Genomic DNA, 113,291 nt, shown 5'->3' with positions numbered 1-113,291 from the left:
CGCACTGGCCGCGGAGGAGCCGCTGGAGATCCGGCTCGGCGGCGAGCCGCTGACCGTCACCATGCGCACCCCCGGCGACGACTTCGACCTGGTGGCCGGCTTCCTGGTCGGCGAGGGCGTCGTGCACGAGGCGGGCCAGCTCGCCGCGCTGCGCTACTGCGCCGGGACGGACGCCGAGGGCCTCAACACCTACAACGTGGTCGACGCGACGGTCCGCGGCGACGCCGCCCCGCTCTCCGGGCACCGCAACCTGCTCACCACCAGCGCCTGCGGCCTGTGCGGCCGCGACACCGTGGAGGCGGTCCGCACCCACAGCCGGTACCCGGTCGCCGGGGACGGCCTCCGGGTCTCCCCCGCCCTGCTGTACGCCCTGCCGGACCGGCTCCGGGCCGCGCAGCGCGCCTTCGACTCCACCGGCGGGCTGCACGCCGCCGGCCTGTTCGACGCGCGGGGCGAGCTGCTCTGCGTCCGGGAGGACGTGGGCCGGCACAACGCCGTCGACAAGGTGGTGGGCTGGGCCCTGCGCGAGGGCCGGCTGCCGCTGACCGGGCACCTGCTGCTGGTGAGCGGGCGGGCGTCGTTCGAGCTGACGCAGAAGGCGGCGCTGGCGGGCGTGCCGCTGCTGGCCGCCGTGTCGGCGCCGTCCTCGCTCGCCGTCGAGCTCGCCGAGGAGCTGGGCCTGACCCTGGTGGGCTTCCTGCGCGGCGAGAGCGCCAACGTGTACGCGGGCGCCGGCCGGGTGACGGTGGCGGGCTGAGCCGCCGCCGCCCGGCCGGGCGCGGCGGGTCAGTGCCGGTTGCGCTTGCGCATCGCGACCACGACGGCGATCACGACGGCGACCAGGATGCCCAGCACGACGATGCCGACGACCACGCCCACGAGGGTGCCGAAGAAGCCCGACTTCTTCTTCTTGCTCTTCGACTTCGACTTGGACTTCGACTTGGCGACGTAGGTGCTCTTGCCCGCCGACCTGGACCGGTTCGCAGAGCCCGCCCGGGCGAGCGTCTCGGTGCGGGCGCCCGCCTGCGCCGCTGCCGCGGGCGCCTTCCCGACGGCCGCCGCACGCGGGGCGGCCACCGCCTCGCCGCCCGCCAGTGCGGTCCCGCCGACCGCCAGTGCCAGTGCGAGAAGTGCTCCCGCCAGCCGTGTACGCATGGTCCCTCCCAGGGCCCCCGTTGCCGATGCCGTGCCACTGTCGCATGCCCCCTCCGGTGCAGCACAGTCCCGCCGGAGGGCCTGTGGCCCAGCTGTGACGTCCCCGGGACGCGGCGCGGTCAGTCCGGCGGCGGGGAGGAGGGACCGGACAGCGCGACGGCCACCAGCGCCCGCAGGGCGGGGGCGACCTGACCGAGCGGCAGGGTGGAGTCGTCCGCGAAGAGTTCGACCAGCCAGCCGCCCGCCGCGTTGGGGCCGCCGGCGGCGACCATCGCCCGGTACCCGCTGACCACCATGACCGCCTCCTCCGCCGGGTCGTTGCCGGTCGCGCCCGCCCGCAGCGAGAAGCCGCCGCCGCGGGAGGCCCGCCGGGTCTGCGGGTAGTGGCGCAGGTCGAAGACGGCGTCGGGGGCCTCGATCTGGGCGCGCTGGGTGGCCGCCCCGGAGCTGCTCGGGCCGCTCGTCATGCGGTAGACGGCGTGCTGGGCGGTGCGCATGAGGTGCGAGCCGGGCTGCACGTACGAGACCCACCAGGCGACGGCGTCGAGGAGCCGGGCGGAGGACTCGGCGACGGTGACCATCCGGGCGAGCGTGTCGGCGGGGTGGCTGGTGCGCAGGGTGTCGTTCTGGTCGAGGGCGGCGAGCACGGTGGCGAGCAGCTGGCCCGGGTCGGCGCTGCGGGCCGCTCCGCGGAACCGCCGGCGGTCGCCGTTGCCGCGCTGGCCGGGGCCGCCGCGGCGCCCGTCGGCCCGGTGGTGGGGGTCGGCGGCGTCGGCGAGCAGCACGGTCGGGTCCGGGGCGTAGCCGGGCCCGTGGCTGCGGCCGGCCACCACCGGGTGGGCGGCCCGGGAGGCCTTGGCCCGGTACTGGGCGGCGTCGGCCAGCCGGAAGAGCCGGTCGGCGGTGGAGACCGGGCCGATGGAGTCGCCGGTGGAGGCGACGCCGCAGGCGACGCCCTCCCCCTCGGTGAGCTGCAGGGCCCGGGTGCAGAGCTCCTCGGCGACGGCGACGACCTCGTCGGCCTTCTGGCCCTCGACGAGCAGGCAGAACTCGTCGCCGCCGAGGCGGGCGGCGAGGCTGCCGGGGAGCTTGGCGGCGCAGAGCGAGAGCTGGTGGGCGAAGCGTTCGAGCAGCCGGTCGCCCATCTCGTGACCGAGCAGGTCGTTGACCCGCTTGAGCCCGTTGACGTCGCAGACGACGAGGCTGACGACGGTGTTGTCGCGGTTGTGCGCCTGCAGGGCGCCCTCCAGCCGGGCGTCGACGGCACGGCGGTTGGCGAGCCCGGTGAGCGGGTCGGTGAAGGCCAGCCGGCGGAGGTCGGCGAGGCGCTCGGTCTGCGAGAGGCCGGCGGAGATCTGGGCGGCGAGCAGGGTGGCGTAGTCGGCGTCCTCGTCGGCGAAGAGCGGCAGGCCGGCGGCGCGTGCGAGGTACAGCTCGCCCCAGGCCTGGCCGTGCAGGACGATCGGGGCGACGAGGCAGCACTCCCGGCCGCGGCGGCGCAGCCCGGCGGCGCGCTGCCGGCAGAAGGCGCCGGTGCCGGGGTGGCCCTGCACGGGCGCGGGGTCGGTGTCCTCGGCGGTCTGCACCCAGGCCCGGGGCAGCCGGCCGGTGGTCCAGTGCTCCTCCAGGTAGGTGACGATCTCGGGGAAGTCGGCCACCGGGTACGACTCGTCCTCGGGGAACTCCTCCTCGCCGGCGGCGAGCTCGCCGTAGTTGGCGAGCACCCGGAGCCGGCCGGACTCGCGGTCCCAGACGGAGACGGCGGCCATGGTGGCGCCGAGTGCGGCGGTGGCGCGGACCGCGGCCGCACGGACGGCCTCCAGCGGGGTCAGCGCACCCGCCATGTCGTGGGCCAGCTCGACGACGGCCTGCAGCCGGGGGTCGAGGGAGGAGGGGGACCGCGCGGGCTGCTCCGTCGTGGTCGCGTCGCCGCTCAACCGGATCGCCTCGTCCCTTGGTCCGTCCGCGCGGGTGCGCTTCCATTCTGGATCACGATTATGGCGCTTCGGTACCGCTATGCCCGATTTGTCATGGCAGGGCTCGCGGACGGCGCGCCCGAACGGACTGCCCGCGTCCGCCGCACCTCCGGACCCCGGGCCCCTGGCCCCTGGCCCGCTCCGCGCCGTACGGGCGCCGCGGGTCACTCGGCGTCGCGGCTCCGGGTCAGCAGCCAGGGCTCGACGAGGCCGAGGCCGCGCACCGGCCGCCGCCACATGGGCTGCAGGTGAAACGGGAAGCCGACCGCGGCCTGGTGCCCGGCCGGGTCCTCCGGGACGTACGGCGGCACCGCGCCGGTCTGCTCCAGCGCGGCCGCGAGTTCGCCGTCGACGAGGACGGCGTCGCGCGGGGCGATCGAGGTGAGGCGGCTGGCCAGGTTGACGGTGGTGCCGAAGACGTCGCCCATCCGCGAGGTGACGGTGCCGAACGCCATGCCGACCCGGAGCGCCGGCATGGTGTCCTCCTTGGCGAGCGTCTCGACGAGCGCCAGGGCGATCTCGGCCGCGACCACGGGGTCCTCGGTGGCGTAGAGGATCTCGTCGCCGAGGGTCTTGATCACGCGGCCGCCCTGGCCGACGATCAGGTCGGAGCAGGTGTTCTCGAAGGTCTCGACGAGCTCGCCGAGCTCCTCCTCCTCCAGGCGGCGGGAGAGCCGGGTGAAGCCGACCAGGTCGGCGAAGCCCACGGCGAGCCGGCCGCTGGTGATCTCGGTGTCCTCCGCGGCGTGCACCACCCGGCCGGTGACGGCGGCGAGTTGACGGCGCCAGACGTACACGAGGAACTGCTCCAGCTCGGGCAGGAGCAGCTCGGTCAGCGGGTAGGCGACCTCGGCGCGGGTGAGGCCCGGCTCGACGGCCTGGGTGAGGTTCTCCAGGAAGGTGTCCATCTGCCAGCCGGCGAGGCGCGCGGTGGTCTGGCCGGTCGAACGGGCCACCTGGATCGCCATCGACTCGCTGAGCAGGCCGGACTCGATCAGGCCGGCGAGGCGGCGCAGCGCGATCACGTCGTTGTCGGTGAGCGCCCGCGACTGCCCGATGTCGGGGAAGCCCATGGCGCGCCAGAAGCGGGTGGCGAGGTCCATCGACACGTCGGCCGCCCGGGCGGCCTGGTACGGGGTGTACCGGCGCGGCGCGTCGAGGATCAGCCGTTCCAGTTCGAGCGCGACGGTGTTGTCGCCCGCGCCGCCGGCGGCCTGGCCCTCGGTGCCACCACCGCCGGTGCCGCTGCCGTTGCCGCTGCCGGATCCCTCGTCTGCCACCGGTCCATCCCCGTGCGGTCGCCGCACTTCCTCTTGTCCTGCCTGTCAAGGGCGGCCGACCACCCTGGGGTAGTGGCGCGCCTCACACCGCTGCCAGGTGGAATGTTCGCACGGAATCCCGCGATCCGGGGCATCCGTCCGGATCAGGCGGGATCCGGGCGCTCCGGCCGGACGTGCACGACGTCGCCCGCGGCCACCGGGTGGCGGGTGCCGTCGGCGGTGCGGACGACCAGCCGGCCGTCGGCGTCCACGGCGACGGCTTCGCCCGCGAGCTCGCGGTCGCCGGGGAGTTGCACCCGCACGGGGCGTCCGAGCGTGGTGCAACGGGCCGTGTAGGCGGGCAGCAGCCCGCTGGCGTGCGGGTCGCCCGCGGCGGCCCGCCACTCGCCGTACAGCTCGGCGAACTCGCGGAGCAGGCCGCGCAGCAGGGTCTGCCGGTCGGTGACGGCGGCGCCGGCCAGGGCGAGCGATCCGGCGGTGGGCACCGGGAGTTCGTCGGCGCGCAGGGTGACGTTGATGCCGAGCCCCGCGACGACGGCGCCGCCGCCGAGCTCGGTGAGGATGCCGCCGATCTTGCGCTCCTCGCCGCCGACGGTGACCTGCAGGTCGTTCGGCCACTTGAGGCCGGTCTCCAGCTCGGTGACCCGCGAGACGGTGGTGGCCGCGGCCACCCCGACCAGGATCGGCAGCCAGCCGTACCGCTGGATCGGCACGTCGGCGGGGCGCAGCAGCACCGAGAGGAAGAGCCCGGAGCGCGGCGGGGCGCTCCAGCGGCGCTCCAGGCGGCCGCGGCCGGCGTTCTGCGACTCGGCGACGAGCACGGCGCCCTCGGGGGCGCCCTGCCGGGCGCGGGCGGCGAGGTCGGTGTTGGTGGAGCCGGTCTCGGTGACGACGTCGAGGGAGGTCCAGAGGCCGCCGGGCACCACGAGGTCGCGGCGGAGCGCGTCGGTGTCCAGCGGGGGGCGTTCGAGGTCCGTCCAGGGCGAGGGGCCGGCGTGGCCGAAGCCGCGGAGTCCGCTGCGACGGGGGCGGGTGGGCTCGGGGTGCTCGGCGTCGGTCACCGGCTCAGCGTACCGACGGGGCCGCGCCGCGCCGGAGCGGGCGACACCGCCCCGGGCCGGAGGGCCCGGAGGTGAACGAGTGACACGCCCCGAGGTGAGGGGCGATGACCAGCCACAGGCCGTCCCATCGTGCCGCAGATGGCAGGGCGACACACTGTGTCGCCCGCCATAACACGATGCGCCGGGCGCTGGCTACGCTACTTCGCGGTAGTCGCAGTGCCGCCCTGCCCTCAGGCCGTCGTCGGCTTCGGAGGCGGCCCATGGACCAGGGAGAGCCACCTCTATGACCGAGGCGCCGTACGACCCCCACACCACCGCCGGCAAACTCGCCGACCTGCGGCGCAGGATCGACGAGGCGGTGCATTCCGGCTCCGCCGCGGCCGTGGAGAAGCAGCATGCCAAGGGCAAGCTGACGGCCCGTGAGCGGGTGGCGGAGCTGCTGGACGAGGACTCGTTCGTGGAGTTCGACGAGTTCGCCCGGCACCGGTCCGTCAACTTCGGGCAGGAGCGCAACCGCCCGTACGGCGACGGCGTGGTGACCGGCTACGGCACCGTCGACGGCCGTCAGGTCGCGGTCTTCGCGCAGGACTTCACCGTCTTCGGCGGCTCGCTCGGCGAGGTGTTCGGCGAGAAGATCGTCAAGGTCATGGACTTCGCGCTGAAGACCGGCTGTCCGGTCGTCGGCATCAACGACTCCGGCGGCGCGCGGATCCAGGAGGGCGTGGTCTCGCTCGGCCTGTACGGCGAGATCTTCCGGCGCAACGTGCACGCCTCCGGTGTGATCCCGCAGATCTCGCTGATCATGGGCCCCTGCGCGGGCGGCGCGGTGTACTCCCCCGCGATCACCGACTTCGTGGTGATGGCCGACCGGACCTCGCACATGTTCATCACCGGCCCGGACGTCATCAAGACGGTCACCGGCGAGGACGTCGGCATGGAGGAGCTGGGCGGCGCCCGCACCCACAACGCCAAGTCGGGCAACGCGCACTACCTGGCCGCGGACGAGAAGGAGGCGGTCGAGTACGTCAAGAGCCTGCTCTCGTACCTGCCCTCCAACAACCTCTCCGATCCGCCGGCCTACCCCGAGCAGGCCGACCTCTCCGTGACGGACGAGGACCTGGAGCTCGACGCGATCGTGCCGGACTCGGCGAACCAGCCGTACGACATGCGCCGGGTGATCGGGCACGTGCTCGACGACGGGGAGTTCCTGGAGACGCAGCCGCTGTTCGCGGGCAACATCATCACCGGCTTCGGCCGGGTCGAGGGCCACCCGGTGGGCGTCGTCGGCAACCAGCCGATGGACCTCGCCGGCTGCCTCGACATCAACGCGAGCGAGAAGGCCGCACGGTTCGTCCGCACCTGCGACAGCTTCAACATCCCGGTGCTGACCTTCGTCGACGTGCCGGGCTTCCTGCCCGGCACCGGCCAGGAGTGGGACGGCATCATCCGCCGCGGCGCGAAGCTGATCTACGCGTACGCCGAGGCCACCGTGCCGCTGATCACCGTGATCACCCGCAAGGCGTTCGGCGGCGCGTACGACGTCATGGGCTCCAAGCACCTGGGCGCCGACCTGAACCTCGCCTGGCCGACCGCGCAGATCGCGGTGATGGGCGCGCAGGGCGCGGCCAACATCGTCTACCGGCGCGAGCTGGCCGAGGCCGCGAAGGCGGGCGGGGACGTCGACGCCCGGCGCGCCGAGCTGGTCGCGGAGTACGAGGACACCCTCCTCAACCCGTACCTGGCCGCGGAGCGCGGCTACGTGGACGCGGTGATCGCCCCCAGCGAGACCCGCGGTCACATCGTGCGCGGGCTGCGGGCGCTGCGCGGCAAGCGCGAGACCCTGCCGCCGAAGAAGCACGGCAACATCCCGCTCTGACCTGACCGCCGCGCGAGAGGATTGAGAGCATGGCCCCGATCCAGGTGCTGCACGGGCAGCCGACCCCCGAGGAGCTGGCCACCGTCCTGGCGGTGGTCCAAGCCCGGGCCGCCGCCGAACGGACCGCCGCCGAGGCGGCCCGCGGGGCGGGCGGCCCGGTGGACCCGTGGCGCGACCACGCCCGGCGGATGCGCGGGGTGCCCGCCCCCGGGCCCGCCGTCTGGCGGACCTCCGGCTGGGCGCGCTGACGCCCGGCCCGTACGGACACGAGGGGCCCCGACCGCAGGCGGTTTGCCGGCGGTCGGGGCCCCTCGCCGTGCCGGGTCAGGCCGTGGCGGGCACCGCGGCGGTGCGGCGGGCGAGCAGGCCGTCGAGGGCGAGGCCGCCGGGGCCGACGGCCGCGATCGCCAGGAACACCCAGCAGAAGAGCACGGACGGCTCGCCGCCGTTCTGGATCGGCCAGAGCGCGTGCTCCTGGTGGACCGAGAAGTAGGCGTAGGCCATGGAGCCGGAGCAGATCAGGGCCGCCGTGCGGGTGCCCAGGCCGAGCAGCACGAGGAGGCCGCCGACGAGCTGGATCACCGCGGCGAACCCGCCGGGCCAGCTCCAGGCGTCGACCGTGCCGCCGCCCTTGGCGCCGCCGAGCACGCCGAAGAGCGAGGCCGCTCCGTGGCAGGCGAAGAGCAGGCCGGCGACGATGCGGAAGGCGCCCACGACGTACGGCCTGGCCGTGTCGACGGGCTCGCGGGGGACTGGGGACGTGCGGGGGACTGCGGACGTGTGGGGGACTGCGGGCATGCGGGGCTCCCTCGGGGCGAAAACCTGATGTGGGGGGTCGGTCCTGCCGGTCCTTCTGTCACCTGCGCGCCGTAGAGGGATTGGCTTTACAGGTCCTTGACAAGGATTCAGTTCCCCGCGGACCCGGCCGCCGAACTCCCCACCCGGCGGTAACTTGAGTACCGGTACTCAGGCGCCCGTCCTCCGCCCCGCACAGGATGAGGAGGTGCTCTGGTCAGACCCCCGCGACGAACCCTCCGCCGAAGCGCGGAGGGTTCAGCGCATGCTGCGCCGCGCAGGCCCGCTGCTGGCCGCCCTCGCCCTCGTCGCCGCCGTCCTGCTGGTGCGCTGAGCGGCCCGTACGCCCCCGGCGGAGGCCCTAGGCTTGCCGCATGACCGATCGCCGCACCCTCGTCCTCGCGTCCGCCTCCCCGGCCCGGCTCGGCCTGCTCCGCCAGGCCGGCCTCGACCCGCAGGTGCGGGTCAGCGGGGTCGACGAGGACGCGATCAGCGCCGCCACCCCCGCCGAGCTCGCGCTCGTGCTCGCCGAGGCCAAGGCCAAGGCGGTCGCCGCCGACCTGGCCGGCGGCGAGCTGGTCGTCGGCTGCGACTCCGTCCTGGAGCTCGACGGCCTGGCGCTCGGCAAGCCCGCCGACGCCGCCGAGGCCCTGGAGCGCTGGCGGTCGATGCGCGGCCGCGAGGGCGTGCTGCGCACCGGCCACTGCGTGATCGACACCGTCACCGGCCGGCAGTCCTCGGCGACCGCCTCCACCACCGTGCGCTTCGGCACCCCGGACGACGCCGAGGTCGCCGCGTACATCGCCTCCGGCGAACCGCTGCACGTCGCCGGGGCGTTCACGCTGGACGGCCGGTCGGCGCCGTTCGTCGAGGGCATCGACGGCGACCCGGGCAACGTCATCGGCCTCTCCCTGCCGCTGCTGCGCCGCCTGCTGGCCGACCTCGGCGTCCGGATCACCGACCTCTGGAGCTGAGCTCAGCCCGTCGCGGGCGCGTACGCCGCCAGGAAGGCCCGGACGTCGGGCAGCGCGCCGTCGTCGAGCAGCGGCACGCCGTGGTGGCCGCCCGGGTAGATCCTGAGCTCCTTGTGGGCGGAGGCCGCCGCCGCGTGCAGGCTGCGGGCGTCGTCGGCGAACGGCGCGTCGAGCTCCTCCGCGGCGATGAGCACCGGCACGGTGAGCCGCTTGACCGCGGTGGCCGCGTTGTTGCCGCCGAACGACTCCGGGGCGCTCAGCGACACCACCGCGGCGACAGGCACCGGCGCGGGCAGCGCGCCCGCCACCAGGGCGCCCGTGCCGCCCTTCGACGCCCCGACCAGCACGACGCCGGTGACGCCCTTGTCCTTCAGCCAGCCGGTGACCGCCGCGAAGCCGTCGGCGACGTCGCCGTTGCCGTTGAACGGCACGACCGCGTACCCCGCACCGGTGAAGCCGTCGAGGTACGGCACCCAGTCGCAGAGCGAGCCGCCGTTCTGGTGGGCGAGCACCAGCGCGACCCTGGCGCCGCCGGTGTCGGAGTCGCGGTAGTAGGCGTCGGTGTCGGCCAGGCCGCCGGGGATGCGGACCGACCCCTTGGCCGCCTGGTCCTCCGTCAGGCAGCCGTACCGCTGTGCGGCCGCCGACGCGGCCGGGGCGGCGGCCGGTCCGCCGGGGCCGTCCGTGCCGCAGCCCGCCGCCGCTGCCAGCAGAACCCCCAGGGCGGCCAGGGCCGCCGTTCTCCGCACCGCTCGCATCATGTGTCTCCCCCGTCGGTCCGCGGCGGGCCGGGCGGACCGCCGCGGACACGCTAGGGGCCGCCCCCGACCGCGTCAATGGTCCAGACCATTAGGCGCCGAACCCCCCGGCAAGCGGACGGCGAACCTCCGGAAAGCCCTGTCGATCCGGACAGAACGCGGCCCGCACAACTGTGGCCCCGGGCCACCCGGCGGCCCGCCGGGCCCCGCTAGGCTGACGCCCGGCCGTCAAGCAGGAAGGAGCGGGGATGTCGGACAGCGTTCTGAACGTGGTGCTCGGACTGGTGGCCAGCGCCATCAGCGCGGGCCTCGGCTGGCTCGCCCAGACCCTCCGCCGCCGGCGGAGGATCGGCCGGGTGCGCGGGTTCTTCGGCATGCCGGCCGGCACCGAGTGCCTGCTGGTCGTCCCCCGCAAGGGCGGGCCGGGCACCACCACCGCCGTGGCGCGCGACGACGCGTACGCGATGATGGAACTCGCCGCCCTGGTGAGGGAGTGCGGGGCCCGGGCCGAGATCGTGGCGCACGACCAGGTGCGCCAGGGGCTCGGCGGCAAGGCGGAGTTCTGCCTCGGCGGGCCGTCCGCCAACCACCGGACGGCCGCCCACCTGGCGTCCTGGCTGCCGGGACTCGCCGTCGCCTCGGGCGACGGCGACCTGACGATCACGGCGGGCGACGAGGTGTTCCCGCTCACCCGGCCGGCACCGGAGGGCGCACCCGCGTACGTCCTGCTGGCCCGGGTGCACGCCGGATCGGGCGACCGCCCGGTCTTCCTGATATCCGGTCAGACCGCCACGTCCAACCACGCGGCCGTCCGCCACCTGGCGGCCAACCACCGCAGCCTGGCCCGGAAGTACGGGACGGACAGCACGTTCGCCGTGATACTCCGGGTGGTCAACCCGGAGGCGTACGGCCCGGACGTGGTCGAGCTGGCGGCGGACGTGACGGCCAGGGCCACCGCGCGCCCGGCACCCGTGGCCGCCTGACACCCCCTCCGCGACCGCCGTGTGGCGAAGGCCACGACTCGGCGCGCGCCGCCGCGGGGCGCCGGGCGTCACGATCGGCCGCCCCGCGTAACGTCCCTACCTGCGGGACCTTCCGCAGCGTGGCCGGGTGATCACCGTACGGGTGACGCTCCGTGTGGGCCAGCTCACCACCAGGGACTACTCGCCGGTAGTGCGTTTGGATCCCTAGACTCAACGAGGTTTCACGAAGGGAGCCACAGTGCGCAAGGTGCTCATCGCCAACCGCGGAGAAATCGCCGTCCGCGTCGCCCGGGCCTGCCGGGACTCCGGTATCGCCAGCGTCGCCGTGTACGCCGAGCCGGACAGGGACGCTCTGCACGTCCGCGCGGCCGACGAGGCCTACGCGCTCGGCGGCGACACTCCCGCGACCAGTTACCTGGACATCGCCAAGGTCCTCAAGGCGGCCGCCGACTCGGGTGCGGACGCCGTCCACCCCGGCTACGGCTTCCTCTCCGAGAACGCCGACTTCGCCGAGGCCGTCATCGGCGCGGGCCTGACCTGGATCGGCCCGCCGCCGCAGGCCATCCGCGACCTCGGCGACAAGGTCACCGCCCGCCACGTCGCGCAGCGCGCCGGCGCGCCGCTCGTCGCCGGCACCCCGGACCCGGTCTCCGGCGCCGACGAGGTCGTCGCGTTCGCCTCCGAGCACGGCCTGCCGGTCGCCATCAAGGCGGCGTTCGGCGGCGGCGGCCGCGGCCTCAAGGTCGCCCGCACGCTGGAGGAGATCCCCGAGCTGTACGAGTCGGCCGTCCGCGAGGCGGTCGCCGCCTTCGGCCGCGGCGAGTGCTTCGTCGAGCAGTACCTCGACAAGCCGCGGCACGTGGAGACCCAGTGCCTGGCCGACAGCCACGGCAACGTCGTCATCGTCTCCACCCGCGACTGCTCGCTGCAGCGGCGCCACCAGAAGCTCGTCGAGGAGGCGCCCGCGCCGTTCCTGACCGACGAGCAGAACGCCGAGCTGTACCGCGCGTCCAAGGCGATCCTCCGCGAGGCGGGCTACGTCGGCGCCGGCACCTGCGAGTTCCTCGTCTCCCAGGACGGTCTGATCTCCTTCCTGGAGGTCAACACCCGCCTGCAGGTCGAGCACCCGGTCTCCGAGGAGGTCGCCGGCCTCGACCTCGTCCGCGAGATGTTCCGCATCGCCGACGGCGAGGCGCTCAGCTACGACGACCCGGAGATCCGCGGCCACTCGATCGAGTTCCGGATCAACGGCGAGGACCCCGGCCGCGGCTTCCTGCCGGCCCCCGGCACCGTGACGCTGTTCGCGCCGCCGTCCGGCCCGGGCGTGCGCCTCGACGCGGGCGTGGAGACCGGCTCGGTCATCGGCCCCGCCTGGGACTCCCTGCTCGCCAAGCTGATCGTCACCGGCGCCACCCGCAAGCAGGCGCTCCAGCGCGCCGCCCGCGCGCTGGAGGAGTTCACGGTCGAGGGCATGGCCACCGCCATCCCGTTCCACCGCGCCGTGGTCACCGACCCGGCGTTCGCACCCGAGGTGCACGGCAGCGACGCGCCGTTCGAGGTCTTCACCCGCTGGATCGAGACCGAGTTCGACAACACCATCCCGGCCTTCACCGGCGCCGGCGGTGAAGGCGACGAGGCCGAGACCCGCGAGACCGTGGTCGTCGAGGTCGGCGGCAAGCGGATCGAGGTCTCGCTGCCCTCCTCGCTCGGCGTCCCCACCGCCCCCGCGGCGACCGGCACGAAGGTCGCCAAGCGCCGGGTCGGCGCCAAGAAGGCCGGTACGGCGGCGAGCGGCGACACCCTCGCCTCCCCGATGCAGGGCACCATCGTCAAGGTCGCCGTGGAGGAGGGCCAGGTCGTCGCCGAGGGCGAGCTGATCGTCGTCCTGGAGGCGATGAAGATGGAGCAGCCGCTCAACGCGCACAAGGCCGGCACCGTCGTCGGCCTCAAGGCCGAGGTCGGCGCCGGCGTCAGCAGCGGTGCCGCACTCTGCGAGATCAAGGACGTCTGACCCGCGTCACGTCCGGACGGCCGGTGGCCAGCGGCCGGGCGATCAGGCCGCCGTGCGCGCCCGGACGGCGCTGGCCGGGCAGCGGGGCGCCGGGCGGCGCGGCACGCCGCAGCCCGGCCGGGCCCCCGCCCGGCGGCGGCTGGTGCGCCGCCGGTCCCGGGTGGGCGGGCCCGCTGTGCACCGGCGGCTCCGCGGGCGTCCCGAGCGGGGCCAGCGAGATCTGCACGCCGCAGTCGGCGAGCGCGTCCAGCTCGCGGGCGGTCGGGTCGTGGGCGGCGGACTGCTCGTCGGTGACCAGCCGGGTGATGGCGTCGGTGGGCACCGTCTGGAACATCGTGTCGGCGCCGAGCTTGGTGTGGTCGGCGAGGACGATCACCTCGGCGGCCGACTGCACCAGGGCCCGGTCCACGCTCGCCGACAGCATGTTGGTGGTCGACAGGCCGCGCTCGGCGGTCAGGCCGCTGCCCGACACGAACGCCTTGGAGACCCGCAGGCCGGCCAGCGACTGCTCGGCGCCGCTGCCCACCAGGGCGTAGTTGGAGCCGCGCAGGGTGCCGCCCGTCATCACCACCTCGACGCGGTTGGCGTGCGCGAGGGCCTGCGCCACCAGCAGGGAGTTGGTGACCACGGTGAGGCCGGGCACCCGGGCGAGCCGGCGGGCCAGCTCCTGCGTGGTGGTGCCGGCGCCCACGACCACGGCGTCGCCCTCCTCGACCAGGCCGGCGGCCAGGTCGGCGATGGCGCTCTTCTCGGCCGCGGCGAGATGGGTCTTCTGGGGGTAGCCGGGCTCCCGGCTGAAGCCTCCGGGAAGCACCGCGCCGCCGTGGCGGCGGTCGAGCAGCCCTTCGGCCTCCAGGGCCCGGACGTCCCGACGGACGGTGACTTCGGAGGTCTGGACGACGCGGGCCAGTTCCCGGAGCGAGACCGCTCCGTTGGCGCGCACCATCTCAAGGATCAACTGGCGACGTTCTGCTGCAAACACGGAACCGACGGTAACCGAATGACCGTCTGCTTTCAGGCGTTTGCACCTGGTAACGGGAAACGCTCACGTCGGAGCGGCGCACGACCGTACAATTCGCGCCGCCGACCGCTTCCCGCGCGCTGGGCCACGCGGGTGGTGCGCCGGGGTGCGGCCGCCACGGCGGCCGCCCCGGCACGCACCGGCAGGTCAGGAGTCCGAGCCCTCGCGCTTGCGGATGTGCAGCTGCCGGGCGGCCTCGGCGGTGGAGCCGGAGAGGGACGGGTAGACGGTGAACGCGCCGGCCACCTGTTCGACCGTCAAGTTGTTGTCCACCGCGAGCGAGATCGAATGGATGAGCTCGCTCGCGCGCGGCGCGACGACGACGCCGCCGACCACGATGCCGGTGCCCGGCCGGCAGAAGAGCTTCACGAAGCCGTCCCGGATGCCCTGCATCTTGGCCCGCGGGTTGCCGCGCAGCGGCAGCTTCACCTCGACGGCGTCCATCTTCCCGCAGGAGACGTCGGCGGCGGTGTAGCCGACCGTGGCGATCTCGGGGTCGGTGAAGACGTTGGAGGCGACGGTCTTGAGGTTGAGCGGCTGCACCGCGTCGCCGAGCACGTGGTACATCGCGATCCGGCCCTGCATGGCGGCGACCGAGGCGAGCATGAAGACGCCGGTGCAGTCTCCGGCGGCGTACACGCCCGGGGCCGAGGTGCGGGAGACCCGGTCGACCTGGATCTGGCCCCAGTCGTTGAGCTTCACCCCGGCCTCCTCCAGGCCCAGGCCCGCAGTGTTCGGGACGGAGCCGACGGCCATGAGGCAGTGCGTGCCCTCGATCACCGTGCCGTCCGCGAGGGTGACCTCGACCTTGTCGCCGATCCGCTTGGCGCTCTCGGCGCGGGAGCGGCCCATGACGTTCATGCCGCGGCGGCGGAAGACGTCCTCCAGCACCTCGGCGGCGTCCGGGTCCTCGCCGGGCAGCACGCGGTCGCGGCTGGAGACCAGGGTGACGTTGGAGCCGAGCGCCTGGTAGGCGCCGGCGAACTCGGCGCCGGTGACGCCGGAGCCGACGACGATCAGCTCGCGGGGCAGCTCGTCCAGGTCGTAGACCTGGGTCCAGCTGAGGATGCGCTCGCCGTCCGGCTGGGCGTCGGGCAGCTCGCGGGGGTGCACGCCGGTGGCGATCAGCACCGCGTCGGCCCGCAGCGCCTCGGTGGTGCCGTCCGCCCGCTCGACCAGCACCTCGCGGGAGCCGTCGGCCGCCTGGCCGCCGGAGCCGAGCCGGCCCAGGCCGCGCAGCACGGTGACGCCGGCGCGCGTGACGGCCTGCGTGATGTCGTGGGACTGCGCGACGGCGAGGCGCTTCACGCGGCGGTTGACCTTGCCGAGGTCGACGCCGACCACCCGGGCCTTCTGCTGCAGCGGCGGGGTGTCGTCGGCCACGATGATGCCGAGCTCCTCGTAGGAGCTGTCGAAGGTGGTCATCACCTCGGCCGTGGCGATCAGGGTCTTGGACGGAACGCAGTCCGTCAGCACCGCCGATCCGCCGAGTCCGTCGCGGTCGACGACGGTCACCTCCGCGCCGAGCTGGGCCGCCACCAGGGCCGCCTCGTATCCGCCGGGTCCGCCACCGATGATCACGATCCGAGTCACGAGCACCATTGTCCCGCATGCCGGAAGCAAATCCACGCCCGGGGGCGTTGCCGGGTGCTCACCGCGCCCCGATGTGACGGTGAGCACTCCCGCGCCCGCCCCGGGCGGCGCACTCCCGTAGGCTGGCGCCCATGTCGCTCTACGCCGCGTACGCCACGAACCTCGACGCCCGGCAGATGACCCGGCGCGCCCCGCACTCCCCGCTGCGCGGCACCGGCTGGCTGGACGGATGGCGGCTCACCTTCGGTGGCGAGCAGCTCGGCTGGGAGGGTTCGCTGGCCACCGTCGTGGAGGACGAGAAGGAACAGGTCTTCGTCTCCCTCTACGACGTCTCGCCGGTCGACGAGGAGGGCCTGGACCGCTGGGAGGGCGTGCAGCTCGGCATCTACCGCAAGATCCGGCTGCGCGCGCACACCCTGGACGGCGACATCCCGGTGTGGACGTACGTGCTCAACGACTACGAGGGCGGTCTGCCCGCGGCGCGCTACCTCGGGCTGATCGGGGACGCGGCGGAGAGCGCCGGCGCGCCGGACGACTACGTGCTCGACCTGCGCCGCCGCCCCTGCTGACGGCCGCGGGGCCGCGGACGGCGCGCGCCCTGGTGCGATCCGCCGGAAGGACGCCCGGTCAGGGGGACGTTTCCGGTCTTTCCGGACGATCCGGGTAACGATCCGGCGCGTCTTCACGGGATGGTCTACGCGCGTAGGCGAATGTTGACTATCCTCGGCCGTGTGAACGCATCTCCTCAGTCGGTCGTCTCCGCCGACCCCTATGCCGCCGCCCGGGCCGCCGCCGAGCGCCTGCGCGAGCTGACCGGTGCCGAGCGCCACGACGTCGCCCTCGTGATGGGCTCCGGCTGGGTGCCCGCCGCCGACGCCATCGGCGACCCCGACGACGACGGCACGGTCGAGTTCCCCGTGACCGAACTCCCCGGGTTCCCCGCGCCCTCGGTCGCCGGACACGCCGGCCGCATCCGCTCCGTGCAGGTCGGCGGGAAGCGCGCCCTGATCTTCCTCGGCCGCAACCACTACTACGAGGGCCACGGCGTGGCCACCGTCGTGCACGGCGTCCGCACCGCCGCCGCCGCCGGCTGCGGCATCGTCGTGCTCACCAACGGCTGCGGCGGCCTGCGCCAGGGCTGGCAGCCCGGCCAGCCCGTGCTGATCAGCGACCACATCAACCTCACCGCCGACTCGCCCATCGTCGGCGCCAACTTCGTCGACCTCACCGACCTCTACTCCAAGCGGCTGCGCACCCTGTGCCGCGAGGTCGACCCGACCCTCGACGAAGCCGTCTACGTGCAGTTCCGCGGCCCGCACTACGAGACCCCGGCCGAGGTCAACATGGCCCGCGTCATCGGCGGCGAACTCGTCGGCATGTCCACCACCCTGGAGGCCATCGCCGCCCGCGAGGCCGGCTCCGAGGTGCTCGGCCTCTCCCTCGTCACCAACCTCGCCGCCGGCATGACCGGCGAACCGCTCAACCACGAAGAGGTCCTGGAGGCCGGCAAGGCCAGCGCCGAGCGCATGGGCTCGCTGCTCGCGAAGGTCCTTGAGCGGATCTGAGCCCGTCCTGACGCAGAATCAGTAGACCGGCGGCGGCCGGCCCGCACCCAGCGGTGCCGCCGCCCGCCGCCGGCCGGCCCACACTTCGTTTGGAGCTCGCAGCATGGCGCAGGCACCCACCACCGACCTCCTCGACCGGGCCCGCACCTGGCTCGCCGAAGACCCGGACCCGCGGACCCGCGACGAGCTCACCGAGCTGCTCGCCGCCGCCGAGGGCACCGACGCCGACACCGGCCAGCGGATCGCCTGGTCACGGCTGGCCGAGCGTTTCTCCGGCCGCCTGCAGTTCGGCACCGCCGGCCTGCGCGGCGAGCTCGGCGCGGGCCCGATGCGGATGAACCGCGCCGTCGTCATCCGCGCCGCCGCCGGCCTCGCCGCCCACCTCCGCCGCCACCCGGAGCTCGGCGACCTCGTCGTCGTCGGCTACGACGCCCGCCACATGTCGTACGACTTCGCGCGCGACACCGCCGCCGTCGTCGTCGGCGCCGGCCTGCGCGCCGCCCTGCTGCCGCGCCCGCTGCCCACCCCGGTGCTCGCCTTCACGGTCCGCCACCTCGGCGCCGCCGCCGGCGTCACCGTCACCGCCAGCCACAACCCGCCGCAGGACAACGGCTACAAGGTCTACCTCGGCGACGGCTCGCAGATCGTGCCGCCCGCCGACGCGGAGATCGCCGCCGAGATCGACGCGATCGGCGCGCTCGCCGACGTGCCGCGCGCCGACGGCGGCTGGGAGGTGCTCGGCGACGACGTCGAGCAGGCCTACCTCGCCCGGGCCGTCACCGTGCTCGACCCGGCCGGCCCCCGCGACCTCGACGTCGTCTACACCCCGCTGCACGGCGTCGGACGCGACACCCTACTGGCCGCCTTCGCCCGGGCCGGTTTCCCCGCCCCGACCGTCGTCGCCGAACAGGCCGAGCCCGACCCGGACTTCCCCACCGTGGCGTTCCCCAACCCGGAGGAGCCGGGCGCGATGGACCTCGCGTACCGCACCGCCGCCGCCGCCCGCCCGGACCTCGTCATCGCCAACGACCCGGACGCCGACCGCTGCGCCGTCGCCGTGCCGGACCCGTCCGACGGCGGCTGGCGGATGCTCCGCGGCGACGAGGTCGGCGCCCTGCTCGGCGCGGCCCTGGTCGCCAAGCGCGCGACCGGCACCTTCGCCACCACCATCGTCTCCTCCACGCTGCTCGGCCGGATCGCCGACGCCGCGGGCCTCGGCCACGCCGAGACCCTCACCGGCTTCAAGTGGATCTCCCGCGCCGAGGGGCTGCGCTACGGCTACGAGGAGGCGCTCGGCTACTGCGTCGACCCGGAGGGCGTCCGCGACAAGGACGGCATCACCGCCGCCCTGCTCGTCGCCGAACTCGCCGCCACCCTCAAGCGCTCCGGCCGCACCCTGGCCGACCTGCTGGACGACCTGGCCGTGGAGCACGGGCTGCACGCCACCGACCAGCTCTCCGTCCGCGTCGACGACCTCGCCCTGATCGCCGACGCCATGCGGCAGCTCCGCGACAAGCCGCCGACCCTGCTCGCCGGCCTCCGGGTGACCCGCGCCGACGACCTGACGGCCGGCTCCGACGACCTGCCCCCCACCGACGGCCTGCGCTACGTGCTGGACGGCGAGGGCGTCCGCTCGGCCCGGGTCGTCGTGCGGCCGTCCGGCACCGAGCCCAAGCTCAAGTGCTACCTGGAGGTCGTCCTGCCGGTCGACGGAGCCACCGGTCTCGCCCCCGCCCGGGAGCGCGCCGCCGCCCTGCTCGCCGGCCTCAAGCACGACCTCGCCGCCGCCGCGGGCATCACCACCGCCTGACACCGCCGCGCCGTACGCCGCAGGGCCCGAGCACCCGGGCCCTGCGGCGTACGGCGGCCGGACGGCCGGTCAGCCCGTGACGATCAGCGCGACGAGCGCGATCAGCCCGAGCACCGTCGGCGCGATCACCCACCAGCACCAGCGGACGACGACCGGGCCCTGCGCCGCGGCGTGCGCGGAGCGGTGGGACGCCATCTCCTGCAGCTCGTCGACCACCTGGTCCGACCACGCCCGGGTCGGATCGCTGTCACCGGGACGGCGCGTCAGCCCCGGGTCGCCGGCGGCCCGCGCACGGTCGGCCCGGCGGCGGGCCGTCTTCCGCTGGCGGATCGACACCGGCACCGCCCACACCTGGTACTTGTGGCCGGCGGCGAACAGCTCGACGGAGTACCCCGACTTCAGCCCCTCGACCCCGGACCACGGCGCGTCGATCGTGCGCAGCGGGTTGCGCACCAGCAGTCGGCGGTCGTTGGCGTACACGGCGGGCCGCAGGGTGTAGGCGATCACCGGGAAGGCGAAGACCGGCGCGGCGGCCAGCGCCACCCACGGCGTGCGGCCGGAGCCGGAGATCACGGCGTCGACGATCAGCCAGCCTGCGACGGCGAGCAGCAGCACGCCGGAGATGATGCCGGGGCCGGAGCGGTAGACGCGGTCGGCGTACTTCGGCTCCTGGGGGGCGGCAGAGCCGGGGTCGGGCGTGCCGTCGGATTCGGTCATGGGGACGATTCTGCCCCATGCCCGCGACGCACCCCGGGGAGCCCGGCCGGTGCCGCCCCCGGCCGTCCCCCGCCGCCGTCAGGCGCTCCGGCGGCGCAGCGTCGCCGCCCCGAGGGCGAGGGCGAGCAGGGCGCAGCCGGCGATGACGGCGAGGTCGCGGACGACCGCACCGCCCACCCCGCCGTGCACCGTCAGCCTGCTCATCGCGTCGACGGCGTACGACAGCGGCATGACGTCGGAGGCCCAGCGCAGCACCTCCGCCATCCGCTCGCGCGGCACGAACAGCCCGCACAGCAGGAACTGCGGGAGCAGCACGGCCGGGAGGAACTGCACGGCCTGGAACTCGGTCGCGGCGAACGCCGAGACCAGCAGCCCCAGGGCCATGCCGAGCAGCCCGTCGCCGACCGCGACGGCGAACAGCAGCCAGGTCGGCCCGGCGACGTCGAGGCCGAGCAGGCCGATGGTCAGCGCGGAGGCCAGCGCCGCCTGCACGAGGGCGACCAGGCCGAAGGCGAGCGCGTAGCCGAGCAGCAGGTCGAGCCGGCCGAGGGGCATGGTGAGCAGGCGCTCCAGCGTGCCGCTGGTGCGCTCGCGGAGCATCGCGACCGAGGTGACGAGGAACATCACGAGCAGCGGGAAGACGCCGAGGAGGGCCGCGCCGATCCGGTCGAAGTCCTCCGGCCGGCCGTCGTACATGTAGCGCAGCAGGGTCAGCAGCACGCAGGGCACGACGAGCAGCATCGCGAGGGTGCGCGGGTCGTGGCGGAGCTGGGCGAGGACCCGCCGGGTGGTGGCGAGGGTGCGGCGGAGGTTCATCGGGGGCTCTCCACGGGTGCGGGGGTGCCGCCGGCGACGAGCGCGAGGAAGGCGCCGTCGATGTCGTCGGCGCCGGTGGCGGCGAGCAGCGCGGCCGGGGTGTCGTGGGCGAGCAGGCGGCCCTCGCGCATGAGGAGGAGGCTGTCGCAGCGGGTGGCCTCGTCCATGACGTGGCTGGAGACGAGCAGGGTGGCGCCGTCGTCGGCGAGCCCGCGGAAGAGTCGCCAGAGGTCCTGGCGGAGCACGGGGTCGAGGCCGACGGTGGGCTCGTCGAGGATCAGCAGTTCGGGGGTGCCGAGCAGGGCGGCGGCGAGCGAGACGCGGGCGCGCTGGCCGCCGGAGAGCCGGCCGGCGGTGTCGTGCTCGTGGCCGGTGAGGCCGACCTGCTCGACGACGCGGGCGGGGTCGGTGCGGGGTGCGCCGAGGACGGCGGCGAAGTAGGCGAGGTTCTCGGCGACGGTGAGGTCGCCGTAGACGGAGGGCGCCTGGGTGACGTACCCGACGCGCTCGCGCAGTTCGGCGGCGCCGGCGGGGCGGCCGAGCACCTCGACGCTGCCGCCGGCGGTGCGCTGCACGCCGACGATCGCGCGGAGCAGCGTGCTCTTGCCGCAGCCGCTGGGGCCGAGGAGCCCGGTGACGGAGCCGCGGGGCACGGTGAGGTCGAGCCCGTGCAGGACGGTGCGGCCGCCGCGGACGACGGTGAGCCCGTCGGTGCGGATGGCGGGGGCCGGCCCCGCCGCAGAATTCATCATGCGATGAGTTTTGCGCGCGGGAACGGCGGCCGTCAAGACCGGGAACACCGTGGACGACCACGCAGGACAACCGCACAGGGCGAGCGCGCAGGGCGACCGCGCAGGACAACCGCCGGGGCGGCCCCGTGAACCCCTCGGACGACAGGACGGAACCCCGGGCGGCACCGCGCCCGGCCCGGCCCCCGGGGCGGCGGTCAGGCCTCGGCGAGGCAGCCCTGCAGGGCCCGGGCCAGCAGCGGCAGGAGCTCGTCCGGGGAGGTCGAGGCCAGCGGCTCGACGGCGAGCACGTACCGGGCCATGGCCAGGCCGATCACCTGCGACATCGCGAGCTCGACCCGGAGCTCCGGCTGCGGCACGTCCAGCCCGGCCGCCACCCCGGAGACCACCTCCGTGACCATGAAGCCGCGCATCAGCCCGGCGACCTCCTCGGAGGCCGCGGCCGTCCGCAGCACCGCGAGCAGGCGGTCCCGCAGGGCCGGCTGCTCCCACAGGTCGAGGACCAGCCGGGCCAGCCGCCCGCCGATCTCCGCACGGTCGCCCTCCAGCACCTGCGGGACGATCAGCCGCGGGTCGACGGGGAACTCCAGCGCCGCCAGGAAGAGCCTGTCCTTGGTGCCGAAGTAGTGGTGCAGCAGCGCCGCGTCGACCCCGGCCGCCCGGGCGATCGCCCGCATGCTCGCCTTCTGGTAGCCCCGCGCGGCGAACTCCGCGCGCGCCGCCTCCAGCACGGTGCGCCGGGTGTCGGCGCCGCCGGGGCGCCGGCCGGTCTTCTTGCGGGGGGCGGGCTGCTCGCCGGCTGCGGAGGTCACCCCGGCATTCTCCCCGGCCGGGGGCGTCCCGTTCGCGCGAGGACGCCCCCGGCCCGTCCGCACACCTCCGGGGCCCGCGCCGGGGACGGCCGGCGGGAGCCCGTCGAGGCCTCCGCGCGCCCACATCTCGGTCCCGTATCGAAACCCGGCCCCCCTAGCGGATCGCTACGCGCGTAGATATGCTGGTCTGGTGACTATGTCCACTCTTGCAGCCAACGCCAACCCCCAGCCTGGCGGCCGGGAGGTGCCATCGGGCGCTGCGGGCAGCGGTCTTGAGGACGTCGCGGCGTCCGAGGCCTCGCTCCGCCGCTTCCTGCACGGCCTGCCCGGCGTCGACCAGGTCGGCCTGGAGGCTCGCGCCGCCACGCTCGGTACCCGCTCGATCAAGACCACGGCGAAGGCGTACGCCATCGACCTGGCGATCTCGATGATCGACCTGACCACGCTGGAAGGCGCGGACACGGTCGGCAAGGTGCGCTCGCTCTGCACCAAGGGCCGCAACCCCGACCCGTCCGACCCGACGGCGCCGCGGGTCGCGGCCATCTGCGTCTACCCGGACATGGTCGCGACCGCGAAGGACGCGCTGCGCGGCACCGACATCCAGGTCGCCTCCGTCGCCACCGCCTTCCCCGCCGGCCGGGTCGCCCTGCCGGTGAAGCTGGCCGACACCGCGGACGCGGTGGCCGCGGGCGCCGACGAGATCGACATGGTCATCGACCGCGGCGCGTTCCTGTCCGGCCGCTACCTGGACGTCTTCCGGGAGATCACCGCGGTGAAGGAGGCCTGCCGCCGCCCCGACGGCACCTCCGCCCACCTCAAGGTGATCTTCGAGACCGGCGAGCTGCAGACGTACGACAACGTGCGCCGCGTCTCCTGGCTGGCGATGCTGGCCGGCGCCGACTTCATCAAGACGTCCACCGGCAAGGTCGCGGTGAACGCCACTCCCCCGGTGACGCTGCTGATGCTGGAGGCCGTCCGCGACTTCCGGGCGCAGACCGGCGTGCAGATCGGCGTGAAGCCGGCCGGTGGCATCAAGACCACCAAGGACGCCATGAAGTACCTGGTGATGGTCAACGAGACCCTGGGCGACGACTGGCTGAGCCCGCACTGGTTCCGCTTCGGCGCCTCCAGCCTGCTCAACGACCTGCTGATGCAGCGCCAGAAGCTGACCACCGGACGCTACTCCGGCCCCGACTACGTGACGGTGGACTGAGACAGATGGCCAAGAACAAGAAGACGGACGAGCCCGTGACCGGGAAGAGCGGCCTGTTCGAGTACGCGCCGGCCCCCGAGTCCCCCGCCGCGGCGGGCGACATCGCCACCTCGTACGGCCACTTCATCGGCGGCGAGTTCGTCGACTCCAGTGGCAGCGAGGCGCTGAAGACCGTCAACCCGGCCACCGAGCAGGTGCTGGCGGAGTTCGCGCAGGGCACCGCCGAGGACGTCGACCGCGCGGTCGCCGCCGCCCGCAGGGCGTTCACCGACTGGTCGGCGCTGCCTGGCAGCGAGCGGGCCAAGTACCTCTTCCGGATCGCCCGGATCGTCCAGGAGCGCTCGCGCGAGCTCGCGGTGCTGGAGTCGATGGACAACGGCAAGCCGATCCGCGAGACCCGCGACTTCGACCTGCCGATGGTCGCCGCGTGGTTCTTCTACTACGCGGGCTGGGCCGACAAGCTCGACCACGCGGGCTTCGGCCCGAACCCGCGCCCGGTCGGCGTGGCCGCGCAGGTCATCCCGTGGAACTTCCCGCTGATGATGCTGGCGTGGAAGATCGCCCCGGCCCTGGCGACCGGCAACACGGTCGTCCTCAAGCCGGCCGAGACGACCCCGCTCACCGCGCTGCGCTTCGCCGAGATCTGCCGCCAGGCGGGCCTGCCGAAGGGCGTCGTCAACATCGTCACCGGCGACGGCCGCACCGGCGCCGCGCTGACCGCCCACCCCGACGTCGACAAGGTCGCCTTCACCGGCTCGACCCCGGTCGGCCGCTCGATCGCCCGCCAGCTCGCCGGCAGCCGCACCCGGGTGTCGCTGGAGCTGGGCGGCAAGGCCGCGAACATCGTCTTCGACGACGCGCCGATCGACCAGGCCGTCGAGGGCATCGTCAACGGCATCTTCTTCAACCAGGGCCACGTGTGCTGCGCGGGCTCCCGGCTGCTCGTCCAGGAGTCGGTGCAGGACGAGTTCCTGGAGGCGCTCAAGCGCCGCATGTCGACGCTGCGCGTCGGCGACCCGCTCGACAAGAACACCGACATCGGCGCGATCAACTCGGCCGCGCAGCTCGCCCGGATCACCGAGCTGACCGACGCGGGCGAGGCAGAGGGCGCCGAGCGCTGGGCGCCGTCCTGCGACCTGCCGGGCGCCGGCTACTGGTTCCGCCCGACGCTGTTCACCGGCGTCAGCCAGGCCCACCGGATCGCCCGCGAGGAGATCTTCGGCCCGGTGCTGTCCGTGCTCACCTTCCGCACCCCCGCGGAGGCGGTGGAGAAGGCCAACAACACCCCGTACGGGCTGTCGGCCGGCATCTGGACGGAGAAGGGCTCGCGGATCCTCTGGACGGCGAGCCGGCTCAAGGCCGGTGTGGTCTGGGCGAACACCTTCAACAAGTTCGACCCCGCGTCGCCGTTCGGCGGCTACAAGGAGTCGGGGTACGGCCGCGAGGGTGGCCGGCACGGTCTGGAGCCCTACCTGAATGTCGAGGCCCGCGATGTCTGATGGCGCACTTCGTCTTGACGTCCTCAAGACCTACAAGCTGTACGTCGGCGGGAAGTTCCCGCGGTCCGAGAGCGGACGGGTGTACGAGGTGACCGACTCCAAGGGCCAGTGGCTCGCCAACGCCCCGCTCGGCACCCGCAAGGACACCCGGGACGCCGTGCTCGCCGCGCGCGCCGCCGTCAAGGGCTGGTCCGGCGCCACCGCGTACAACCGCGGCCAGGTGCTGTACCGGGTCGCCGAGATGCTGCAGGGCCGCCGCGAGCAGTTCACCGCCGAGGTGGCCACCGCCGAGGGCCTGAGCGCCAAGAAGGCCGCCGCCCTGGTGGACGCCGCGATCGACCGCTGGGTCTGGTACGCGGGCTGGACGGACAAGATCGCCCAGATCGCCGGCAACGCCAACCCGGTCGCCGGGCCGTACTTCAACCTCTCCACCCCGGAGCCGTCCGGCGTGGTCGGCGTCGTGGCGCCGCAGGCCGGGTACGGCTTCTCCTTCCTCGGGCTGGTGTCGGTGATCGCCCCGGTGATCGCCTCCGGCAACACCGTCGTGGTGGCCGCCGCCTCCGGCGCACCGCTGCCCGCGCTGTCGCTCGGCGAGGTGCTGGCCACCTCCGACCTGCCCGGCGGCGTGGTCAACGTGATCTCCGGCCGCACCGCGGACATCGCCCCGACGCTCGCCTCGCACCAGGACGTCAACGGCATCGACCTGACCGGCGCCGTCCACCCGGACGGGCCCGGCTCGGCCGCCGCCCTGGAGGCGTCCGCCGCGGACACCCTGAAGCGGGTGCTGCGCCCGGCCGCCGACCCGGCCGCCGCGGACTGGACCGAGGCGCCCGGCACCAAGCGCCTGCGCACGTTCCTGGAGACCAAGACGGTCTGGCACCCGATGGGCATCTGACCAGGCGCCCGGCCGCCGCGTCACGACGCAGGGGAACCCGCACCCTCCCGACCGGGGGTGCGGGTTCCCGTGCGTCGCACCCGGACGCACAGCGGGCGGCGGGCCGGTGTGAGATTGGCCCGGGACGGCCCGACCGGTTTCGGCGAACGACCCTGATGCATCAGACTGGTGTCCCGTGAGTGACTCCACGCTGAACCTCCCGTCGACGCCGCACGCCCGCGTCATCCTGCTGTCGGGCCCGTCCGGGTCGGGGAAGTCCTCGCTCGCCGAGCGGGCCGGTGTGCCGGTGCTCCAGCTCGACGACTTCTACAAGGACGGCGACGACCCCACGCTGCCGGAGCTGCCCGAGGGCGGCACCGACTGGGACTCCCCGCTCTCCTGGCACCGCGACCAGGCCCTCGCGGCGATCCGCGCCCTGGTCGTGACCGGCCGCGCCGAGATCCCGGTCTACTCGATCCCCGCCAACGGCCGCACCGGCACCCGCACCCTGGAGCTCCACGGTGCCGCCGCGTTCGTCGCCGAGGGCATCTTCGCCGCCGAGCTCGCCGGCCCGTGCGCCGACGAGGGCCTGCTCGGCGTGGCGATCTGCCTGCGCAACAAGCCCTCCACCACGGCCTGGCGGCGCTTCCGCCGGGACGTCCGCGAGGGCCGCAAGTCGGTGCCCTACCTGCTGCGCCGCGGCTGGCGGCTGATGCGCACCGAGCGCGGCATCGTGGCCGGCCAGGTCGCCCTCGGCGCGTACGCCTGCGCCGGCCCCGAGGCCGAGCGGAACATCCGCGCACTCGCCGACCGCCGCCCCGCCCCGGCCCCCGCCGCGGCCTGACCCCCCCCCCGGTACCGCACCACGCCGCACCCCGGCTGCACCGCAGTGCAGCACCGCCGTGCAGCACCGCCGTGCAGCACCGCGGGCCGCCGCCGGTCAGTGGCGCACCGTCACCACGATCTTGCCGAGGTGCGCCCCCGACTCCAGGTGGCGGTGGGCCTCGGCGATCTCCGTCAGGTCGAAGGTCCGGTCGATCACCGGGGCGAGCGTGCCGGCCCGCAGGCCGGCGTCGAGGAAGTGCGCCGCCCGGCGTCGGGCGGCCGGATCGCCCACGACCTCCAGGTTGTTGTAGCCGAGGATGCGCAGGCCCCAGTCGAGGGGCAGCGGCGCGGGCCGCGGGTCGAGCCAGCCGTACACCACGAGCAGTCCGCCCGGGGCGACGGCCCTCGCCAGATCGGCCAGTCCGGGCCCCGCCACCGGGTCGAGGACGATGTCGGCGCCGCGTCCGCCGGTGGCCCGGGCGACCTGCCCGGGCAGGTCTCCCTCCTCCGCGAGGAGCACCCGGGCGGCACCGAGGGCCAGCAGCCGGTCGCGCTTGGCGGCCGAGCGGGTCACCGCGATCGGCACCGCCCCGAGGTGCCGGGCGGTCTGGATCGCCGCCACGCCGACCCCGCTGGACGCCGCCGTGACGAGCACGGTGTCCCCGGGCCGCACCCCGCCCTTCTCGACCAGTGCGCCGTACGCGGTCGTGCCGGCCAGCCAGACCGCCGCACCGGTGACCGCGTCGGTGCCGCCGGGCCGGTGCAGCAGCCCGTCCTCGGCGACCAGGATCCGGTCGCCGTACACGCCGTGCGTGCTCAGGTGCCCGACCGCGGCCGTGCAGACCTGGTCGCCCGGGGCGAAGGCGGTCACCCCCTGGCCGACGGCCAGCACCTCGCCCGCCGCCTCGTAGCCCAGCCGCGAGCCGGGCAGGACCGGCGGGTAGAAGTACGTGCCGGAGCGGAGCAGCGCCTCGGCCCGGTTGAGCCCGATCGCATCGACCCTCACCAGCACCTCGCCCTCGCCCGGATCACCGAGGTCCACCTCGGTCAGGCGCAGCACCTCGGGCCCGCCGGTCTCGTCGAACACCACAGCCACGGCCATCCTGCATCTCCTCGCCACAGAAGGTGACGCTCCGTCACCACGGCCCCGGTGGGCCGCTGTTCACGATGCTCGGCGACGGCCGCCCGGCGGGCCATGCCGCAGCGTCCACCGGTCATGTCCGCGCGTCTCGCGGGTACGCTCGGCGGCATGGACGTGCTCGGCGACGTGATCGGTGCGATGCGCGCGGGGCGGCCGCACGCCGCACTCCGGACCCGCCGCGGGCCGTGGGGGCTGCACTTCCCCGCCTCGGCGGGTGTCGGGTTCCATGCCGTGCTGGCCGGCTCCTGCTGGCTGCTGCCGCCCGGGGGCGGGGAGCCCGTGCAGGTCTCCGCGGGCGAACTGGTCCTGCTGCCCCACGGCCGCGCCTACGGTCTGGCCGACCACCCCGCGACGGCGCTGGTGGAATTCGGCAGCCCTGCGGCCGAACGCCGGCAGGAGCGGGAGGGGACCGCGGGCCCGGAGAGCGTGCTGCTGTGCGGCGCCTACCTGCTCGACCGGGAGCGGACGCATCCGCTGCTGGGCCGGCTGCCCGAGGTCGTCCGGCTGGCCGTGGCCGGCACGCCGGCGGGCACCGTGGTGGAGCTGCTGCACGGCGAGCTCGCCGGACCGCTGGCCGGCGGCGGGACGGCGGCCACCGCCCTGCTCGACACGGCGCTGCTGTACGTCCTGCGGGCCTGGTACGGCGGGCAGGACGCCGTCACGGGGCGGGGGTGGGCGGCGGCCCTGACCGATCCGGCGGTCGGTGCGGCGCTGGCCGCCCTGCACGAAGACCCGGCGCGGGCCTGGACGGTGGCGGAGCTCGGTGCGGCGGGCGGCCTCTCCCGGGCCGCGTTCGCCCGGCGGTTCGGCGCCCTGGTGGGCGAGCCGCCGCTGGCGTACCTGACGTGGTGGCGGCTGACCCTGGCCGGCCGGCTGCTGCGCGAGGGCGACGAGCCGCTGCGCGCGGTGGCCCGGCGGACGGGCTACGCCACGGAGTTCGCGCTGGCCAGGGCGTTCAAGCGGGAGTACGGCACCGCCCCGGGCCGCTACCGGACGGAGCGGCGGGCCGCCTCGGCGGCTGCCGCGGCCCGGGCGGACGGCCGCGCCGCGGGCTGAGCGCGGCCCGCCGTCGGACGCGCAGGGGCCCGGTGCCTCTCCCCGGCACCGGGCCCCTGCGTGTCGGGGTCGCGGCGGTTCCCCCGTGGCCGCCCCTCCCCCGAGCCGGCAGGCCACACGTCCGCGAACCCTTCCCGTCCCCCGACGGGAGTCCTGTGGTCAGGCGACGAGCTCGCCGAAGGCGTGCGCGGTGTCGCCGTTGCGGTTGAGCTGCTCGTCGTCGCGCAGCCGGCGCAGTGCGCGCCAGATGCTGCTCTTGACGGTGCCGACGCTGATGCCGAGGATGCCGGCGATCTCCGGGTCGGTCCGGCCCTCGTAGTAGCGGAGCACGAGCATGGTGCGCTGGTTCTCCGGGAGCTTGGCGAGCGCCTGCCAGAGCACGGCGCGCAGCTCGGTGCCGCCCATGGCGTCGGTGTCGCCCGCGTGCTCGGGCAGTTCCTCGGTCGGGTACTCGTTGACCTTGCGGCGCCGCCAGGCGGAGATGTGCAGGTTGGTCATGGTGCGGCGGAGGTAACCGCCGACCGCGGCCTTGTCGGTGATGCGGTCCCAGGCGCGGTAGGTGCTGAAGAGCGCGCTCTGCAGCAGGTCCTCGGCCTCGTAGCGGTCACCGGTGAGGTGGTACGCGGTGGCGTACAGGGAGGCGCGGCGCTCGCGCACGTACGCGGTGAACTCGGCGATCCGGTCCTCCGCCTCGGCCGAGCGCTCCCCCTGCGCGCCTCCCTGCCGACCGTCCTCGGCACCGGCTGCCGCGGGGGTGAGCCGCAGCAGCGTGGTGCCTGCGACCTGTCGGGCGTCCGGCTCCCCCGAGCCGTTGCCGTTCAGGCCGTCCCCCGTCGGGATGTCCCGACCCTGGCCGCCGACCGGGAGAATGCCCCGGAGCGTCATGGTCGAGCCGCTGTCGGCCGGGTTCCCCCCGCGGCCGATCCCGAACAGCTCCCCCCCGTGCCCGCCGCCTGAGCGGTGGGCGCCGGTGCGGTGTGCGCACCCCCGTACGATCACGGCACCGGACGTCTCGTCGGTCCGCACCTCGTACCTGGTCCGCGGGTTCGCGGTCGAACGCGCTGCGCGGACAGCCGCGTTGCGGTTCAGAAGCGTTGCGTTCATCGTGCGCCCCCATGGTCGGTACGTGCGGTTCCGCCACCGTCCCGGCCGGGTTCCGGACCCTGCGCGTTCTCGGTGACAAGGGAAATCCTGCCCGCCCGTCGTCATGGCGGTGTCCGCCGACTGTCACAGGGCTGTCACAGCAGCCGGGGGACGCGCCCGCACCGCTGTCACACCCCGCCGGACGCCCGAAGCGGTCCTTCCGGTTCCCGCGACCGTTCAGCAACCACCCGGGTGGGTGATCCCGGGCCCCGGGTGGGCCAGAATGAGCCCGTGCCTTTCCTGCTTCTGATCGAGGACGACGACGCCATCCGGATTGGCCTCGAACTCGCCCTCACGCGCCAGGGCCACCGCGTGGCCGCCGCTTCCTCGGGCGAGGACGGACTGAAGCTCTTCAAGGAGCAGCGTCCGGACCTCATCGTGCTGGACGTCATGCTGCCCGGGATCGACGGCTTCGAGGTGTGTCGGCGCATCCGCCGCACCGACCAGCTGCCGATCATCCTGCTCACGGCGCGCTCCGACGACATCGACGTGGTGGTGGGCCTGGAGTCCGGGGCCGACGACTACGTGGTCAAGCCGGTGCAGCCGCGCGTCCTCGACGCGCGGATCCGGGCCGTGCTGCGCCGCGGCGAACGCGAGAGCTCCGACTCGTCGACGTACGGCACCCTCGTCATCGACCGTTCGGCGATGACCGTCACCAAGGACGGCGAGGACCTGCAGCTCACGCCGACCGAGCTGCGGCTGCTGCTGGAGCTGAGCCGCCGGCCGGGGCAGGCGCTGTCGCGCCAGCAGCTGCTGCGGCTGGTGTGGGAGCACGACTACCTCGGCGACTCCCGGCTGGTGGACGCCTGTGTGCAGCGGCTACGGGCGAAGGTCGAGGACGTGCCGTCCGCGCCGACGCTGATCCGCACCGTGCGCGGGGTCGGCTACCGGCTCGACCCGCCCCTGTCGTGACCTCCGCTCCTTCGTCGTCTGTGAGACCTGTTGACTGACCCCCAGACCCCGCGGCGCCGGTCCGGGCCGTGGCTGCGGCTGCGTTCGCTGCGGGTGCGCCTGATCGCGGTGTTCGCCGCCGTCGCGCTGATCACCGCCGTGTCGGCGTCCGGCATCGCGTACTGGCTGAACCGCGACGCCGTGCTCAAGCGCGCCCAGGACACCGCCCTGAACGACTTCCGGGTGTCGCTGACGCGGAACGTGTCGGCGCTGCCCTCGCAGCCCGACTGCTCCGAACTCGGCTACCTGGCCCAGCAGGTGGCGTCCTCCGGGCTCAACTACGACGTGGTGGTGACCGATCCGGCGCAGCCGGAGTGCCGGGTCTCGTCCGACCCGTCGCAGTTCACGCTCGCCCTCGTACCCGAGTCGCTGCGCCGCGCCGTCGGCACCCCGCGCGAGGTGGGCCCGGGCAACCCGTACGCGTACCACCTGTACTGGCAGCGGGTGAACCTCGGCAACCGGCCGTTCCTGGTGGGCGGTACGCGGGTGGTGCCGGACGGGCCGACGGCGTACATGTTCAAGTCGCTGGAGGACGAGCGGGCCGACCTCAACACGCTCGGCTGGTCGCTGGCGATCGCCACCCTGCTCGCGCTGATCGGCTCGGCGCTGCTCGCGCAGGCCGCCTCGGCGACGGTGCTGCGGCCCGTCCGGCGGCTCGGCGAGGCCGCCAGGCGGCTCGGCGAAGGACGGCTGGACACCCGCCTGGAGGTCGAGGGCGGCGACGAACTCGCCGACCTCGCAAGGACGTTCAACCGCACCGCGGAGTCGCTGTCCCACCAGGTCGAGGAGTTGAGCGCGCGCGAGGCGCAGAGCCGGCGCTTCGTCGCCGACATGTCGCACGAACTCCGCACCCCGCTCACGGCGATGACCGCGGTCTCGGACATCCTGGAGGACGAGGCCGACTCGCTCGACCCGATGATCGAACCGGCCGTCCGCCTCGTGGTCAGCGAGACCCGGCGCCTCTCCGACCTGGTCGAGAACCTCATGGAGGTGACCCGCTTCGACGCCGGCACCGCGCGGCTCGTCGCCGACGAGGTCGACATCGCCGACCTCATCATGTCGTGCATCGACGGCCGGGCCTGGTACGACGCCGTCGAGGTGGACTCCCCCCGCGGGGTCCGGCTGATGGCCGACCCGCGCCGGCTCGACGTCGTCTTCGCCAACCTCATCGGCAACGCCCTCAAGCACGGCGGATCGCCGGTGCACGTCGTCGTCCGGCCGCACGGCGAGCAGGTCGTCGTCGAGGTCCGCGACAGCGGCCCGGGCATCCCCGAGGAGGTGCTGCCGCACGTCTTCGACCGCTTCTACAAGGCCGACAAGGGCCGGGCCCGCTCCGAGGGCAGCGGCCTCGGCCTGTCCATCGCGATGGCCAACGCACAGATCCACGGCGGCACCATCACCGCCGCCAACGGGGAGCACGGCGCGGTCTTCACCCTGACCCTGCCGCTCACCCCGCCCAGCCAGGAGGACGGCCAGTGACGGCGGCGGAACCGGCGACGGCGGGACGGGCCCGGACGGCCCGGCGGGCGACAGCGGTACGGAGGACGGCAGCCCTGGTGCTGCTGGCGGGCGCGGCGGCCGGCTGCGGCATCCGGCCGACCGCCGTACCCGTCGACGCCGGGGCACCCGCCAGCCGCACCGCCTGCCCGACACCCGTCCAGGTGCCCAAGGCCGCCGCCGCCCTGCCGAGCGCCCCGCCCGCACCCGGGTCGGGCACGGCGACCGGCGCGGCGAAGGCCCCCGGCGGCCCGGCGACGAGCGGAGCGCCGTCCGGCCCGCCCGTCTTCAGCGCCTCGCCCACGCCCACCCCCTCCGCCTCCCACTGCCCCTGAACACGCCGCCGCCCCGCCCGTACCGGAGCGGTGGAACCACCCGCCGCGGAGGGCGCGTCCCTCCCGGTGTGCACCGACATGGCACCCTCACCAGCAGCGGGACCGGAACCGTGACCGACGGCGGTCGTCCCGGCGACGACACGCCGGCCGACCGGTCCTCACCGCCGCCGGACGCCTTCCGCCCCGTGCGGGCGGTCGCACGGCTGCTGCTGGTGGCCTACCCGGTGCTGCTCGCCGTGCTGGTGCTGCGCCCCAGCGGGGCGGGCTGGACGTACCCGGCGAACCTCACCCCGCTCGCCTCGGTCGACCGGGCACTGGCCCTCGGCGGCTCCGCCGGCGCCCGCCAGCTCGCCTCCGGGCTGCTGCCGCTGGCCCCGTTCGGGGTGCTGCTGCCGCTCGCCGTCGGCCGCCTCGGCACCGCCTGGCTGCCGTCGTTCCTGCGCACCGCGGGCGGCACCGCGCTGCTCGCCACCGGACTGGAGATCCTCAAGAGCTGGGCGCCCGGCCACGTGCTGAACGTCGACGACATCATCCTCGGCACCCTCGGTGCGGCCGTCTGCCACCTCGCGGTCGTCCCGGCCGCCCGGTCCCTGCTCCGGCTGCGCGGACGGTCACCGCACGGCACCGCGGCCGACCGCCGGCAGTCGGCCGGGCAGGCCCCCCGGACCGCGCCCCTGGGCCGGTTCGGCCTGCCGGACACCGCACCCCGCCGCTGACCGTCGGCCGGGTCGGGCGCGCCGCCACCGGCGGCACGGCCGCTCCGCCGGCACGGACCGGCACGGACCGGACCGGACCGGCACGCGGCGGGTGCCCGGCGGGCGGCCTCGGCGGCGAGGAGGTCGTGCCACCCCGTGACGGAGGCTCCGCGGTCGAGGACGCCGGCCGGGGACTCGTCGACGGCCGCGCCGGGAGCACAGGACGGGCGTGACCGCGCCCTGCCCGTTCGGCGAACCGGCCGGGCCTCCGGGTCCGCCCCCGAGCCGACCCCGAGACGGTGCCCGGCCCACCCGGTGAGATGTCAGGGCCGTGGATCGGTATCGGGGCTGACGACCGGAGCGGCCCCGCCGAGCACGATGGAGTCATGCCCGCCGGAGAGACCGGCCGGGCCGCCGGACTCCGGGAGTCACGTCATGAGCAAGCTCGCCCGCCCCCGCCACAACCGCGTCATCGCCGGCGTCTGCGCCGGGCTGGGCAAGCGCTTCGGCCTGGCCCCGTGGACGGTGCGGATCATCTTCCTGGTCTCGTGCCTGCTGCCGGGCCCGCAGTTCCTGATCTACCTGGCGCTGTGGCTGCTGCTCCCGCAGGAGCCGTGAGCCACGGCCACGAGCCACTGGCCGTGAGCCACTGACTGTGAGTCACCGCCACGGCCACGAGCCACCTGCCGTGAGCCACGGCGAGGGCCCGCTCCACCGGAATCCTCCCGGGAGCGGGCCCTCGCCGTGGTGCGGCTGCAGCGGGTCAGCCGCCCACGCCGGGCAGGCCGCCGCCGGTGGCGCCGCCGAGGCCGCTGAGGGTGCCGAGGACACCGCCGACCGGGGTCTTCTCCAGGCCCTGGGCGCCGGGCACGGGCGGCAGGGCGCGGTCCTGGGCGACCGGGGCCATCTCGGGGGCCGCCTCCGGCGCGACCTCCGGAGCCGCGGCGGGCGCCTCGGCGACCGGGGCGGCGGCGACGGGCGCGGCGGCGGGCGGCGTCAGCTTGCCGGCGACCTCGGGGTTGAGGGTGCCGACGGTCTGGGTGACCTCGTTGCCGCCGGGCACCTTCTGGACGGCGCCGGGCACCGCACTGGTCAGGCCGGGGTTGGTCAGCGCGCTGGTCGGGAGCCCCAGGCCGCCGGGGGCGGCGGCGGAGGCGGTGCCGGCGGCTGCGGCGGCGATCGCGACGCCGAGAGCGGCGGTGCTTGCGGCCTTCAGAGTTGCCTGCTTCATGCGTTGGTCCTCGTGTCCTCGTCGGTGCCCGTGATCCGGCCGCCTCGCGGCGCCCGGAGTCACACCGGGTCATCAGTGACTGGCACACCGTAGTGAGAACATCGAATGCGGTTCAACGGAGCGTCACTCACAGGACTGAATAGTCGGACGATCGCAGGAGCAGCCGGCGAGCCCGGGCGGGACGGCAGGCACCGGAGGGCCGGGCCCCGGCGACGGCCCCGGCCCGCCCGGTCCAGGTGCCCGGTCCCGGCCCGCCCGGTTCAGGTGCCCGGTCCCGGCCCGCCCGGTTCAGGCGCTCTGCTCAGGCGCCCTGCCCAGGTGCCCTGCTCAGGCGCCGGCGAAGAGCCACTCCGCCTTGAGCTCGGCGTAGCCCGGCTTGATCACGTCGTTGATCATGGCGAGTCGCTCGTCGAAGGGCAGGAAGGCCGACTTCATGGCGTTGACGGTGAACCACTCCATGTCGCCCAGGGTGTAGCCGAAGGCCTCGACCAGGTGCCCGAACTCGCGGCTCATGCTGGTGCCGCTCATCAGCCGGTTGTCGGTGTTGACCGTGACGCGGAACTTCAGCCGGCTGAGCAGCCCGATCGGGTGTTCCCCGTACGAGGCGGCGGCGCCGGTCTGCAGGTTGGAGGTGGGGCACATCTCCAGCGGCACGCGCTTGTCGCGCACGTACGCGGCGAGCCGTCCGAGCCGGACGGAGCCGTCCTCGCCGACCTCGATGTCGTCGACGATGCGCACGCCGTGGCCGAGCCGGTCGGCGCCGCAGCACTGCAGCGCCTCCCAGATGGAGGGCAGGCCGAAGGCCTCGCCGGCGTGGATGGTGAAGTGGTTGTTCTCGCCCTTGAGGTAGTCGAAGGCGGCCTGGTGGCGGGTGGGCGGGTGACCCGCCTCGGCCCCCGCGATGTCGAAGCCGACGACGCCCTGGTCGCGGAAGCGGTTGGCGAGCTCCGCGATCTCCGTCGACCGCGCGGCGTGCCGCATCGCGGTGAGCAGGGTGCCCACCCGGATGCGGTGCCCGGCGGCGCGCGCCTTGGCCTCGCCGAGGCGGAAGCCCTCGTTGACGGCCTCGACGACCTCGTCGAGGGTGAGCCCGGCCTCCAGGTGCTGCTCGGGGGCGTACCGCACCTCGGCGTAGACGACGCCGTCGGCGGCGAGGTCCTCGGCGCAGTCGGCGGCGACCCTGACCAGCGCCTGGCGGGTCTGCATGACGGCGCAGGTGTGCGCGAAGGTCTCCAGGTAGCGGACGAGCGAGCCGGAGTCGGCGGCCTCGCGGAACCACGCGCCGAGCTTGGCCGGGTCGGTGGTGGGCAGGCCCTCGTAGCCGCAGGCGGCGGCGAGTTCGACGACGGTGTCCGGGCGCAGGCCGCCGTCGAGGTGGTCGTGCAGGAGCACCTTGGGCGCGCGGGCGATCTGGTCGGCGGTGGGGATGCGGGGGCCGGTGGTGCCCGCGGTGGCCGGGATCTGCTTCTCCATTGCGGGAGTGTAGCTCCTACGCGCGTAGATTCCTACTCCCTCCGCCCGTGTCGCGCCGTCGGCCGCACCGCCGGGGCAGGCCCTCAGTCGTGCGTCAGCAGACGGCCCCGGCGCGACAGCACGAAGTCGCGGAACGCCGCCGCCGGCGGGGTCAGCGGCCGGCCCGTCACCCACGCCAGCCCGATCGCCCGGCGGGTCCGCGGCGCCGTCACCTCCAGCTCCACCACCCCGGGGCGCGGCACCAGCGCGGGCGGCAGCAGCGCCACCCCCAGCCCGGCCGCGACGAGCCCGCGCAGGGTCTCCGCCTCCTCGCCCTCGAAGGCGATCCGCGGCACGAACCCGGCCTCCGCGCAGAAGCCGTCCGTGATCACCCGCAGCCCGTAGCCCTCCTCCACCGCGACGAACGGTTCCTCGGCGACCTCCGCCAGCCGGATCCGGCGACGGGACGCCAGCCGGTGGTCGGCCGGCACCACCAGGTGCAGCCGCTGCTCGTCGAGCGGGCGCGCCGTCAGGTCCGGTGCGTCCGGCAGCGGCGAGACGAGGCACAGGTCGAGTTCGCCCGCCCGCAGCCGCTCCAGCATCGCCGCCACGTAGTCCTGCACCAGCTGGAACCGCACCCGCGGATGCGACGCGCGGAAGCCCCGCAGCAGCCCCGGCACCGCCTCCGTCCCCATGGTGTGGAGGAACCCGAACGCCACGCGGCCGGCCGCCGGGTCGGCCTCCGCCCGGACCGCCTCCGCGCCGCGCTCCAGCTCGGCCAGCGCCCGTTCCACCGAGGTCAGCAGCAGCCGGCCCGCCCGGGTCAGCCGGACGGCACGGCCCTGACGGGCCAGCAGGTCGACGCCGAGCTCCGCCTCCAGCCGGGCGACCGCCCGCGAGAGGGTGGGCTGCGGCATGCCCAGCAGCTGGGCCGCCTGGGTCACGTGCTCCAGCCGGGCGACCGCCGCGAACTGCGCCAACTGCGGTGCGATCCGCGCCACGGGCGAGTCCGGGCCGAGCTCCGCCGGGCGGAGCGGCGGTGAGCTGCTGTCATGCGCCATGGCATCGATTCTCCACCATTCATGCATTGGACGCATCAACCGGGCGGGGCCTAGCGTCGTCGCATGACGCCTGCCAGTACCGGGGCATCCGCAGCCACGCTGCCGGGTGCCCCCACCTCGCCGCACCCTGCCGCCTCCACCGCCGCACCCGCCGCCACCGCCACCGCCACCGCCACCGGCGTCGCACCCGCCGCCGCGCCGGACACCCGGCACCGGCCCGGCGACCGTGCCTTCCGCCGCGCCAACCTCGCCCTCTTCGCCGCGGGCGTGGCCACCTTCGTCCTGCTGTACTCCACCCAGGGCCTGCTGCCGATCCTCTCCGCCGACCTCGGACTGACCCCGGGCCAGGCCAGCTGGACGGCGTCCGCGGCCACCCTCGGCCTCGCCCTGGCCCTGCTGCCGGCGAGCGCGCTCTCCGACCGGTACGGCCGGACCGCGGTGATGACCTTCTCGACCGTGTCGGCGGCCCTGCTGGCACTCGCCCTGCCGTTCGCCCCCGACCTCACCACCCTCGTGGTGCTCCGGGTGCTGCAGGGCGCCGCGCTCGCCGGGCTGCCCGCCACCGCCATGGCGTACCTCGCCGAGGAGATCCACCCGAAGGCCCTGGCCTCGGCGATGGGCCTCTACGTGGCGGGCAACTCGATCGGCGGGATGAGCGGGCGGCTCGTCTCCGGCTGGGCCGGCGCCGCGTGGGGCTGGCGCTGGGGCCTGGCGGTCTCGGCGGTGCTCGCGATCCTCGCCGCGCTGGCCTTCCGCGCCCTGATCCCCGCGGCCCGGCAGTTCACCCCGTCGCGGATCGACCTGCGCACCCTCGGCCGCACGGTCGGCACCCACCTGCGCAACCCGCTGCTGCTGCGGCTGTACGCGCTCGGGCTGCTCTTCATGGCCGTCTTCGGCGCCGTCTACAACACCGTCGGCTACCGGCTGACCGCAGCACCGTTCGACCTGCCGCAGTCGCTCGCCGCGTCGATCTTCGTCGTCTACCTGGTCGGCACCGTGTCCTCGGCCTCCGCCGGTCTGCTCGCCACCCGGCTCGGCCGCCGCGGCGCGCTGTACGTCGCCATCGGCGTCACCACCGCGGGGCTGCTGCTCTCGCTGGCGGGCTCGCTCGTGGCGGCCCTGCTCGGCCTGGTGCTGATCACCGCGGGCTTCTTCGCCGGCCACGCCACCGCCTCGTCCTCGGTCGGCCGCACCGCCGTGCACGGCCGCGCCCAGGCGTCCGCGCTCTACCTGATCGCCTACTACCTGGGCAACAGCCTCGGCGGCACCCTCGGCGCCGACGCGTACCACGCGGGCGGCTGGTCCGGCGCGGCCGCGGTCGGCCTGGTGGCGATGGTGCTCGCCTCCGGGGTCACGCTCTACGCGACCCGGCGGGCCGTGGTCGAGCGGCGCGCCCTCGCTACGGGCTGAAGCAGCACGCGCCCCGTCCGTCCGCCCCGACGGACGGGGCGCGGGAACGGACGGTCCGGTGCCGACCACCGCGGTTACGCTCCGGCCATGAGCATCGATCCGGCCACGTTCGCCCGATTGCGTGAGATCGCCGACCGGCTCCCGCAGGTACCGGGGATAGGGAAGGTGGAGATCGCCAACGGCGAGATCGTCATGATGATGCCGCCGGTCAGACGTCACGAGCTCGCGGTGCTCCGCATCGCCCGGCAACTCAACTCGCAGCTCCCCGAGACCCATCCCGGTCACGTGGCCCACCCCGGCGCCGACCTGGAGGACGCCGGACTGGGCCGCCTCCGCTGCCCGGACCTCATGGTCTTCGCGGAGTCGGCGCTGGAGCGGGAGGAGCCGTCGCTCCTCCCCCACGAGGTGCTGCTGGTCGTCGAGATCGTCTCGAAGTCCAACCCCGAGAACGACTACGAGGGCAAGGTGCGCGACTACGCCGCGATGGGCATCCCGCTCTACCTGCTCGTCGACCCGCGCAAGGGCACCGGCATCGTCCACGACCTGCCCGGCTACACCTCGCGCACCCCGTTCGCCTTCGGCGACACCGTGACGGTCGGCCCCTGGCGGATCGACACCTCCGGTCTGCTGACGTACGCCTGAGCCCCTGCGGCACGACGGGCGCGCCGCAGGGGCCGCACCGTCAGGCCGGGGTGCAGGTGAGGGCGGGGGTGCCCGGGGTGGACGCGGCGGAGACGAGGTAGCCGAAGGCCGTGGTGGCGCCGGCGGCGAGCGTGCCGTTCCACGCGGCGTTGCGGACGGTCGTCCCGTCGGCGGCGAGGGTGCCGCTCCACAGCTGGGTGATCTTCTCGCCGCCGCCGTAGGCGACGCCGACCGTCCACCCGGCGATCGGCGCCGAGCCGTTGTTGCGGACCGTCACCTCGCCCTGGCCGCCGCCCTGCCAGCTGCCGACGGGCTTGAAGGTGGCGGTGCAGCCGCCCATCGGCACGGTCGGGCTCGGCGTGGGCGAGGACGAAGGCGAGGGCGACGGCGACGGGGAGGTGGACGACGACGGGGACGGCGACGGCGAGGACGTGCCGCCGGCGAGCAGCCCGGCGAGCGCCGGGTACCAGCGGTCGGCCATCTTCACGTCGCCGGACGCGTTGGGGTGCACGCCGTCGTAGGTGTCGGTGGCGGTGCTGAATCCCGTCCACTGGTCGACGAGGACGACGGGCGACCGCGTGGTGCTGTGCTCGGCCGCCCAGCCGGGGATCGCCGCGTCGAGCGCCTCGGCCCGCTGGGCGCACTCGGCGCAGGTGCTGGGGTTCATCGGGATGATCTTGGCGACCAGCAGCTTGGTGTCGGGGTTGGCGGCCCGCATCTGGTCGAGCAGGGTGCTGTAGGCGGCGAGGATGGTCGCCGGGGCGATGTTGCTCCAGACGTCGTTCGTGCCGAAGTGCATGAGGACGATGTCGGGCCGGGCGGCGGCGAGCCAGGCCGGCAGCTGGTTCTGCGCGGCGACGTTGGTGACCAGGAAGCCGCCGTGGCCCTCGTTGTCGCCGTCGTACGACACCGAGCAGCCCTGCGGTCCGAGGGTGCCGACGAAGTCGATGTTCGTGTGGCCCGCGGCCTGGAGCTTGTTCCAGAGCAGGGCGCGCCAGCAGCCGGGCGAGCCGGTGATGGAGTCGCCGAGCGGCATGATCCGGACGGGGGCCGCGGCGGCGGCCGAGGCGGTGCCCGCGGGATGGGCGACGGCGAGGGCGAGGAGCAGGGACCATAAGACAAGGACGGCGCCGAGCACGTTCTTCTTCATCGATGACCTCCAGCAGGGTGGGCCGGTGGGAAGGGGTGCGCGCCGCCACGAATCCGTGGGAGCGCTCCCACTCACGGCTCCACGGCGGCGCGCACGCCTATGAACCCACCCCCGTCCGCGAACCGTCAAGACATGTGCACGACCACGGCCGGTCACGGCCGCGCCCCCGTACACCTGCCGGTGCACGGGGGCGCGGAGCGCGCGGGGTCAGGCGATGCGGTCGAGCACGATCGGGGCCGGCGTGAACGCCGTTCCGGCCGGCGCCACGCCGATGCCGTCCTTCAGCGCCTCGATCGCGTAGTCGAAGCGCTCGGGGGTGTCGGTGTGCAGGGTGAGCAGCGGCTGCCCGGCGGTCACGGTGTCGCCCGGCTTGGCGTGCATCTCGACGCCCGCGCCGGCCTGCACCGGGTCTTCCTTGCGGGCGCGGCCCGCGCCGAGGCGCCAGGCGCAGACGCCGACGGCGTACGCGTCGAGCTCGGTGAGCACGCCGGAGGCGGGCGCGGTGACCACGTGCTGCTCGCGGGCGACCGGCAGCGGGGCGTCCACGTCGCCGCCCTGGGCGCTGATCATGCGGCGCCAGTGGTCCATCGCGGATCCGTCGCGCAGGGCGTCGGCCGGGTCCTTGCCGCGCACGCCGGCCGCGTCGAGCATCTCGCGGGCGAGCGCCAGGGTGAGCTCGACGACGTCCGCCGGGCCGCCGCCGGCGAGCACCTCGACCGACTCCCGGACCTCCAGGGCGTTGCCCGCGGTGAGGCCGAGCGGGGTCGACATGTCGGTGAGCAGGGCCACGGTGTTGACGCCCGCGGCCTTGCCGAGGCCGACCATCGTGCGGGCGAGCTCCTGGGCGTCGGCGAGGTTCTTCATGAACGCGCCGGAGCCGACCTTGACGTCCAGGACGAGCGCGCCGGTGCCCTCGGCGATCTTCTTGGACATGATCGACGAGGCGATCAGCGGGATCGCCTCGACGGTGCCGGTGACGTCGCGCAGGGCGTAGAGCTTCTTGTCCGCGGGGGCGAGGCCGTCGCCCGCCGCGCAGATGACGGCTCCGGCGTCGCGCAGGGTCCGCATCATCTCGTCGTTGGAGAGCAGGGCGCGCCAGCCGGGGATCGACTCCAGCTTGTCGAGGGTGCCGCCGGTGTGGCCGAGGCCGCGGCCGGAGAGCTGCGGGACGGCGGCGCCGCAGGCGGCGACCAGCGGGGCGAGCGGCAGGGTGATCTTGTCGCCGACACCGCCGGTGGAGTGCTTGTCGGAGGTGGGCACGCCCAGGGCGGAGAAGTCCATGCGGACGCCCGAGCGGATCATCGCGTCCGTCCAGCGGCTGATCTCGCGGAGGTTCATGCCGTTCAGCAGGATCGCCATGGCCAGCGCCGACATCTGCTCGTCGGCGACCTCGCCGCGGGTGTAGGCGTCGATCACCCAGTCGATCTGGGAGTCGGTCAGTTCACCGCGGTCGCGCTTGGTCCGGATGACGGAGGGGGCGTCCATGGGATCTCCAAGAGGGTGTGGCAGGTGCGGGAGAGAAGCGAAGAGTGCCGCGGCGGGCCCTGGTCAGGGGCCCTCCGCGACACTCTACGCGCGTAACAAGAAGAGCTGCTAGAGCCGCTCCGGCCCGAAGGCGTCCGGCAGGACCTCGTCCATGGTCTTCACCCCGGACGGCAGGTCCACCAGCAGTCCGGGCCCGCCGTGCTCGTACAGCAGCTGCCGGCAGCGGCCGCACGGCATCAGCAGCTCGCCCGCACCGTCGCAGCAGGTGAAGGCCGTCAGCCGGCCGCCGCCGCCCGCGTGCAGCGCGGAGACCAGGCCGCACTCGGCGCACAGGCCGAGTCCGTACGAGGCGTTCTCCACGTTGCAGCCGGTGACGATCCGGCCGTCGTCGACCAGGGCCGCCGCCCCCACGGGGAACTTGCTGTACGGCGCGTAGGCCTGGGCCATGGCCGTCCGGGCGGCGGCCCGGAGCGCCTCCCAGTCGGGTGCGGGCGCGGTGGTCACTTGCCCTCGCCCTTGCGGTAGATCTGGCCGTCCGCCTTGGGCATCCGCAGCCGTTGCGCGGCGAGCGACAGCACGACGAGCGTGATGACGTACGGCGTCGCGACGATGAGCGGGCGCTCCACCGAGTCGGTGGTGGCGTACCAGAGGCCGAGGCCGCCGCCGACCACCAGGCTGATGACCGCGGTGGTGTACTTCCGGCGGTAGCCGTGCCACATGGCCAGCAGGCCCATGGCGATGGCCATGACGAGCAGCAGCACGTGCACGTTGTCGGCGTCGCGCAGCTGGAGGCTGTCGGTGAAGCCGAACAGGCCGGCGCCGACGGCGAGGCCGCCCGGCATCCAGTTGCCGAAGATCATCGCCGCGAGGCCGATGAAGCCGCGGCCCTGCGTCTGGCCGTCCTTGTAGAAGTGCGCCGCGACCAGCGAGAGGTACGCGCCGGCGAGACCGGCGAACGCGCCCGAGCAGATGACCGCGTAGTACTTGTACTTGTAGACGTTGACGCCCAGCGACTCGGCGGCCGTCGGGTTCTCGCCGCACGACCGCAGCCGCAGGCCGAAGACCGTGCGCCAGAGCAGGAAGTAGCTGGCGACGATCAGCACGGCGGCGATCACGATGACCACGGACAGGTTGGTGACCAGACCGCCGAGGATGCCGGCCACGTCGGACACCAGGAACCAGTGGTGGGTCTCGACGTCCTTGAGGAAGGTCGACAGCCCGGGGATCGTGATGCTCGGCAGCGAGTCGGCCGGGGGCGACTGGTTGGCCCCGGCGCCGTCGGCGACGTAGTCCTTGTAGTAGATCCGGTTGACGTAGGCGCAGATGCCGGGGATCAGCAGGTTGATGCCGACGCCGGAGACGATGTGGTCGACGCCGAAGGTCACGGTCACCAGGGCGTGCAGCAGACCGCCCAGCGCGCCGCCCGCCATGCCGGCCAGCAGGCCGGCCCACGGGTTGACCAGGAAGCCCACCCAGGCACCGCAGAAGGTGCCGGCGACCATCATGCCTTCGAGGCCGATGTTGACCACGCCGGCCCGCTCCGACCACAGACCGCCGAGACCGGCCATCGCGATCGGGACGGCGGAGCCGAGGGCGGCGCTGATCTGGCCCGACGCGGTCAGGCCGTGGTTGCCGGTCGCCGCACCGACGGCGGAGACCAGCACGAGGGCCCCGGCGATCAGCAGCAGCACGACCGGCCAGGTGATACGGGACTTCTTCGCGGGGGCGCCCGGCGTCTTCGGCCGGGCGGCGGTGGCGGTGCTCACGCGGCAACCTCCTTGTTGGCGGCGGCCGCGGCCTGCGCGGCGAGCTCGGCGCCGACCTTCTGCTGCTGGCGCTTCAGGCCGTAGCGGCGCACCAGCTCGTAGGCGACGACGACGCAGATGACGATGGTGCCCTGCATGACCTGGACGATCTCCTGGGGGTAGTCGCCCTGCAGCGGGAGCTGCGTGCCGGCGACGTCCAGGAAGGCGAAGAGCAGCGCCGAGAAGGCGATGCCGATCGGGCTGTTGCGGCCGAGCAGGGCGACGGAGATGCCGATGAAGCCCAGGTTGAGCTGGATGCTCTGACCGAAGTAGAAGGAGCTCTGCAACAGCTCCGGGATGCCGATCAGGCCGGCCAGTGCACCGGAGACCGCCATGCTGGTGATCACCATGCGCCGGACGTTGACGCCGGAGGCCTTGGCCGCGCTCTCGGAGCGGCCGGTGGCCCGCAGGTCGAAGCCGAAGCGGGTGCGGGTCAGGGTGAACTGGAACACCACGCCGATCAGCACCGCGACGAAGATGAAGCCCCAGAGCGTGCCGCCGGCCGTCTCGATCGAGAAGAAGTGGCTGGACTGCGAGATCGGTTCGGTCTGGATCGCGTTGGCGTTGGCGCTCTTCGACGGGGCGAACCGGCCCGGGATGAGGAGCAGGCCGACGACCGCCGTCGCGATGGCGTTCAGCATGATGGTCGAGATGACCTCGCTGACGCCGCGGTAGACCTTCAGCAGGCCGGCGATGCTCGCCCACAGACCGCCGACGACCATGGCGGTCACCAGCAGCAGCGGGATCTGCAGGATCGCCGGGAGGTCGACCTGGCTGCCGACGAACGCGGCGAAGAGCACACCGAGGCGGTACTGCCCCTCGACGCCGATGTTGAAGAGGTTCATCCGGAAGCCGAACGCGGCCGCGCAGCCGGCGATGTAGTACACCGTGGCGCGGTTCAGGGTCAGCACCTGGCCGTCCGAGGCGGTGCCGTACCGGATCATCACGTCCCAGGCGTCGAACGGGTCCTTGCCCGAGATCGCCAGCAGGGTCGAGCAGATCACCACGGACAGCAGTACGGCCAGTACGGGCGCGGCGAGGCCGAGAACGATCTTCTCGCCGTCGAAGCGGTCGGTGAACGAGCGCTTGGCGGGGGTGGGACTGGTCATGGGTTACTCCCCCGCCTGGTCGTCGTCGGCGGTGTCGGTGGGCTCGGCCTGGGCACCGGCGTTCCCGGCGGAGGCGTCCGGGACGTCCTCGGCCTGCCGGCCCTCGGCGGCGAGCGCCCGGTCCCCGGCGACGGCCCCGGGCTCGGACTCGATGTGGCCGCGGGCGGCACCGGTCATCGCGGTGCCGAGGTCCTCGGCGGTGACGGTGGCCGGGTCGGCGTCCGCGACCAGACGGCCGCGGTAGATCACCCGGATGGTGTCGGAGAGGCCGATCAGCTCGTCCAGGTCGGCGGAGATCAGCAGCACGGCGAGGCCCTCGCGCTGGGCGCCGCGGATCTGCTCCCAGATCTGGGCCTGGGCGCCGACGTCCACACCGCGGGTGGGGTGGGCGGCGACCAGGAGCTTGGGCTTGTGGCTCATCTCGCGGCCGATGATCAGCTTCTGCTGGTTGCCGCCGGAGAGGGAGGCCGCGGTGACCTCGATGCCGGGGGTGCGGACGTCGTACTCCTCGACGATCCGCTGGGTGTCCTTGCGGGCGCCCGCGGGGTCGAGCAGCACGCCCTTGGAGTTGGGCGGCTCGGTCACGTGGCCCAGGACGCGGTTCTCCCAGAGCGGCGCCTCCAGCAGCAGGCCGTGCCGGTGCCGGTCCTCGGGGATGTAGCCGATGCCGGCCTCGCGGCGGGCGCGGGTGAGCTGCCGGGTCACGTCGACGCCGTCGAGGCTGACGGCACCCCCGTCGAGCGGCAGCATGCCCATGATGGCCTCGACGAGCTCGGCCTGGCCGTTGCCCTCGACGCCGGCGATGCCGAGGATCTCGCCCTTGCGGATGCGCAGCGAGATGTCGTCGAGGACGACGCGCTCGATGCCCTCGGCGTCGGTCTTGGCGATGCGCAGGCCGTCGACGCGGAGCATCTCGGTGTCGGTGACGGTCGACTCGCGGCTCTCCGGGGAGGGCAGCTCGGCGCCGACCATGAGCTCGGCGAGCTGCCGGGCGGTGACGGTCTTCGGGTCGGCGTCGCCGACCGTGGTGCCGCGGCGGATGACGCTGATCGCGTCGGCGACCGCGAGCACCTCGTGCAGCTTGTGCGAGATGAAGATGACGGTGACGCCCTCCGCCTTCAGCTCCCGGAGGTTGCCGAAGAGCGCGTCCACCTCCTGCGGCACGAGGACGGCGGTGGGCTCGTCGAGGATCAGGGTGGTGGCGCCGCGGTAGAGGACCTTGAGGATCTCGACGCGCTGCCGGTCGGCGACGCCGAGGTCCTCGACCATGGCGTCCGGGCGCACGCCCAGGCCGTACTGGTCGGAGAGCTCCTGGATCTTCGCCTTGGCCTTCGCTCCTATGCCGTGGAGCTTCTCGCCGCCGAGAACGATGTTCTCCCAGACGGTGAGGTAGTCGGCGAGCATGAAGTGCTGGTGCACCATGCCGATGCCGAGGGCGATGGCGTCGGCGGGGGTGTTGAGCTGGACCTGCTTGCCGTTGACGGCGATGGTGCCCTCGTCCGGCTTCTGCATGCCGTAGAGGATCTTCATCAGGGTGGACTTGCCGGCGCCGTTCTCGCCCATGAGGGCGTGCACGGTGCCGCGTCGCACGGTGATGTCGATGTCGTGGTTGGCCACGACGCCGGGGAAGCGCTTGGTGATGCCGCGCAGTTCGACGGCCGGTGTCGCCGTCCCCGCGCTGGGGGTGCCGCCCTCGTCGAGGGCGGGGTCGGAAGCGGTGATGGCGAGCTCCTGTGGTCGTCGTGCGCACCGTTGCGCCGGAGTGCCGGTATCGGGGGTGGAACGGGTGAGGCCCGGCGGGGCGCGTCGTACGCGCCCCGCCGGGCCCTCCGGTGCTGTCGTCGGCCCCGGTGTCACCGCCGGGCAGTGGCGGTGCTCAGGGGCGCCGGATCAGCTCTCCGGGGTGGTGGGGATCTTGGTGGCGCCGGAGGTGATCTGCTGGGTGGCGGCGTCCAGCTTGGGCTGGATGTCCTTCAGGAACCCGCCGGTCTGCGAGAGCGAGACGCCCTCGGACTTGAGGTCGAAGTTCTTGACGCCGGTCAGCGGGTTGCCTTCCTTGTACGCCTTGATGTAGTCGAAGACCGCGACGTTCACGTTCTTGACCATCGAGGTGAGGATGCTCGCCTCGTACTTCTTCAGCGCGGGCTGCTTGGCCTGGTCGGAGTCGACGCCGATGGCCCACTTGCCCTTGCTGCCGGCGATGGCCTCGATGGCGCCGTTGCCGGAGGAGCCGGCCGCGCTGTAGATGACGTCCGCGCCCTTGTCGAGCTGGCCCAGGGCGGCTTCCTTGCCCTTGCCCGGGTCGTTGAAGCCGCTGAAGTCCGGCGGGGTGGTGAGGTACGTGGTCTCGACGACGATGCTCGGGTCGACGGACTTGGCGCCCGCCTTGTAGCCGGCCTCGAACTTCTTGATCAGCTCGGACTGCACGCCGCCGATGAAGCCGATGTGCTTGGCCTTGCTCTTGGAGGCGGCGGCGACACCGGCGAGGTACGAGCCCTCCTGCTCCGAGAAGGTCAGCGAGGTGACGTTCGACGGCTGCGTGTCGGACGCCGAGTCGATGATCGCGAACTTGACGTTCGGGTTGTCCTTGGCGACCTTCTCGACGGCGGCCTGGTAGACGAAGCCGACGGCGATGACCGGGTTGAAGCCGGCGCCGACCAGGGACTTGAGGCGGGCCTCCTTGTCGGCCTCGGCCTCACCGGTCTTGGCCTCGGCCTCGGTGACCTGGACACCCAGCTCGTCCTTGGCCTGGTCGAGGCCACGGGCGGCGGAGTCGTTGAACGACTGGTCGCCACGGCCGCCGATGTCGTAGGCCATGCCGACCTTGACGCCGGAGGCGCCGGAGGCGCCCGAGGCGCCGGGGGTGGGGTTGTCGGTGCTCTTTGCGCCGCAAGCGGCGAGCGAGGCAATGCTCAGGGAACCCGAGAGCACGACCGCGGCGAGCTTCAGTGAACGGCGCAAGGGAGTATCTCCTTCTCACACACCCGTATGGCGTGGTCGAGCGCCACCGTAACGCGCGTAGAACACGGTTGTGTTACGGGCTGCGGGGGCATTCGGGTTGTTACCAAAACGTGGTCATCCGCCCGGTCGGAGCCGGACGGACCGCCACCCTTCGTCCAACACGAAGTCACGGCCGGGGGTATCGGGTGTCCACCCTACGCCCGACCGGCCCCGGGGTACGGAAGCCGCGCCTTCCGGGGTCCGTTCGGACACGCCTGACACCCGCACGGCCCTGCCGTCCGCGGCGGGGCGGGTCAGACCCGGCCGTGTTCCAGGGCCAGCGCGCAGAAAAGCTCCACGCCGACGGCGATCGCCCGCTCGTCCACGTCGAACCGGCCCTGGTGGAGGTCGCGGACCCCCTTCTCGTGCGGCCCGCGGACCCCGAGCCGGGCCAGCGCGCCCGGCGCGTGCTCCAGGTACCAGGAGAAGTCCTCGCCGCCGAGGCTCTGCTCGGTGTCCTCGACCACCGGGCCGCCGCCGTCCGCGAAGCGCGCGGTCATCGCCCGCTCCAGCTGGGCGATCGAGACCTGCTCGTTGACCACCGGCGGCACCCCGCGGTGGTAGTCGAGGGTCCACTTCGCCCGGTGGGTCTCGGCGATCCGGGCGATGAGCTCGTCCAGCACCTCGGGCGCCTCCCGCCAGCCGTCCAGCTCCAGGCAGCGCACGGTGCCCTCCAGCTCGGCGTGCTGCGGGATGGCGTTGGGCGCGGAGCCGGCCGCGATCCGGCCGAAGACCAGGCTCACGCCCCAGCGCGGATCCATCCGGCGGCCGAGCGCGGCGGGCAGGTCGGCCGCCATCCGGGCGACCGCGGTGACGAGGTCGGTGGTCAGGTGCGGACGGGCGGTGTGGCCGCCGGGGCCGTCCAGGGCCAGCAGCAGCCGGTCGCACGCCGAGGTGATCGCGCCGACCTTCAGCCCGACCCGGCCGACCTCGACCTTCGGGTCGCAGTGCACCGCGAAGATCCGGCCGACGCCCTCCATGCCGCCCGCCTTGATCACGTCGAGCGCACCGCCCGGCATGACCTCCTCGGCGGGCTGGAAGATCAGCCGCACCGGCTGCCGCAGCTCTCCCGTCCGGGCGGCCTCCGCCAGCACCAGGGCGGTGCCCAGCACGACCGCGGTGTGCACGTCGTGCCCGCAGGCGTGCGCCCGCCCGGGCAGGGTCGAGCGGTACGGCACGTCGGTCTTCGCGTCGTCGATGGGCAGCGCGTCGATGTCGGCCCGGAAGGCCAGCACCGGCGTGCCCGCGGGGGTGCCCGGCGGCACGATGTCGACGGTCATCCCGGTGCCGCCCGGCAGCACCCGGGGCTGCAGCCCCGCCCCGGTCAGCCGCTCCCCCAGCAGCCGCGTCGTCCGGAACTCCTGCCGGCCCAGTTCGGGGTGCCGGTGGAGGTCACGGCGGAAGGCGATCAGCTCGGCCTCGTGGGCCCGTACGCGGGCGCGGAGGTCCGGGCCGGGGCGGACGGCGGTGGCGAGGGCGGCCCGATCGGCGGGCTGAGGATCGTTCACCTCAACAAGAGTAGGCCGGTGGAGGGGATTTGGCCCGCCTTCCCACGAAGTCGTGGCCCGATCGGTGCATGGCGGCCGTCCGACTGGGTATGACATTCCGATTCAGCCGCCTTCCCCGGTGGTCCCTGCCCAGTGCAACGACTCCTGCCCCCGGCGGACACGGCGGCCCGCTCCCGGCGACGCCGACACGCCGTCAGCGGCGCCCCCTCCCGGCACCCTCTCCCGGCACCTCCTCCCGGCGCGGCGCCGCACCGCCGGACGTGCCCGCGGGCCGCGTACGACCGGTTGAGATGATCGGAGCCGCAGACCGGACTTCTCCCTGGGAGTGGCAATGACCGAGCAGAAGGTGGCCGTCGTCACCGGCGCCAGCAGCGGGATCGGTGCCGCGACGGCACGACGCCTCGCCGCCGACGGATTCGACGTGGTGGTGACCGCACGCCGCACCGACCGGATCGAGGCGCTCGCCAAGGAGATCGGCGGCCGGGCCCACACCCTGGACGTCACCGACCGGGCCGCCGTCGACGCCTTCGCCGCCGGGATCGGCCGGGTCGACGTCCTGGTCAACAACGCCGGCGGGGCGATCGGCGCCGAGAGCGTGGAGCACGGCGACCCGGCCGACTGGCGGGCGATGTACGAGGTGAACGTCATCGGCGTGCTGCACGTGACGCAGGCGCTGCTGCCCGCGCTGCGCGCGACCGGCGACGGCACCGTGCTGGTGCTCTCCTCGACGGCGGCGTTCGCCGCGTACGAGGGCGGCGGCGGCTACGTCGCCGCCAAGCACGCCGCGCACAGCGTCGCGGCGACGCTGCGGCTGGAGCTGTGCGGCGAGCCCGTCCGGGTGATCGAGATCGCGCCCGGCATGGTGCGGTCCGAGGGCTTCGCGGTGACCCGCTTCCGCGGCGACGAGGACAAGGCGGCGGCGGTCTACGCGGGTGTCGCCGAGCCGCTGACCTCTGAGGACATCGCGGACACCGTCTCCTGGGCGGTCACCCGGCCGTCGCACGTCAACATCGACCTGCTCGTCGTCCGGCCGCGCGCCCAGGCCGCGAACCACAAGGTGCACCGCGAGCTCTGACCTGCCCGGTCACAGGGGAGGGAGCTGTCGAAAAGGTGTCAACGTCACAACTTGATAGCTCGTTCGAGTGAATTCCGCGCGCTCCCTCCCCAACTGATGAGTACTCAACTACCTTGATGGCGCTGCACGGGCGACATGTCCGACGCCCGGCTCGTCCCGCTTTGCCCCGGTACGTCGCGCAACCTCCCAGCACCTACCTTTCGTCTCTGGAGCATCCCCCCTTCCTGCCCTCACAAGGAGGATCCGCTGACCAGTGACATCCCATCGCAGCGCCTCGACGCCGCGACGGATCCGTCCCTGCTCGGGCTGCACCGCTTCAACGAGGCCGACACCGGCGCGGCCGAAGAAGCCCTGCTCGCCTGCTGCGGAAGCCATCGGTGGGCCCTGCGCCTCACGGCCCACCGGCCCTACCCCGACATAGAGTCCCTCCTGGCAGCCGCCAGCGAGGCGTCCTACGACCTCCGCCCCGCCGACCTCGCCGAGGCCCTGGCGGACGAGAGCTGGATGCCGCAGCCCCTGCTCGGCATGCGCGCGCCGGGCAGCCAGGCCGCGCACACCGCCCTCAGGGCCGCCCACGCCGCCTACGAGGCCAGGTTCGGCCACGTCTTCGTGGTCTGCCTGGAGGGGGTGGCGCCGGAGGAGATGCTCGACACCGTCCTCAGCTCCATCCGCACCCGGCTCGCCAACGACCGGGACGAGGAACGACTCGTCGCGGCCGACGAGCTCCGCCGGATCGCCCTGGTCCGGCTCTCGCACCTGGTCTCCCGGCACTCCGCGGAGGCCGCCGCCCACTAGGCACCTCCCGCCGGGCAGGATCCGAGCCCGCGCACCCCGACGCCCGCACCCGGCCCGGCCGCCCGGTGCGGGCATCGGCTTTCCCGCACACGCCCGCCTTCGCCCGGCGACCGGCGACCGGCGACCGGCGACCGGGAGCGACATCCGGTGACGCTCCGTGCCGGTTCCCCTCCGGATTAGGCCGTGCGTGCCTGATTGATCACACCTGCGCCCCCCGGAGGCCGGGGGGCACCGGGCGTCGATAGGATGCCAGCGGCCGGTGGACCGTACCCGGCCGGGCTGACCGACACCGAAGCCGGCCGAGCCCCCAATCGCTTCCGGAGGGTTTTCCGTGCCGGCTGGAACGCTGTACCGCGGCCGGGAAGGCATGTGGAGCTGGGTGGCTCACCGAGTCACCGGCGTCCTCATCTTCTTCTTCCTGTTCGCCCACGTCCTCGACACCGCACTCGTGCGCGTGTCCCCGCAGGCGTACGACACCGTCATCGAGACGTACAAGACGCCCCTCGTGAACCTGATGGAGTACGGCCTCACCGCCGCCATCCTGTTCCACGCACTGAACGGCCTGAGGGTCGTCGCCGTCGACTTCTGGTCGAAGGGCGCGAAGTACCAGAAGCAGATGCTCTGGTCCGTCGTCGGCGTCTGGGTCGTCCTGCTGGCAGGCGCCTTCTACCCCATCCTGCAGCACACTCTTCGCACGTGGTTCGGGTGATCCGCAATGGCTTCTGACACCACCGACCGTCTGGTCGTCCCGTCCGTGCACGCCCACACGGGCCAGGGCCTGGGCACCGGCAACCCCGCCGACGCGTTCGTCGTCGAGCCGGCCCGCACCCGCACCAAGCGGTCGCCGCGCCGCACCCGCACCAACTTCGAGATGCTCGCGTGGCTGTTCATGCGTCTCTCGGGCGTGGTGCTGGTCGTCCTGATCCTCGGCCACCTGCTGATCATGCTGGTGCTCGACGGCGGCGTCTCCAAGATCGGCTTCGCCTTCGTGGCCGGCCGCTGGGCCTCGCCGTTCTGGCAGGGCTGGGACCTGCTGATGCTGTGGCTCGCCATGCTCCACGGCTCCAACGGCATGCGAACCGTCATCAACGACTACGCCGAGAAGGACAGTACTCGTCTCTGGCTGAAGACCCTGATGGGCGTCGCCACGGTGTTCACCGTGCTGCTCGGCACCCTGGTGATCTTCACCTTCGACCCGAACATCTAGTCGGTATCGAACTCAAGGACGAGGCGACACATCCCCATGCAGATTCACCAGTACGACACCGTCATCGTCGGCGCCGGCGGCGCAGGCATGCGCGCGGCGATCGAGTCGACGCAGCGCAGCCGCACCGCGGTGCTGACCAAGCTCTACCCCACCCGGTCCCACACCGGCGCGGCCCAGGGCGGCATGTGCGCCGCCCTCGCCAACGTCGAGGAGGACAACTGGGAGTGGCACACCTTCGACACGGTCAAGGGCGGTGACTACCTGGTCGACCAGGACGCCGCCGAGATCATGTGCAAGGAGGCCATCGACGCCGTCCTCGACCTGGAGAAGATGGGTCTCCCCTTCTCCCGGACCGACCAGGGCCGCATCGACCAGCGCCGCTTCGGCGGTCACTCGCGCAACCACGGCGAGGCGCCCGTCCGCCGCTCGTGCTACGCGGCCGACCGCACCGGTCACATGATCCTCCAGACGCTGTTCCAGAACTGCGTCAAGCACGGTGTCGAGTTCTTCAACGAGTACTACGTCCTCGACCTGCTGATGAACGAGGGCAGGACCGCCGGCGTCGTCGCCTACGAGCTCGCCACCGGCGAGATCCACATCTTCCAGGCCAAGGCCGTGGTGTTCGCCTCCGGCGGCACCGGCAAGATGTTCAAGGTCACCTCGAACGCCCACACCCTCACCGGTGACGGCCAGGCCGTGGCGTACCGCCGGGGCCTGCCGCTGGAGGACATGGAGTTCTTCCAGTTCCACCCGACGGGCATCTGGCGCATGGGCATCCTCCTCACCGAGGGCGCCCGCGGCGAGGGCGGCATCCTCCGCAACAAGGACGGCGAGCGCTTCATGGAGCGCTACGCGCCCGTCATGAAGGACCTCGCCTCCCGCGACGTCTGTTCGCGCGCCATCTACAGCGAGATCCGCGAAGGCCGCGGCTGCGGCCCGGACGGCGACCACGTCTACCTGGACCTCACGCACCTCCCGCCGGAGCAGCTCGACGCCAAGCTGCCCGACATCACGGAGTTCGCGCGCACCTACCTCGGCATCGAGCCCTACACGGACCCGATCCCGATCCAGCCCACCGCGCACTACGGCATGGGCGGCATCCCGACCAACGTCGAGGGCGAGGTGCTGAGGAACAACACCGACGTCGTCCCCGGCCTGTACGCCGCCGGCGAGGTCGCCTGCGTCTCCGTGCACGGCGCCAACCGCCTGGGCACCAACTCGCTGCTGGACATCAACGTGTTCGGCCGCCGCGCGGGCCTCGCCGCCGCCGAGTACGCCGCGAACAACGAGTTCGTGCCGCTGCCGGAGAACGCCGAGGCGCTCGTCCAGAACCTGGTCGACGGCCTCCGCGAGTCGACCGGCACCGAGTCCGTCGCGCAGATCCGCAAGGAGCTGCAGGAGTCCATGGACGCCAACGCGTCCGTGTACCGCACCGGCGACACCCTCAAGCAGGCCGTCGCCGACATCGCCCTGCTGCGCGAGCGGTACAAGAGCGTCTCCATCCAGGACAAGGGCTCGCGGTTCAACACCGACCTGCTGGAGGCCGTCGAGCTGGGCAACCTGCTCGACCTGGCCGAGGTGCTGGTCGTCTCCGCGCTCGCCCGCGAGGAGTCGCGCGGCGGCCACTACCGCGAGGACTTCCCGACCCGCGACGACGTGAAGTTCATGCAGCACACCATGGCGTACCAGGAGGTTGCCGCGGACGGCACCACCTCGATCCGCCTCGACTACAAGCCGGTCGTGCAGACCCGCTACCAGCCGATGGAGCGTAAGTACTGATGAGCACTCCGACCGTGGAGAAGCACTCGGCCGCTCTCGACGCGGCAGAAGCGGGCGCCACCGCGCTGATCACCGTCACCCTCCGGATCCGCCGGTTCAACCCGGAGGAGCACCCGGACCCGGTGTGGGTCGACTACCAGCTGGAGATGGATCCGAAGGAGCGCGTCCTCGACGCCCTCAACAAGATCAAGTGGGAGCAGGACGGCACCCTGACCTACCGCCGTTCCTGTGCGCACGGCATCTGCGGCTCCGACGCGATGCGCATCAACGGCCGCAACCGGCTGGCCTGCAAGACCCTGATCAAGGACGTCAACCCCGAGAAGCCGATCACCGTCGAGGCCATCAAGGGCCTCGCGGTCCTCAAGGACCTGATCGTCGACATGGACCCGTTCTTCCAGGCGTACAAGGACGTCATGCCGTTCCTGATCACCAACGGGAACGACCCGACGCGTGAGCGCCTGCAGTCCCAGGAGGACCGCGAGCGGTTCGACGACACCACCAAGTGCATCCTGTGCGCCGCGTGCACGTCGTCCTGCCCGGTGTTCTGGAACGACGGCCAGTACTTCGGCCCGGCCGCGATCGTCAACGCGCACCGCTTCATCTTCGACTCGCGCGACGAGGGTGCGGAGCAGCGGCTGGAGATCCTCAACGACCGTGAGGGCGTGTGGCGCTGCCGCACCACCTTCAACTGCTCGGAGGCCTGCCCGCGCGGCATCGAGGTCACCAAGGCCATCGCCGAGGTGAAGCGCGCGCTGGTCACCCGTCGCTTCTGACGCTTCGGCAGCAACGCCCGAGGGCCCGTCCGGTACCGACCGGACGGGCCCTCGGGCGTTGTGCGGCTCAGGCCTCCGAGGCGGCGCCTGCGGCACCGGAACGGGCCCGCAGGCTGCGGACGCCGACGGCGCCGACCAGCACGCCCAGCAGCAGCGAGGTGACGGCGAGCACCAGGTGCACCCAGAAGAACGCGGTCGGCCGGGAGTGGTCACCGTCGAGGAACGCCTGCCCGCCGGAGTCCTTCCAGAGGTTCTTGACGAAGGTCGTCCAGATGATCAGGGACCACACGCCGAAGGCGGTGAGGAACCAGGAGGTACGGCGGCTGAGCGTCATCGGGCATTCCTTCGCGGACGTCGGGTGCTGCCCGTCCAGTATGCGCGGCCCGGGTGGGCGCACCCGTTCGGGGGGAGTTGGACGGTGGCCGGGCGGCGCGGCCCCGCGCCGCGGGTACGTTCCCCCCATGCTGATGACCCGTCACCTCGCGTCCCGGTGCACCGTCGCGGCCGCCGCCGGCCTGATCGGCCTCGCCCCGGCCGCCGCCGCGGCCCGTTCCCAGTCCGCCGGCGAGGTGGTGGGCGGCGAGCGGCTGGGCCGGTCCGGCGTGCAGGTCGCGCCGCAGTCGGGGGCTCCGGCCCTGCCGGGCGGCCTGTCCGGCCGTTCCTGGGTCGTCGCGGACGGCACCACCGGCGATGTCCTGGCCTCCTACAACGCGCACCTGCAGCTGCCGCCGGCGTCGACCCTGAAGATGCTGTTCGCCGACACGGTGCTGCCCAAGCTCGACCGCGGCACCGTGCACCGGGTCGCCCCCGAGGAGCTCACGGGGCTCGGCGCGGGCAGCAGCCTGGTGGGCATCAAGGAGGACCTCGACTACACGGTGGAGGACCTCTGGCGGGGCGTCTTCCTCAGTTCCGGCAACGACGCGGTGCGGGTGCTCGCCCACATGAACGGCGGGATCGACCGCACGGTCGCGCAGATGCAGGCCCGGGCGGAGTCCCTGCAGGCCCGCGACACGCAGGTGGTCACCCCGGACGGCTACGACCAGGACGGCCAGCTCTCCTCGGCGTACGACCTCACGCTGTTCGCCCGGGCCGGGCTGCGCAACGCGGACTTCCGGGCGTACTGCTCCACCGTCGACGCGCAGTTCCCCGGCGCGGTGGACCGGGACACCGGGCAGCGCGGCAGCTTCGGGATCGCCAACACCGACCGGCTGCTCGGCAAGTACGAGGGCCTCATCGGCGTGAAGAACGGCTACACCACGAACGCCGGCTCGACCTTCACCGGGGCGGCGGAGCGGGACGGCCGGCTGCTGATCGTCACCGTCATGCACCCCGCGACGTACCAGAAGGTGTACGACGAGACGGCGGCCCTGCTGGACTGGGGCTTCGCCGCGGCGGACCGGGTCTCGCCGGTGGGCGAGCTGGCCGAGGACACCTCGGCCGTGGCCGCACCACCGTCGGCGGCGGCGCAGCCCGCCCCGGTGCCGGACACGGCCGGGCCGGCGGCGCCCGGCCCGCAGCACTCCGTCCCGGCGGCCCCGCCGCAGCCCGCTCCGCCCGTGGCGGCCGGACCGGGGCGCGAGCCGGCCGGCCGGCGGGGCGGCGCGGCCGGACTGATCGCCGGCGGACTCTGTGCGGCCGCCGGGGTGATGGCGCTGCTGCGGCTGCGCCGGCGGCGGGCCGCCCGGCCTTCGCTGGGGCCGGCGCTGCGGCGGTGGCCGGGTACTGGAGGGTCGGTGCGTCGGCGCTGAGCACCCGGACGGTCCCGCCGCGGCGGGGCCGTCCGTCGGGGGAGGCCGCCGGAGGGCGCCGTCAGTGGGGCCCGCGGGCCCGGGCGGCGCGGAGCGCGCGGCGGGCGGCGCGGGTGGCGATGGGCGGCAGCACGTCGAGGGCGATGCGGCGGGCCGTGGAGCGGTGCGGCACGGTCCGGCCGGCCGCGGCCGCGCGGGCGGCGGGCTGCGGGCCGTCCCAGGCGAGCCGGTGGCAGGTGTGGCCGGCGATCATCTCGTCGTCCATCCGGAAGCCCTCGCCGCGCCAGTCGCGGGCGAGCAGGTCGGCCTGGACGGCCTCGGCGTCGCCCCAGGTGCCGTAGAACTTCTCCGGGGTGAGGCAGACCGGCTTGAGGCCGAGCACGAAGACCGCCTCCCAGACGGCGGCGGCCACGCCGGGGGTGTGGGCGGCGCGGTAGTCGTCGAGGGCGATCACGCCGTCCTTGGCGAGGACGTCGCGGGCCACGAGGATGTCGCCCGCGACGTGCTCGTAGAGGTGCGAGGCGTCGACGTGGACGAAGCGGCAGGAGCCGGCGGGGATGCGGCCGTCGGCGAGCACCGAGGTGGGTGCCTGGACGACGGTGGGCAGCTCGGGGTGGAACGCGAGGTAGTTGGCCTCGAAGGCGGTCCGGGTGAGGGTCCTGCGGTACGACATCGCCATCTCGGCCGAGTTGTCGTCGTCCGGCGCGTCGGAGTCGAAGAGGTCGCAGACGGTGAACCGCTCGCCGGGCCGCAGGTGGCTGCCGAGCAGGATGGCGCTGCGGCCGAGGTAGGCGCCGAGCTCCAGCAGGTCACCGGTGGTGCCGGCGGCGGTCTGGCGGTCCAGGAGCCAGCTGAAGACGTCCTGGTCAGCCTTCCAGAACCACCCCGGGACGTCGTCCGGCGTACGCGGGACGGGGGTGGCTGCGGCGGTGTCGACGCTGGTCACGAGGCGCTCCTGGGGGGCTGCGGAGAGGGGTTCACGGTGCGGAGCCACCGACGGCGGGGGTGTGCCGTCGCCCCTGCACCGGATGAGATCCGGATGAGAAGTAGGCGTGATCCTAGTCACAACCGATTGTGCCCGACAGAGCGCTGTCGTCACTTCTCGACGGACGCCTCGATCAGCCGCCTGCCCTGCTCACGGGTGCGCTCCCGGGCGGCGGCGGGGTGGTCCAGGGCCGTCCAGGCGGCGCAGTAGAGCAGGAGCCGGGCGACGAAGTCGATCCACAGAAGAAGGGCGACGGGTACGCCGAACGCGCCGTAGAGGCTCCGTCCGGCGACCGAGCCGAGGTACGAGGAGAGCAGCACCTTGAGGATCTCGAAGCCGACCGCGCCGATCAGCGCGCCCTCGGCGACGGCGCGCCGCCGCTGCCCGGTGATCCGCGGGAAGGGCGCCAGCAGGTAGGCGAAGAGGAGGAGGTCGGCGGCGACGGCGATGACGAAGCCGGCCAGCGTCAGCAGGACCCGGCCGGGCGCACCGGTCAGGCCGATCGCGTCGGCGAGCCGGCGGGCCAGGGTGGTGGCGCCCGCGGAGGCGGCGAGCGAGAGGAGGCAGACCACGCCGAGGCCGGCCAGGACGACGCAGTCCCAGGCCTTGCGCAGGACGGCGTTGCCGGGCACCTCGGGCAGCCGCCAGACGGTGCGGACCGCGCCGCGCATCGTCTCGACCCAGCCGAGGCCGGAGATCAGCAGCAGGACGCCGCTGATGACGCCGACGGTGGCGGCGTTGGCGACCAGGGAGTCGAGGTCGAGGGAGTCGGCGAGGCCGGCCGCCTGCTCCTCGATCTTCTTCTGGAGCTCGTCCACGCGGGCGTCGGTGAGTGTCGCGGCGGCGATCGCGAGCGCCACGGTGAGCAGCGGGAACAGCGCCAGGAAACCGAAGAACGTGACCGAGCCGGCCAGCCGGTTCCCCTGGGTGTCGGTGAAGAGCACGTACGCCCGCCAGGCGCGGCTCCGCATCAGGCGGGCCGCGATCGGCCCGATCACCGGGAGCCGGACGAGGAAATCCACGGGCAAGTCCCCCGTATCACCTGGAAGAGCGATGGACCGCTCCTGTATACCGCGGGGTCGGCGTCACGCCAGGGCGCCGCACGGCGCGGCGTCCGGGCGACCCCTGGGCGGCCCAGGGCGGCCGGCGGGACGTCAGGAGGCCGGGTCGGAGACCGTGTTCTCCTGGCGGGCCCGGTCGGGCTGCTGGGGCGGGGTGACGTCGCGGACGGCGGCCGGGGGGCGGACCCGCCGTGCGGCCCGGCCGGCGAGCTGGCGCGTCCGGGCGAGCGCACGGACGCTCTGGTAGGTGAGGTAGCGGCCGTGGCTGAGCAGTTCGGTACGGACGCCCTCGGCGCCGGCGGCCGGGCGGTAGCCGGCGGGGCGGAGCCGGGCGCAGTGCTCGGCGGCGCGGCGGAAGAACTCCCGGCGGTCGCCGGGCGGCACCCGGTCGGGCCGGCTGACGACCGTGTTGAGGTGGTGCACCATGCGGCCGAAGACCACGGGCCGCCAGCGGTCGAGGGCGGGGCGGCGGTCGAGGAAGGCGAAGACCAGGTCGTACTGGTCGAAGATGTCGAAGTGCTTGCGGCTGACGGTCGCGAGTATGTTGCCGCCCTGCTTGCGCTGGCGGTAGTGAAGGCCGACCAGGTCGAGCATGGTGATCCGGCCCGCGGCGAGCAGCGCCGGGAAGGTCCACGGCGTGTCCTCGTAGTACCCGGCGGGGAAGGTGAGGCCCTCGGCGTCGATCCAGTCCCGGCGGTAGGCCTTGTTCCAGACGACCATCAGCAGGTCGAGGAGGTCGGGGCGGTCGTCGAGGTCGAAGACGTCCGGGCCCGGGCGGGCGAAGACCGGGGCGGAGGCGGAGCGCACGACGCGGCCGTCCCAGTAGGTGCGGGCGTAGTCGTAGACGAGGACGTCCGGGTCGGCGCAGGCCGACAGGCGGGCCTCGACGGCCTCCAGCATGCCGGGCGTCAGGGTGTCGTCGCTGTCGAGGAAGATCACGTAGTCGCCGGTGGCGACGGCGAGGCCCGCGTTGCGGGCGCGGCCGAGGCCGACGTTGTCCACGAGGTGCAGCACGCGGACGCGCGGGTCGCGTTCGGCCACCGCGTCGAGGATCGCCGCGCAGCCGTCGGGCGAACGGTCGTCGACGGCGATCAGCTCGAAGTCCGCGCACGACTGTGCGAGCACCGAGTCGAGACACTCGGCCAGGTACTCCTCGACCTGGTACACGGGGACGATCACACTGAAGCGGGGCATTTGCAGCTCATTCTAAGGGGGCGCTCAGCCGACCGTGATCTCCGGACGTCAGGGGACCGGTGACCGGCGCTCGGCCAGCGGCAGACTAGCCGCCGCAGCCGGGAGAGCGCATCCCCCACCGGCCGCGGGCCGGAGCGGACGTGGTCGTACCATGCGGCCGGCACCGGACGGGCGCCCCGTGCCGGAGACCTGCGCGGGCGCGTCCCGCCCGCGCCCCGGGCAGCAGGGCGGGAAGGTGCGCGGCGCCCCGCCTCCCCGGGCCGCCGGACGCGCCTCCCGGCCCGCGGGAACGCCTCCCGCCGGTGCCGTTCCGCGTCGGAGCGGGACCGGGGGCGCGCGGGCGGCGGACGGTAGGATCTCCGTACATCTGTGCCGATTCACCCGCGGCCGGCGCCCCCGATGAAAGGCCCGCAACCCCGATGGCCCCTCGACTGTCCGTCGTCGTCCCGATCTACAACGTCGAGCGCTACCTCGAGGAATGCCTCGACTCCATCGCGGCCCAGACCTTCACGGACCTGGAGTGCGTGATGGTCGACGACGGCTCCAAGGACGGCAGCGCCGCGATCGCCGAGGCGTACGCCGCCAAGGACTCCCGCTTCCGGCTCGTCCGGCAGGAGAACAAGGGCCTCGGCGCGGCCCGCAACACCGGTTACCGCCACATCGCCGACGGCACGGAGTTCCTCGCGTTCGTCGACAGCGACGACACCCTGCCGCCCAGCGCGTACGAGCTGATGATCGGCACCCTCGACGAGACCGGCTCGGACTTCTGCACCGGCAACGTGCAGCGCTTCCGCGCCGTCGGCTACTACCAGTCGGGCGGGCACCGCAAGCCGTTCCGGGAGACCCGGCTGCGGACGCACATCACCGAGATCCCCAGCCTGGTCACCGACCGCACCGCCTGGAACAAGGTCTACCGGCGCAGCTTCTTCGACGGCGCGGGCGTCCTCTACCCCGAGGGCATCCTCTACGAGGACGCCCCCGTCAGCGTGCCGCACCACTACCTCGCCACCAGTGTCGACGTGCTCTCCGAGCCGATCTACCACTGGCGCGAGCGCGAGGTCGGCGAGATGTCGATCACGCAGATGAAGACCAACCCCAAGGGCCTCGTCGACCGGGTCACCTCGATGGAGCTCGTCCGGGCCTGGCTGCTGAAGCAGACCGACCCGAAGTTCAAGCGCTACCTGCGCACCTACGACGAGAACAACCTCGTCGAGGAGATCCCGATGTTCTTCTGGTCCGTCCTCGACGGCGACAAGCCGTACCGGGACGCCTACCAGGAGTGCGTGGGCCGGCTGCTGCGGGCCATCGGGCCGGAGCAGATCCGCAAGCTGCGGGCGCCGCTGCGGCTCAAGTACCACCTGACCCTGCAGGGCCGGATGGACGAGTTCGTCGAGCAGCTGAGCTTCGAGAAGGACAGCAACGGCGCCGCCCCGGCCCGCGGCCTGCTCCGCGCCTACGCCGACTACCCGTTCCTGCGCGGCGGCCGCAGGAGCGTGCCCGCCGACGTGCTGCGCCTCGACAACGCGCTCGTCATGCGCAGCCGCCTCTACGAGTCCGCGTGGGAGGACGGCCGGCTGCGGCTGACCGGGCACGCCTTCCCCGAGCACCTGGGCGTGGAGAACCGCTCCGACATGGTGCGGGTGCTGGTGCTGCGCGAGGCCAAGGGCCGCCGGGTGCTGGCCGTGCCCGCCAAGGCGCAGTTCGCCCCGGAGGCGACCGCCAGCTCCCCGCACGACCTGTACAGCTGCGACTGGGCGGGCTTCTCCGCCGTGATCGACCCGAAGCGGCTCAAGCACCGCGGCAACTGGCGCGAGGGCTCCTGGCGGGTGCTCGTGGCCGGTGTCGGCAAGGGCGGCGTGTACAAGGGCCGGATCTCCGGCGGCTGGAGCGACAGCGCCGAGTACCTGCCCACCCACTGGGTCGAGCAGGACGTCCGCGTCGTGCCGTGGCTCAAGGACAACCACGTCAACCTGCGCGTCGAGAAGGTGCGGGCGAGGGTCTCGGCCGTCACCGCCGAGCGGGGCCGCGTCACCCTCACCGGCCGGGCCGTCTCCGGCCTGGACCTCGCCGGGGCGCAGCTGCGGCTGCTGCACGTCGAGTCCGACCGCGACCTCCTCTTCCCGCTGGAGCTGACCGCGCCCGTCGGCCGTGAGGTGCCGTTCACCGCGACGTTCCCGGTGGCGGACCTGACCGCCGTCCGCGAGGCCTGGGACGCCCTCGACCCGCTCTCCGCCGAGCGCCTGCGCGACCGCTGGGACACCGAGCTGCGGCTCGCCGACGGCACCACCGTGCCCGTCGTCCTCGACGACCGCGAGCACCCCGAGCAGCTCGACCTGCCGATCGAGGCGGACACCCGGGCGCTGTACACGAAGGCCTCCCCCAGCGGGTACCTGCAGTTCAACGACCAGGTGCTGCAGCCCGTGATCGACGAGATCACCGCCGCCTCCGGCACCGAGGGCTTCCTGATCAGCGGCTCCTTCCCGCTCGCCGGCACGCACCGCTACGAGCTGGTGATCCGCCACAACTGGCGCGAGGAGGAGCACCGCTACCCGGTCGAGATCACCGACGGCCGGTTCCGCGCCGCCCTGCCGGCCGTCCCCACCGCCTCCTTCGCCGGCGACGTGCCGCTCGCCAAGGGCACCTGGGAGGTCTACTTCCGCCCGGACGGCGCCGACGCCGACGCGTTCTGGCCGACCGCGCTGCTCGCCACCGCGTGCCACACCGCGCTGCCGCTGGAGGTCGAGGCCCGCGGCAAGCGGATCACCCTGGAGCGCCGCGACTTCGACCGGCTCTCGCTGGAGTCGCACCAGGACCTCCTGCCGGAGGAGCGCAGCGGTTACGGCCAGCGCCGGCTCCGCAAGGGGTTCCCGGACCTCCAGTCCCGGCCGCTGACCGACACCGTGCTGTACATCGGCCCGCTCGGCAGCCGGTACGCGGACTCGGCCCGGGCGATCCACGAGGAGCTCGTGCGCCGCGGGGCTCCGCTGCGTCACCTGTGGACCTCCGAGGACATGCAGGCCGACCTCCCGCAGACCACGGAGCCGGTGCGCCAGTGGAGCCCGGAGTGGTTCGAGGCGCTCGCCACCGCGCGGTACGTGGTGACCGGCACGCACCTGCCGGAGTTCTTCACCCGCCGCGACGGCCAGACCGTGCTGCAGACCTGGCACGGCACGCCGCTGAAGCGGATCGGGCACGACTTCGAGAAGATCTGGTTCACCGACGCGGAGTACCTGAAGCACCTCGACCGGGAGGTGCCGCACTGGAGCCTGCTGGTCTCGCCGAACCGGTACTCCACGACCGCGCTGCGGCGTGCCTTCCGCTACGAGGGCGAGGTCGTCGAGTCCGGCTACCCGCGCAACGACGTGCTCTTCGCGGCCGACCGCGAGAAGACCGCGGAGCGGGTGCGCGAGCGCCTCGGCCTGCCCGAGGGCAAGAAGGTGGTGCTGTACGCGCCGACGTTCCGCGAGGACCGGCGGCGCCCGCAGGGCGGCTACCAGTTCGACCTGCGGCTCGACCTGGCCGCCGCCCGGGAGGCGCTCGGCGACGACCAGGTGCTGCTGGTCCGCACGCACGACATGGTGTGCGGGCAGGTCGCGGACGCCGGCAACGGCTACGTCTGGGACGTCTCCACCTACCCCGACGCGGCGGAGCTGCTGCTGGTCGCCGACGTCCTCGTCACCGACTACTCCTCGGTGATGTTCGACTTCGCGAACACCGGCCGGCCGATCCTCTTCTTCACGTACGACCTGGAGCACTACCGCGACAACCTGCGCGGTTTCAGCTTCGACTTCGAGGCCTCGGCGCCCGGTCCGCTGCTGGCCACCTCGGAGGCCCTGGTCGAGGCCCTCGGGCGGGTCGACCGGGTCACGGCGGAGCACGCCGACGCGTACGCCGCGTTCCGCGAGGTGTACGGCGACCTCGACGACGGCCGGGCCGCGGCGCGCGTCGCCGACGCGCTGCTGGGCTGAGCACGGCCGGCGGCCGGGGGCGGGTGATCCCCCCGGCCGCCGGTTCGGGCTCGACGCATCCGCTCCTCCCTGGGGAAATTCGCAGAAACTGCTGGTTGACCTGCGCGTCGGCAGCGGTGTGAGATGACATCCGCAGGTCCCGTCAGTGCCGTCGCCGCTCCCCCGGCCCTCCCCCAACCGACACGACGCGGGCCGCCGGCCCCACCCGGCCGCCAGTGTCTCGGAGAGCCGTCCCAGATGACCACGACCACCGCCGCGCCCGCCGAAGCCGCCACCGGCCCGGTCCAGGACGCGGAGCCCGACCTCTCCCCCGTCTTCGGCGCCCGCGCGCTCCGCTGGACGGACGCCGGCCTGGAGATCACCGGCTTCGCCCACCCCGGCGACCGGAGCACCGGCAGACTCGCCGCGGGGTTCACCTCGCTCGTCCTGGAGACGGGCGGACGCTCCCGCCCGCTGCGGGTCCGCACCCGGCAGGTGCACCTGCCGGAGGCGACCGACGAGAGCGGGCAGAGCCGCTTCAACCACGACTGGTCGGGCTTCACCGCCGTCGTGGACCCGCGGCGGCTGATGCGGCGCGGCGAGTGGCGCAACAGCACCTGGCGGGTCGGCGCCGTCCTGCGGGCGGGCCTCCGCCGCCACACGGGTCCGCTGGCCCCGCACTGGTGCGGGTCCGGCGAGTACCCGGTGCCGCAGTGGGTCGACCGGGACGTCCGGATCGTGCCCCACTTCACCGACCAGGGGCTGCGCCTGCGGGTCGAGAACGTGCGGGCGCGGATCACCTCCGCCGCCGTCACGGACGCCGTCCTGCGGTTCGGCGGCCGGGCCGCCGCCCTTCCGGCGGACAGCGTGCTGCGGGTCCGCCACCGGGGGTCGGGGGCCGAGCTGGTGCTCGCCACCGCCCTCGCCGACGGCGCGTTCACCGCGGACCTGCCCCTCGCCGGGCTCACCGGGGACGGCCGGGGCACCGAGGAGTCCGAGCACTGGGACACCGAGTTCCTGCTGCCCGACGGCAGCACCGTCCGGGCGGTGCTCGACGACCGGGAGGGTCCGCTCGCCGCGCTGCACGACCTGCCCGGCACCGGCCGTGTCCTGCAGGTCAAGCAGCTCTCCGACGGGTACCTGCAGCTGTGCGTGCAGCAGGGCGGCGTCCTGGTCGGGAGCGTCACCCCGGCCGAGGGCGGTTTCGACCTCGCGGTGCACGCGCTGCTCCCCGGCGACGGCCCGCTCGAACTCGTCCTGCGGCACGGGAACGGCACCGGTGAGGTCCGGCTGCCCGTCCCCCGGGCCGAGCGCGCCACCGTGCACCTGCCGGCCTCCGTCCGCGCGTCCGACGGCGTCCTGCACCCGCTCCGGCAGGGCGTGTGGGACCTGCGGCTGCGGCCCGCCGGCGACCCGCAGGGCGAGCAGTCGCTGATGCTCGCGCCCGCCGCGCTCGCCGGCCTGCCCGTCTCCGTCACGGCCGGCGGCGGCAAGCACGTCCTGCTGCAGCGCCGCTGGCACGACACCCTGGTCCTCGACTCCACCCCGGTGCTCGGCGCGGCCGAGCGCAGCGCGTACGCGCAGGAGCAGCTGCGGACGACCGGCTACCGGTCGGCCCGGGAGCGGCCGCTGCGCGACGCGGTGCTGTACGACGTCTTCGGCGGCCGCGGCTACGCGGACTCGCCGAAGGCCGTGCACGCCGAGCTGCTGCGGCGGGGTGCGCCGGTGGAGCACCTGTGGGTGGTCGACGACGCGCAGGCCGAGGTGCCGGCGGGTGCCATCGCGGTGCGGTCGCACAGCGCCGAGTGGTACGAGGCGCTGGCGACCTGCCGCTACCTGGTGGGCAACACGCACTTCCCGGACTTCCTGGAGCGCCGCGAGGGCCAGGTGGTCGTGCAGACCTGGCACGGCTCGCTGCTGAAGCGGATCGCCCACGACGTCGACAACGCCTGGCTGGCCGACCACGGCTACCTGGAGGCGCTCGCCCGGGAGGTGCCGCAGTGGAGCGTGCTGGTCTCGCCGAGCTCCTTCGCGACACCGGTGCTGCGGCGGGCGTTCCGCTACGAGGGCGAGGTGCTGGAGTCCGGCTACCCGCGCAACGACGTGCTCTCCGGCGGCCCGGGTGCGGACGCCGTCCGCCGGCGGCTCGGGGTGCCGGACGGCAAGCGGATCGTGCTGTACGCGCCGACCTGGCGGGAGGACCAGCAGCGCGCCAACGGCGACGGCTTCGAGCTGGGGCTGCGGCTCGACGTGGCGGCCGCGCGGGCCGCGCTCGGCGACGACCACGTGCTGCTGGTGCGGCCGCACGCGCACGTCCGGGAGCCGCTGCCGGGCGCCGGTGACGGGTTCCTCTTCGACGTCGGCGACTACCCGGACGTCCAGGAGCTGCTGCTGGCCGCGGACGTGCTGGTGACCGACTACTCGTCGATCATGTTCGACTTCGCGATCACCGGCCGGCCGATCCTGTTCTTCACGTACGACCTGGAGCACTACCGGGACACGCTGCGCGGCTTCTACTTCGACTTCGAGGCCGAGGCGCCGGGGCCGCTCGTCCCGACCTCGGAGGAGCTGGTGGCCGCGCTGCGCGACGTGGCCGGGCCGGGCCGGGTCACGGCGGCGTACGCGGAGGCGTACGCGCGGTTCCGGTCGGTCCACTGCCACCTGGACGACGGTGCCGCCGCCGCCCGCGTGGTGGACCGGATGCTCGCGCTCGGCTGAGCCCGCCCCGACACGGCCGGCCGCACGGGCGTCCCCGGGTTCCGGCCCGGGCACGCCCGTGGGGCGGCCCCCGCGGGACACGGACCGTCCCGTACGCCGACCCCACCGCACCCGATCAGGAGTTCGGGTCCACGGGTAGGGTGGGCCCACCTCCGTCCCGGCGAATCTAGGCAGACCGATGACCGCACTTCTCGACGGCTCCAGGGCCGAGGATTGGGACCACGCACGGCACGCACGGCGCGTGCCGGACCGCTGGCGGCTGCCGCTGGCCGTCGGGGTCGGGGTCCAGCTGGTGCTGCTGGTGTGGTGGGCCGCGTTCTCCCCGGGGCTGACCAGTTACGACTCCGCCGTGTACGTCTCCCAGGTGACGAGCGGGATCTGGACCTCGGACCACTCGGTGGCGTACAACGCGCTGGTGTGGCTGGCCGTGCACCTGCCGGGCCGGCTCGCGGTGCTGACGCTGGCCCAGACGGTGCTGGCGTCCTCGGCGCTGGCCTACACCTGCGTCGCGATGCGCGGGCTGGGCGCCCGGGGCCGGTGGACGGCGCCGATCGCGCTGGTCCTGGCCGTGGCACCGCCGACCGGTGCGTTCGTGGTCTACATCTGGAAGGACGTGCCGTTCACGCTGTGCGCCGTCCTGGTGTTCGCGGCGTCGGTGCGGCTGGTCGCCCGCAAGGCGGGCCGGGCGGACTGGTGGATCCTCACGGCGGCGCTGGTGGGCCTCGGCCTGTTCCGCAACAACGGCCTGGGCGTGGCGCTGATCGCCGGCCTGGCGCTGGCCGTCGCGATCCGCGGGCGGCGGGCGCGGCTCACCGTGCTGACGCTGTTCGCCGTCGGCGTGTCGCTGCTGTGCCAGCTGGTGGTCTACCCGGCGGTCGGGATCAAGCAGCCCGCGAAGAGCTCGGTGTACTCGCTGAACTACCACGACGTGGCGGTGGCGTACGCCGCCCAGCCCGCGCTCTTCAGCGCGGCCGACCGGCGGGTGATGGCGCAGGTCACCCCGCTGGAGGACTGGACGCGGGGCGGCAGCAACTGCTTCGTCTCCGACCAGCTGGTGCTGGCCTGGAACTTCGACCGGCCGGCCGCCGAGCGCGTCAACGACCGGCTGATGGCGATCTGGACGAAGGTCGCGAAGCAGCGCCCCGACCTGATCATGAACGCGCGGATCTGCCGCGGCCACATCGCGTGGGCGCCGTTCCCCGGCCCCGCCGAGAAGAACGCGTACACCTGGATCGGCGACCCGGCGCCGGCCCCGAAGGACCTGTACGGCGTCGCCGCGGCCGGCCAGCCGATGGCGTCCAACCCGAACCGCACCGCGGTGTACGCCCACCCGGTCTCGACCAAGCTGCGGCACGTCGCGGTGTTCTGGTACAACGCCGCCAAGGCCAGGCAGCTCGACTGGATCCTCTTCCGCGGCGCGACCTGGTGCTACCTCGGCTACGCGGCGATCGTGCTGTTCGCCCGCGGCCGCCGGCTGCGGTCGGCGTACGCGCTGGCCGGCGTCATGGTCGGCTTCCAGCTGACCGTGCTCGCGGCCAACCCGGCACCGCTGTACCGCTACATGGTGGCGCCGCTCTTCATCGCGCCGTTCTGCCTGGCGCTGATCCCGGCCCGCCGGTCGCGGGCCGGGGACCGTCGCGCCTGACCGGCCCGCCCCGGCGCGGCTACCCGCCGAACGCGTAGCCGCGCCAGGGCCGCCAGACCTCGTCCGGACCGAACCGGGAGAGCCCGAACCCGGGCACGGTGAACTCCGCCGAGAAGCCGCGGGCCTTCTCGTACGCCTCGTCGAGGACCTCCTCGGCGAGGTCGTGCGCGACGGTGACGTGCGGGTGGTACGGGAAGGCGAGCTCACGGGCCAGCGGCCCGGAACGGACCGCGGCCTCCAGCGCACGGCACTCCTGCGCACCGCCCTCCACCCTGACGAACACCACCGGCGAGACCGGCCGGAACGTGCCGCTGCCCCGGAGCAGCATCGGGAACGGCCGGTGCGCGGCCGCGACCTCCACCAGGTGCGCCTCGATCTCCGGCAGCAGCGCCGTCGGCACCCCGGTCGGCGGCAGCAGGGTCACGTGGGTGGGTATGGAACGGGCACGCGGGTCGCCGTGGGCCGCGCGGGCGTCCTGGATCTCCGTGCCGTACGGGTCCGGGACGGATATCGACACGCCGATGGTGACGGTCTCCGGGAGCTCCGTGAGCCCCGGGAGACCGCCGCCGTCGGGAACGGGTCCGGCCGTCTGCCGCATCAGCGCTTGGGCACCAGGAAGCCGATGCGGTCGTAGACCGTGGCGAGCGTCTCGGACGCCACCTCGCGGGCCTTCTCGGCGCCGAGGCCGAGCACCCGGTCGAGCTCCGCCGGGTCGTCCAGGTAACCCTGGGTGCGGGCCTGGAACGGCGTGACCCACTCGGTGAACAGCTCCGCCAGCTCGGTCTTGAGCGCGCCGTACATCCGGCCCTCGAAGTGCTCCACCAGCGCGTCGACCGACTGCCCGCTCAGCGCGGAGTGGATGCGCAGCAGGTTGGAGACGCCGGCCTTCTCCTCCTCGTCGTACGAGACGACGGTGCCGGTGTCGGTGACGGCGCTCTTGAACTTCTTCGCGCTGGCCCTGGGGTCGTCCAGCAGGTTGACCAGGCCCTTGGTGGAGGAGGCCGACTTGCTCATCTTGGCCGACGGGTCCTGGAGGTCCAGGATCTTGGCGGTCTCCTTGAGGATGTACGGCTTCGGCAGGGTGAACGTGGGCGCGTAGCGGCTGTTGAAGCGCTCCGCGAGGTCGCGGGTGAGCTCCAGGTGCTGGCGCTGGTCCTCGCCGACGGGCACGAGGTCGGCCTGGTAGAGGAGGATGTCGGCGATCTGGAGGATCGGGTAGGTGAAGAGGCCGACGGTGGTGCGGTCGCTGCCCTGCTTGGACGACTTGTCCTTGAACTGGGTCATCCGGGAGGCCTCGCCGAAGCCGGTCAGGCAGTTCATCACCCAGCCGAGCTGCGCGTGCTCGGGCACGTGGGACTGGACGAAGAGCGTGCAGCGCTCCGGGTCGAGGCCGGCGCCGAGCAGCTGGGCCGCGGAGACCCGGGTGTTCTGCCGGAGCTGCGCGGGGTCCTGCTCGACGGTGATCGCATGGAGGTCGACCACCATGTAGAAGGCGTCGTTGTCGTCCTGCAGGGCGACCCACTGCTGGACGGCACCGAGGTAGTTGCCGAGGTGGAACGAGCCCGAGGTGGGCTGGATCCCGGAGAGCACCCGGGGACGATCCTTGACCGGACCTGCGACCGCTGCGTTGACCATGCGGGCCATTGTTCCAGTTTCACCGACCACTCAGGAAACATCTTCCGCGTGAGCTTCGGCCGGTGTGACGGCACTCACCCGGATCCGCTCGATCCGGCGCCCGTCGAGCTTCGCCACGGTCAGCAGGACACCGTCGCCGGTGGCCACCTGGTCGCCCGGCTCGGGCAGCCGGCCGAGCTCGCGGACGAGGAAGCCGGCGACCGTCTCGTACGGGCCCTCGGGCAGCACGACGCCGGTCTCGCCGGTGAAGTCGGCGAGGTTGAGCAGGCCGTCGAGCTCCATGCCGCCGCCCGCGAGGCGGCGGGTGGCGGTGGTGTCGAGGGCGTCGTACTCGTCGCGGATCTCGCCGACGACCTCCTCGACGAGGTCCTCCAGGGTGACGATGCCCGCGGTGCCGCCGTACTCGTCGACGACGATGGCCAGGTGGTGGCCCTCGCGCCGCATCTCGCCCATCGCCTCCAGCACCCGTTTGGTGGCGGGCAGCAGCTTGACCGGGCGGGTCAGGTCGCGCACCCGCACGGCCTGCACGCCGCGCGCGCCGTAGAGGTCGCGGACGTGCACGAAGCCGGTCACCGCGTCGTACGAGCCCTCGACGACCGGGTAGCGGGAGTGCGGGGCGGAGTCGGTCTCCGGCCGGACCTCGGAGACGAGGCGCTCGGCGTCGAGGAAGGTCACCTCGGTGCGGGGCTTCATCACCTCGCGCAGCTGGCGCTCGCCCGCCGCGAAGACGTCGTTGATCAGCGCCCGCTCGTCGCTGCCGAGCTCGGTGTTGGCGGCGACCAGTCCGCGCAGCTCCTCGGAGCTCATCGAGCCGCGGCCGGCCGCCGGGTCGCCGCCGAACAGCCGGACCATGAGGTTGGTGGAGTGGCCGAGCAGCCAGATCACCGGCCGCAGCACCACCGACATGACGTCGACCACGGGTGCGGCGAGCACCGCGATGGAGTCGGCGCGCTGCAGGCCGATGCGCTTGGGGGTGAGCTCGCCGAGGACGAGGGAGGCGTAGCTGATGACCAGGGTGAGGCCGACCAGGGCGACGGCGTCGGCGACCCCCGCGGACAGGCCCAGGCCGACGAAGAGCGGTGCGACCTTGCCCGCGAGGGTGTCGGCGCCGAAGGCCGCGGAGAGGAACCCCATGCAGGTCACCCCGACCTGCACGGCCGCCAGGAAGCGGTTCGGGTCGGCGGCGAGGTGCGCGGCGCGGGCCGCCCGCCGGGTGCCGACGGATTCGAGGGCGCGGATCTGGCCCTCGCGGAGCGAGATCAGGGAGATCTCGGCGACGTTGAAGAGTCCGCCCAGCATGATGAAGACGAGGACGAGCGCGGCGTCCCCGAGAGTTTCTGCCACGGCCCGAGTGTAGAAGCCGTGACGACGCGGAACGGCCGGGCGCCCCGGGGGGCGTCCGGCCGTCGTTGCCGCTGCGGCGGCGCGGGTCGTGCGTCGGCTCAGATGAGGCCGAGCTCGGCGACCGCGTCGCGCTCCTCGGCGAGCTCCTGGACGGAGGCGTCGATGCGGGCGCGCGAGAAGTCGGAGAGCTCCAGGCCCTGGACGATCTCGAACGAGCCGTTCGCGGTGGTGACCGGGAACGAGGAGATCAGGCCCTCCGGCACGCCGTACGAGCCGTCGGAGACGATGCCCATGGACGTCCAGTCGCCGGCCGCGGTGCCGTTGACCCAGGTGTACACGTGGTCGATGGCGGCGTTGGCGGCCGACGCGGCGGAGGAGGCGCCGCGGACCTCGATGATCGCCGCACCGCGCTTGGCGACGGTCGGGATGAAGTCGTTCTCGACCCAGGCCTGGTCGGAGCCGGTGGCCTCGAAGCCGCTCTTGCCGGCGATCTCGGCCTGGAAGAGGTCGGGGTACTGGGTGGCGGAGTGGTTGCCCCAGATGGTGACCTTCTTGACGTCCTCGACGGTGACGCCGGCCTTCTTCGCCAGCTGCGCGACGGCACGGTTGTGGTCGAGGCGGGTCATCGCGGTGAAGCGCTCGGCCGGCACGTCGGGCGCGTTGCGCTGCGCGATGAGGGCGTTGGTGTTGGCCGGGTTGCCGACGACGAGCACCTTGATGTCGTCCGCGGCGTTGTCGTTGATGGCCTTGCCCTGGGGGCCGAAGATGCCGCCGTTGGCCTGCAGCAGGTCGCCGCGCTCCATGCCGGCGGTGCGCGGGCGGGCACCGACGAGGAGGCCGACGTTCGCGCCCTCGAAGGCGGTCGCGGCGGAGTCGGTGATGGTGATGTTGCGCAGCAGCGGGAAGGCGCAGTCGTCGAGCTCCATGGCGACGCCCTCGGCGGCCTTGAGGCCCTGCGGGATCTCCAGGAGGCGGAGGTTCACCGGCACGTCGGCGCCGAGCAGGTGGCCCGAGGCGATGCGGAAGAGCAGCGCGTAGCCGATCTGGCCGGCTGCTCCGGTGACGGTGACGTTGACGGGGGTGCGAGTCATTTCTACCTACTCCAGCAAATCGCCAGGTGCCCCAGGCACGTCGTCGGCGCACTGGAGCCGAGGATAATCTCTCGATATCGAGAGACCTGCGTCAGGTTATCGCAAAGGCAAGCGTATGCCTCCCGCCCGGACGTGGCTGATGCGTCACACAGCGTGCGACCCCCCGCGGCGGATGCCGCCGAGGGGCCGCGCGCGGCGGTGTCCGGCCGGCCCGCCCGGGCGTGGCGGCCGCCCGGGCGGGCCCGGTGCCGGCGGCCGCCACCGCACCGGGATCAGCGGCGCGGACGGCCCACCAGGCGCCCGATGTCGTCGACGACGCCCAGGTGCAGCCAGGGATCCGGCTGCGCGACCAGGGTCAGCAGCACGACCGCCCCGCCCAGGAACGCCAGCACCCCGACGTCGGTGAACCGGCTGCGCACGGCCAGCATCCCGACCTCCGGCAGGGCGAGCCGGAGCACCGCGGCCAGCAGGAGCGAGCTGCCGAGCACGAGCAGCCCGACCTTGAAGTCGCCGAACCGGGTGACGGCGATGCCGAGCCCGGCGACCGCCAGCACCAGCGATATCGGCCACTGCCGGACGGGCAGCGTGTGGCTGCGGCCGGCCGCGGCCGCCGAGCCCTCCGGCGGCAGCGTGCCGGTGGTCCTCGCCGGCCGCCGCCGGCTGCGCACGGCCCGTACCGGTCCCACCGGGATCAGCGGCCGGCGCGGCGCTCGGCCGCCACGACGATGTTGTTGAGCAGCATGGCGCGGGTCATCGGGCCCACCCCGCCGGGGTTGGGGGAGATCCAGCCGGCCACCTCGGCGACACCCGGGTGCACGTCGCCGACGATCTTGCCCTCGCTGCGGCTCACGCCGACGTCGAGCACGGCGGCGCCGGCCTTGACGTCCTCGGGCTTCACGAGGTGCGGCACGCCGGCGGCGGCCACCACGATGTCGGCCTTGCGCAGGTGGTAGGCGAGATCGCGGGTGCCGGTGTGGCACAGCGTCACGGTGGCGTTCTCGCTCTTGCGGGTGAGCAGCAGGCCGATCGAGCGGCCCACGGTGACACCGCGGCCGAGCACGACCACCTCGGCGCCGTCGATCTGCACGCCGTGGCGGCGCAGCAGCTCGACGATGCCGAGCGGGGTGCACGGCAGCGGGCCCTCGATGCCGAGGGCGAGGCGGCCGAGCGAGGTGGGGTGCAGGCCGTCGGCGTCCTTGTCCGGGTCCATCAGCTCCAGGACGGGGTTGGCGTCGAGCCCCTTGGGCAGCGGCAGCTGGACGATGTAGCCGGTGCAGGCCGGGTCGGCGTTGAGCTCGCGGACGACGTCCTCGACGTCCTGCTGGGTGGCGGTGGCGGGCAGTTCGCGCTGGATGGAGGCGATGCCGACCTCGGCGCAGTCCTTGTGCTTGCCGTTGACGTACCAGCGGCTGCCCGGGTCGTCGCCGACCAGGACGGTGCCGAGGCCGGGGAGGACGCCCCGCTCCTTGAGGGCCGCCACGCGGACGGCGAGTTCGGACTTGATCGCGGCCGCGGTGGCCTTGCCATCGAGAATCTGGGCAGTCATGGCTCCATTCTCCCGGATCGCCGCGGGCCGCCGCGCCGCGGGCCCGGGACCGGGCCGCGGGACCGCCCCCGGAGCGCGCCGGCAGCCGTACGCGCCGTCGTGCCCACCCGGGCGCCGTGGCTCCGCGCGCCGGTCGGCGCGGTGTCCGCCGGGCCCCCCGCACGGCCCCCCGCACGGGCCCGCGGAGGCCTCCGGGGCGCCGGACACGGAGCGTACGGATCGGGTTGCGGTTGCGCCACATTTGCGTCCGTGACCCGGGCGCGGCTGGACACCACGGCGTGGTAAGGCCACGATGTCCCGAGCAATCTCTGCGGCCCACGTCCTGGTGACAGGCCATCGGGGACCACGGGGGACGATCGTCGGGGGAACACCAAGTGAGCAATCCGTACCAGCCTGACCCGTACGGCGGTTACGGCCAGCAGCCGCAGCAGCCGTACGGGACGCCGCAGTACGGCGCACCGCAGTACCAGCACCCGCAGCAGCCGCAGCCGCAGCCGCAGCCGGGGTACGGCTACCCGCAGCAGCCGCAGCCGTACGTCCCGCCCGGGCCTGTGGTGATCCAGGCGAACTCGGCGGCCACCGCGTCCGTGGTGCTCGGCTTCATCGGCATCCTGACGTCGTGCTTCTACGGCGGCTTCCTCGGCCTGGTGGGCCTCGGCATCGGCATCGCCGGCCTGAACCGGTCGAACCGGACCGGGGTGGGCCGCAACGCGGCGGTCGGCGGGATCGTGCTGAACGTCCTCGCGGTGCTGACCTCCATCGGCTTCCTGGTCTTCTACCTCAGCGTCCCGACGACGTGAGCGTCCCTGCGCCCTCGCCCGCCGGTTCGCTGACGGCCCGTTGGCGGCGCACGGCCGACTCGGTGTCCGGCGGGCTGATGCGGGTGCTGCTGCGCGGTGCCGGCGGTGCGGCCGCGGCGGTGGCCGTGGCCCAGCTGCACGACGCCCACGACCCGGGGGTGCTCTGCCTGCTGCGGCGCTTCACCGGGATCCCCTGCCCGGCCTGCGGCAGCACGACCGTCTTCATCGAGGCCGGTCACGGCCACTGGGCGGCCTCGCTGGCCGCGAACCCGGTGACCGTCGCCGCGGCGGTGGCGCTGCTCTTCGCGCCGCTCGGTCCGGGCCGCTGGTGGTGGGGCCTGTCGACCGGCCGCCGCAACGCGCTGATCGGCACGGCCTTAGTGCTGGCCTGGACGTGGCAGTTGAACCGCCTCGGCATCTCGCGTCCATGAACTTCGCGGTACCCGACGGGAATTGATCCCCGCAGTGTCGGGGCCGTCCGCTAGTGTCCCACCCGGTCGGCGCGACCTCCTTGCCCGTCCGCAGGTTTTCTCCGCTGTCCGTCCCACACCCTTCCTGCCCGGAGGCACCGATGAGTTACCCGCCCGACCCGAACAACCCTTACGGCCAGCAGCCCCCGCCGCCCGGCTACGGCTACCCGCAGCAGCCCCCGCCGCCCGCGCCGGGCTACGGCTACCCGCAGCAGCCCCCGGCCCCCGGCTACGGCTACCCGCAGCAGCAGCCGGCCCCCGGCTACGGCGACGGCGGCTACGGCATCCCGCAGCAGCCGGGCTACGGCCACGGCGCCCAGGTGCAGCAGTTCTACGCGGGCTGGGGTTCGCGGGTCGCGGCGTACATCGTCGACTACCTGATCGTCGGCGTGCCGACCGGCATCCTCTACGGCATCGGCGTGGGCGTCGGCGCGGAGCAGGCCACCTGCACCAGCGACCCGGACACCTTCGCCTACAGCTGCACCGGCGGCGGCATCTCCGGCCTCGGTCTGGCCATCATGGGCATCGGCTGGCTCATCGCCATCGCGGGCGCCCTGTGGCTGATCCACCAGGAGGGCACCACCGGCCAGACCCCCGGCAAGAAGATGGTCAACATCCGGGTGCTGCGCGAGGCCGACGGCCAGCCGCTGGGCTTCGGCATGGCCTTCGTCCGCAAGCTGTGCCACGTCGTCGACGGCTTCTGCTGCCTCGGCTACCTGTGGCCGCTCTGGGACGCCAAGAAGCAGACCTTCGCCGACAAGATCATGAGCTCGGTGGTCGTGAAGTCGCAGTGACCTGCTGACGCATGACGCGCGGAAGGCCCGCACCGGACGGTGCGGGCCTTCCGCGTCCCGGTCCCGGAGGCCTCAGGGCCTCCGGGACCGGGACTCCCGGCTCAGTGGAAGAAGTGCCGGGTGCCGGTCAGGTACATCGTGACGCCGGCCTTCGCGGCCGCCGCGACGACCTCCTCGTCGCGGATCGAACCGCCGGGCTGCACCACGGCCCTGACGCCGGCGGCGACCAGGATCTCCAGGCCGTCCGCGAACGGGAAGAACGCGTCGGACGCGGCGTACGCGCCCCGGGCGCGCTCGCCGGCCCGCTCGACCGCGAGCTTGCAGGAGTCGACGCGGTTGACCTGACCCATGCCGACGCCGACCGAGGCGCCGTCCCTGGCGAGCAGGATCGCGTTGGACTTGACGGCCCGGCAGGCCCGCCAGGCGAACGACAGCTCGGCGAGCTCGGCGGCGGTGAGCGCCTCGCCGGTCGCGAGGGTCCACGTCGACGGGTCGTCGCCGTCGGCGTCCACCCGGTCGACCTGCTGCAGCAGGACGCCGCCGCTGATCCGGCGGACCTCCAGGCCGTCGCCGGGGGCGTCGGCGGCGCGCAGCACGCGGAGGTTCTTCTTCTTGGTGAGGACCTCCAGGGCGCCGTCCTCGTAGCCGGGGGCGACGACGACCTCGGTGAAGATCGGGGCGATCTGCTCGGCGAGCTCGACGCTCACCGGCCGGTTGACGGCGATAACGCCGCCGTACGCGGAGACCGGGTCGCAGGCGTGGGCCTTGCGGTGCGCCTCGGCGACGTCCGCACCGACCGCGATGCCGCACGGGTTGGCGTGCTTGATGATCGCGACGGCCGGGCCGTCGTGGTCGTAGGCGGCGCGGCGGGCGGCGTCGGTGTCCATGTAGTTGTTGTAGGACATCTCCTTGCCGTGCAGCTGCTCGGCGCCCGCGAGGCCGCCGGTGCCGTCGACGTACAGCGCGGCCGCCTGGTGCGGGTTCTCGCCGTAGCGGAGCACGTTCTGGCGCTCCCAGGTGCCGCCGAGGAACGCCGGGAAGGCCTCCTCCGCCTCGGTGTAGCCGGACTCCTCGAACCAGGAGGCCACGGCGACGTCGTAGGCGGCGGTGTGCGCGAACGCGGCACCGGCCAGGCGCTTGCGGGTCAGCAGGTCGAAGCCGCCGCCCTTGACCGCGCTCAGCACGTCGTCGTAGCGGGCCGGGTCGACGACCACGGCGACCGAGGGGTGGTTCTTGGCCGCGGCGCGGACCATCGACGGGCCGCCGATGTCGATCTGCTCGACGCACTCGTCGGGAGTGGCGCCGGAGGCGACGGTGGCCTTGAACGGGTAGAGGTTCACCACGACGAGGTCGAACGGCTCGACGCCGAGCTCGGCCAGCTGGGCGCGGTGCGATTCGAGGCGCAGGTCGGCGAGGACGCCGGCGTGCACGCGCGGGTGGAGGGTCTTCACCCGCCCGTCCAGGCACTCCGGGAAGCCGGTGAGCTCGGAGACCTCGGTGACCGGCACGCCGGCCGCGGCGATCCGGCCCGCGGTGGAGCCGGTGGAGACGATGGTGACCCCGGCGGCGTGCAGGCCCTGGGCCAGCTCCTCCAGTCCGGTCTTGTCGTAGACGCTGATCAGCGCACGGCGGATCGGGCGTACGTTCTCAGAGACGGGGGGCGTGGTGCTGGAGGCGGCGCTCATGCCGGGATCCATACCTTTCGGTCTTCGATGCGGTGACCTTCGCGGGCCAGCCGGCCCACGACCTCGACGAGCAGCGTGCGCTCGACAGTCTTGATGCGCTCGTGGAGCGCTTCGCCGCCATCGGCGTGGTCGGCGTCGAGGACCTCCACGACGCCCTGCGCGATGATCGGCCCGGTGTCCACCCCGGAGTCGACCAGGTGGACGGTGCAGCCGGTGACCTTCACGCCGTAGGCAAGGGCGTCCGGCACGCCGTGCGCACCCGGGAACGCGGGCAGCAGCGCGGGGTGGGTGTTGACGGTGCGGCCCGCGAACGCGGCGACGAACGCGGGGCCGAGGATCTTCATGAAGCCGGCCGTGACGACGAGGTCGGGCCCGTACCCGGCGACCGAGGCGGTCAGCGCGGTGTCCCAGGCGGCCCGGTCGGGGTGGTCGGCGATGCGCTGCACGAAGGTCGGGATGCCCGCGGCCTCGGCGCGCTTCAGGCCGGCGATGTCCGCGCGGTCGGCACCGACGGCCACGATCACGGCGCCGTACGCAGGATCGGCCGCCGCGTCGATCAGGGCCTGGAGGTTGGTGCCGGAGCCGGAGACCAGCACCACGAGGCGGGCCGGTCCGGGCGTGCGCGGCGGGAAGACTTGGGCGGAAGCGGCGGCCACTGCGCGATTCTCCGTACGTCGTGCGCCCGCTGGTACGTCCACCGTCGGTGGGGCCACTACGGGCGGCGGCAGGTCGAGCCGGGGCGGACCCCCGGGGTGTGCCGCTGCGCTGCGGGGGCCCGGGAACCGATGTGAGCTGCTGACCGTCACCACGATAACGGCTGGTCGGAGGCGCTTCGTAACCGCGGGGCCACGCTACGCGCGTAGTTGAGATCGGGATCTCGCCTGCGCGCACCGCACCCGCCCCGCCGGCCCGAGGACCGCACACGGCAGGGCGCCTCCCGGCGCGGAACCGCCTGCGGGATCATTGGAGGCGCAGGCCCGCTCCGGCGCGGCCCCACGCCCCCGGACGAGAAGGAATGGCCGACACCATGAGCAGCGGAGACGACACCGGCGAGCGCAACCCGTTCGCGCCGCCGCCCGCGGACGCCCCCGACCGGCCGTGGCGGCCCCGCACCCCGCAGCAGCCCCCGCAGCCCCCGGCGGACGGGCCGGGCGACGACGGCGACGAGCACCCCCAGGTGCCGCCCCCGCACCCGTGGGGCCCCGGCTACCGCGGCGGCTGGTCCGAGCCGCAGCCGCCCCGCTACGACCCCACCGATCCCGTGCAGCGGCGGGCCCGGCACGCCCTCAGCGCGGGCATGGCCGGGCTCTTCTGCGCCATCCTCGGCCTGCAGTACGTCGCCCTGCTGCTCGGCGCACTGGCCCTCTACTGGGGAATCTCGGCGCTGCGGTCGGACCGCTCCCCCGCGGCCCCGCAGGACGCACCGCCGGCCGGCAACGCCACGGTCAACCCGCACGGCATCGGCAGCGCCCCGCTCGGCGGCCTGCCCCGGGCCCAGCCCTCCCGTCCGCAGGTGCCGGCGGCCCTCGGCGGCCTGCTGACCGGCGGGGTCGCGCTGGTCTTCACCCTGGGCGTGTTCGGCGCCCAGCTCTACTACCACGACTACGTGACCTGCCGTCAGGACGCCCTGACCACCGAGGCCGCGCAGAACTGCGGCGAGCTCGCCCCGGACATCGTCGTGCAGTTCCTCGGCCCCGCCGCGGGCTGAGCGGGCCGCGCTCAGTCCTCCGCCGCGTCCCCCGCCGACCGGGGGTCGCGGCGCCACGACGGCACGGCCGTGGCGAGCCGGGCGACGGCGGCGTGCAGGCCCGCCCGCAGGTGCGCCGTGGCGGTGCGCAGCCGTACGGCGGCCGCCCCGCGGCCGCGCCACGGACGCCCCCCGGAGGCGGTGACGGCGGACGGTGCCGGCCCGGCGGCCCGGGGGCCGAGGGCGTCCGGACCCGCGCCGGCCGTCCGGAGGAGCAGCCCGCGGGCGATCAGCGCGCCCGGCAGGACGACGGCCGCGCACCAGCCCGCCGCGGCGAGGGCCGTCTGCCACGCCACCGGGCCGAGCACGGACATCCGGCCCGGCGCCAGCGCACCGCCCGCCAGCCACGCGGCCGTGCCGGCCGCCGCGCCGGCGCCGAGCGCCGACGCCAGCGCGGCGACGGCGGTACCGCCGGGGCGCCAGACCCGGCCGGTCGTCCGGCCCGCTGCCGCCCGTCCGAGGAGCAGGGCGGGCACCGCCCCGGCCGCCAGCGGGAGCAGCCCCACGGCGAGCTCCCAGCCGGGGCCCGCCGGACCGCCCGGCACGAGCTCGAACAGCGGGAACTCCGGCAGCGCACCCAGCCGGGTGCCGAACGGCGAGACGGCCGTGCCGGTGCCGACGGCGAAGCCCGGCCCCAGCGCGAAGGCGGCCGCCCACACCAGGGCGTTCGGCAGCAGCAGGGTGCAGGCGAGCAGCAGGCCCAGCACCCCCGCGACGCGGTCGGCCAGCCCGTCGGCGGAGTGCCCCGCGTCGCCGGCCAGGACGGCGGCCGTGAGCAGGGTTCCGGCGGCGGCCACGAGCCCGGCCAGCCAGGCGGCCGCGGTACGCCCCGCGGCGGCGGCCGCCCCGCGCGGCGGGGCCCAGGCCGGGAACCGTTCGGCGAGCGTCCGCGGCAGCGCCGGGACCGGTGCGCCGTGCACGCTGCAGAACCCCCAGCCGAGGGACGCCGCCACGACCACGGCGGCCGCGACGAGGCCGGGCAGCGGGTCGGCCCGCAGCACCGCGTCGGCGCGGCCGCACTCGGCGGCGGCCAGCGCGGCCACCGCGAGGTACCCGGCGCCCAGCGGCAGCAGCGCCCGCGGCATGCCGGTGCCCCGCGGGGTGCGCGCGGCCGCCCGGGCACCGGCCCGGCGCAGCAGCAGCACGCTCACGGCGGTGAGCAGCAGCGGGGTGACGGTCACCGGTGCACCGGCAGCGCCCCGGGTGAGCGGCGCGCCGTGGCCGAGCAGCCAGACGGCGCAGGACAGCCGGAGCGCCCCGCGGGCGGTGACATCCCCGTACGGGGTGAGCACCCAGAGTCCGAGGACGGGGACGGCGATCACCGAGAGGGCCGACAGTGCCGTCCGGGCTCCGGTCAGGACCTCCACGACGACCGAACGGCTGCCCAGGTCGCCCGGCAGGCCCAGGAGCGGCCGGCCCATCAACTGCGTCATGGGCCACATGCTCCCAAGATCACCCGTTGTGCCCCGTGAAGCGGCATACCTTCGCCGTGTCCCGGATTATCACTTCATGTGCCTTTTCAGATTCTGCAGCCACCCTGAGGCCCTCAGGTGACCGCACCGTCGAAGGCCCACCGCGCCGAGGAGGAGCCCGCCGGGGAGCCGGCCCGGGGCCCCTCCCGTCAGGCACGCGACGACGCCGCCCGCCTGCTCGCGCGCCTCACCCGGCGCGAGGCCCAGGTGCTCGCCCGGTTCACGGCCGGCGACGACACCCGTGCCGCGGCCGCCGCCCTCGGCATCGCCCCCGCCACCGTCCGGAACCACCTCCAGCGGGCGATGCGCAAGCTCGGCGTCGAGTCCCGGGAGGACGCCGTCCGCCTGTCCGCGCTGCTCGCCGCACCCGGGGCGGCACCCGCGGCGGCACCCGGGGAGGACGCCGTACCGGACGGCCGGGCGGACCCGGCCGGGGAGCCGGAGGCCGCCGTCGAGCCGGAGGCCAGGGAGCCGGAGGCCGCTGCCGCCCCCGACCGCCCGGAAGCTCCGGCCGTACCGGCGCCGCCGGCCGCACCGGAACCTCCCGGCACGGCCGCCGCCGTCCCCGACTTCGCGGTCTTCAGCGCCGCCGTGCACACCCGTCTGGTCCAGCAGACGTACCTGCTGACCGGGTCTCCGCAGCGGGCCTCCCGCATCGTCCGGGCGGTGCTCGGCGACGCGGCGCTGCAGTGGGACGAGGTCTCCGCCCTGCCCGACCCGGAGGGGCAGGTGCGCGCCGCGGCGTTCGAGGCCGCGCTGTCGCCGTGGCACCGCGGCCGGTCGCGGCCGACCGGCCCGGACGCCGCCCTGCTGGCCGCCCTCGGACGGCTCTCCCGGCCGCAGCGCCGGGCGGTCGTCCTGCACGACGCGGTGGGCCTGCCGGCCCCCGTCCTGGCCGCCGAGGCGGAGTCCACGACCGCGGCGGCCGAGCGGCGGGTGCTGGCGGCCCGGGCCGAGCTCGCCCGGACGGTGCCGCAGGTGGTCGGCGCCGACCCGCTCGCCCCGGACTTCGGACCCGGGCTCGGCTCCCTCCTGCACGACGCGGCGGTGCGGGCCTGCCCGCCCGTGCCCGCGCCCGCGCCGGGCCGCCTGGTGTCCGACGCCCTGCGCCGCACCCGGACGACCACCGTCGCGGCGGGCCTGCTGGTGCTCGCCGTGGGCGGCGCGGTGATCGCCACCCTGGTGACGGCCGGCGGCTCGCCCGCGCCCGCGCGGGCCCCGCAGGTGGCGGTGGCCCCGCCGCCGCAGGTCTGCTCCTCGGCGGGCACCGGCAGCGCCGGCCCCGCCCTGCCGGGGCGCACCGCCGGGCTGCGGAGCCCCTGGTGCAGCCCGGTGCCGCCGGAACAGCAGGCCGCACCGCCCGCGGCGCGGGACGGGCAGGACGGGGACGGCGGGTAGAGCACGGACGGTGCCCGGGGCCCGGGTGCCGGTGCCGGTCCCGGGAACGCCCGAGGGCGCCACGGACGGGATCGTCCGTGGCACCCTCGGGCGTGCTGTCGGCCGGGCTGCCCTACTGGGCGGCCGCGAAGAGCTCGCGGGCCAGGCGGGCGGTCTCGGACGGCGTCTTGCCGACCTTGACGCCGGCGGCCTCCAGGGCCTCCTTCTTCGCCTGGGCGGTGCCGGAGGAGCCGGAGACGATGGCACCGGCGTGGCCCATGGTCTTGCCCTCGGGCGCGGTGAAGCCCGCGACGTAGCCGACGACCGGCTTGGTGACGTGCTCGGCGATGAAGGCCGCGGCACGCTCCTCGGCGTCGCCGCCGATCTCACCGATCATCACGATGACCTCGGTCTCCGGGTCCTCCTGGAACGCCTTGAGGGCGTCGATGTGGGTGGTGCCGATGACGGGGTCGCCACCGATGCCCACGGCCGAGGAGAAGCCCAGGTCGCGCAGCTCGTACATGAGCTGGTAGGTCAGCGTGCCGGACTTCGAGACCAGGCCGATCTTGCCGGGGCCGGTGATGTCGGCGGGGATGATGCCCGCGTTCGACTGTCCGGGGGAGATCAGGCCGGGGCAGTTCGGGCCGATGATCTGGGTCTTGGAGCCCTTGGCACCGGCGTACGCCCAGAAGGCGGCCGAGTCGTGGACCGGCACACCCTCGGTGATGACGACCGCGAGGCCGATCTCGGCGTCGATCGCCTCGACGACGGCGTCCTTGGTGAACTTCGGCGGCACGAAGATGACGGTGACGTCGGCACCGGTCTTCTCGATGGCCTCGGCGACGGAGCCGAAGACGGGCACCTCGGTGCCGTCGACGTCCACCGTGGTGCCGGCCTTGCGCGGGTTGACGCCGCCGACGATCTGGGTGCCCGAGGCCAGCATGCGGCGGGTGTGCTTCATGCCCTCGGAGCCGGTCATGCCCTGGACGATGACCTTGCTGTCCTTGGTAAGGAAGATAGCCATGGTGTGAGTCCCCTTCCTTACTTCGCGTTGGCCAGCTCGGCGGCGCGGTCGGCCGCACCGTCCATGGTGTCCACCTGCTGAACCAGCGGGTGGTTGGCGTCGGTCAGGATCTTGCGACCCAGCTCGGCGTTGTTGCCGTCCAGACGGACGACGAGCGGCTTGGTGACCGCCTCGCCCTTCTCCTCAAGGAGGGCCAGGGCCTGCACGATGCCGTTGGCGACCGCGTCACAGGCGGTGATGCCGCCGAAGACGTTGACGAAGACCGACTTGACGTCGGTGTCGCCCAGGATGATCTCCAGGCCGTTCGCCATGACCTCGGCGGAGGCGCCGCCGCCGATGTCGAGGAAGTTGGCGGGCTTCACGCCGCCGTGGTTCTCACCGGCGTACGCGACGACGTCCAGGGTGCTCATGACGAGACCCGCGCCGTTGCCGATGATGCCGACCTCGCCGTCGAGCTTGACGTAGTTGAGGCCCTTGGCCTTGGCCGCGGCCTCCAGCGGGTTCGCGGCGGCCTTGTCCTCCAGCGCCTCGTGGTCCGGCTGGCGGAACTCGGCGTTCTCGTCCAGGGAGACCTTGCCGTCGAGCGCGATGATCTTGCCCTCGCCGGACTTGATCAGCGGGTTGACCTCGACGAGGAGCGCGTCCTCGGCGATGAAGACCTTCCACAGCTGCTGCAGGACCTCGGCGACCTGGTCCGCGACCTCGGCCGGGAACTTCGCGGCGGCGACGATCTCGGCGGCCTTCTCCGGGGTGCAGCCCTCGTTGGCGTCGACCGGGATCTTGGCGAGCGCGTCCGGGTTCTCCTCGGCCACGACCTCGATCTCGACACCGCCCTCGACGCTGGCCATCGCCAGGAAGGTGCGGTTCGTGCGGTCGAGCAGGAACGAGACGTAGTACTCGTCCTTGATGTCCGCGGTCTGGGCCAGCATCACCTTGTGGACGGTGTGACCCTTGATGTCCATGCCGAGGATCGCCTCGGCCTTGGCGACGGCGTCCGCCGGGTCGGCGGCGAGCTTGACGCCACCGGCCTTGCCTCGGCCACCGACCTTCACCTGAGCCTTGACGACGGCGCGGCCGCCGAAGCGCTCCGCGATCTCGCGGGCGGCTTCCGGGGTCTCGATGACGTCGCCGTCAAGCACGGGTACACCGTGCTTGGCGAAGAGGTCCCTCGCCTGGTACTCGAACAGGTCCACGTGTGTTCGTCCTTGTTCGTGGTCGCGGATTGTGTCTCTTCGAGCGTGCCACGGCAGGATCTTCGCTGCGGATTTCGTCGGAGCTGCACGGGTACGCAGAGCGTCGGCCTTGCGGCCCACGCAGCCCCGGGCGCATCGTCAATCAACACGCGCGTCACGTCCGTCTGGCAGGTTATCCCCGGACGACGTGCGTGTTTCGCCGGAGGCCGGGTCGGCTTTGGTGAGAACCGTCACAACGGGTGCACCGGGGGCCCGGAGGCGGCCTGCTCACGTCGGGCGCGCCGCCCCGGTGAGATCCGGACGGTCATCACCCGACCGGGTGAAACCAGGCATCCCGGCCCACCCGCCCGGCACCGTCCGGAGACCTCATCCGCGGTCCGGCACCGGCAGCGGACGCTTCTCGATCGCCGCGGCCATGATCTCCGGGAAGACGTCCGGGGTGCAGGCGAACGCCGGGGCGCCGAGCGCGGCCAGCGCCGCGGCATGGGCGTGGTCGTACGCGGGGGCGCCCTCGTCGGAGAGCGCGAGCAGCGCGATGAACTGCACGCCGGCGGCCTTCATCGCCGCGACCCGCTTGAGCATCTCGTTGCGGATGCCGCCCTCGTAGAGGTCGCTGATCAGCACCACGATCGTCTCCGAGGGCCGGGTGATCTTCGACTGGCAGTACGCCAGCGCCCGGTTGATGTCGGTGCCGCCGCCCAGCCGGGTCGCGAAGAGCACGTCCACCGGGTCGGTCAGCTGCTCCGTCAGGTCGACCACGGAGGTGTCGAAGACGACCAGCCGCGTCGTCAGGCTGCGCATGGACGCCAGCACCGCACCGAACACCGCGGAGTGCACCACCGAGGGGGCCATCGACCCCGACTGGTCGATGCACAGGATGACGTCCTTCTTCACCGACCGCTGGGCGCGCGCGTAGCCGACCAGCCGCTCGGGCACGACGGTGCCGCGGCCGTCCGGGCCGGCGTCGGGCAGGTAGTTCTTCAGGTTGGCGCGGATCGTGCGGTCCCAGTCGATGTCGCGGTGGCGCGGACGGTTCACCCGCGCGGAGCGGTCCAGGGCACCGCCGAGGGTGGCGCGCGTGCGGTCGGCCAGGCGGCGCTCCAGGTCGGCCACGACCTTGCCGACCACGGCGCGGGCGGTCTCCCGGGTGGTCTCCGGCAGCGCGTGCTTCAGCGACAGCAGCGTGCCGACCAGGTGCACGTCCGGCTGGACGGCCTCCAGCATCTCCGGCTCCAGCAGCAGGCGGTCCAGCCCGAGGCGGGCGATCGCGTCCTGCTGCATCAGCTGCACGACGGTGGTCGGGAAGTACTCCCGGATGTCGCCCAGCCAGCGCGCCACCTGCGGCGCCGAACCGCCGAGCCCCGCGCTGCGGGCGGCACCGCGGCCCTCCGTGCCGCCGCCCTCGGCGGCACCGCGGTAGAGGGCGGCGAGCGCACCGTCCATGGCCGCGTCCCGGCCCGTCGGACGGTGGCCGGTGCCGTCCGCCTCGCCCCCGAGCACCAGCCGCCAGCGGCGCAGCCGCTCCGCGGCGGGATCGAGCGGGGCGTGGGTCGCGGTCATGGCACTCCTCGGTGCAGAACGGGTCGGGGCGGCGGGGGGTCGGCCGGTCAGGTGTTGCGGCCCTGCGGCTGCCGCGGGATGCGCGGCAGGCCGACGGGCGGCCCGGGCACCGTGTCGGGGGCCGGCAGGCCGAGCAGCAGGGCGAGCACGGGCAGTGCGGCGTCCGCGCGGGCCTCGTCGAGGTCGTCCGGGACGGCTGCCACCAGGGCGGCCCCGCCGCCCAGCGGACCGGCCGCGGCCCGCTCGCCGATGGTGCGGCGCACGCCCGCCTCCAGGCCGGAGAACGTCCGGCGCAGCATCGGCAGCAGGTCGACCAGGGTGTCGCCGGGCACGCCCGTCAGCCAGTCGTCGAGCAGGCCGAGCAGCCGGGCGTCGTGCAGCAGCAGGGCGCCGCCGCCGGTGAGGAAGCCCTCGATCCAGCCGGCCGCGTCCGCCGGGGCGCCCGCCGGGGAGAGCACCAGGCCCATCCGGCGGCCGGCCTCGTCGGAGCCGAGCCGGCCGTCGTCGAGCAGCAGCCTGACCGCGCGGCCGCGGAGCAGCCCGGGCACCCCGGTGGCCGGTCCGCCGGACGGCTCGCGGGAGGCGAGCGAGCGGAGCGCGCCGGCCCACCTCCCGGCGGCGGAGTCGTCGGGCGCGTCGGCTGCGCCGGAAGGGGCGGGTGCGCCGGAGGGGCCTGGTGCGAGCAGGCCCACGGCGGTGTGCACGGCGTCGAGGTGGGCGCGCATGGCGGCGGCGCCGTCCGCGTCCAGGCCGGTGCAGGCGGGCGGCAGGCCGATGCTGATGCGCTCGGCGAGGGCGTGCGCCACACCGTCGAGGGCACGGCCGTCGGTGGAGCGGACGTCGCCGTAGCGCAGCGCCCGGACGAGCGGCGGCAGGGCAGCGGCGAGGTGGGCGACGTCCGTGTCGAGGGCGGCGCGGTCGGCGAGCACCCGCATCACGGACGGCAGGGCGCCGGTGAGCCCCGCGAGCAGGCACTGCTCGACGAGCCGGGTGAGGTCGGCGAGCTCGGCGGCGTCCACCGCGGCCCGGGCGGCCCGGGCGCAGGCCGCGTCCTCCACGGTGGTGCCCCAGTGCGCGGCCTCGACGACCCGCACGGCGTACTCGGGCTCCCAGTGCAGCTGCCAGGTCTCGCGGAAGGTGCCGGTCGACCCCGTGGTGGTACGGCCCGGCTCGCCCCAGCCGATGCCGAGCAGGCGCAGCCGGTGCAGCAGCCGGGAGCGGCTCGCGTCGAGGTCCTTGCGGAGGTCGAGGACGAGCTCGCGCCCGGCGGCCTCCGGCTTGAGGCGCAGGCTGCGCTGGAGCCGGGCCAGGTCGCGCTGGAGCGGCACGGCGGGCGCGTCGTCGGGAACCTCGCCGAGCGCGTCGCCGACGACCAGCCGCTCGTGCACGAGGGCCAGGGCGACGTCCGAGCCGTCGCACAGGACGGAGCGGACGGCGTCGAGGGTCTCGCCGAGCCCGGCGAGCGGACGGCCGCGCATCACGGCGAGCGTCTCGGCGAGCCGGACGGCCTCGATGACGTGGGCGGAGGAGACCGGGTGGTCCTCGGCGCGGAGCAGTTCGGCGACACCGGTCATCCAGCGGGTGACCGGCCGGTCGGGGCTGGTGAACAGGTGGTGGTACCAGCCGGGCGAGTCGATGCCGGCGCCGTAGCCGGTGTGCTGGGAGAGGCGGCGGTGCGTCCACGGCACCCAGGTGATCTCGGTCCTCAGCCGGGGCAGGCCGGTGAGCAGGGCCCGGTCGTGGGCCGCGGTGGGCATGGTCCGCAGGGCGGGCACGTGCCAGGCCCCGCAGACGACGGCGATCCGCTGGTGGCCGGCCCGGCGGGCGGCCCGGATCTGCTGGCGCATGTACGCCTCGCGGAGTTCGTCGCGGCGGCCGGCCGGGCCGGCGGCGCCGTCCTCGCGCAGGGCGGTCATCGCCTCGGCGACGGCGGCGAACGGCGCGAGCGCGTCGTCGCCGGGCGCGCGGTGCTCGACGACGTCCTCCCACCAGCGCTCGGGGTCGTCGTGGCCGGCCGCCCGGGCGAGGGCCGCGATCGGGTCGCCGAGCGGCTCCGGCCCGTCCTCCCCGTCGGACGTGCCCCCCGGCACGCCCGACGGGTGGTCGGCGAGGGCGAAGGTGTGGGCGGCCGGGAGGTCGACGAAACGGACGGGCACGTCGTGGTCGACGGCGTACCGCACGGCGACCCACTCGGGCGAGAAGACGGCGAACGGCCAGAACGCGGCCTTCGCCGGGTCGTCGACGACGTGGGCGAGCAGCGCGACCGGCGGCTTCATGTCCTTGTCGCCGGCCAGGGCGACGATCGTGTCGGCCTCGGGCGGGCCCTCGATCAGCACGGCGTCGGGCCGCAGCTGCGCCAGGGCGGCGGCCACCGCCCTGGCGGAGCCGGGGCCGTGGTGGCGTACGCCGAGCAGGGTGACCTCTGCGCCCATGGGGCGGCACCTCCTCATCGGTGGGTCGGACGGGTCGGGCGGGGCCGCCGGATCGGGCGGACCGGGGTGGGCCGGGTGAACCGGGGTGGACCGGGTGGGTCAGCGGGTGTGCTCGCGGGCGGCGCGGTAGAAGTCCTTCCAGCCGTCGCGCTCGCGGAGCACGCCCTCGACGTACTCGCGCCACACGGCCTGGTCGGCGACGGGGTCGCGGACGACGGCGCCGACCACGCCGGCGGTGACGTCGGCGGCCCGCAGGACGCCGTCGCCGAAGTGCGTGGCGAGGGCGAGGCCGTTGGTGAGCACCGAGATCGCCTCGGCGGTGGAGAGGGTGCCGCTGGGCGTCTTGACCTTGGTGCGGCCGTCGGCGGTGAGGCCGGCCCGCAGCTCCCGGAAGACGGTGACGACGCGCCGGATCTCCTCGGCGCCGCCCGGCAGGTCGGGCAGGTCGAGGGAGCGGCCGAGCTGGTCGACGCGGCGGGCGACGATCTCGACCTCCTCCTCCAGCGTGGTGGGCAGCGGCAGCACGACGGTGTTGAAGCGGCGGCGCAGGGCGGAGGAGAGGTCGTTGACGCCGCGGTCGCGGTCGTTGGCGGTGGCGATCAGGTTGAAGCCGCGCACGGCCTGCGTCTCGTCGCCGAGCTCCGGCACCGGCAGGGTCTTCTCGGAGAGGATGGTGATCAGACTGTCCTGCACGTCGGCCGGGATCCGGGTGAGCTCCTCGACCCGCGCGATCTTGCCGTCGGCCATGGCCCGCATGACGGGCGAGGGCACGAGCGCCTCCCGGCTGGGGCCGTTGGCGAGCAGCTGGGCGTAGTTCCAGCCGTAGCGGACGGCCTCCTCGGGGGTGCCCGCGGTGCCCTGGACGAGCAGCGTGGAGTCGCCGCTGATCGCGGCCGCGAGGTGCTCCGACACCCAGGTCTTGGCGGTGCCGGGCACGCCGAGCAGGAGCAGCGCCCGGTCGGTGGCGAGCGTGGTGACGGCGACCTCGACGATGCGGCGCGGCCCCACGTACTTGGGGGTGATCACGGTGCCGTCGGGCAGCTCGCCGCCGAGCAGGTAGGTGGCGACCGCCCACGGCGAGAGGCGCCAGCGCGCGGGGCGGGGGCGGTCGTCGGCGGCGGCGAGCGCGGAGAGCTCCGCGGCGAAGGCGTCCTCGGCGTGGAGGCGGAGGACTTCACTCGAACGAGTGGTCGTCTCGGTGGTCATCAACAACTCCTGGGTACGGGCCGCCGGACATGGCTGTGGCAGGGCGCGGGTCGGGACGGGCGGGGATCGGGGCGTGCGGGACCGCCGTACGGACCGGGGTGCCGCCGGGACACGGCCCCGGACGGCGGCCGGACACCGGCCGACCAGGCGTTTCGTACGCCCTTTCGGCCTGCTGGAACAACCATGCACCGGGCCACTGACAACCCCGGCCGGTGCGGTGACCGGCCGTCAGTTCGGCTCGGCCGGGCGGCTCCGGCCGCCCCGGCGGATGTCAGTGCCCCCTCCTAGCGTCGTCGGCATGGAGGAACGCTGGAGCAACGAACACGTCCTGTCGCTCGCGCCCGACCAGGCGTCGCTGAAGGCGGCCGGCAAGCTGTCCGCACCCGCGCCCTGGACGGAGGCCGGCTGGGGCGGCGGCGCCCTGTGGGGCGCGTGCAAGGGCAGCGGGCGCACGCCGTACCACGCCTGCGTCGACCTCGCCGGGCCCGCCTACACGTGCACCTGCCCCAGCCGGAAGTTCCCGTGCAAGCACGTGCTGGGGCTGCTCCTGCTGTGGAGCGCCGGCTCGGCCGCGGTTGTCGTGGACGCCGAGCAGCCCGCGCGGGTCGCCGAGTGGCTGGCGAAGCGTCAGGAGAGCGCCGATCAGAAGGCGGTGCGGCAGGCCGGGCGCCGCGAGGCCGCCAAGGACGACCCGGCGGCCCGCCGCCGGGCGGAGCAGCGCGCCGCCCGGGTCGCCGCGGGCGCCCTGGAGCTGCGGCTCCGCCTCGCCGACGGGGTCCGCCACGGCCTCGCCGACCACGCCGCCACCGCCTCCGGCTGGGACGAGGTCGCCGCCCGGATGGTCGACGCGCAGGCCCCCGGCCTCGCCGGGCGCGCCCGCGAGCTCGCCCGCACCCCCGAGGACGGCCTGCTGGAGGAGTACGCGCTGCTGCACCTGCTGGCCGGCGCCTACGGCCGCGTCGAGGAGCTGCCCGCCCCGCTGGCGGCGACCGTGCGCACCCGGGTCGGCTTCACCACCGCCACCGACGAACTGCTCGCCGGGCCGACCGTCCGCGACCGCTGGCAGGTGCTCGGCAGCCGCGACACCGCGGACGACCGCCTCACCACCCGGCGGATCTGGCTGCGCGGTGCCAAGACCGGCCGCCCCGCCCTGCTGCTCTCCTTCGGCAGCGCCGGCAGGGCGCCCGAGCTCGCCCTGCCCACCGGCCGGGTGGTGGAGGCCGAGCTGGCCTTCCACCCCGGCGCACGCCCGCTGCGGGCCGTGCTCGGCCCCCGCCACGGCGAGCCCGGGACGGACCCGGACGGGCCGCCGCCCGGCGTCTCCCCGGCGGAGGCCGTGGCCGGCTACGGCGAGGCCGTCGCCGACGACCCGTGGCTGGACTCCTGGCCCGTCGTGCTGGCGGAGGTCGTGCCCGTCCTCGGCCCGGACGGCTGGCAGCTGACGGACGGCGGCAGCGCCGTCCCCGTCCGGCGCGGGTCGGCGCCCGAGCAGGCGCTGTGGCGGCTCGCCGCGCTCTCCGCGGGCCGGCCGCTGACGCTGTTCGGCGAGTGCGGCCACGCCGGATTCGCACCGGTCACCGCCTGGAGCGCCGACGGCCGCCCGTTCGGGGTGGGCCAGTGAGCGCCCCGGCGGGACCGCCCGACGACCACCACCGGACCCACCCGACGGGAGGCAGGCCGTGACGGCCCCGACCACCACCACCCACGACACCTGGTCCGAGCTCCGGACCGCCGCCCTGCTCGGCACGGACCGCCGGCCGCTGCCGGAGCCCGTGCCCGGCACCCCCGCCGCCGCGGCGGCGGCCGCGGTCGACCGCTCCGACCCGGCGACGGCCCTGCTCGACCTGGCCGCGCTCGCCGCCGTACGGCGCCGCGCGGGCGCCCGTCCGCTGCCCGCGCCCGGGCTCCCGGCACCCGCCGGGGCCGACCCGCGTCCCGAGGTGCCCGCGGCGGCCGCCCGCCGCCTCGGCATCCTGCTCGGCCGCGGCCACGACGGCACCCTCGCCAACCTGACGGAGCTGCTCCCCCAGTGGCTCGCGACCGCCCGCGGGCACGGTTACCGGCTGCCGCCCGTCCACGTGCCCGCCCTGCTCGACACCGCGCGCGGCCGCAGCGAGCTGCGGCCCGACGTGGTGGCCCTGGCCGGGCCGCTCGGCCGCTGGCTGGCCGAGCGGAACACCGACTGGCGGTTCGTCACCCGCACCGCCGCGGAGGACGATCCGGCCGGCGACCGGGCCGCGGGCGAGCAGGTCTGGCAGGAGGGCCTGTTCGCGGAGCGGGTCACCCACCTGACGCGGCTGCGCCGGCGCGATCCGGCGGCCGGCCTCGCCCTGCTCGGCACCACGTGGGGCACCGAACGGGCCGAGGACAGGCTGCTCTTCCTCGACGCCCTGCAGGACGGCCTGTCCGCGGCCGACGAGCCCTTCCTGGAGGCCGCGCTCGGCGATCGCAGCAAGAACGTCCGCACCACCGCCGCCGAGCTGCTCTCCACCCTGCCCGGTTCGGCGCTGGCCGCGCGGATGGCCGAGCGGGCGCGCGCCTGCGTGCGGCCGCTCGACGGCCGGCTCGCCGTCACCCCGCCCGCCGACTGCGACGCGGCGATGCAGCGCGACGGCATACCGCTCAAGTCACCCACCGGACGCGGGCAGCGCTCGTGGTGGCTGGGCGAGATCGTGGCCGCCGCCCCGCTCGCGCTGTGGACGGACGACTCCGGGCTCACCCCGGACCTGCTGGTACGGCTGCCCGCCACCGAGGACGGCGACGCCGACGGCACCGACCGGTCCGCCGAACTGCGGGAGGCCTGGGCCCGGGCGGCGGTCCGCCAGCAGGACACCCGGTGGGCCCGCGCCCTGCTCGGCCCCGCGCCGCGTCCCGGCACCGCCGACCGCGGCGCTGGCGCACCCGCGAAACTGCTCGCCGTGCTGCCCCCGGCCGAACGCGCCGCCTGGACGGCCGCGTTCGTCCGCACCCACGGCCTCGGCGACGCCTTCCAGCTGCTCGGCGCCTGCGCGGCGCCCTGGACACCGCCGCTGTCCACCGCCGTGGTCGCCGCCCTGGAGCGCGCCGCGGGCTCCGGCGCGTACCCGTGGAGCCACAGCGGGGTGCTCGGCATGACCGAGCGGGCGCTCGCCCCGGAGGCGGCGGCGGCCGTGGAGGCGCTCGCCACGGACGCCGCACCGGAGACGGCGTGGGCCGACACGTTCGCGCGGCTCGCCGGGACGCTCCGCCTGCGGGCGGTCATGCTCGACGAGCTCGCCCCCTGACGGCCCGCCGGGCGGGCACGGCCGGAGGGCCGCGGTCAGCCCGCCGGGCGGAGGTTGGCCTCGACCCAGGTGACGACCGACTGCATCGGGGTGCCGGGGGTGAAGACGTCGGCGACGCCGAGCGCCTTGAGCTCCCGGATGTCCGCGTCCGGGATGATGCCGCCGCAGAAGACCTTGATGTCCTCCGCGTCACGCTCCCGCAGCAGCTCCAGCACCTTGGCGCAGAGCGTCATGTGGGCGCCGGAGAGGATCGACAGGCCGATGCCGTCGGCGTCCTCCTGGATCGCCGTGTCGACGATCTGCTCGGGCGTCTGGTGCAGGCCGGTGTAGACGACCTCCATGCCGGCGTCGCGCAGCGCGCGTGCGATGACCTTCGCGCCCCGGTCGTGGCCGTCCAGCCCCGGCTTGGCGACGACCACGCGGATCGGCCCTGACACACCCATGACTGCCTCCTGGACGACGCTGTCCACCCGACCGGTCCGGTCGGACCGGGCGCGATGTTAACAGCTTCTAACATGCCTGAGGGGAGGGTAACCCACGGCGGCCGCGCCGCGGTTTCGCCGGTCGGCACCGGGGGAAAATCAGAGAGCCACCGACCGGGCACTCCCGGTCACCGGACACCGTGACCCCTGCACAGGCCACCGCAGGGGCCCCCGCGCCACCCTGCCGGGGAGATCCGCATGACGATCCCGTTCCGGCGGACGGCCGGCGCCGCCCGCGGCGCCGGCGCGGAAGCCGCCCCCGCCCGCCCTCCGGCCTGCCCTCCGGTCCGCCACCCCGCCGGCGTCCCGCCCGAACGGCGGGCGCGCCCCTGCCCGGGCCGGCCGGTGCCGCCGGCCGCCCGGCCCCGGCCCGGCCCCGTGCTGCTGCTGCACGGCCTCGCCGACGACCGCGCCGTCTTCGCCCCGCTGCGCCGCACCCTGCACCGGCACGGCTGGACCCACCTGCACGCCCTCGACCACGCGCCGCTCAGCCGCGACGTCCGGGCCGCCGCCGTGCTGCTCGCCCGGCACGTCGAGTGGGCCGTGCAGGCGCACGACGGCCGCCCCGTCGCCCTGGTCGGCCACGGCCTGGGCGGCCTGATCGTGCGCCACTACGTGCAGCGGCTCGGCGGCCATGCGCCCGTCACGGCCGTCGTCACCCTGGCCGTCGTCACCCCGGCCACCCTGCACGGCGGCACCACGGCGGCCCTGCCGCCCGACCCGTTCCCGGTGACCCGTCGGCTCCGGCCCGGCGGCGACCTGCCGGCCGGGCTCGCGCTGCCGCGCACGGACGCCCGCCCCGGCCACCCCGGCCTGCACGCCGTGCAGGTGACCGTGCCGGGGGCCGGCCACCCGCACGCCCGTCCGCAGGCCGTCGCCGCCGTGCACGAGGCCCTGGAGCGCTGGGCCGCCGGGCCGCTGACGGAGCGCCACGCGTGCTGAGGTGCACACTTCCGCCCGGTACGTGATCAAGGCCTACAGTCTCGACTGATTTCTCCCGGTCCCTCCCGGTCGGTCCCGGTCCCTCCGGGTCGGTCCGGACCGACCGGTCCCCGATGCCCACCCACGACGAGGAGCGGCGCGATGACGGCCAGACACACCCCTGTCCGCCTCCCGATCCGACGGGCGGCCCGCCGGCCGCTCACCGCGCCCGAGAGCGGCACCGCCGCGCCGGGCGGCCAGCACCGAGGCCCGCGGGCCGGCGGCACCCGCACGGCCCTGCTGACCGTCGCCCTGCCGTCCGCCGCCACGCTCGGCGTCTTCGGCGTCGCCGCGGCCACCGTCGACACCGGACGGCCGGACACCGCGACCCCCGCCGCCGCACCGGACGCCCTGCCGGACACCCCGCCGGACACCCCGGGGGCCGGCGCCGGTCCCCGGGCCGACCGCGGCACCGGCCGGACCGCCGTCCTCCCGGTGGACGACCGCGGGCCTGACACCCTCCGCCCGGACACCCTCCAACCGGACACCCTCCAACCGGACACCCTCCGCCCGGACGGCCGCTACGCCCTGCCCGTCGGGGCACCGGGTCTGAGCGCGTCCTTCGGCCGGTCCGGCCCGCACTGGGCGGCCCGACACACCGGCATCGACTTCCCGGTGGCCACCGGCACGCCCGTCCGCGCGGCCACCGACGGCACCGTGACGACCGGCTGGAGCGCCGCGTACGGCCACCTGGCGATCGTGACCGCCGCCGACGGCACCGAGACCTGGTACGCGCACCTGAGCGGCTACCGCGTCCGCAGCGGTGCCGTCCGCGCGGGCGAGGTCGTCGCGCGCTCCGGCGCGACCGGGAACACCACCGGGCCGCACCTCCACTTCGAGGTGCGGCCCGGTGGCGGCGCGCCCGTCGACCCGCTGCCGTGGCTGCTCGCCCGCGGGCTCGACCCGCGGTGAGCCGGGCTCCGGTGGGCCGGGCTCCGGTGGGCCGGGCCCGGTGGGCCGGGCCCGGTGGCTGCGGCCCGGCCGGGCACCGCGGCAGGGTCAGAGCTTCTCGACCGGCGCGTAACGCAGCAGCAGCTGCTTGCGCCCGGTGGAGCCGAAGTCGATCGTCGCCTGCGCCTTGTCGCCGACGCCCTGGGTGGCGACGACCGTGCCGAGACCGAAGGTGTCGTGGGTGACGCGGTCGCCGACGGCGAGCGCCGCCACCTCGCGGTCGGTCACCTTGCGGGCGGTCTTCGCCCAGCCGGGCTGCGGCGCCGCCGTGGTGGAACGCGCGGAGCCCCCGCCGGATCCGTACGACCGGGACGAGCCGGAGGAGGACGGCGAGAAGCCACGGGTGACGGGCGACGCCGACGCACCCTTGCGCTTCCACTCCACCAGCGGCTCCGGGATCTCCTCCAGGAAGCGGGAGGCCGGGTTGTAGGAGGGCTGGCCCCAGGCGCTGCGCAGCACCGAGCGGGTCAGGTAGAGGCGCTGCCGGGCCCGGGTCAGGCCGACGTACGCGAGGCGGCGCTCCTCCTCCAGCTCCTTGACCTGGTTGAGGGCCCGCATGTGGGGGAAGATCCCGTCCTCCATGCCGGTGAGGAAGACCACCGGGAACTCCAGGCCCTTGGCGGTGTGCAGGGTCATCATCGTGATGACGCCCTGGCCCTCCTCGTCGTCCGGGATCTGGTCGGAGTCGGCGACCAGGGCGACCCGCTCCAGAAAGTCGGCGAGCGAGCCGACCGGCGGGGCGCCTTCGGCGTCCTCGCCCTCGGGGCGCTCTCCCGGGTCCTTCTCGTACTCCAGGGCGACGGAGGCGAGCTCCTGGAGGTTCTCGATGCGGGTCTCGTCCTGCGGGTCGGTGGAGGCCTGGAGCTCGGCGAGGTAGCCGGTCTCCTCCAGGACGGCCTCCAGCACCGCGGCCGGGCCTGCGCCGGACTCGACGACCTGCCGCAGGCCCGCCATCAGGGCGTTGAACTTCTTGACGGCGTTGGCGGAGCGCGCGGCCATGCCGTACGCCTCGTCGACGCGCTGCAGCGCCTGCGGGAAGCTGATCCGCTCGCGGGAGGAGAGGGCGTCGATCATCGCCTCGGCGCGGTCGCCGATGCCGCGCTTGGGCACGTTGAGGATCCGGCGCAGCGGCACGGTGTCCTCGGGGTTGGAGAGGACGCGCAGGTAGGCCAGGATGTCGCGGACCTCCTTGCGCTCGTAGAAGCGCACGCCGCCGACGACCTTGTAGGGCAGGCCGACCCGGATGAAGACCTCTTCGAACACGCGGGACTGCGCGTTGGTGCGGTAGAAGATCGCGACGTCGCCGGGGCGGGCGTGGCCGCCGTCGGTGAGGCGGTCGATCTCGTCGGCGATGAACTGCGCCTCGCCGTGCTCGTCGTCGGCGACGTAGCCGACCACCCGCTCGCCCTGGTCGCCGGCCGTCCAGAGGTTCTTCTTGCGCCGGTTGGTGTTGCGCTCGATGACGGCGTTGGCGGCGCTGAGGATGGTCTGCGTGGAGCGGTAGTTCTGCTCCAGCAGGATGGTGGTGGCGTTCGGGTAGTCCTCCTCGAACTGGAGGATGTTGCGGATCGTCGCACCGCGGAAGGCGTAGATCGACTGGTCGGCGTCGCCGACCACGCAGAGCTCGGCCGGGGGGATCTGCGAGAGCCGGGCGGCGGTCGGGTTCACGAAGTCGCCGTCGGCGGTCATCTTCGGGGCGTCGCCGAGGGCACCTCCGGAGAGCTCCCGGACGAGGGTGTACTGGGCGTGGTTGGTGTCCTGGTACTCGTCGACGAGGATGTGCCGGAACCGCCGCCGGTAGTGCTCGGCCACGTCGGGGAAGGCCTGGAGCAGGTTGACGGTGGTCATGATGATGTCGTCGAAGTCGAGGGCGTTCGCCTCGCGCAGGCGGCGCTGGTAGAGCGCGTACGCCTCGGCGAGCTTCTTCTCCATCGGGTTGGAGGCCTGGTCGGCGTAGGTCTCCTCGTCGATCAGCTCGTTCTTGAGGTTGCTGACCTTCGCGGTGAACGACTTCGGCGGGAACTGCTTCGGGTCGAGGTCGAGGTCGCGGCAGACGAGGCCCATGAGGCGCTGCGAGTCCGCCGAGTCGTAGATCGAGAACGACGAGGTGAAGCCCAGCAGCTTCGACTCGCGGCGCAGGATCCGCACGCAGGCGCTGTGGAAGGTCGACACCCACATCGCGCGGGCCCGCGGGCCGACGAGTTCCTCGACGCGCTCGCGCATCTCGCCGGCGGCCTTGTTGGTGAAGGTGATCGCCAGGATCTCGCCCGGCTGCACGCCGCGCGCACCGAGCAGGTACGCGATGCGGTGGGTCAGCACCCGGGTCTTGCCGGAGCCGGCACCGGCCACGATGAGCAGCGGCGAGCCGTGGTGCGCGACGGCCTCGCGCTGCGGGTCGTTCATGCCCGCCAGCAGCTGCTCCGGGTCGATGACCGGGCGGGCCGCACCGTCGCGGTACCACGCGTCACGGTCCGGCGGTGCGGCGTAGTCGTTCTCGAAGAGCCCGTCCGGGATCGCCTCCTCGTACGGCGGCTCCTCGTCCGTCGGGGGCTCGTCCTGGGCGGGGCTCGACCCGGGCGAGGGGCTCTCGAATCCGGGGAGCGGGAGGTCGTCAAAGAGGCTAGTCATGGCCTTCCGAGTGTAGGACCCCCCACCGACGCACCCGGCCGGGTCGGCGGGATCGCGGGCCGGCCGGACATCGCCCGCCCCGTCAGCCGCGCTCCATGAGCGTGACGGTCATGTCGCGTACGGAGGTGCTGGTCTGCTTGGGGAAGACCGAGGTGAGTGCTGCGGTCTGGTCCTTGGGGTAGAAGCCGAGCGGGGCCTTGCCGATGGTGACGGCCCAGACGCGCGGGGTGTCCCCGAGGCAGGCCACGAAGTCGGCGCACAGCTTGGGGTACAGGTCTCCCCGGGTGATCATGTCCTCGGCGACGAGGACGTCCTTGGGACGCACGTCCGCGGGCAGGTAGTAGCCGAGCGATATGTCCAGCATGGAGCTGGCGTAGACGCCGCGGAGGGTGACCATGCCGTCGCCGGGGCGGTAGCCGTGGGCGATCACCGCCGCGGCGGCCCTGATGTCGAAGCTCTCGCGGATGAAGGGCTTGCGCACGGCCCGCTGGTCGGGGACGCAGATGAGCATCAGGAAGGCCAGGGCCAGCGCGATCAGCGGCCGGGGGCGGAGCCTCGTCAGCCCGGCCGCCGCGAGGACCGCCCAGCCCGGCACGGTGAAGAGCAGGTAGCGGTCCAGGAAGTAGGCGGTGCCGCCCTGGGAGACCAGCCACACCAGGGGGATCGGCAGGATGGCGACGAGCCCGAGCTCGATCGCCGGGCGGCGGCCCCGGTGCCACGCCATCGGCAGTACGGCCATCACCAGCACGCACATGCTGTACCAGGCGGACCCGAAGAGGCCCCGCCAGAACCAGTCGACGACGTACTGCACGCTCGGGGAGGTCAGCCAGTCGAGCTGCCGGCCCACCTGGCGGCTGCCGGCGAGGGCGAGCGGCACGGCCGGCAGCAGGCCCGCGGCGCAGGCGAGGGCGAAGCCCACGGCCGTGCGGCGTTCACGGGTGCGGTGCCAGCGCATCGCGACGACGCAGGCGTGCCCGGCCAGGATCGACAGCGAGATCAGGTGGAAGGAGGCCGCGGCGGCCACCGCGAGGCCGTACGGCAGCCACCGGCGCGGACCGGGCCGCTCCAGTGCGCGGAAGAGGAAGAAGGTGGCCGCGGCCACCGCCAGCACGGCGAACGCGTATCCGCGGGCCTCCTGGGCGTACCGGGAGACGGAGGGCGTCAGGGCGAAGACGCATCCGGCGACGAGCCCCGCCGACCGGCCGAAGAGCTTGCGGGCCGTCAGACCGACGAAGCCCGCGGCGGCGGCCATCGCGAACACCGAGGGCAGCCGGAGCGCGACCTCGGAGGTGCCGGCGATCGTCGTCCACCCGTGCATCAGCAGGTAGTACGGGCCAGTGACCGCGTCGACGTGCCGCAGCAGGTCGACGAGGTCCGGGATGCTGCGGTGCGCCGCGCTCCACGTGGCCAGCTCGTCGCGCCAGAGCGCCGAGCGGCCCAGGTGGTACAGCCCGAGGGCGACGGTGAGCAGCACCGGCCAGATCCAGGCCTCGCGCAGGACCCTGTCACCGAGCGAGAGGCGGCCGGGCCGGTCCACGGGCCCGGCGGCCGCCCCCGTGGTGGCGGAGCTCGTCGTACTGGAGGTCATCACACCCTTGCCTCTCGATGGTCGCGCAGGCCGGTCACGGCGAGTTCGGATAGACGAACACCACATAGCCGCCGTAGACGGCGGAGCAGACCGCCGCAGCGGCGATCACCGCGGGCACGGCCCCCCGGGTGCGTACGCGGGCCAGACCCACCGCCACCGGCAGGAGCAGACCGAACGCCGGCATCAGGAAGCGCGCCCGCGAGTTGAAGTAGGCGGCGTCACCGATGGCGAGGATCAGCATCATCGCGCTGAACAGCACCACGGGCAGGGCCTGCCGCTGGACGACGCAGACCACGAAGAGGACGACCGAGACGACCAGGGTGCCCGCGACGACGACGTCGGTCAGCCAGATCGGTCCCGGCACGGTGACCATCCGTCGCAGGACGTGCAGGGTCGAGCGGCCGAGGTCGAAGTGGGACTGCCAGGCGTCCTGCACCCGGAAGTAGCCGTCCCACCGGCCCTTCCGCGTGCCGACCCACGCGATGAAGGCGACGAATCCCAGCGGTGCGAGCGCGCCGCCGGCCAGCGGGCGCCACCAGCCGTCCGCCGTCCCGGCGCGGGCCGTGTCGCGGCGCGCGTGCCGCAGGTGGGTGATGAGGGCCCACAGGGCGGCCAGGCTCACGGCCCCGGCCACCGCGACACCGGTGGGGCGGGTGAGCCCGGCGAGCGAGCTGAGCGTGCCGGCCCAGATCCACCGGCGGGTCACCGCCGCGTACATCGCCCAGGCGGCGAACGCGGTGAAGAGGAGCTCCGAGTAGGCCATGCTCTGGACGACCGCGTACGGTCCCGCGCCCCACAGCAGCACCGCGACGGTCGCGGCCCGGCGGCCGTGGAGCCGGTCGGCGACCGCGAAGATGCCCCAGGCGGCGAGCAGGGCGCCCGCCCAGGCGACGAGCAGGGCCGCGTAGTGCACGGGCAGCGGCAGCAGCCACCAGGTCGCGCGGACGAGCGCCGGGTAGACGGGGAAGAAGGCGTAGGCCTCGTAGGCGCCGAAGGGGCCGGCGACGGGCACCGACCCGGCGTAGCCGTGGACGGCGATGTCCTGGTACCAGTAGGCGTCCCACATGGTCGCCAGCCGGTGCAGTCCCGTGGTGCCGTGCTGGCCGTGCCAGAGCACGACCGCGGCCACGCCCAGCGCCCGGACGAGCAGGTAGCCGAGCAGCGCCGGTGCGGCGCGGCGCACGGCCTGGGCCAGGGCGGCGGCCGGGCGGCGGCCGGGCTGCGGTGTCCCGACGGGACGCGGCGCCACCTCGCGGCGCGGCGTCCGCTCGGAACCGAGCCTGGTGGTCATCGACTGCTCCCCTGGTGCGTCGTGCCGCGGTGCCGCGGACGTCTGATCCGTATCACGCGAACCTCAACCGGTGGCACCGGGCACCGGGTCGGCCGTCTCCGCCCGGCGGCGGCGCGGGACCGAGGACCGCCACAGCCGGACGCAGGCGAGCACGGTGGCGGTGACCAGCAGGACGTTGCGGGCGGCCAGCACGGCGCCGAAGCCCGCGTGCCCGGCGATGACGCTCTGCCAGAACAGCGGGAACTCGACGGTCGTCAGCGCGGTGGCGCCGACGAGGAGAAGGACGACCGGCCGCTGGACGGTACTGCGGTAGCTGAGGCACACCGCGCCGACGCCGACCAGCCAGATGAAGTACTGCGGGCTGATGACCCGGCTGGTGGTGACGAACACGAGCATCGCCGCCAGTGCGGCGTCGGCCGGTGTCGCGTCGGAGAAGACCCGGGCCCGTGCGCGCCAGAGCAGCAGCCACAGGAACCCGGCCACGCTGCACAGCACCATGATCGTGCCGAGCCGCTCGACGTACGGGCCGACGATCTCCAGGGATCCGTAGCGGTAGGAGATCTCGCCGTGGTAGCCGAAGTGGTGCGCCACGAGGAGGGCGCTGCCGGGCAGCGACTCGAACTCGATGCCGCGCCCGCCCTGGGCGTGCAGGAAGTCGAAGGGGCCCTCGAAGAGGAGCGACATGATCGCGGTCAGCGCCACCGCGGACGCGACGAACCCGGCCGCGGCGGACCGGAGGCTCCTGCCCCACGGGACGCCGAACACCGCGAACGCGGGCCACACCTTCACCATGGCGCCGAGCGCGGCGACACCGCCGCCGAGCCAGGGGCGGCCCTGCAGGGTCAGCAGCGCGAGGACGGCGAAGAGGGTGACGATCACGTCGTACCGGGCGTACGGGATGTAGAGCATCAGCGGCAGCGCCAGGATCCAGATCCACGCTCCGGACAGCCTGCGTCCGGGCCTGCTGCCGAACCACAGGAGCGCCGAGACGATCACCAGGTCGGCGAGGAACACCACCACGACGAAGCCCTGGACGTAGTTGACCCCGGGGACGGCCTCGGGCGCGAGGATGACCCCGGCCGCGCCGGGCGGGTACTGCCAGGTCGGATCGCCGATCGGGTAGGACCCGTCGAGCAGGACCGCCGCCCACTTCTCGTACAGCTTGTGGACCTCGCCCTGGGAGTTCTCGTGCGAGGAGAACACCGACATGACCATGAGCAGGCGGGTGCAGGCCCAGTAGCCGAGCGGCGCGAGCACCTGCGACGGCCACGCGGACGGGCTCCAGCGCGGGCGCCGGGCGGCCGCGGTCTCCCGGCCGGGCCCGCCCGCAGCGGGCTCGGGACGCGCGGCGGCGTCGAACGACGTGTCTGGCATGGTGCTCCGTGTGCGGGTTCGGTACGGCGGCGGACGGCGGCAGGCACCCGGCGGGCTGTGACGGAAGTCACGGGCCGCCTCTCGGGCACCGACCCGGGGGAGAAGTCCCATCCCCAATGGCGCGCCCACCATTATGGGCCGTCGGCGCACCGTTCCGTACCACGACCCCGCTTCCGGACGGCACGGACACGGCGGCCGGCCGGGCGGACCGCCCCACGCCGAGCTCCCCAAGGGCCGCACTCGTGGGCTAGCCTCCCAGCCGTGAGTGTCACTGAGCAGCAGAAGACCGAGGCAACGGCGCCTCCATCCGCGGATGCAGCAGCCGCCCGGCCGGCCGGACGCCTGGGCTGGCTCGACGCCCTGCGCGGCGTCGCGGCCATGGTGGTGCCGCTGCACCACTTCGGCGTGCTGAAGCTGGTGCCGCACGGCGCGTACATCGAGCGCCACTTCGACCTGGGCATCTACGCGGTCATGCTGTTCTTCCTGGTGAGCGGCTACATCGTGCCCGCCTCGCTCGAACGGCGCGGCGACGTACGGGGGTTCTGGATAGGCCGAATATTCCGGATCTACCCGCTGGTCGCCGTGACGGTCCTGGCCTCGCTGCTGCTGCCGGACGACTACGCGGCCCTGAACCACACCGTGGTCGAGCACCCCGTCCGCTCGGCACTCGCGAACGGGCTGCTCCTCCAGGAGATGCTGCACGTGCCGAACGCGATCGGCGCGATGTGGACGCTCTGCTACGAGATGGTGTTCTACTTCCTCGTCGCCGCGCTCTTCGTGGTCAACCTGCACCGCAGGAGCGCCTCCATCGCGACGGGGTTCGCCGCCGCGGCCCTGCTGCTGGGCGCGGCCGTCAGCCCCACCATCCTGATCAGCGTCGACCGTGCGTCGACGCGGAACCTCATCGCCGTCGCCGTCGTCGTGGTCGTCGCCTCCCTGGCCGCGATCCTCAGCGGCCGGACGGCCGCCGTCCGGGCGGGATCCCTGGTGCTCGGGCTGCTGGGCCTGGTGCTGGCGCTGGGCAATGCCCGGTCGACGTTCTTCGAGACCATGATGATCTTCGCGACGATGTTCGCCGGCACCGTGATCCACCGCATGGAGAAGGGGCAGCTCGGACGCCTGCCCGGTCTGCTCTGCTGCGGCTTCGTCCTGACGAGCGGCGTGCTGGTCGGCTACCTCTACAACCACGGCGCCGCACTGGACCGCACCTGGACGCACCACTGGGCCGGGTTCTCCCTGCCCTACCTGGCGGCCTGGATCTCGTTCGGTGTCGGCATGCTGCTCCGCCACCGCGCGTTCCCGCGGGTCCTGACCTGGCTCGGCGCCATCAGCTACTCGGTGTACATCGTGCACATTCCGCTGATGTTCGTCGTCTGGTGGGCGCTGAAGGGCTACCACCCGGCGCAGCACGGCGTGGAGAAGTTCGTGCCGGCGCTCGTCTTCGTGGCCACCGTCCTGGTCGTCAGTCACCTGACGTACCGCCTGGTGGAGCTCCCCGGACAGAACCTGGGCCGCCGGCTGACCAAGGCGGTGAACCGGCGGTCCGCCGCGGGCGCCCGGCCCGCCACGGAGCCGCAGGCGGGCCCTGCCGCGCCGTGACGGCACCGGTACGACGCCAGGGCCGGACGGCGGCCGCACAGCGCGGCCGGCGTCCGGGAGGGCCCCTCCGGCGGGCACCGCTGCGGTGCGGCCGCAGCGGTGCCGCGGCGCGTCAGACCAGCCGGCGGGCCGTCGCCCAGCGGGTGAGCTCGTGGCGGTTGCTCAGCTGGAGCTTGCGCAGCACCGCGGAGACGTGGCTCTCCACCGTCTTCACCGAGATGAAGAGCTGCTTGGCGATCTCCTTGTACGCGTAGCCGCGGGCGATCAGGCGCAGCACCTCGCGCTCGCGCTGGGTGAGGCGGTCGAGGTCCTCGTCGACCGGCGGGGTGTCGGTGGCGGCGAAGGCGTCGAGGACGAAGCCGGCGAGGCGCGGGGAGAAGACGGCGTCGCCGTCGGCGATGCGGAACACGGCGTTGACGAGGTCGGTGCCGGTGATGGTCTTGGTGACGTAGCCGCGGGCGCCGCCGCGGATGACGCCGATGACGTCCTCGGCGGCGTCGGAGACGGAGAGCGCGAGGAAGCGCACCCCGCCCTGGTCGCCCATGAGCGGTGCCGAGCGGCGCAGCACCTCGACGCCGCCGCCGCCGGGCAGGTGCACGTCGAGCAGCACGACGTCGGGCCTGGTCTCGGCGACGACCTGCACCGCCGATTCGACGTCGTCGGCCTCGCCGACCACGTCGATGCCGGTGGCCTCGGTGCGGCCGATCTCGGCGCGTACGCCGGTGCGGAACATCCGGTGGTCGTCCACCAGGACGACGCGCGCGATGCGCTCCGGCCCGGTGCCCCCTGTGTCAGTCATCTGCCCTCTCCATCTCCAGCTCGACCTCGGTGCCGCCGCCCGCCGCGGGCCGCACGCGTGCGGTGCCGCCGTTGCGCTTCATCCGGCCGACGATCGACTCGCGGACACCCATCCGGTCCTCGGGCACGGACTCGGGGTCGAAGCCGGGGCCGTGGTCGCGTACGAACACCGACACCGTCCTCCCCTCCACCTCCGCGTAGACCTGGACCGGTCCCCCGCCACCGTACTTGGCCGCGTTGACCATCGCCTCCCTCCCGGCCTGCATCTGTGCGGCGATCCGCTCGTCCATCGGGCAGTCGCCGACGCAGACGAGCTCGACGGGCACGCCGTGGCGGTCCTCGACCTCGGCGACGATCGCGCGGACGTGCTCGGCGAGGGTGTCGGGGGCGGCCTCGGCGACGGCCTCCGGGCGGTACAGCCAGAGGCGCAGTTCGCGTTCCTGGGCGCGGGCGAGGCGCAGCACCTCCTTGGGGTCCTCGGCGCGGCGCTGGATGAGGGTGAGGGTGTGGAGCACCGAGTCGTGGACGTGGGCGGCGATCTCGGCGCGTTCCTGGGCGCGTATGCGGGCGGTGCGCTCGGCGCCGAGGTCCTGCCACATGCGCAGCGCGTACGGGCCGACGAGGACGAGCATGCCGGCGACGACGGCGACGGAGGCCTCGATGACGGAGGCGACGGTGGAGCCGCTGCCCTGGAGGACGAGGAAGCCGACGATGCCGGCGACGACGAACAGCACGCCGGCGCCGACGCGGACGAAGGCGCTGCGGCGCTTCGACCCCTCCTCCAGGCCGAACCAGCGCTGCCAGCGGGAGTCGTCGGCCTGCCGCCAGACCAGGGCGACGCCGACGCCGATGGTGAGCAGCGGCCAGACGTAGGGCTTGGCGGTCTGGATGTGGAGGGCGTTGAGGAGGGCGATGACGCCGACGACGAGCAGGAGGAGGGCGATCAGCTGGCCGAGCCCGCCTCCGGCGCGTCCGGTGCCGGCGGCGGCCGCGGCGGCGTCGGGGGCGGGTTCGTCGCCGGGCAGGCCGTGGAAGGTGCGCTGCAGCAGGTCGCGGAGGCGGGCGATGCCGCGGCGGCGGCCCTTGGTGGGGCCGTCGACGGGGCGGGTGCCGGCGCCCACGCCGACGCGGACGAAGGCGCCGTCGACGTAGGCCCACTGCGTGGCCGCGCCGGGGGCGGGTTCGCCGATGCCGATCGGCACGACGAACCAGAAGGCGGCGTAGAGGAGGGCGCCGATGCCCTGGGCGAAGAAGAGCAGCACGAACGCGCCGCGCACCCAGCTGACGGGCAGGCCGAGGTGGACGGCGAGGCCGTGGGCGACGCCGCCGAGCATCCGCCCGTGCGGGCTGCGGTAGAGCCTGCGGAACGGTGGGCCGTCCGGCGCCGCGGGGGCCGCCGGGGTGTCGGTCTCGGGGTGCTGGGTCTCGCTGCCGGGTGCTGCCACGCCACAGATGGTCACACGCGCGCGGGGGCGGGTGCATCAGGGTCGGCCCCGGAAGTCCCTCAGGGACGAATCAGGGTACGTCCGGGGCCGCGGGCGGTTGGGCGGGGGCGTCGCAGCCCGCAGGATGGTGCCATGACCGATGAGGAGAGCACGGCCGGGGCCGGGACGGCCGCCGCACCGTCCGGGGACGCACCGCCGGAGGCGCAGCGCCCGCCGCTGACGCGCAGCGGGCAGCACCGGGTGGTGGCGGGCGTGTGCGGGGGGCTGGGGCGGCATCTGGACATCGACCCGGTGGTGTTCCGGGTGGTCGTCGCGGTGCTGTGCCTGTCGGGCGGGCTCGGCCTGTTCCTGTACGGGCTGGCGTGGCTGGTGGTGCCGCGGGAGCCGGTGGACGGCGAGCCGGGCCGCACCGAGCTGCAGCGGGTGCTGACGGGCCGGGTGGACGGGCAGTCGATCGGCGCGGTGCTGCTGACGGTGATCGGCACGGGGGTGTTCTTCTCGTCGATGGGCGACGGCGGGCAGCTGTTCCCGCTGCTGCTGCTGGGCGCGCTGGTGTTCCTGGCCGTCCGGTACGACCCGGAGCGGCGGCGGGCCCGCGGCGGCCGCGGGGGACGCCCGTCGGGGGCGCCGGACGGCCCGTACGACCGTCCGGAGGAGCCGGTCGAGCAGTTGGACTGGCGGACGTGGCAGCACCGGTTCGGCCACGGCGTGCAGGCGGAGTGGCTGGCCCGCAAGGCGGAGGTGCAGGAGCGGATGCGGGCCGCGCACGAGGCGTACGCGGCCCGGATCGTGCAGGGCGGTGGCGGCGGGGGGCCGGCGCCGTCGGACACGCCGCCGCCGGGTCCGAGCGGCTACCTGTGGGATCCGCGGCACCCGGAGCGCAACCCGTACGGCGGGCCGACTCCGCCGCCGGGGGTTCCGGCGCAGGCGTGGTGGCAGCGGGCGGACCTGCCGGAGGGCGATCCGCTGCGCAAGCCGTCCGCTTCCGCGCCGGTCCGGCCGGCGGCGCGGAAGCGGCACCGCGAGGGCGGGCTCGGGCCGGTCGGCGTGCTGCTGGCGGCCGGGGCGGGGGCGCTCGCGTGGCTGGTGACGGACCGCCACGGGGGGCCGGTGCACATCGCCACCGTGCTGGCGGCGGCGCTGCTGGCGCTCGGGGTGGTGATGCTGTTCGGTGCCCGCTACGGGCGGGCGCGGGGGCTGACGGTGCCGGCGCTGGTGCTGGTGCTGGTGCTGGCCGTCGCGGGGGGTTCGGCCTCGGCGCTGCGGGCCGGGGTCGGTGACCGCCTGTGGGTGCCGGCCACGGCGGCGGCCCTGCAGGAGCACTACGACCTGGGCGCGGGTGACGCGACGCTCGACCTGACGCGGCTCGACCCGGCGGGGGCGGAGCTCGGCACGGAGGTGCGGCTGGGCGCGGGTGATCTGACGGTGCTGCTGCGGCCCGACGTGGAGGTGCGGCTGACGGTGCGGAGCCTGGCGGGCGACATCACGCTGCCGGACGGCCAGCAGATCTCCGGTCTCGGCAACTCGCACCGGGTCACCTTGCCCCCGGCGGACGGTACGGCTTCGCACGGCACGCTCGACCTCACGCTGAAGGCCGGGGTCGGAGACATCAAGGTGGTCCAGTCATGAGGAAGCACCGGCTCGACGTGTTCTCGCTGATCTCGGGGGTGCTGTTCACGGCGGTCGCCGGGGTGTACCTGGTGGCGTCGCTGAACGACCGGACGGTCAACGGGCGGATCGTCATCCCCGTCACCCTGATCACGCTGGGCGTGGCCGGGCTGGCGGGCGCGGTGACGGCCGTGGCGCGGCGGGGCCGCGGCGACGAGCTGCCGCCGCCCCCGCCGGAGGAGGCCTGACCTCGGTCCGGGCGCCGGGGGGCGTCCGGACCGCGGCCGTGCGGGTACGGCCCGCGGCCCGGGCGGGTCAGCTCTGCTGGGCGCCGAGTTCCAGCCGGTCGCCGTTGCGGGTGACGGTGTACCTGGGGAGCGGTTTGGTGGCCGGGCCGTTGAGCACGGCGCCGGTCTTCGCGTCGAAGCGCGAGCCGTGGCAGGGGCAGTACAGGTTCCCGTCGCGCGGCGCGTCGACGGTGCAGCCGGAGTGGGTGCAGATCGCGGAGAAGCCGCAGTACGTGCCGGCCGCCGGCTGCACGATGTAGACGGCGTCGCCGCTGGCGGGGTCCTTGACCTGGGAGGAGCCGCCGACCGGCACGTCGGAGGCGGCCACGGTCACCGCGGCGCCGCCCTGCGCGGGGGCGGGGTTGGTCGAACCGGGGGTGCCGGGCGTGGAGGGGCCGGCCGGGCCGGCGGTGGAGGCCGTGCGGTCGCGGCCGAAGGTGGCGGTGAGGGAGCCGGCGAGCAGGCCGGCGCCGCCGAGGGCGACGGCGGCGATCCCGCCGTCGAGCAGGGCCCGCCGGCGGACGGCGTCCTCGGCGAGGCCGCGGCGGCGGTCGCGTTCGGCGCGCCGCGCGAGGTAGCCGTCGACGGAGAGGTACGGCGTGCCGCCGAGGAGGATCGGTGTCCAGGCCATCAGGTAGACGAGGTCGTTGCCGAGGTAGTACGGCGAGACGTTCCAGCTGACGGTGAGGAAGAGCATCAGGCTGATCGCGGTGCCGCCGAGGGCGGCGACCCGGCCCCAGAGGCCGAGGAGGGTGCCGAGGCCGACGGCGAGTTCGCCGAAGGCGACGAGGAGCGCGAAGAAGGTCGGCTGGTCGAGGGCGGGCCCGAGGGCCCAGCCGATCGGGCTGGCGCCCTTGACGGCCTGGGTCTGGGAGACGAACGAGGCGGGGTCGGCGGCACCCGCGAGGTAGTGCGCGTCGGAGAGCTTGTCGAAGGCCGCGTAGACGAAGGTGATGCCGAGGAAGAGCCGCAGCGGCAGCGTCGCGTAGCGGCTCGCGGTGCGCTGCCAGGCCGCCCGGCCCTCCGGGGTGCGCAGCGACGGCGTGCGCCGCGCGGTGTCGTCCGGCCGTCCGTGTCCGTCGTGCGCCCCGGTCATCCCGATGCCCTTCCCTCGCGGCCTGCCAACTGCTGACAGGTCCGGTCCGATTCTGCCCGTTGTGGTGCGTCTTCCGTGGCAGGTCCTGCGGCGTACGCAGCCGCGCCGCCACTCCCTCGTACGGAAGCGGCGGCGCGGATGTTCAATCGGCCTGCGGAGAACCGGCCGGTGGGATCACTCCCACTCGATGGTGCCCGGCGGCTTGCTGGTGATGTCGAGGACGACGCGGTTCACGTCGCGGACCTCGTTGGTGATGCGGGTGGAGATCCTGGCCAGCACGTCGTACGGCAGCCGCGACCAGTCGGCGGTCATGGCGTCCTCGGACGAGACCGGGCGCAGCACGATCGGGTGGCCGTAGGTGCGGCCGTCGCCCTGGACGCCGACGCTGCGGACGTCGGCGAGCAGCACGACCGGGCACTGCCAGATCTGCTGGTCGAGGCCGGCCGCGGTGAGCTCCTCGCGGGCGATGGCGTCGGCCTCGCGGAGCAGGTCGAGACGCTCCTCGGTGACCTCGCCGACGATGCGGATGCCCAGGCCGGGGCCGGGGAACGGCTGGCGCTGGACGATCTCGGCGGGCAGGCCGAGCTCCTGGCCGACCATCCGGACCTCGTCCTTGAACAGCTTGCGCAGCGGCTCGACGAGCTGGAACTGCAGGTCCTCGGGGAGGCCGCCGACGTTGTGGTGCGACTTGATGTTCGCGGTGCCGGTGCCGCCGCCGGACTCGACGACGTCCGGGTAGAGCGTGCCCTGGACGAGGAAGTCGACGGACTCGCCGTGCTCGCCCGCCTCGGCGACGATCTCGGCCTGCGCCTGCTCGAAGACCCGGATGAACTCCCGGCCGATGATCTTGCGCTTCTGCTCCGGGTCGCTGACGCCGGCCAGCGCGGTCAGGAACCGCTCCTTGGCGTCGACGACCTTCAGCTGGACGCCGGTGGCGGCCACGAAGTCCTTCTCGACCTGCTCGGTCTCGCCCTTGCGCATCAGGCCGTGGTCGACGTACACGCAGGTGAGGCGGTCGCCGATGGCCTTGTTGACCAGGGCGGCGGCCACCGCGGAGTCCACGCCGCCGGAGAGGCCGCAGACGGCGCGCTTGTTGCCGACCTGCGCGCGGATCAGCGCGACCTGCTCGTCGACGACGTTGTGGGTCGTCCAGTCGGGCGCGATGCCGGCGCCGCGGTAGAGGAAGTGCTCCAGGATCTGCTGGCCGTGGTCGGAGTGCAGCACCTCGGGGTGGTACTGCACGCCGTAGAGCCGCTTCTCGTCGTTCTCGAAGGCGGCGACCGGCACCACGGCGGTGGAGGCGGTGACGGTGAAGCCCTCGGGCGCGGCCGAGCAGGCGTCGCCGTGCGACATCCACACGGAGTGCTGCGCGGGCACGCCCTCGAAGAGCGTCGAGCCGCTGCGCGAGACGGCGAGCGGGGTGCGGCCGTACTCGCGGGCACCGGTGTTGTCGACGGTGCCGCCGAGGGTCACGGCCATCAGCTGGAAGCCGTAGCACATGCCGAAGACCGGCACGCCGGCCTCGAAGATCGCACGGTCGAGCCGGGGGGCACCCTCGGCGTAGACCGACGACGGCCCGCCGGAGAGGATGATCGCCTTCGGGTTCTTGGCGAGCATCTCGGCGACCGGCATGGTGCTCGGCACGATCTCGCTGTAGACCCGCGCCTCACGCACCCGGCGGGCGATGAGCTGGGCGTACTGGGCACCGAAGTCGACGACCAGGACGGTGTCGTTCTCAGGTACGGACTGGTCCGGGGAAGCAGAGGACACGGACGGCCTTCCGGCGGGGGTGGTGAGGAGTCTGGGGCCGAGTCTACCGGGCGGCTCGAACGCTCAGGTTTCACCCGCTTGCCGACCTCCCCCGCCGTGACCGCACCGGGCGCGGAATCGTTGCACCCGACGACCGTACGACCGCACCGCGCCCGCCAGGCCGGGGAGGCACCGCACGGTCGGCAGGACCACGCGTGGATCCCGATCCGGTCCACCGCTGCGCGTGGCGGGCCCGGCCCGCCGTGGGACCGCGCCGCGGTGCGGCTGCCGGGCAGCAGGGGACAGCGACCCCGGCCGCGACCGGACGGAACCGGCGGGTGGGGCGGTCGGCGCCGGCGCCGACCGCCCCACCCCCAGGACGTCGCACCCCGGCCCGTGCCCCCGGGCCGTACCACCCCTCGGCCCTCCCGTCCCACCCCTCGGCCTCCGGGCGCACGCCCCTGTGCGCCCCGGCTGCAACTACTACGGAGCGTAGTGGAAGCTCCCGTGCCCGAACCGACCGTACGGCGTGCCCGCGTCCACGACCGGCCCGGGAACGGAGGGATCACCACCGGGAAACGGACTGCGCCGAACTGTGCCGAACCGGTTGCACTGCACGGCTTCCGTCCATCACGATGCTGGTTGTGGGGGTTGGCCGACCGCCTGTCGACGGCGGCGTGCACCGGGCCCGGGCATTCGACCGGACCGGCGCCGACAACGGTTGTCACCTCACGCTCCGTGAGGGCCGCACCCGGCCCGCGCACGCGGCACGGCCCCGCACACCCGCGGGCGGCCACCGCGTACCAAGCCATCCGACGAGACGGCGCACTTCCCCCGGCGCCGTCGCCCAGCACACCGGCGCAGCCCTGACGCCGTGTGCTGAACGACAAAGGGCCCCGTTCCCCCGCGGGGCCCTTTGCCCTGTCCGGGGCCGGCCGTCGCGCGGTGTCAGTCGCGGGTGCGCCAGTCCATCACCTCGGACGCGTACGGCACGGCCGGCGGCTCCGGGGCGGCCTCGGGCTCCGCGGAGGGCTCGGGCCCGTCGGCAGGGGGCGCGCCGATGAGCACGCGCGCCGGCCGGACCCTCGCGAACACCACCGGCAGCGCCAGCGCCCCGACCGCGGACCACACCGCGTTCGCCACCAGCACGCCGGCCACCCCCAGCGACCACGCCTGCCCCTGCAGGGTCGGCTCGAAGCCGTAGGAGTGCCGCTCGGAGCCGCCCGCCACCGCCATCAGGGCGCTCAGCAGCAGCGCGTGCAGCACGGCCGCCCGCAGCCGGGCACCGCGGCCCAGCCGCAGCCGGTGCACCCACCCGGCCAGCACCAGGGCGGCCGCCACGGCGGCGAGCACCGTCCACCACGCCCAGGGCACGGCGCCCGGGTGCAGCAGGGAGAACCCCTCCGCGCCCCTCTCCTCGCCGGCGCCCCACCGCTCCACCCGCATCTGCGCCCCGGAGCCGAACGCCAGCAGGAAGAGCCCGCCGTTGACCGCCAGCGGCACGACCACCCACATCGCCACGCCGTCGCCCTGCGCCACCGCCAGGACCACCACGGCGGCCCCCGCGAACACGACGGACGTCCCGGCCGCACCCGCCGCCGCCCGCGCCGCGGCCCACCACGGCGCCACGCGGGGCAGGTCCGCCACCCGGCCGTGCACCGCCAGGGCCGTCGCACCGGCCAGCAGCACCACCACCGGAACGGTCGGCCACAGGCCCGGCTCCACCAGGTAGGAACCCCGGCGCGGGAAGTCCGGGAAGACCGGCAGGCGCACCCGCCCGGCCAGAGCGAGCAGCAGCACGACGACACCTGCGAGCACCCCGGTCCTGCCCGCTTCCTCCACGGCCGCACGGGCGTCCGCCGGAGTGCTGCGGCGACGCCCGGCGGCCCGCAGGCCGAGCCACAGCAGGGCCGTCCACAGGGCGGTCAGCAGCAGCACGGCGGCGGACGTCACCTGGGAGTTCAGCATCAGCATGCCGTCCGAATCACCCGCCGACCGGGTCTCCGTGGCGGCGCCGAACGCGGCGAGCACCCGCGCCAGGCAGACCCGGAACCGGGAGCCGTAGTCCCCCGCCGGGAAGCCGACCGACTCGGACTGCGCCAGCAGCGCCGCCGCCGCCAGCAGCAGCGCCGTCGGGGCGAGCAGCGCCCGCGCGGCGGGAGCCCAGGGCGCGAGGGCCCGGCCGAACGCCGCCGGCCCGCCGCCGCGCGGCTCGTACGGGACGCCGCGGCCCCAGCGGCCCGCGGCGGACGCCGCACCGCTGCCGGCCTCCGCCTCGACCACGCCGATCAGCCCGGCGGACACCGGTTCGCCGGGCTGATCGGCCCGGTCGAAGGACCTCCCGCAGTTCGCGCAGCTCCGTGCCCAGCCCGCCGACGCCGCCCCGCAGCCCGTGCAGATCGCCATGCCGCTCCCCCTGGTCGCGGCCGCTCCCCGCACCGGCCGTTCGAGTGCCGTTTATCCCACCGGCCGCGACGGGCTGTCAATCATGAACAGCTCAGGCGGGATCCCGGCGGGCCGGCACCCCGGGCACGGGCAGCAGCGGCAGCCGCAGCTCCCCGAACGCCCCGGCGGGCACCGCGGGCCGCTGCGGCGCGACGGCCCCGACCCGGCGGTAGTCCTCGCCCTGCGCGGGCCGCGGGTCGGCCCCGCCGTTGTTCGGCCAGAGCGACATCGCCCGCTCGGCCTGCGCCGTGATGGTCAGCGACGGGTTGACGCCGAGGTTGGCGGAGACCGCGGCGCCGTCCACCACGTGGATGCCGGGGTGCCCGTAGAGCCGGTGGTACGGGTCGATGACGCCCTGCTCCGCGTCCG

The 113,291-nt window shown here is 74.2% G+C and carries 97 protein-coding genes and 2 pseudogenes (2 of these 99 cut by a window edge); 44 read left to right on the top strand and 55 right to left on the bottom strand.

Annotation, left to right across the window (positions count from 1 at the left end; translation table 11 throughout):
• Window positions 1-757 carry the 3' portion of a formate dehydrogenase accessory sulfurtransferase FdhD gene (gene fdhD, locus SNE206_RS11820; protein ID WP_407913245.1) on the top strand. 68 nt of this gene lie to the left of the window's left edge, so the window shows 757 of its 825 coding nt (coding positions 69-825); its start codon lies off the left edge, out of view; the stop codon is at window positions 755-757.
• 29 nt (window positions 758-786) lie between these two features.
• Here fdhD and SNE206_RS11815 read toward each other — a convergent pair whose 3' ends face one another.
• The 4 genes and pseudogenes from SNE206_RS11815 to SNE206_RS11800 all read right to left on the bottom strand — a co-directional run bounded on the left by SNE206_RS11815 (window position 787) and on the right by SNE206_RS11800 (window position 5,367).
• On the bottom strand, window positions 787-1,155 hold the full coding sequence (locus SNE206_RS11815) for a hypothetical protein (RefSeq protein ID WP_407913244.1): 369 nt from the start codon (window positions 1,153-1,155) through the stop codon (window positions 787-789).
• Between the two features lie 689 nt (window positions 1,156-1,844).
• Window positions 1,845-2,999 (bottom strand): annotated as a pseudogene (locus SNE206_RS11810) (diguanylate cyclase domain-containing protein); the annotation flags it as partial.
• A gap of 296 nt (window positions 3,000-3,295) precedes the next feature.
• A complete protein-coding gene (locus SNE206_RS11805; RefSeq protein ID WP_407913243.1) occupies window positions 3,296-4,411 on the bottom strand; it encodes an adenylate/guanylate cyclase domain-containing protein in 1,116 nt (371 codons plus the stop codon).
• Window positions 4,412-4,554: 143 nt separating this feature from the next.
• Window positions 4,555-5,367 carry a biotin--[acetyl-CoA-carboxylase] ligase gene (locus SNE206_RS11800; RefSeq protein WP_407913268.1) on the bottom strand — a complete coding sequence of 271 codons (813 nt, stop codon included), beginning with the start codon at window positions 5,365-5,367 and terminating at the stop codon, window positions 4,555-4,557.
• Window positions 5,368-5,755: 388 nt separating this feature from the next.
• On the opposite strand from SNE206_RS11800, the gene SNE206_RS11795 reads away from it, so the two are divergent.
• Together SNE206_RS11795 and SNE206_RS11790 are read left to right on the top strand one after the other, a co-directional pair.
• Window positions 5,756-7,348: an acyl-CoA carboxylase subunit beta gene (locus tag SNE206_RS11795; protein ID WP_407913242.1), complete on the top strand. Its 1,593-nt coding sequence runs from the start codon at window positions 5,756-5,758 to the stop codon at window positions 7,346-7,348.
• Between the two features lie 29 nt (window positions 7,349-7,377).
• Window positions 7,378-7,596, top strand: coding sequence for an acyl-CoA carboxylase subunit epsilon (locus tag SNE206_RS11790; protein ID WP_407913241.1), 219 nt, complete (start codon window positions 7,378-7,380; stop codon window positions 7,594-7,596).
• A 76-nt stretch (window positions 7,597-7,672) separates the two neighbouring features.
• Here SNE206_RS11790 and SNE206_RS11785 read toward each other — a convergent pair whose 3' ends face one another.
• On the bottom strand, window positions 7,673-8,146 hold the full coding sequence (locus tag SNE206_RS11785; protein WP_407913240.1) for a DoxX family protein: 474 nt from the start codon (window positions 8,144-8,146) through the stop codon (window positions 7,673-7,675).
• Window positions 8,147-8,351: 205 nt separating this feature from the next.
• Here SNE206_RS11785 and mmpB point away from each other — a divergent pair, with 205 nt between their 5' ends.
• Window positions 8,352-8,477 (top strand): morphogenic membrane protein MmpB, encoded by a 126-nt coding sequence (gene mmpB, locus SNE206_RS11780; RefSeq protein ID WP_405013026.1) that lies wholly within the window; start codon window positions 8,352-8,354, stop codon window positions 8,475-8,477.
• A 40-nt stretch (window positions 8,478-8,517) separates the two neighbouring features.
• Window positions 8,518-9,117, top strand: coding sequence for a nucleoside triphosphate pyrophosphatase (locus tag SNE206_RS11775; protein ID WP_407913239.1), 600 nt, complete (start codon window positions 8,518-8,520; stop codon window positions 9,115-9,117).
• 2 nt (window positions 9,118-9,119) lie between these two features.
• Here SNE206_RS11775 and SNE206_RS11770 read toward each other — a convergent pair whose 3' ends face one another.
• Window positions 9,120-9,866, bottom strand: coding sequence for an alpha/beta hydrolase family protein (locus tag SNE206_RS11770; RefSeq protein ID WP_407913238.1), 747 nt, complete (start codon window positions 9,864-9,866; stop codon window positions 9,120-9,122).
• Window positions 9,867-10,123: 257 nt separating this feature from the next.
• Here SNE206_RS11770 and SNE206_RS11765 point away from each other — a divergent pair, with 257 nt between their 5' ends.
• Window positions 10,124-10,858 (top strand): hypothetical protein, encoded by a 735-nt coding sequence (locus tag SNE206_RS11765; protein ID WP_407913237.1) that lies wholly within the window; start codon window positions 10,124-10,126, stop codon window positions 10,856-10,858.
• Window positions 10,859-11,096: 238 nt separating this feature from the next.
• The gene (locus SNE206_RS11760) at window positions 11,097-12,869 is read left to right on the top strand and encodes an acetyl/propionyl/methylcrotonyl-CoA carboxylase subunit alpha (RefSeq protein WP_407913236.1); all 1,773 of its coding nucleotides are present in this window, start codon (window positions 11,097-11,099) and stop codon (window positions 12,867-12,869) included.
• Here SNE206_RS11760 and SNE206_RS11755 read toward each other — a convergent pair.
• A complete protein-coding gene (locus tag SNE206_RS11755) occupies window positions 12,856-13,815 on the bottom strand; it encodes a DeoR/GlpR family DNA-binding transcription regulator (RefSeq protein WP_407913267.1) in 960 nt (319 codons plus the stop codon). The two genes, SNE206_RS11760 and SNE206_RS11755, sit on opposite strands and share 14 nt — an antisense overlap.
• A 222-nt stretch (window positions 13,816-14,037) precedes the next feature.
• Window positions 14,038-15,492, bottom strand: a complete 1,455-nt coding sequence (locus SNE206_RS11750; protein ID WP_407913235.1) for an NAD(P)H-quinone dehydrogenase — start codon at window positions 15,490-15,492, stop codon at window positions 14,038-14,040.
• 122 nt (window positions 15,493-15,614) lie between these two features.
• Between SNE206_RS11750 and SNE206_RS11745 the strand changes: the two genes are divergently transcribed.
• The 3 genes from SNE206_RS11745 (at window position 15,615) to SNE206_RS11735 (ending at window position 18,858) form a co-directional block, all read left to right on the top strand.
• Window positions 15,615-16,052: a gamma-glutamylcyclotransferase gene (locus SNE206_RS11745; protein ID WP_405013019.1), complete on the top strand. Its 438-nt coding sequence runs from the start codon at window positions 15,615-15,617 to the stop codon at window positions 16,050-16,052.
• 162 nt (window positions 16,053-16,214) lie between these two features.
• A complete protein-coding gene (locus tag SNE206_RS11740) occupies window positions 16,215-17,048 on the top strand; it encodes a purine-nucleoside phosphorylase (RefSeq protein WP_407913234.1) in 834 nt (277 codons plus the stop codon).
• Between the two features lie 103 nt (window positions 17,049-17,151).
• Window positions 17,152-18,858, top strand: coding sequence for a phospho-sugar mutase (locus SNE206_RS11735; RefSeq protein ID WP_407913233.1), 1,707 nt, complete (start codon window positions 17,152-17,154; stop codon window positions 18,856-18,858).
• Between the two features lie 69 nt (window positions 18,859-18,927).
• Here SNE206_RS11735 and SNE206_RS11730 read toward each other — a convergent pair whose 3' ends face one another.
• The 4 genes from SNE206_RS11730 to SNE206_RS11715 all read right to left on the bottom strand — a co-directional run bounded on the left by SNE206_RS11730 (window position 18,928) and on the right by SNE206_RS11715 (window position 21,952).
• Window positions 18,928-19,575 carry a PH domain-containing protein gene (locus tag SNE206_RS11730; RefSeq protein WP_407913232.1) on the bottom strand — a complete coding sequence of 216 codons (648 nt, stop codon included), beginning with the start codon at window positions 19,573-19,575 and terminating at the stop codon, window positions 18,928-18,930.
• Between the two features lie 78 nt (window positions 19,576-19,653).
• Window positions 19,654-20,391, bottom strand: a complete 738-nt coding sequence (locus SNE206_RS11725) for an ABC transporter permease (protein ID WP_407913231.1) — start codon at window positions 20,389-20,391, stop codon at window positions 19,654-19,656.
• Window positions 20,388-21,143, bottom strand: a complete 756-nt coding sequence (locus SNE206_RS11720) for an ABC transporter ATP-binding protein (protein WP_407913230.1) — start codon at window positions 21,141-21,143, stop codon at window positions 20,388-20,390. Before SNE206_RS11720 ends, SNE206_RS11725 begins: the two co-directional genes overlap by 4 nt.
• Window positions 21,144-21,337: 194 nt before the next feature.
• Window positions 21,338-21,952: a TetR family transcriptional regulator gene (locus SNE206_RS11715; protein WP_407913229.1), complete on the bottom strand. Its 615-nt coding sequence runs from the start codon at window positions 21,950-21,952 to the stop codon at window positions 21,338-21,340.
• A 196-nt stretch (window positions 21,953-22,148) separates the two neighbouring features.
• Between SNE206_RS11715 and deoC the strand changes: the two genes are divergently transcribed.
• The 4 genes from deoC to SNE206_RS11695 all read left to right on the top strand — a co-directional run bounded on the left by deoC (window position 22,149) and on the right by SNE206_RS11695 (window position 26,382).
• Complete coding sequence (gene deoC, locus SNE206_RS11710; protein WP_407913266.1) at window positions 22,149-23,165, top strand: deoxyribose-phosphate aldolase; 1,017 nt, start codon at window positions 22,149-22,151, stop codon at window positions 23,163-23,165.
• Window positions 23,166-23,170: 5 nt separating this feature from the next.
• On the top strand, window positions 23,171-24,664 hold the full coding sequence (locus tag SNE206_RS11705; protein ID WP_407913228.1) for an aldehyde dehydrogenase family protein: 1,494 nt from the start codon (window positions 23,171-23,173) through the stop codon (window positions 24,662-24,664).
• Window positions 24,657-25,559, top strand: coding sequence for an aldehyde dehydrogenase family protein (locus SNE206_RS11700; protein ID WP_407913227.1), 903 nt, complete (start codon window positions 24,657-24,659; stop codon window positions 25,557-25,559). Before SNE206_RS11705 ends, SNE206_RS11700 begins: the two co-directional genes overlap by 8 nt.
• Before the next feature lie 175 nt (window positions 25,560-25,734).
• Window positions 25,735-26,382, top strand: coding sequence for an ATP-binding protein (locus SNE206_RS11695; protein WP_407913226.1), 648 nt, complete (start codon window positions 25,735-25,737; stop codon window positions 26,380-26,382).
• A 96-nt stretch (window positions 26,383-26,478) separates the two neighbouring features.
• Here SNE206_RS11695 and SNE206_RS11690 read toward each other — a convergent pair whose 3' ends face one another.
• On the bottom strand, window positions 26,479-27,465 hold the full coding sequence (locus tag SNE206_RS11690) for a zinc-dependent alcohol dehydrogenase family protein (protein ID WP_407913225.1): 987 nt from the start codon (window positions 27,463-27,465) through the stop codon (window positions 26,479-26,481).
• A 114-nt stretch (window positions 27,466-27,579) separates the two neighbouring features.
• On the opposite strand from SNE206_RS11690, the gene SNE206_RS11685 reads away from it, so the two are divergent.
• Window positions 27,580-28,560, top strand: a complete 981-nt coding sequence (locus SNE206_RS11685) for an AraC family transcriptional regulator (protein WP_407913224.1) — start codon at window positions 27,580-27,582, stop codon at window positions 28,558-28,560.
• Between the two features lie 159 nt (window positions 28,561-28,719).
• On the opposite strand, the gene SNE206_RS11680 is transcribed toward SNE206_RS11685, so the two are convergent.
• The gene (locus SNE206_RS11680; RefSeq protein WP_407913223.1) at window positions 28,720-29,664 is read right to left on the bottom strand and encodes a SigE family RNA polymerase sigma factor; all 945 of its coding nucleotides are present in this window, start codon (window positions 29,662-29,664) and stop codon (window positions 28,720-28,722) included.
• Between the two features lie 270 nt (window positions 29,665-29,934).
• On the opposite strand from SNE206_RS11680, the gene SNE206_RS11675 reads away from it, so the two are divergent.
• The 5 genes from SNE206_RS11675 to SNE206_RS11655 all read left to right on the top strand — a co-directional run bounded on the left by SNE206_RS11675 (window position 29,935) and on the right by SNE206_RS11655 (window position 33,799).
• Entirely contained in the window at window positions 29,935-30,615 is a 681-nt protein-coding gene (locus SNE206_RS11675) for a response regulator (RefSeq protein WP_407913222.1), read from the top strand.
• Between the two features lie 30 nt (window positions 30,616-30,645).
• A complete protein-coding gene (locus SNE206_RS11670) occupies window positions 30,646-32,133 on the top strand; it encodes an ATP-binding protein (protein ID WP_407913221.1) in 1,488 nt (495 codons plus the stop codon).
• Window positions 32,130-32,486 carry a hypothetical protein gene (locus SNE206_RS11665; protein WP_407913220.1) on the top strand — a complete coding sequence of 119 codons (357 nt, stop codon included), beginning with the start codon at window positions 32,130-32,132 and terminating at the stop codon, window positions 32,484-32,486. The genes SNE206_RS11670 and SNE206_RS11665 overlap by 4 nt, the downstream gene beginning before the upstream one ends.
• A gap of 110 nt (window positions 32,487-32,596) precedes the next feature.
• Complete coding sequence (locus SNE206_RS11660; protein ID WP_407913219.1) at window positions 32,597-33,202, top strand: VanZ family protein; 606 nt, start codon at window positions 32,597-32,599, stop codon at window positions 33,200-33,202.
• Window positions 33,203-33,616: 414 nt separating this feature from the next.
• Entirely contained in the window at window positions 33,617-33,799 is a 183-nt protein-coding gene (locus SNE206_RS11655) for a PspC domain-containing protein (protein WP_405013001.1), read from the top strand.
• 145 nt (window positions 33,800-33,944) lie between these two features.
• On the opposite strand, the gene SNE206_RS11650 is transcribed toward SNE206_RS11655, so the two are convergent.
• The 3 genes from SNE206_RS11650 to SNE206_RS11640 form a co-directional block, all read right to left on the bottom strand.
• Window positions 33,945-34,412, bottom strand: coding sequence for a hypothetical protein (locus SNE206_RS11650; protein ID WP_407913218.1), 468 nt, complete (start codon window positions 34,410-34,412; stop codon window positions 33,945-33,947).
• Between the two features lie 327 nt (window positions 34,413-34,739).
• Complete coding sequence (locus tag SNE206_RS11645; RefSeq protein WP_407913217.1) at window positions 34,740-35,885, bottom strand: adenosine deaminase; 1,146 nt, start codon at window positions 35,883-35,885, stop codon at window positions 34,740-34,742.
• A gap of 83 nt (window positions 35,886-35,968) precedes the next feature.
• Window positions 35,969-36,925: a LysR family transcriptional regulator gene (locus SNE206_RS11640; protein WP_407913216.1), complete on the bottom strand. Its 957-nt coding sequence runs from the start codon at window positions 36,923-36,925 to the stop codon at window positions 35,969-35,971.
• Between the two features lie 63 nt (window positions 36,926-36,988).
• On the opposite strand from SNE206_RS11640, the gene SNE206_RS11635 reads away from it, so the two are divergent.
• Together SNE206_RS11635 and SNE206_RS11630 are read left to right on the top strand one after the other, a co-directional pair.
• A complete protein-coding gene (locus SNE206_RS11635) occupies window positions 36,989-38,335 on the top strand; it encodes an MFS transporter (RefSeq protein WP_407913215.1) in 1,347 nt (448 codons plus the stop codon).
• Window positions 38,336-38,422: 87 nt separating this feature from the next.
• A complete protein-coding gene (locus tag SNE206_RS11630) occupies window positions 38,423-38,977 on the top strand; it encodes a Uma2 family endonuclease (RefSeq protein ID WP_407913214.1) in 555 nt (184 codons plus the stop codon).
• Between the two features lie 40 nt (window positions 38,978-39,017).
• On the opposite strand, the gene SNE206_RS11625 is transcribed toward SNE206_RS11630, so the two are convergent.
• The 8 genes from SNE206_RS11625 to SNE206_RS11590 form a co-directional block, all read right to left on the bottom strand.
• On the bottom strand, window positions 39,018-40,127 hold the full coding sequence (locus tag SNE206_RS11625; RefSeq protein ID WP_407913213.1) for a GDSL-type esterase/lipase family protein: 1,110 nt from the start codon (window positions 40,125-40,127) through the stop codon (window positions 39,018-39,020).
• A gap of 207 nt (window positions 40,128-40,334) precedes the next feature.
• Window positions 40,335-41,612, bottom strand: coding sequence for a thymidine phosphorylase (locus SNE206_RS11620; RefSeq protein WP_407913212.1), 1,278 nt, complete (start codon window positions 41,610-41,612; stop codon window positions 40,335-40,337).
• 108 nt (window positions 41,613-41,720) lie between these two features.
• Window positions 41,721-42,116 carry a cytidine deaminase gene (locus SNE206_RS11615; protein WP_407913211.1) on the bottom strand — a complete coding sequence of 132 codons (396 nt, stop codon included), beginning with the start codon at window positions 42,114-42,116 and terminating at the stop codon, window positions 41,721-41,723.
• Window positions 42,113-43,378, bottom strand: coding sequence for an ABC transporter permease (locus SNE206_RS11610; protein ID WP_407913210.1), 1,266 nt, complete (start codon window positions 43,376-43,378; stop codon window positions 42,113-42,115). Before SNE206_RS11610 ends, SNE206_RS11615 begins: the two co-directional genes overlap by 4 nt.
• A complete protein-coding gene (locus tag SNE206_RS11605; RefSeq protein WP_407913209.1) occupies window positions 43,375-44,526 on the bottom strand; it encodes an ABC transporter permease in 1,152 nt (383 codons plus the stop codon). Before SNE206_RS11605 ends, SNE206_RS11610 begins: the two co-directional genes overlap by 4 nt.
• 3 nt (window positions 44,527-44,529) lie before the next feature.
• A complete protein-coding gene (locus tag SNE206_RS11600) occupies window positions 44,530-46,089 on the bottom strand; it encodes an ABC transporter ATP-binding protein (RefSeq protein WP_407913265.1) in 1,560 nt (519 codons plus the stop codon).
• 327 nt (window positions 46,090-46,416) lie between these two features.
• A complete protein-coding gene (locus SNE206_RS11595) occupies window positions 46,417-47,487 on the bottom strand; it encodes a BMP family protein (RefSeq protein ID WP_407913208.1) in 1,071 nt (356 codons plus the stop codon).
• A 293-nt stretch (window positions 47,488-47,780) separates the two neighbouring features.
• Complete coding sequence (locus SNE206_RS11590) at window positions 47,781-49,034, bottom strand: amidohydrolase (protein WP_407913207.1); 1,254 nt, start codon at window positions 49,032-49,034, stop codon at window positions 47,781-47,783.
• A gap of 331 nt (window positions 49,035-49,365) precedes the next feature.
• Here SNE206_RS11590 and SNE206_RS11585 point away from each other — a divergent pair, with 331 nt between their 5' ends.
• The 6 genes from SNE206_RS11585 to SNE206_RS11560 all read left to right on the top strand — a co-directional run bounded on the left by SNE206_RS11585 (window position 49,366) and on the right by SNE206_RS11560 (window position 54,663).
• Entirely contained in the window at window positions 49,366-50,109 is a 744-nt protein-coding gene (locus SNE206_RS11585) for an SDR family oxidoreductase (RefSeq protein ID WP_407913206.1), read from the top strand.
• 135 nt (window positions 50,110-50,244) lie between these two features.
• A complete protein-coding gene (locus SNE206_RS11580) occupies window positions 50,245-50,904 on the top strand; it encodes a 2-oxo-4-hydroxy-4-carboxy-5-ureidoimidazoline decarboxylase (RefSeq protein WP_407913205.1) in 660 nt (219 codons plus the stop codon).
• Between the two features lie 331 nt (window positions 50,905-51,235).
• Complete coding sequence (sdhC, locus tag SNE206_RS11575) at window positions 51,236-51,613, top strand: succinate dehydrogenase, cytochrome b556 subunit (protein WP_407913204.1); 378 nt, start codon at window positions 51,236-51,238, stop codon at window positions 51,611-51,613.
• Window positions 51,614-51,619: 6 nt separating this feature from the next.
• The gene (gene sdhD / locus SNE206_RS11570) at window positions 51,620-52,111 is read left to right on the top strand and encodes a succinate dehydrogenase, hydrophobic membrane anchor protein (RefSeq protein ID WP_405012985.1); all 492 of its coding nucleotides are present in this window, start codon (window positions 51,620-51,622) and stop codon (window positions 52,109-52,111) included.
• A 36-nt stretch (window positions 52,112-52,147) separates the two neighbouring features.
• Window positions 52,148-53,890 carry a succinate dehydrogenase flavoprotein subunit gene (sdhA, locus tag SNE206_RS11565; protein WP_407913203.1) on the top strand — a complete coding sequence of 581 codons (1,743 nt, stop codon included), beginning with the start codon at window positions 52,148-52,150 and terminating at the stop codon, window positions 53,888-53,890.
• Window positions 53,890-54,663 carry a succinate dehydrogenase iron-sulfur subunit gene (locus tag SNE206_RS11560; RefSeq protein ID WP_407913202.1) on the top strand — a complete coding sequence of 258 codons (774 nt, stop codon included), beginning with the start codon at window positions 53,890-53,892 and terminating at the stop codon, window positions 54,661-54,663. The genes sdhA and SNE206_RS11560 overlap by 1 nt, the downstream gene beginning before the upstream one ends.
• 67 nt (window positions 54,664-54,730) lie before the next feature.
• Here SNE206_RS11560 and SNE206_RS11555 read toward each other — a convergent pair whose 3' ends face one another.
• Window positions 54,731-54,997 (bottom strand): SCO4848 family membrane protein, encoded by a 267-nt coding sequence (locus SNE206_RS11555; RefSeq protein WP_407913201.1) that lies wholly within the window; start codon window positions 54,995-54,997, stop codon window positions 54,731-54,733.
• Window positions 54,998-55,124: 127 nt separating this feature from the next.
• Between SNE206_RS11555 and SNE206_RS11550 the strand changes: the two genes are divergently transcribed.
• The gene (locus tag SNE206_RS11550; protein ID WP_407913200.1) at window positions 55,125-56,411 is read left to right on the top strand and encodes a D-alanyl-D-alanine carboxypeptidase family protein; all 1,287 of its coding nucleotides are present in this window, start codon (window positions 55,125-55,127) and stop codon (window positions 56,409-56,411) included.
• Between the two features lie 61 nt (window positions 56,412-56,472).
• On the opposite strand, the gene SNE206_RS11545 is transcribed toward SNE206_RS11550, so the two are convergent.
• The 3 genes from SNE206_RS11545 to SNE206_RS11535 all read right to left on the bottom strand — a co-directional run bounded on the left by SNE206_RS11545 (window position 56,473) and on the right by SNE206_RS11535 (window position 59,651).
• Window positions 56,473-57,357 (bottom strand): class I SAM-dependent methyltransferase, encoded by an 885-nt coding sequence (locus SNE206_RS11545; RefSeq protein ID WP_407913199.1) that lies wholly within the window; start codon window positions 57,355-57,357, stop codon window positions 56,473-56,475.
• A gap of 149 nt (window positions 57,358-57,506) precedes the next feature.
• Window positions 57,507-58,418, bottom strand: coding sequence for a YihY/virulence factor BrkB family protein (locus tag SNE206_RS11540; protein WP_407913198.1), 912 nt, complete (start codon window positions 58,416-58,418; stop codon window positions 57,507-57,509).
• Between the two features lie 132 nt (window positions 58,419-58,550).
• A complete protein-coding gene (locus tag SNE206_RS11535; RefSeq protein ID WP_407913197.1) occupies window positions 58,551-59,651 on the bottom strand; it encodes a glycosyltransferase family 2 protein in 1,101 nt (366 codons plus the stop codon).
• 419 nt (window positions 59,652-60,070) lie between these two features.
• Here SNE206_RS11535 and SNE206_RS11530 point away from each other — a divergent pair, with 419 nt between their 5' ends.
• The 3 genes from SNE206_RS11530 (at window position 60,071) to SNE206_RS11520 (ending at window position 67,961) form a co-directional block, all read left to right on the top strand.
• Window positions 60,071-63,619, top strand: a complete 3,549-nt coding sequence (locus SNE206_RS11530) for a CDP-glycerol glycerophosphotransferase family protein (RefSeq protein WP_407913196.1) — start codon at window positions 60,071-60,073, stop codon at window positions 63,617-63,619.
• Window positions 63,620-63,856: 237 nt separating this feature from the next.
• A complete protein-coding gene (locus SNE206_RS11525; protein ID WP_407913195.1) occupies window positions 63,857-66,316 on the top strand; it encodes a CDP-glycerol glycerophosphotransferase family protein in 2,460 nt (819 codons plus the stop codon).
• Window positions 66,317-66,494: 178 nt separating this feature from the next.
• Complete coding sequence (locus SNE206_RS11520; RefSeq protein ID WP_407913194.1) at window positions 66,495-67,961, top strand: hypothetical protein; 1,467 nt, start codon at window positions 66,495-66,497, stop codon at window positions 67,959-67,961.
• Window positions 67,962-67,980: 19 nt separating this feature from the next.
• Here the strand turns inward: SNE206_RS11520 and SNE206_RS11515 are convergent, their stop codons facing one another.
• The 6 genes from SNE206_RS11515 to SNE206_RS11490 all read right to left on the bottom strand — a co-directional run bounded on the left by SNE206_RS11515 (window position 67,981) and on the right by SNE206_RS11490 (window position 73,577).
• Complete coding sequence (locus tag SNE206_RS11515) at window positions 67,981-68,559, bottom strand: 2'-5' RNA ligase family protein (protein WP_407913193.1); 579 nt, start codon at window positions 68,557-68,559, stop codon at window positions 67,981-67,983.
• Window positions 68,559-69,596, bottom strand: a complete 1,038-nt coding sequence (gene trpS, locus SNE206_RS11510; RefSeq protein ID WP_407913192.1) for a tryptophan--tRNA ligase — start codon at window positions 69,594-69,596, stop codon at window positions 68,559-68,561. Before trpS ends, SNE206_RS11515 begins: the two co-directional genes overlap by 1 nt.
• Before the next feature lie 30 nt (window positions 69,597-69,626).
• Window positions 69,627-70,940, bottom strand: a complete 1,314-nt coding sequence (locus tag SNE206_RS11505) for a hemolysin family protein (protein WP_407913191.1) — start codon at window positions 70,938-70,940, stop codon at window positions 69,627-69,629.
• A 98-nt stretch (window positions 70,941-71,038) separates the two neighbouring features.
• Window positions 71,039-72,031, bottom strand: a complete 993-nt coding sequence (locus SNE206_RS11500; protein ID WP_405012971.1) for a malate dehydrogenase — start codon at window positions 72,029-72,031, stop codon at window positions 71,039-71,041.
• A gap of 272 nt (window positions 72,032-72,303) precedes the next feature.
• Window positions 72,304-72,699: a DUF3017 domain-containing protein gene (locus SNE206_RS11495; RefSeq protein WP_407913190.1), complete on the bottom strand. Its 396-nt coding sequence runs from the start codon at window positions 72,697-72,699 to the stop codon at window positions 72,304-72,306.
• A gap of 23 nt (window positions 72,700-72,722) precedes the next feature.
• Entirely contained in the window at window positions 72,723-73,577 is an 855-nt protein-coding gene (locus SNE206_RS11490; RefSeq protein WP_407913189.1) for a bifunctional methylenetetrahydrofolate dehydrogenase/methenyltetrahydrofolate cyclohydrolase, read from the bottom strand.
• 374 nt (window positions 73,578-73,951) lie between these two features.
• Here SNE206_RS11490 and SNE206_RS11485 point away from each other — a divergent pair, with 374 nt between their 5' ends.
• The 3 genes from SNE206_RS11485 to SNE206_RS11475 all read left to right on the top strand — a co-directional run bounded on the left by SNE206_RS11485 (window position 73,952) and on the right by SNE206_RS11475 (window position 75,641).
• Window positions 73,952-74,377: a hypothetical protein gene (locus SNE206_RS11485; protein ID WP_407913188.1), complete on the top strand. Its 426-nt coding sequence runs from the start codon at window positions 73,952-73,954 to the stop codon at window positions 74,375-74,377.
• On the top strand, window positions 74,374-74,808 hold the full coding sequence (locus tag SNE206_RS11480; RefSeq protein ID WP_407913187.1) for a DUF2752 domain-containing protein: 435 nt from the start codon (window positions 74,374-74,376) through the stop codon (window positions 74,806-74,808). The genes SNE206_RS11485 and SNE206_RS11480 overlap by 4 nt, the downstream gene beginning before the upstream one ends.
• A gap of 140 nt (window positions 74,809-74,948) precedes the next feature.
• On the top strand, window positions 74,949-75,641 hold the full coding sequence (locus SNE206_RS11475; RefSeq protein ID WP_407913186.1) for an RDD family protein: 693 nt from the start codon (window positions 74,949-74,951) through the stop codon (window positions 75,639-75,641).
• 101 nt (window positions 75,642-75,742) lie between these two features.
• Here SNE206_RS11475 and purH read toward each other — a convergent pair whose 3' ends face one another.
• Both purH and purN read right to left on the bottom strand, forming a co-directional pair.
• Window positions 75,743-77,326 (bottom strand): bifunctional phosphoribosylaminoimidazolecarboxamide formyltransferase/IMP cyclohydrolase, encoded by a 1,584-nt coding sequence (gene purH, locus SNE206_RS11470; protein ID WP_407913185.1) that lies wholly within the window; start codon window positions 77,324-77,326, stop codon window positions 75,743-75,745.
• Complete coding sequence (gene purN, locus SNE206_RS11465; protein WP_407913184.1) at window positions 77,323-77,982, bottom strand: phosphoribosylglycinamide formyltransferase; 660 nt, start codon at window positions 77,980-77,982, stop codon at window positions 77,323-77,325. Before purN ends, purH begins: the two co-directional genes overlap by 4 nt.
• Before the next feature lie 371 nt (window positions 77,983-78,353).
• On the opposite strand from purN, the gene SNE206_RS11460 reads away from it, so the two are divergent.
• A complete protein-coding gene (locus SNE206_RS11460) occupies window positions 78,354-79,034 on the top strand; it encodes a hypothetical protein (protein ID WP_407913183.1) in 681 nt (226 codons plus the stop codon).
• A gap of 11 nt (window positions 79,035-79,045) precedes the next feature.
• Here SNE206_RS11460 and SNE206_RS11455 read toward each other — a convergent pair whose 3' ends face one another.
• On the bottom strand, window positions 79,046-80,506 hold the full coding sequence (locus tag SNE206_RS11455) for a DUF6350 family protein (RefSeq protein ID WP_407913182.1): 1,461 nt from the start codon (window positions 80,504-80,506) through the stop codon (window positions 79,046-79,048).
• A 117-nt stretch (window positions 80,507-80,623) separates the two neighbouring features.
• Between SNE206_RS11455 and SNE206_RS11450 the strand changes: the two genes are divergently transcribed.
• A complete protein-coding gene (locus tag SNE206_RS11450; protein WP_407913181.1) occupies window positions 80,624-81,943 on the top strand; it encodes a LuxR C-terminal-related transcriptional regulator in 1,320 nt (439 codons plus the stop codon).
• Between the two features lie 112 nt (window positions 81,944-82,055).
• Here the strand turns inward: SNE206_RS11450 and sucD are convergent, their stop codons facing one another.
• The 5 genes from sucD to SNE206_RS11425 form a co-directional block, all read right to left on the bottom strand.
• A complete protein-coding gene (sucD, locus tag SNE206_RS11445; RefSeq protein ID WP_407913180.1) occupies window positions 82,056-82,946 on the bottom strand; it encodes a succinate--CoA ligase subunit alpha in 891 nt (296 codons plus the stop codon).
• A 17-nt stretch (window positions 82,947-82,963) separates the two neighbouring features.
• Complete coding sequence (sucC, locus tag SNE206_RS11440; RefSeq protein ID WP_407913179.1) at window positions 82,964-84,139, bottom strand: ADP-forming succinate--CoA ligase subunit beta; 1,176 nt, start codon at window positions 84,137-84,139, stop codon at window positions 82,964-82,966.
• 366 nt (window positions 84,140-84,505) lie between these two features.
• Window positions 84,506-85,699 (bottom strand): VWA domain-containing protein, encoded by a 1,194-nt coding sequence (locus SNE206_RS11435; RefSeq protein WP_407913178.1) that lies wholly within the window; start codon window positions 85,697-85,699, stop codon window positions 84,506-84,508.
• Window positions 85,700-85,746: 47 nt separating this feature from the next.
• Window positions 85,747-88,131: a DUF5682 family protein gene (locus tag SNE206_RS11430; protein WP_407913177.1), complete on the bottom strand. Its 2,385-nt coding sequence runs from the start codon at window positions 88,129-88,131 to the stop codon at window positions 85,747-85,749.
• Window positions 88,132-88,230: 99 nt separating this feature from the next.
• The gene (locus SNE206_RS11425; RefSeq protein ID WP_407913176.1) at window positions 88,231-89,337 is read right to left on the bottom strand and encodes an ATP-binding protein; all 1,107 of its coding nucleotides are present in this window, start codon (window positions 89,335-89,337) and stop codon (window positions 88,231-88,233) included.
• A gap of 298 nt (window positions 89,338-89,635) precedes the next feature.
• Between SNE206_RS11425 and SNE206_RS11420 the strand changes: the two genes are divergently transcribed.
• Both SNE206_RS11420 and SNE206_RS11415 read left to right on the top strand, forming a co-directional pair.
• Complete coding sequence (locus tag SNE206_RS11420; protein WP_407913175.1) at window positions 89,636-90,958, top strand: SWIM zinc finger family protein; 1,323 nt, start codon at window positions 89,636-89,638, stop codon at window positions 90,956-90,958.
• A 58-nt stretch (window positions 90,959-91,016) separates the two neighbouring features.
• Window positions 91,017-92,600 carry a DUF5691 domain-containing protein gene (locus SNE206_RS11415; protein WP_407913174.1) on the top strand — a complete coding sequence of 528 codons (1,584 nt, stop codon included), beginning with the start codon at window positions 91,017-91,019 and terminating at the stop codon, window positions 92,598-92,600.
• Between the two features lie 35 nt (window positions 92,601-92,635).
• On the opposite strand, the gene SNE206_RS11410 is transcribed toward SNE206_RS11415, so the two are convergent.
• Window positions 92,636-93,043, bottom strand: a complete 408-nt coding sequence (locus SNE206_RS11410; protein WP_407913173.1) for a cobalamin B12-binding domain-containing protein — start codon at window positions 93,041-93,043, stop codon at window positions 92,636-92,638.
• A gap of 237 nt (window positions 93,044-93,280) precedes the next feature.
• Here SNE206_RS11410 and SNE206_RS11405 point away from each other — a divergent pair, with 237 nt between their 5' ends.
• Window positions 93,281-94,024, top strand: coding sequence for an esterase/lipase family protein (locus tag SNE206_RS11405; protein WP_407913172.1), 744 nt, complete (start codon window positions 93,281-93,283; stop codon window positions 94,022-94,024).
• 141 nt (window positions 94,025-94,165) lie between these two features.
• A complete protein-coding gene (locus SNE206_RS11400; protein ID WP_407913171.1) occupies window positions 94,166-94,975 on the top strand; it encodes a M23 family metallopeptidase in 810 nt (269 codons plus the stop codon).
• A gap of 87 nt (window positions 94,976-95,062) precedes the next feature.
• On the opposite strand, the gene pcrA is transcribed toward SNE206_RS11400, so the two are convergent.
• The 4 genes from pcrA to SNE206_RS11380 all read right to left on the bottom strand — a co-directional run bounded on the left by pcrA (window position 95,063) and on the right by SNE206_RS11380 (window position 101,895).
• The gene (pcrA, locus tag SNE206_RS11395; protein WP_407913170.1) at window positions 95,063-97,642 is read right to left on the bottom strand and encodes a DNA helicase PcrA; all 2,580 of its coding nucleotides are present in this window, start codon (window positions 97,640-97,642) and stop codon (window positions 95,063-95,065) included.
• Window positions 97,643-97,724: 82 nt separating this feature from the next.
• Complete coding sequence (locus tag SNE206_RS11390; RefSeq protein ID WP_407913169.1) at window positions 97,725-99,230, bottom strand: glycosyltransferase family 39 protein; 1,506 nt, start codon at window positions 99,228-99,230, stop codon at window positions 97,725-97,727.
• A gap of 34 nt (window positions 99,231-99,264) precedes the next feature.
• Entirely contained in the window at window positions 99,265-100,521 is a 1,257-nt protein-coding gene (locus tag SNE206_RS11385) for a hypothetical protein (protein ID WP_407913168.1), read from the bottom strand.
• A gap of 63 nt (window positions 100,522-100,584) precedes the next feature.
• Entirely contained in the window at window positions 100,585-101,895 is a 1,311-nt protein-coding gene (locus SNE206_RS11380; protein WP_407913167.1) for a glycosyltransferase 87 family protein, read from the bottom strand.
• Window positions 101,896-102,156: 261 nt separating this feature from the next.
• Between SNE206_RS11380 and SNE206_RS11375 the strand changes: the two genes are divergently transcribed.
• Window positions 102,157-103,494 (top strand): acyltransferase family protein, encoded by a 1,338-nt coding sequence (locus SNE206_RS11375; protein WP_407913166.1) that lies wholly within the window; start codon window positions 102,157-102,159, stop codon window positions 103,492-103,494.
• Between the two features lie 112 nt (window positions 103,495-103,606).
• On the opposite strand, the gene SNE206_RS11370 is transcribed toward SNE206_RS11375, so the two are convergent.
• On the bottom strand, window positions 103,607-104,293 hold the full coding sequence (locus tag SNE206_RS11370) for a LuxR C-terminal-related transcriptional regulator (RefSeq protein ID WP_407913165.1): 687 nt from the start codon (window positions 104,291-104,293) through the stop codon (window positions 103,607-103,609).
• Complete coding sequence (locus SNE206_RS11365) at window positions 104,286-105,737, bottom strand: PspC domain-containing protein (protein ID WP_407913164.1); 1,452 nt, start codon at window positions 105,735-105,737, stop codon at window positions 104,286-104,288. Before SNE206_RS11365 ends, SNE206_RS11370 begins: the two co-directional genes overlap by 8 nt.
• A gap of 132 nt (window positions 105,738-105,869) precedes the next feature.
• Here SNE206_RS11365 and SNE206_RS11360 point away from each other — a divergent pair, with 132 nt between their 5' ends.
• On the top strand, window positions 105,870-107,366 hold the full coding sequence (locus SNE206_RS11360; RefSeq protein WP_407913163.1) for a PspC domain-containing protein: 1,497 nt from the start codon (window positions 105,870-105,872) through the stop codon (window positions 107,364-107,366).
• Window positions 107,363-107,593 (top strand): hypothetical protein, encoded by a 231-nt coding sequence (locus tag SNE206_RS11355; protein WP_407913162.1) that lies wholly within the window; start codon window positions 107,363-107,365, stop codon window positions 107,591-107,593. Before SNE206_RS11360 ends, SNE206_RS11355 begins: the two co-directional genes overlap by 4 nt.
• Before the next feature lie 67 nt (window positions 107,594-107,660).
• Here the strand turns inward: SNE206_RS11355 and SNE206_RS11350 are convergent, their stop codons facing one another.
• The 5 genes and pseudogenes from SNE206_RS11350 to SNE206_RS11330 form a co-directional block, all read right to left on the bottom strand.
• On the bottom strand, window positions 107,661-107,945 hold the full coding sequence (locus tag SNE206_RS11350) for a ubiquinol-cytochrome c reductase iron-sulfur subunit (RefSeq protein WP_407913264.1): 285 nt from the start codon (window positions 107,943-107,945) through the stop codon (window positions 107,661-107,663).
• 234 nt (window positions 107,946-108,179) lie between these two features.
• Window positions 108,180-108,728, bottom strand: a pseudogene (locus tag SNE206_RS11345) (DoxX family membrane protein); the annotation flags it as partial.
• A 174-nt stretch (window positions 108,729-108,902) separates the two neighbouring features.
• Complete coding sequence (gene guaA / locus SNE206_RS11340; RefSeq protein ID WP_407913161.1) at window positions 108,903-110,498, bottom strand: glutamine-hydrolyzing GMP synthase; 1,596 nt, start codon at window positions 110,496-110,498, stop codon at window positions 108,903-108,905.
• A 927-nt stretch (window positions 110,499-111,425) separates the two neighbouring features.
• Window positions 111,426-112,883 (bottom strand): hypothetical protein, encoded by a 1,458-nt coding sequence (locus SNE206_RS11335; protein ID WP_407913160.1) that lies wholly within the window; start codon window positions 112,881-112,883, stop codon window positions 111,426-111,428.
• Between the two features lie 91 nt (window positions 112,884-112,974).
• Window positions 112,975-113,291, bottom strand: partial view of a GMC oxidoreductase gene (locus SNE206_RS11330; RefSeq protein ID WP_407913159.1) — the end only. It continues 1,468 nt past the right edge of the window; 317 of the gene's 1,785 nt are visible here — the last part of the coding sequence; the start codon falls outside the window, past its right edge; it ends in the stop codon at window positions 112,975-112,977.

The organism is Kitasatospora sp. NE20-6 (genome assembly GCF_045862635.1).
This window is presented reverse-complemented; position numbering and strand designations above follow the sequence as displayed.

What these genes read in the sequence shown, in the direction of transcription:
- SNE206_RS11490 (WP_407913189.1), bottom strand. Translation starts at nt 73,577, where the DNA reads ATGACTGCCCAGATTCTCGATGGCAAGGCCACCGCGGCCGCGATCAAG.
- pcrA (WP_407913170.1), bottom strand. Translation starts at nt 97,642, where the DNA reads ATGACTAGCCTCTTTGACGACCTCCCGCTCCCCGGATTCGAGAGCCCC.
- SNE206_RS11750 (WP_407913235.1), bottom strand. Translation starts at nt 15,492, where the DNA reads ATGGTGCTCGTGACTCGGATCGTGATCATCGGTGGCGGACCCGGCGGA.
- SNE206_RS11640 (WP_407913216.1), bottom strand. Translation starts at nt 36,925, where the DNA reads ATGGCGCATGACAGCAGCTCACCGCCGCTCCGCCCGGCGGAGCTCGGC.
- SNE206_RS11685 (WP_407913224.1), top strand. Translation starts at nt 27,580, where the DNA reads ATGTCCGCGCGTCTCGCGGGTACGCTCGGCGGCATGGACGTGCTCGGC.
- SNE206_RS11410 (WP_407913173.1), bottom strand. Translation starts at nt 93,043, where the DNA reads ATGGGTGTGTCAGGGCCGATCCGCGTGGTCGTCGCCAAGCCGGGGCTG.
- SNE206_RS11730 (WP_407913232.1), bottom strand. Translation starts at nt 19,575, where the DNA reads ATGACCGAATCCGACGGCACGCCCGACCCCGGCTCTGCCGCCCCCCAG.
- SNE206_RS11720 (WP_407913230.1), bottom strand. Translation starts at nt 21,143, where the DNA reads ATGATGAATTCTGCGGCGGGGCCGGCCCCCGCCATCCGCACCGACGGG.
- SNE206_RS11635 (WP_407913215.1), top strand. Translation starts at nt 36,989, where the DNA reads ATGACGCCTGCCAGTACCGGGGCATCCGCAGCCACGCTGCCGGGTGCC.
- SNE206_RS11390 (WP_407913169.1), bottom strand. Translation starts at nt 99,230, where the DNA reads ATGACCTCCAGTACGACGAGCTCCGCCACCACGGGGGCGGCCGCCGGG.
- SNE206_RS11725 (WP_407913231.1), bottom strand. Translation starts at nt 20,391, where the DNA reads ATGAACCTCCGCCGCACCCTCGCCACCACCCGGCGGGTCCTCGCCCAG.
- SNE206_RS11795 (WP_407913242.1), top strand. Translation starts at nt 5,756, where the DNA reads ATGACCGAGGCGCCGTACGACCCCCACACCACCGCCGGCAAACTCGCC.
- SNE206_RS11430 (WP_407913177.1), bottom strand. Translation starts at nt 88,131, where the DNA reads ATGGGCGCAGAGGTCACCCTGCTCGGCGTACGCCACCACGGCCCCGGC.
- SNE206_RS11690 (WP_407913225.1), bottom strand. Translation starts at nt 27,465, where the DNA reads ATGGCCGTGGCTGTGGTGTTCGACGAGACCGGCGGGCCCGAGGTGCTG.
- SNE206_RS11650 (WP_407913218.1), bottom strand. Translation starts at nt 34,412, where the DNA reads ATGAAGCAGGCAACTCTGAAGGCCGCAAGCACCGCCGCTCTCGGCGTC.
- SNE206_RS11405 (WP_407913172.1), top strand. Translation starts at nt 93,281, where the DNA reads ATGACGATCCCGTTCCGGCGGACGGCCGGCGCCGCCCGCGGCGCCGGC.
- SNE206_RS11370 (WP_407913165.1), bottom strand. Translation starts at nt 104,293, where the DNA reads ATGACTGACACAGGGGGCACCGGGCCGGAGCGCATCGCGCGCGTCGTC.
- SNE206_RS11630 (WP_407913214.1), top strand. Translation starts at nt 38,423, where the DNA reads ATGAGCATCGATCCGGCCACGTTCGCCCGATTGCGTGAGATCGCCGAC.
- SNE206_RS11680 (WP_407913223.1), bottom strand. Translation starts at nt 29,664, where the DNA reads ATGAACGCAACGCTTCTGAACCGCAACGCGGCTGTCCGCGCAGCGCGT.
- SNE206_RS11530 (WP_407913196.1), top strand. Translation starts at nt 60,071, where the DNA reads ATGGCCCCTCGACTGTCCGTCGTCGTCCCGATCTACAACGTCGAGCGC.
- SNE206_RS11560 (WP_407913202.1), top strand. Translation starts at nt 53,890, where the DNA reads ATGAGCACTCCGACCGTGGAGAAGCACTCGGCCGCTCTCGACGCGGCA.
- SNE206_RS11700 (WP_407913227.1), top strand. Translation starts at nt 24,657, where the DNA reads ATGTCTGATGGCGCACTTCGTCTTGACGTCCTCAAGACCTACAAGCTG.
- SNE206_RS11600 (WP_407913265.1), bottom strand. Translation starts at nt 46,089, where the DNA reads ATGGGCGAGAACGGCGCCGGCAAGTCCACCCTGATGAAGATCCTCTAC.
- trpS (WP_407913192.1), bottom strand. Translation starts at nt 69,596, where the DNA reads ATGGTCAACGCAGCGGTCGCAGGTCCGGTCAAGGATCGTCCCCGGGTG.
- SNE206_RS11420 (WP_407913175.1), top strand. Translation starts at nt 89,636, where the DNA reads ATGGAGGAACGCTGGAGCAACGAACACGTCCTGTCGCTCGCGCCCGAC.
- SNE206_RS11790 (WP_407913241.1), top strand. Translation starts at nt 7,378, where the DNA reads ATGGCCCCGATCCAGGTGCTGCACGGGCAGCCGACCCCCGAGGAGCTG.
- SNE206_RS11755 (WP_407913267.1), bottom strand. Translation starts at nt 13,815, where the DNA reads ATGGTGCGCGCCAACGGAGCGGTCTCGCTCCGGGAACTGGCCCGCGTC.
- SNE206_RS11385 (WP_407913168.1), bottom strand. Translation starts at nt 100,521, where the DNA reads ATGACCACCAGGCTCGGTTCCGAGCGGACGCCGCGCCGCGAGGTGGCG.
- SNE206_RS11625 (WP_407913213.1), bottom strand. Translation starts at nt 40,127, where the DNA reads ATGAAGAAGAACGTGCTCGGCGCCGTCCTTGTCTTATGGTCCCTGCTC.
- SNE206_RS11620 (WP_407913212.1), bottom strand. Translation starts at nt 41,612, where the DNA reads ATGGACGCCCCCTCCGTCATCCGGACCAAGCGCGACCGCGGTGAACTG.
- SNE206_RS11585 (WP_407913206.1), top strand. Translation starts at nt 49,366, where the DNA reads ATGACCGAGCAGAAGGTGGCCGTCGTCACCGGCGCCAGCAGCGGGATC.
- SNE206_RS11815 (WP_407913244.1), bottom strand. Translation starts at nt 1,155, where the DNA reads ATGCGTACACGGCTGGCGGGAGCACTTCTCGCACTGGCACTGGCGGTC.
- SNE206_RS11745 (WP_405013019.1), top strand. Translation starts at nt 15,615, where the DNA reads ATGTCGCTCTACGCCGCGTACGCCACGAACCTCGACGCCCGGCAGATG.
- SNE206_RS11550 (WP_407913200.1), top strand. Translation starts at nt 55,125, where the DNA reads ATGCTGATGACCCGTCACCTCGCGTCCCGGTGCACCGTCGCGGCCGCC.
- SNE206_RS11775 (WP_407913239.1), top strand. Translation starts at nt 8,518, where the DNA reads ATGACCGATCGCCGCACCCTCGTCCTCGCGTCCGCCTCCCCGGCCCGG.
- SNE206_RS11655 (WP_405013001.1), top strand. Translation starts at nt 33,617, where the DNA reads ATGAGCAAGCTCGCCCGCCCCCGCCACAACCGCGTCATCGCCGGCGTC.
- sucD (WP_407913180.1), bottom strand. Translation starts at nt 82,946, where the DNA reads ATGGCTATCTTCCTTACCAAGGACAGCAAGGTCATCGTCCAGGGCATG.
- SNE206_RS11785 (WP_407913240.1), bottom strand. Translation starts at nt 8,146, where the DNA reads ATGCCCGCAGTCCCCCACACGTCCGCAGTCCCCCGCACGTCCCCAGTC.
- SNE206_RS11400 (WP_407913171.1), top strand. Translation starts at nt 94,166, where the DNA reads ATGACGGCCAGACACACCCCTGTCCGCCTCCCGATCCGACGGGCGGCC.
- SNE206_RS11355 (WP_407913162.1), top strand. Translation starts at nt 107,363, where the DNA reads ATGAGGAAGCACCGGCTCGACGTGTTCTCGCTGATCTCGGGGGTGCTG.
- SNE206_RS11580 (WP_407913205.1), top strand. Translation starts at nt 50,245, where the DNA reads ATGTCCGACGCCCGGCTCGTCCCGCTTTGCCCCGGTACGTCGCGCAAC.
- sdhD (WP_405012985.1), top strand. Translation starts at nt 51,620, where the DNA reads ATGGCTTCTGACACCACCGACCGTCTGGTCGTCCCGTCCGTGCACGCC.
- SNE206_RS11425 (WP_407913176.1), bottom strand. Translation starts at nt 89,337, where the DNA reads ATGACCACCGAGACGACCACTCGTTCGAGTGAAGTCCTCCGCCTCCAC.
- SNE206_RS11335 (WP_407913160.1), bottom strand. Translation starts at nt 112,883, where the DNA reads ATGGCGATCTGCACGGGCTGCGGGGCGGCGTCGGCGGGCTGGGCACGG.
- SNE206_RS11555 (WP_407913201.1), bottom strand. Translation starts at nt 54,997, where the DNA reads ATGACGCTCAGCCGCCGTACCTCCTGGTTCCTCACCGCCTTCGGCGTG.
- deoC (WP_407913266.1), top strand. Translation starts at nt 22,149, where the DNA reads ATGTCCACTCTTGCAGCCAACGCCAACCCCCAGCCTGGCGGCCGGGAG.
- SNE206_RS11645 (WP_407913217.1), bottom strand. Translation starts at nt 35,885, where the DNA reads ATGGAGAAGCAGATCCCGGCCACCGCGGGCACCACCGGCCCCCGCATC.
- SNE206_RS11380 (WP_407913167.1), bottom strand. Translation starts at nt 101,895, where the DNA reads ATGCCAGACACGTCGTTCGACGCCGCCGCGCGTCCCGAGCCCGCTGCG.
- SNE206_RS11735 (WP_407913233.1), top strand. Translation starts at nt 17,152, where the DNA reads ATGGCGCAGGCACCCACCACCGACCTCCTCGACCGGGCCCGCACCTGG.
- SNE206_RS11520 (WP_407913194.1), top strand. Translation starts at nt 66,495, where the DNA reads ATGACCGCACTTCTCGACGGCTCCAGGGCCGAGGATTGGGACCACGCA.
- SNE206_RS11705 (WP_407913228.1), top strand. Translation starts at nt 23,171, where the DNA reads ATGGCCAAGAACAAGAAGACGGACGAGCCCGTGACCGGGAAGAGCGGC.
- SNE206_RS11460 (WP_407913183.1), top strand. Translation starts at nt 78,354, where the DNA reads ATGAGCAGCGGAGACGACACCGGCGAGCGCAACCCGTTCGCGCCGCCG.
- purH (WP_407913185.1), bottom strand. Translation starts at nt 77,326, where the DNA reads ATGAGCGCCGCCTCCAGCACCACGCCCCCCGTCTCTGAGAACGTACGC.
- SNE206_RS11525 (WP_407913195.1), top strand. Translation starts at nt 63,857, where the DNA reads ATGACCACGACCACCGCCGCGCCCGCCGAAGCCGCCACCGGCCCGGTC.
- SNE206_RS11515 (WP_407913193.1), bottom strand. Translation starts at nt 68,559, where the DNA reads ATGCGGCAGACGGCCGGACCCGTTCCCGACGGCGGCGGTCTCCCGGGG.
- SNE206_RS11455 (WP_407913182.1), bottom strand. Translation starts at nt 80,506, where the DNA reads ATGACGCAGTTGATGGGCCGGCCGCTCCTGGGCCTGCCGGGCGACCTG.
- SNE206_RS11605 (WP_407913209.1), bottom strand. Translation starts at nt 44,526, where the DNA reads ATGACCAGTCCCACCCCCGCCAAGCGCTCGTTCACCGACCGCTTCGAC.
- SNE206_RS11535 (WP_407913197.1), bottom strand. Translation starts at nt 59,651, where the DNA reads ATGCCCCGCTTCAGTGTGATCGTCCCCGTGTACCAGGTCGAGGAGTAC.
- SNE206_RS11500 (WP_405012971.1), bottom strand. Translation starts at nt 72,031, where the DNA reads ATGACTCGCACCCCCGTCAACGTCACCGTCACCGGAGCAGCCGGCCAG.
- SNE206_RS11765 (WP_407913237.1), top strand. Translation starts at nt 10,124, where the DNA reads ATGTCGGACAGCGTTCTGAACGTGGTGCTCGGACTGGTGGCCAGCGCC.
- SNE206_RS11360 (WP_407913163.1), top strand. Translation starts at nt 105,870, where the DNA reads ATGACCGATGAGGAGAGCACGGCCGGGGCCGGGACGGCCGCCGCACCG.
- sdhA (WP_407913203.1), top strand. Translation starts at nt 52,148, where the DNA reads ATGCAGATTCACCAGTACGACACCGTCATCGTCGGCGCCGGCGGCGCA.
- SNE206_RS11435 (WP_407913178.1), bottom strand. Translation starts at nt 85,699, where the DNA reads ATGACCGCGACCCACGCCCCGCTCGATCCCGCCGCGGAGCGGCTGCGC.
- SNE206_RS11475 (WP_407913186.1), top strand. Translation starts at nt 74,949, where the DNA reads ATGAGTTACCCGCCCGACCCGAACAACCCTTACGGCCAGCAGCCCCCG.